The 114,537-nt window shown below is 71.4% G+C and carries 102 protein-coding genes and 2 pseudogenes (2 of these 104 cut by a window edge); 33 read left to right on the top strand and 71 right to left on the bottom strand.

Annotated elements, in window-relative coordinates:
• The 4 genes in view from carA to pyrR are tightly spaced (each overlapping or abutting the next) and all read right to left on the bottom strand, a layout consistent with a single transcriptional unit that may run on beyond the window.
• Positions 1-788, bottom strand: partial view of a glutamine-hydrolyzing carbamoyl-phosphate synthase small subunit gene (carA, locus tag OHB44_RS13015; protein WP_238686209.1) — the 5' portion only. 376 nt of this gene lie to the left of the window's left edge; 788 of the gene's 1,164 nt are visible here — the first part of the coding sequence; its start codon is at positions 786-788; its stop codon lies off the left edge, out of view.
• Positions 788-2,065, bottom strand: coding sequence for a dihydroorotase (locus OHB44_RS13010; protein WP_238686210.1), 1,278 nt, complete (start codon positions 2,063-2,065; stop codon positions 788-790). Before OHB44_RS13010 ends, carA begins: the two co-directional genes overlap by 1 nt.
• Positions 2,062-2,988: an aspartate carbamoyltransferase catalytic subunit gene (locus OHB44_RS13005; protein WP_238686211.1), complete on the bottom strand. Its 927-nt coding sequence runs from the start codon at positions 2,986-2,988 to the stop codon at positions 2,062-2,064. The genes OHB44_RS13010 and OHB44_RS13005 overlap by 4 nt, the downstream gene beginning before the upstream one ends.
• On the bottom strand, positions 2,985-3,569 hold the full coding sequence (gene pyrR, locus OHB44_RS13000; RefSeq protein ID WP_266302996.1) for a bifunctional pyr operon transcriptional regulator/uracil phosphoribosyltransferase PyrR: 585 nt from the start codon (positions 3,567-3,569) through the stop codon (positions 2,985-2,987). The genes OHB44_RS13005 and pyrR overlap by 4 nt, the downstream gene beginning before the upstream one ends.
• 288 nt (positions 3,570-3,857) lie before the next feature.
• Between pyrR and bldD the strand changes: the two genes are divergently transcribed.
• Complete coding sequence (gene bldD, locus OHB44_RS12995; RefSeq protein WP_007458348.1) at positions 3,858-4,346, top strand: transcriptional regulator BldD; 489 nt, start codon at positions 3,858-3,860, stop codon at positions 4,344-4,346.
• A 91-nt stretch (positions 4,347-4,437) separates the two neighbouring features.
• Here the strand turns inward: bldD and nusB are convergent, their stop codons facing one another.
• The 5 genes from nusB to OHB44_RS12970 form a co-directional block, all read right to left on the bottom strand.
• On the bottom strand, positions 4,438-4,848 hold the full coding sequence (nusB, locus tag OHB44_RS12990) for a transcription antitermination factor NusB (RefSeq protein WP_208641306.1): 411 nt from the start codon (positions 4,846-4,848) through the stop codon (positions 4,438-4,440).
• 23 nt (positions 4,849-4,871) lie between these two features.
• Positions 4,872-5,429 carry an elongation factor P gene (gene efp / locus OHB44_RS12985; RefSeq protein WP_007458344.1) on the bottom strand — a complete coding sequence of 186 codons (558 nt, stop codon included), beginning with the start codon at positions 5,427-5,429 and terminating at the stop codon, positions 4,872-4,874.
• Positions 5,430-5,527: 98 nt separating this feature from the next.
• Entirely contained in the window at positions 5,528-5,953 is a 426-nt protein-coding gene (gene aroQ, locus OHB44_RS12980) for a type II 3-dehydroquinate dehydratase (protein WP_266302997.1), read from the bottom strand.
• On the bottom strand, positions 5,950-7,029 hold the full coding sequence (gene aroB / locus OHB44_RS12975; RefSeq protein WP_330440867.1) for a 3-dehydroquinate synthase: 1,080 nt from the start codon (positions 7,027-7,029) through the stop codon (positions 5,950-5,952). Before aroB ends, aroQ begins: the two co-directional genes overlap by 4 nt.
• A gap of 10 nt (positions 7,030-7,039) precedes the next feature.
• Entirely contained in the window at positions 7,040-8,038 is a 999-nt protein-coding gene (locus OHB44_RS12970; RefSeq protein ID WP_238686215.1) for a helix-turn-helix transcriptional regulator, read from the bottom strand.
• 79 nt (positions 8,039-8,117) lie between these two features.
• On the opposite strand from OHB44_RS12970, the gene OHB44_RS12965 reads away from it, so the two are divergent.
• Positions 8,118-8,846: an alpha/beta fold hydrolase gene (locus OHB44_RS12965; RefSeq protein ID WP_238686216.1), complete on the top strand. Its 729-nt coding sequence runs from the start codon at positions 8,118-8,120 to the stop codon at positions 8,844-8,846.
• 103 nt (positions 8,847-8,949) lie between these two features.
• Here OHB44_RS12965 and OHB44_RS12960 read toward each other — a convergent pair whose 3' ends face one another.
• The 14 genes from OHB44_RS12960 to OHB44_RS12895 all read right to left on the bottom strand — a co-directional run bounded on the left by OHB44_RS12960 (position 8,950) and on the right by OHB44_RS12895 (position 25,378).
• A complete protein-coding gene (locus OHB44_RS12960; RefSeq protein WP_238686217.1) occupies positions 8,950-9,453 on the bottom strand; it encodes a shikimate kinase in 504 nt (167 codons plus the stop codon).
• On the bottom strand, positions 9,453-10,631 hold the full coding sequence (gene aroC, locus OHB44_RS12955) for a chorismate synthase (protein WP_091401884.1): 1,179 nt from the start codon (positions 10,629-10,631) through the stop codon (positions 9,453-9,455). Before aroC ends, OHB44_RS12960 begins: the two co-directional genes overlap by 1 nt.
• A gap of 94 nt (positions 10,632-10,725) precedes the next feature.
• Positions 10,726-11,649 (bottom strand): glycosyltransferase family 2 protein, encoded by a 924-nt coding sequence (locus tag OHB44_RS12950; protein WP_330440866.1) that lies wholly within the window; start codon positions 11,647-11,649, stop codon positions 10,726-10,728.
• Positions 11,646-12,320 (bottom strand): glycosyltransferase, encoded by a 675-nt coding sequence (locus OHB44_RS12945; RefSeq protein ID WP_266303001.1) that lies wholly within the window; start codon positions 12,318-12,320, stop codon positions 11,646-11,648. The genes OHB44_RS12950 and OHB44_RS12945 overlap by 4 nt, the downstream gene beginning before the upstream one ends.
• The gene (locus tag OHB44_RS12940) at positions 12,317-12,796 is read right to left on the bottom strand and encodes a UDP-N-acetylglucosamine--LPS N-acetylglucosamine transferase (RefSeq protein WP_124821238.1); all 480 of its coding nucleotides are present in this window, start codon (positions 12,794-12,796) and stop codon (positions 12,317-12,319) included. Before OHB44_RS12940 ends, OHB44_RS12945 begins: the two co-directional genes overlap by 4 nt.
• 214 nt (positions 12,797-13,010) lie before the next feature.
• Complete coding sequence (locus OHB44_RS12935; protein WP_330440865.1) at positions 13,011-14,273, bottom strand: hypothetical protein; 1,263 nt, start codon at positions 14,271-14,273, stop codon at positions 13,011-13,013.
• Positions 14,270-15,184, bottom strand: coding sequence for a sulfotransferase domain-containing protein (locus OHB44_RS12930; protein ID WP_372488388.1), 915 nt, complete (start codon positions 15,182-15,184; stop codon positions 14,270-14,272). Before OHB44_RS12930 ends, OHB44_RS12935 begins: the two co-directional genes overlap by 4 nt.
• Positions 15,181-16,818, bottom strand: a complete 1,638-nt coding sequence (locus tag OHB44_RS12925; protein WP_238686221.1) for a lipopolysaccharide biosynthesis protein — start codon at positions 16,816-16,818, stop codon at positions 15,181-15,183. The genes OHB44_RS12930 and OHB44_RS12925 overlap by 4 nt, the downstream gene beginning before the upstream one ends.
• Positions 16,815-18,107 carry an O-antigen ligase family protein gene (locus OHB44_RS12920; protein WP_238686230.1) on the bottom strand — a complete coding sequence of 431 codons (1,293 nt, stop codon included), beginning with the start codon at positions 18,105-18,107 and terminating at the stop codon, positions 16,815-16,817. The genes OHB44_RS12925 and OHB44_RS12920 overlap by 4 nt, the downstream gene beginning before the upstream one ends.
• Positions 18,108-18,175: 68 nt before the next feature.
• The gene (locus tag OHB44_RS12915) at positions 18,176-19,774 is read right to left on the bottom strand and encodes a lipopolysaccharide biosynthesis protein (RefSeq protein ID WP_266303003.1); all 1,599 of its coding nucleotides are present in this window, start codon (positions 19,772-19,774) and stop codon (positions 18,176-18,178) included.
• A complete protein-coding gene (locus OHB44_RS12910; RefSeq protein WP_238686223.1) occupies positions 19,767-20,285 on the bottom strand; it encodes an acyltransferase in 519 nt (172 codons plus the stop codon). Before OHB44_RS12910 ends, OHB44_RS12915 begins: the two co-directional genes overlap by 8 nt.
• A 128-nt stretch (positions 20,286-20,413) precedes the next feature.
• Positions 20,414-22,351, bottom strand: coding sequence for a hypothetical protein (locus tag OHB44_RS12905; protein WP_330440864.1), 1,938 nt, complete (start codon positions 22,349-22,351; stop codon positions 20,414-20,416).
• 222 nt (positions 22,352-22,573) lie between these two features.
• Positions 22,574-24,280 (bottom strand): glycosyl hydrolase, encoded by a 1,707-nt coding sequence (locus OHB44_RS12900; RefSeq protein WP_238686225.1) that lies wholly within the window; start codon positions 24,278-24,280, stop codon positions 22,574-22,576.
• Positions 24,281-24,547: 267 nt separating this feature from the next.
• The gene (locus OHB44_RS12895) at positions 24,548-25,378 is read right to left on the bottom strand and encodes a shikimate dehydrogenase (RefSeq protein WP_330440863.1); all 831 of its coding nucleotides are present in this window, start codon (positions 25,376-25,378) and stop codon (positions 24,548-24,550) included.
• A gap of 268 nt (positions 25,379-25,646) precedes the next feature.
• Here OHB44_RS12895 and OHB44_RS12890 point away from each other — a divergent pair, with 268 nt between their 5' ends.
• Positions 25,647-26,078, top strand: coding sequence for a peptidoglycan-binding domain-containing protein (locus tag OHB44_RS12890; RefSeq protein ID WP_238686226.1), 432 nt, complete (start codon positions 25,647-25,649; stop codon positions 26,076-26,078).
• Positions 26,079-26,190: 112 nt separating this feature from the next.
• Here OHB44_RS12890 and mltG read toward each other — a convergent pair whose 3' ends face one another.
• The 8 genes from mltG to OHB44_RS12850 all read right to left on the bottom strand — a co-directional run bounded on the left by mltG (position 26,191) and on the right by OHB44_RS12850 (position 36,573).
• Entirely contained in the window at positions 26,191-27,390 is a 1,200-nt protein-coding gene (mltG, locus tag OHB44_RS12885; protein ID WP_238686227.1) for an endolytic transglycosylase MltG, read from the bottom strand.
• The gene (ruvX, locus tag OHB44_RS12880; RefSeq protein WP_112677948.1) at positions 27,390-27,848 is read right to left on the bottom strand and encodes a Holliday junction resolvase RuvX; all 459 of its coding nucleotides are present in this window, start codon (positions 27,846-27,848) and stop codon (positions 27,390-27,392) included. Before ruvX ends, mltG begins: the two co-directional genes overlap by 1 nt.
• A 72-nt stretch (positions 27,849-27,920) precedes the next feature.
• A complete protein-coding gene (alaS, locus tag OHB44_RS12875; RefSeq protein WP_238686228.1) occupies positions 27,921-30,599 on the bottom strand; it encodes an alanine--tRNA ligase in 2,679 nt (892 codons plus the stop codon).
• The gene (locus tag OHB44_RS12870; protein ID WP_091401860.1) at positions 30,596-30,901 is read right to left on the bottom strand and encodes a hypothetical protein; all 306 of its coding nucleotides are present in this window, start codon (positions 30,899-30,901) and stop codon (positions 30,596-30,598) included. The genes alaS and OHB44_RS12870 overlap by 4 nt, the downstream gene beginning before the upstream one ends.
• Before the next feature lie 30 nt (positions 30,902-30,931).
• Positions 30,932-31,396, bottom strand: coding sequence for a DUF948 domain-containing protein (locus OHB44_RS12865; RefSeq protein ID WP_091401858.1), 465 nt, complete (start codon positions 31,394-31,396; stop codon positions 30,932-30,934).
• 149 nt (positions 31,397-31,545) lie between these two features.
• The gene (locus OHB44_RS12860; protein WP_330441225.1) at positions 31,546-32,241 is read right to left on the bottom strand and encodes a hypothetical protein; all 696 of its coding nucleotides are present in this window, start codon (positions 32,239-32,241) and stop codon (positions 31,546-31,548) included.
• A gap of 2,497 nt (positions 32,242-34,738) precedes the next feature.
• Positions 34,739-36,277 (bottom strand): replication-associated recombination protein A, encoded by a 1,539-nt coding sequence (locus tag OHB44_RS12855; RefSeq protein WP_330440862.1) that lies wholly within the window; start codon positions 36,275-36,277, stop codon positions 34,739-34,741.
• Between the two features lie 74 nt (positions 36,278-36,351).
• Positions 36,352-36,573 (bottom strand): hypothetical protein, encoded by a 222-nt coding sequence (locus OHB44_RS12850; RefSeq protein WP_238683020.1) that lies wholly within the window; start codon positions 36,571-36,573, stop codon positions 36,352-36,354.
• A gap of 140 nt (positions 36,574-36,713) precedes the next feature.
• Here OHB44_RS12850 and OHB44_RS12845 point away from each other — a divergent pair, with 140 nt between their 5' ends.
• Entirely contained in the window at positions 36,714-37,454 is a 741-nt protein-coding gene (locus tag OHB44_RS12845) for a GNAT family N-acetyltransferase (RefSeq protein ID WP_330440861.1), read from the top strand.
• A 37-nt stretch (positions 37,455-37,491) separates the two neighbouring features.
• Here OHB44_RS12845 and OHB44_RS12840 read toward each other — a convergent pair whose 3' ends face one another.
• From OHB44_RS12840 to aspS, 4 genes and pseudogenes are all read right to left on the bottom strand, one after another.
• The gene (locus OHB44_RS12840; protein WP_266303008.1) at positions 37,492-38,778 is read right to left on the bottom strand and encodes an MFS transporter; all 1,287 of its coding nucleotides are present in this window, start codon (positions 38,776-38,778) and stop codon (positions 37,492-37,494) included.
• 114 nt (positions 38,779-38,892) lie between these two features.
• Entirely contained in the window at positions 38,893-39,492 is a 600-nt protein-coding gene (locus tag OHB44_RS12835) for a helix-turn-helix domain-containing protein (protein WP_330440860.1), read from the bottom strand.
• Positions 39,493-39,559: 67 nt separating this feature from the next.
• A pseudogene (locus tag OHB44_RS12830) lies at positions 39,560-40,370 on the bottom strand (SDR family oxidoreductase).
• A 97-nt stretch (positions 40,371-40,467) separates the two neighbouring features.
• Complete coding sequence (gene aspS / locus OHB44_RS12825; RefSeq protein ID WP_330440859.1) at positions 40,468-42,273, bottom strand: aspartate--tRNA ligase; 1,806 nt, start codon at positions 42,271-42,273, stop codon at positions 40,468-40,470.
• A gap of 154 nt (positions 42,274-42,427) precedes the next feature.
• Here aspS and OHB44_RS12820 point away from each other — a divergent pair, with 154 nt between their 5' ends.
• Entirely contained in the window at positions 42,428-43,162 is a 735-nt protein-coding gene (locus OHB44_RS12820; protein WP_238683015.1) for a DUF998 domain-containing protein, read from the top strand.
• Positions 43,163-43,280: 118 nt separating this feature from the next.
• On the top strand, positions 43,281-43,904 hold the full coding sequence (locus OHB44_RS12815; RefSeq protein WP_330440858.1) for a DUF998 domain-containing protein: 624 nt from the start codon (positions 43,281-43,283) through the stop codon (positions 43,902-43,904).
• A gap of 87 nt (positions 43,905-43,991) precedes the next feature.
• On the opposite strand, the gene OHB44_RS12810 is transcribed toward OHB44_RS12815, so the two are convergent.
• Both OHB44_RS12810 and OHB44_RS12805 read right to left on the bottom strand, forming a co-directional pair.
• Positions 43,992-45,038 carry a S1 family peptidase gene (locus tag OHB44_RS12810; protein ID WP_238683013.1) on the bottom strand — a complete coding sequence of 349 codons (1,047 nt, stop codon included), beginning with the start codon at positions 45,036-45,038 and terminating at the stop codon, positions 43,992-43,994.
• 357 nt (positions 45,039-45,395) lie between these two features.
• Positions 45,396-45,872, bottom strand: coding sequence for a winged helix-turn-helix transcriptional regulator (locus OHB44_RS12805; protein ID WP_238683012.1), 477 nt, complete (start codon positions 45,870-45,872; stop codon positions 45,396-45,398).
• Between the two features lie 55 nt (positions 45,873-45,927).
• Here OHB44_RS12805 and OHB44_RS12800 point away from each other — a divergent pair, with 55 nt between their 5' ends.
• Positions 45,928-46,446, top strand: a complete 519-nt coding sequence (locus OHB44_RS12800) for a PaaI family thioesterase (protein WP_266303013.1) — start codon at positions 45,928-45,930, stop codon at positions 46,444-46,446.
• A 144-nt stretch (positions 46,447-46,590) separates the two neighbouring features.
• On the opposite strand, the gene OHB44_RS12795 is transcribed toward OHB44_RS12800, so the two are convergent.
• The 3 genes from OHB44_RS12795 to OHB44_RS12785 all read right to left on the bottom strand — a co-directional run bounded on the left by OHB44_RS12795 (position 46,591) and on the right by OHB44_RS12785 (position 49,715).
• On the bottom strand, positions 46,591-47,532 hold the full coding sequence (locus tag OHB44_RS12795) for an acyl-ACP desaturase (RefSeq protein ID WP_181518646.1): 942 nt from the start codon (positions 47,530-47,532) through the stop codon (positions 46,591-46,593).
• A gap of 71 nt (positions 47,533-47,603) precedes the next feature.
• Positions 47,604-48,932: a histidine--tRNA ligase gene (hisS, locus tag OHB44_RS12790; RefSeq protein WP_266303014.1), complete on the bottom strand. Its 1,329-nt coding sequence runs from the start codon at positions 48,930-48,932 to the stop codon at positions 47,604-47,606.
• A gap of 72 nt (positions 48,933-49,004) precedes the next feature.
• Complete coding sequence (locus OHB44_RS12785) at positions 49,005-49,715, bottom strand: MBL fold metallo-hydrolase (protein WP_030488361.1); 711 nt, start codon at positions 49,713-49,715, stop codon at positions 49,005-49,007.
• A 270-nt stretch (positions 49,716-49,985) separates the two neighbouring features.
• Here OHB44_RS12785 and OHB44_RS12780 point away from each other — a divergent pair, with 270 nt between their 5' ends.
• Together OHB44_RS12780 and OHB44_RS12775 are read left to right on the top strand one after the other, a co-directional pair.
• Entirely contained in the window at positions 49,986-50,870 is an 885-nt protein-coding gene (locus tag OHB44_RS12780) for a peptidylprolyl isomerase (RefSeq protein WP_238683009.1), read from the top strand.
• A 60-nt stretch (positions 50,871-50,930) separates the two neighbouring features.
• The gene (locus tag OHB44_RS12775; RefSeq protein WP_238683008.1) at positions 50,931-51,773 is read left to right on the top strand and encodes a peptidylprolyl isomerase; all 843 of its coding nucleotides are present in this window, start codon (positions 50,931-50,933) and stop codon (positions 51,771-51,773) included.
• Positions 51,774-51,870: 97 nt separating this feature from the next.
• Here the strand turns inward: OHB44_RS12775 and OHB44_RS12770 are convergent, their stop codons facing one another.
• From OHB44_RS12770 to ruvC, 8 genes are all read right to left on the bottom strand, one after another.
• Complete coding sequence (locus OHB44_RS12770) at positions 51,871-54,393, bottom strand: RelA/SpoT family protein (RefSeq protein ID WP_112584552.1); 2,523 nt, start codon at positions 54,391-54,393, stop codon at positions 51,871-51,873.
• Positions 54,394-54,590: 197 nt separating this feature from the next.
• On the bottom strand, positions 54,591-55,157 hold the full coding sequence (locus tag OHB44_RS12765; RefSeq protein WP_238683007.1) for an adenine phosphoribosyltransferase: 567 nt from the start codon (positions 55,155-55,157) through the stop codon (positions 54,591-54,593).
• 78 nt (positions 55,158-55,235) lie between these two features.
• The gene (secF, locus tag OHB44_RS12760; RefSeq protein ID WP_238683006.1) at positions 55,236-56,435 is read right to left on the bottom strand and encodes a protein translocase subunit SecF; all 1,200 of its coding nucleotides are present in this window, start codon (positions 56,433-56,435) and stop codon (positions 55,236-55,238) included.
• Between the two features lies 1 nt (position 56,436).
• Positions 56,437-58,338 (bottom strand): protein translocase subunit SecD, encoded by a 1,902-nt coding sequence (gene secD, locus OHB44_RS12755; protein ID WP_238683005.1) that lies wholly within the window; start codon positions 58,336-58,338, stop codon positions 56,437-56,439.
• A gap of 278 nt (positions 58,339-58,616) precedes the next feature.
• Positions 58,617-58,973, bottom strand: coding sequence for a preprotein translocase subunit YajC (yajC, locus tag OHB44_RS12750; protein WP_238683004.1), 357 nt, complete (start codon positions 58,971-58,973; stop codon positions 58,617-58,619).
• A gap of 121 nt (positions 58,974-59,094) precedes the next feature.
• Complete coding sequence (ruvB, locus tag OHB44_RS12745) at positions 59,095-60,162, bottom strand: Holliday junction branch migration DNA helicase RuvB (RefSeq protein WP_238683003.1); 1,068 nt, start codon at positions 60,160-60,162, stop codon at positions 59,095-59,097.
• A gap of 87 nt (positions 60,163-60,249) precedes the next feature.
• The gene (ruvA, locus tag OHB44_RS12740) at positions 60,250-60,852 is read right to left on the bottom strand and encodes a Holliday junction branch migration protein RuvA (protein ID WP_210784947.1); all 603 of its coding nucleotides are present in this window, start codon (positions 60,850-60,852) and stop codon (positions 60,250-60,252) included.
• The gene (ruvC, locus tag OHB44_RS12735) at positions 60,849-61,376 is read right to left on the bottom strand and encodes a crossover junction endodeoxyribonuclease RuvC (RefSeq protein ID WP_091401816.1); all 528 of its coding nucleotides are present in this window, start codon (positions 61,374-61,376) and stop codon (positions 60,849-60,851) included. Before ruvC ends, ruvA begins: the two co-directional genes overlap by 4 nt.
• A 395-nt stretch (positions 61,377-61,771) precedes the next feature.
• Between ruvC and OHB44_RS12730 the strand changes: the two genes are divergently transcribed.
• The gene (locus tag OHB44_RS12730; RefSeq protein WP_124817383.1) at positions 61,772-62,554 is read left to right on the top strand and encodes a 3-hydroxybutyrate dehydrogenase; all 783 of its coding nucleotides are present in this window, start codon (positions 61,772-61,774) and stop codon (positions 62,552-62,554) included.
• A gap of 14 nt (positions 62,555-62,568) precedes the next feature.
• Positions 62,569-64,488 carry a helix-turn-helix domain-containing protein gene (locus OHB44_RS12725; RefSeq protein WP_266303016.1) on the top strand — a complete coding sequence of 640 codons (1,920 nt, stop codon included), beginning with the start codon at positions 62,569-62,571 and terminating at the stop codon, positions 64,486-64,488.
• 46 nt (positions 64,489-64,534) lie between these two features.
• Here the strand turns inward: OHB44_RS12725 and OHB44_RS12720 are convergent, their stop codons facing one another.
• From OHB44_RS12720 to OHB44_RS12685, 8 genes are all read right to left on the bottom strand, one after another.
• Entirely contained in the window at positions 64,535-65,143 is a 609-nt protein-coding gene (locus OHB44_RS12720) for a TetR/AcrR family transcriptional regulator (protein WP_238683001.1), read from the bottom strand.
• Between the two features lie 11 nt (positions 65,144-65,154).
• Positions 65,155-66,723: an MFS transporter gene (locus OHB44_RS12715; protein WP_238683032.1), complete on the bottom strand. Its 1,569-nt coding sequence runs from the start codon at positions 66,721-66,723 to the stop codon at positions 65,155-65,157.
• 84 nt (positions 66,724-66,807) lie between these two features.
• Positions 66,808-67,479, bottom strand: a complete 672-nt coding sequence (locus tag OHB44_RS12710; RefSeq protein ID WP_330440857.1) for a transcriptional regulator — start codon at positions 67,477-67,479, stop codon at positions 66,808-66,810.
• A 79-nt stretch (positions 67,480-67,558) separates the two neighbouring features.
• Positions 67,559-68,572, bottom strand: coding sequence for a branched-chain amino acid ABC transporter permease (locus OHB44_RS12705; RefSeq protein ID WP_266303018.1), 1,014 nt, complete (start codon positions 68,570-68,572; stop codon positions 67,559-67,561).
• Positions 68,569-69,450, bottom strand: coding sequence for a branched-chain amino acid ABC transporter permease (locus OHB44_RS12700; protein WP_112583340.1), 882 nt, complete (start codon positions 69,448-69,450; stop codon positions 68,569-68,571). The genes OHB44_RS12705 and OHB44_RS12700 overlap by 4 nt, the downstream gene beginning before the upstream one ends.
• Before the next feature lie 13 nt (positions 69,451-69,463).
• Complete coding sequence (locus OHB44_RS12695) at positions 69,464-70,714, bottom strand: ABC transporter substrate-binding protein (protein WP_442932671.1); 1,251 nt, start codon at positions 70,712-70,714, stop codon at positions 69,464-69,466.
• 51 nt (positions 70,715-70,765) lie between these two features.
• Entirely contained in the window at positions 70,766-71,458 is a 693-nt protein-coding gene (locus tag OHB44_RS12690) for an ABC transporter ATP-binding protein (RefSeq protein WP_238682998.1), read from the bottom strand.
• Positions 71,445-72,206: an ABC transporter ATP-binding protein gene (locus OHB44_RS12685; protein ID WP_091401800.1), complete on the bottom strand. Its 762-nt coding sequence runs from the start codon at positions 72,204-72,206 to the stop codon at positions 71,445-71,447. Before OHB44_RS12685 ends, OHB44_RS12690 begins: the two co-directional genes overlap by 14 nt.
• Before the next feature lie 223 nt (positions 72,207-72,429).
• Between OHB44_RS12685 and OHB44_RS12680 the strand changes: the two genes are divergently transcribed.
• Positions 72,430-73,287 carry an SPFH domain-containing protein gene (locus OHB44_RS12680; protein WP_210784954.1) on the top strand — a complete coding sequence of 286 codons (858 nt, stop codon included), beginning with the start codon at positions 72,430-72,432 and terminating at the stop codon, positions 73,285-73,287.
• Positions 73,288-73,453: 166 nt separating this feature from the next.
• Here the strand turns inward: OHB44_RS12680 and OHB44_RS12675 are convergent, their stop codons facing one another.
• Positions 73,454-74,830 carry a permease prefix domain 1-containing protein gene (locus OHB44_RS12675; RefSeq protein ID WP_330440856.1) on the bottom strand — a complete coding sequence of 459 codons (1,377 nt, stop codon included), beginning with the start codon at positions 74,828-74,830 and terminating at the stop codon, positions 73,454-73,456.
• Positions 74,827-75,192, bottom strand: a complete 366-nt coding sequence (locus tag OHB44_RS12670; protein WP_330440855.1) for a PadR family transcriptional regulator — start codon at positions 75,190-75,192, stop codon at positions 74,827-74,829. Before OHB44_RS12670 ends, OHB44_RS12675 begins: the two co-directional genes overlap by 4 nt.
• A 175-nt stretch (positions 75,193-75,367) precedes the next feature.
• On the opposite strand from OHB44_RS12670, the gene OHB44_RS12665 reads away from it, so the two are divergent.
• Positions 75,368-75,631: a hypothetical protein gene (locus OHB44_RS12665; protein WP_091402229.1), complete on the top strand. Its 264-nt coding sequence runs from the start codon at positions 75,368-75,370 to the stop codon at positions 75,629-75,631.
• Between the two features lie 223 nt (positions 75,632-75,854).
• Here the strand turns inward: OHB44_RS12665 and OHB44_RS12660 are convergent, their stop codons facing one another.
• The 3 genes from OHB44_RS12660 to OHB44_RS12650 all read right to left on the bottom strand — a co-directional run bounded on the left by OHB44_RS12660 (position 75,855) and on the right by OHB44_RS12650 (position 79,206).
• Complete coding sequence (locus tag OHB44_RS12660) at positions 75,855-77,030, bottom strand: alcohol dehydrogenase catalytic domain-containing protein (protein WP_238682994.1); 1,176 nt, start codon at positions 77,028-77,030, stop codon at positions 75,855-75,857.
• Positions 77,027-78,481, bottom strand: coding sequence for an aldehyde dehydrogenase family protein (locus tag OHB44_RS12655; protein WP_330440854.1), 1,455 nt, complete (start codon positions 78,479-78,481; stop codon positions 77,027-77,029). Before OHB44_RS12655 ends, OHB44_RS12660 begins: the two co-directional genes overlap by 4 nt.
• A 68-nt stretch (positions 78,482-78,549) precedes the next feature.
• Positions 78,550-79,206, bottom strand: a complete 657-nt coding sequence (locus OHB44_RS12650) for a TetR/AcrR family transcriptional regulator C-terminal domain-containing protein (RefSeq protein ID WP_238682992.1) — start codon at positions 79,204-79,206, stop codon at positions 78,550-78,552.
• Positions 79,207-79,402: 196 nt separating this feature from the next.
• Here OHB44_RS12650 and OHB44_RS12645 point away from each other — a divergent pair, with 196 nt between their 5' ends.
• Positions 79,403-80,575, top strand: a complete 1,173-nt coding sequence (locus tag OHB44_RS12645; RefSeq protein ID WP_210784959.1) for an acyl-CoA dehydrogenase family protein — start codon at positions 79,403-79,405, stop codon at positions 80,573-80,575.
• A gap of 88 nt (positions 80,576-80,663) precedes the next feature.
• Positions 80,664-81,185 carry a peptidoglycan-binding domain-containing protein gene (locus tag OHB44_RS12640; protein WP_238682991.1) on the top strand — a complete coding sequence of 174 codons (522 nt, stop codon included), beginning with the start codon at positions 80,664-80,666 and terminating at the stop codon, positions 81,183-81,185.
• A 49-nt stretch (positions 81,186-81,234) separates the two neighbouring features.
• Here OHB44_RS12640 and OHB44_RS12635 read toward each other — a convergent pair whose 3' ends face one another.
• From OHB44_RS12635 to OHB44_RS12625, 3 genes are all read right to left on the bottom strand, one after another.
• Positions 81,235-82,272: an aminotransferase class V-fold PLP-dependent enzyme gene (locus tag OHB44_RS12635; protein WP_330440853.1), complete on the bottom strand. Its 1,038-nt coding sequence runs from the start codon at positions 82,270-82,272 to the stop codon at positions 81,235-81,237.
• Between the two features lie 399 nt (positions 82,273-82,671).
• Positions 82,672-84,855 (bottom strand): FUSC family protein, encoded by a 2,184-nt coding sequence (locus OHB44_RS12630; protein WP_330440852.1) that lies wholly within the window; start codon positions 84,853-84,855, stop codon positions 82,672-82,674.
• An 87-nt stretch (positions 84,856-84,942) separates the two neighbouring features.
• Entirely contained in the window at positions 84,943-86,355 is a 1,413-nt protein-coding gene (locus tag OHB44_RS12625) for an FAD-dependent oxidoreductase (RefSeq protein WP_330440851.1), read from the bottom strand.
• Positions 86,356-86,538: 183 nt separating this feature from the next.
• Here OHB44_RS12625 and OHB44_RS12620 point away from each other — a divergent pair, with 183 nt between their 5' ends.
• Together OHB44_RS12620 and OHB44_RS12615 are read left to right on the top strand one after the other, a co-directional pair.
• A complete protein-coding gene (locus tag OHB44_RS12620) occupies positions 86,539-87,177 on the top strand; it encodes a hypothetical protein (protein WP_330440850.1) in 639 nt (212 codons plus the stop codon).
• A 130-nt stretch (positions 87,178-87,307) separates the two neighbouring features.
• Positions 87,308-88,180, top strand: a complete 873-nt coding sequence (locus tag OHB44_RS12615) for a DUF4231 domain-containing protein (protein WP_238682985.1) — start codon at positions 87,308-87,310, stop codon at positions 88,178-88,180.
• A gap of 236 nt (positions 88,181-88,416) precedes the next feature.
• Here the strand turns inward: OHB44_RS12615 and OHB44_RS12610 are convergent, their stop codons facing one another.
• Positions 88,417-88,983: an NUDIX hydrolase gene (locus OHB44_RS12610; RefSeq protein ID WP_238682984.1), complete on the bottom strand. Its 567-nt coding sequence runs from the start codon at positions 88,981-88,983 to the stop codon at positions 88,417-88,419.
• 619 nt (positions 88,984-89,602) lie between these two features.
• Here OHB44_RS12610 and OHB44_RS12605 point away from each other — a divergent pair.
• Complete coding sequence (locus OHB44_RS12605; RefSeq protein ID WP_330440849.1) at positions 89,603-90,427, top strand: hypothetical protein; 825 nt, start codon at positions 89,603-89,605, stop codon at positions 90,425-90,427.
• A 268-nt stretch (positions 90,428-90,695) separates the two neighbouring features.
• Here the strand turns inward: OHB44_RS12605 and OHB44_RS12600 are convergent, their stop codons facing one another.
• Positions 90,696-92,072, bottom strand: a complete 1,377-nt coding sequence (locus tag OHB44_RS12600; RefSeq protein ID WP_330440848.1) for a cation:dicarboxylate symporter family transporter — start codon at positions 92,070-92,072, stop codon at positions 90,696-90,698.
• A 98-nt stretch (positions 92,073-92,170) separates the two neighbouring features.
• Here OHB44_RS12600 and OHB44_RS12595 point away from each other — a divergent pair, with 98 nt between their 5' ends.
• Both OHB44_RS12595 and OHB44_RS12590 read left to right on the top strand, forming a co-directional pair.
• Entirely contained in the window at positions 92,171-93,757 is a 1,587-nt protein-coding gene (locus OHB44_RS12595) for a sensor histidine kinase (RefSeq protein WP_330440847.1), read from the top strand.
• Complete coding sequence (locus OHB44_RS12590) at positions 93,754-94,449, top strand: response regulator (RefSeq protein WP_330440846.1); 696 nt, start codon at positions 93,754-93,756, stop codon at positions 94,447-94,449. Before OHB44_RS12595 ends, OHB44_RS12590 begins: the two co-directional genes overlap by 4 nt.
• A 124-nt stretch (positions 94,450-94,573) precedes the next feature.
• On the opposite strand, the gene OHB44_RS12585 is transcribed toward OHB44_RS12590, so the two are convergent.
• Positions 94,574-94,846 carry a helix-turn-helix domain-containing protein gene (locus OHB44_RS12585; RefSeq protein ID WP_442932670.1) on the bottom strand — a complete coding sequence of 91 codons (273 nt, stop codon included), beginning with the start codon at positions 94,844-94,846 and terminating at the stop codon, positions 94,574-94,576.
• Positions 94,847-95,237: 391 nt separating this feature from the next.
• On the opposite strand from OHB44_RS12585, the gene abc-f reads away from it, so the two are divergent.
• Positions 95,238-96,875 carry a ribosomal protection-like ABC-F family protein gene (gene abc-f, locus OHB44_RS12580; RefSeq protein WP_238682978.1) on the top strand — a complete coding sequence of 546 codons (1,638 nt, stop codon included), beginning with the start codon at positions 95,238-95,240 and terminating at the stop codon, positions 96,873-96,875.
• A gap of 44 nt (positions 96,876-96,919) precedes the next feature.
• Here abc-f and dnaE read toward each other — a convergent pair whose 3' ends face one another.
• The gene (gene dnaE, locus OHB44_RS12575) at positions 96,920-100,450 is read right to left on the bottom strand and encodes a DNA polymerase III subunit alpha (RefSeq protein ID WP_238682977.1); all 3,531 of its coding nucleotides are present in this window, start codon (positions 100,448-100,450) and stop codon (positions 96,920-96,922) included.
• 147 nt (positions 100,451-100,597) lie between these two features.
• Here dnaE and OHB44_RS12570 point away from each other — a divergent pair, with 147 nt between their 5' ends.
• Positions 100,598-101,218, top strand: coding sequence for an L-threonylcarbamoyladenylate synthase (locus OHB44_RS12570; RefSeq protein WP_238682976.1), 621 nt, complete (start codon positions 100,598-100,600; stop codon positions 101,216-101,218).
• Positions 101,219-101,384: 166 nt separating this feature from the next.
• Here OHB44_RS12570 and OHB44_RS12565 read toward each other — a convergent pair.
• A pseudogene (locus OHB44_RS12565) lies at positions 101,385-101,540 on the bottom strand (zinc ribbon domain-containing protein); the annotation flags it as partial.
• A gap of 107 nt (positions 101,541-101,647) precedes the next feature.
• Here OHB44_RS12565 and OHB44_RS12560 point away from each other — a divergent pair.
• Together OHB44_RS12560 and OHB44_RS12555 are read left to right on the top strand one after the other, a co-directional pair.
• A complete protein-coding gene (locus OHB44_RS12560) occupies positions 101,648-102,187 on the top strand; it encodes an RNA polymerase sigma factor (RefSeq protein WP_238682975.1) in 540 nt (179 codons plus the stop codon).
• Positions 102,184-102,729, top strand: coding sequence for a hypothetical protein (locus OHB44_RS12555; protein WP_238682974.1), 546 nt, complete (start codon positions 102,184-102,186; stop codon positions 102,727-102,729). Before OHB44_RS12560 ends, OHB44_RS12555 begins: the two co-directional genes overlap by 4 nt.
• 219 nt (positions 102,730-102,948) lie before the next feature.
• On the opposite strand, the gene OHB44_RS12550 is transcribed toward OHB44_RS12555, so the two are convergent.
• Positions 102,949-104,361: a serine/threonine-protein kinase gene (locus OHB44_RS12550; RefSeq protein ID WP_238682973.1), complete on the bottom strand. Its 1,413-nt coding sequence runs from the start codon at positions 104,359-104,361 to the stop codon at positions 102,949-102,951.
• A gap of 120 nt (positions 104,362-104,481) precedes the next feature.
• On the opposite strand from OHB44_RS12550, the gene OHB44_RS12545 reads away from it, so the two are divergent.
• From OHB44_RS12545 to OHB44_RS12510, 8 genes are all read left to right on the top strand, one after another.
• Positions 104,482-105,078 carry a hypothetical protein gene (locus tag OHB44_RS12545; RefSeq protein WP_330440845.1) on the top strand — a complete coding sequence of 199 codons (597 nt, stop codon included), beginning with the start codon at positions 104,482-104,484 and terminating at the stop codon, positions 105,076-105,078.
• Positions 105,079-105,208: 130 nt separating this feature from the next.
• Complete coding sequence (locus tag OHB44_RS12540) at positions 105,209-105,550, top strand: PadR family transcriptional regulator (protein WP_091401756.1); 342 nt, start codon at positions 105,209-105,211, stop codon at positions 105,548-105,550.
• Positions 105,547-106,497 (top strand): permease prefix domain 1-containing protein, encoded by a 951-nt coding sequence (locus OHB44_RS12535; RefSeq protein ID WP_238682971.1) that lies wholly within the window; start codon positions 105,547-105,549, stop codon positions 106,495-106,497. Before OHB44_RS12540 ends, OHB44_RS12535 begins: the two co-directional genes overlap by 4 nt.
• Before the next feature lie 116 nt (positions 106,498-106,613).
• On the top strand, positions 106,614-107,951 hold the full coding sequence (locus tag OHB44_RS12530) for a sensor histidine kinase (RefSeq protein WP_238683030.1): 1,338 nt from the start codon (positions 106,614-106,616) through the stop codon (positions 107,949-107,951).
• Complete coding sequence (locus OHB44_RS12525) at positions 107,948-108,664, top strand: response regulator (protein ID WP_238682970.1); 717 nt, start codon at positions 107,948-107,950, stop codon at positions 108,662-108,664. Before OHB44_RS12530 ends, OHB44_RS12525 begins: the two co-directional genes overlap by 4 nt.
• Before the next feature lie 80 nt (positions 108,665-108,744).
• Entirely contained in the window at positions 108,745-109,638 is an 894-nt protein-coding gene (locus tag OHB44_RS12520; RefSeq protein ID WP_112583369.1) for an ABC transporter ATP-binding protein, read from the top strand.
• The gene (locus tag OHB44_RS12515) at positions 109,635-110,696 is read left to right on the top strand and encodes an ABC transporter permease (RefSeq protein ID WP_238682969.1); all 1,062 of its coding nucleotides are present in this window, start codon (positions 109,635-109,637) and stop codon (positions 110,694-110,696) included. The genes OHB44_RS12520 and OHB44_RS12515 overlap by 4 nt, the downstream gene beginning before the upstream one ends.
• Before the next feature lie 178 nt (positions 110,697-110,874).
• Complete coding sequence (locus tag OHB44_RS12510; RefSeq protein WP_238682968.1) at positions 110,875-112,668, top strand: carbohydrate binding domain-containing protein; 1,794 nt, start codon at positions 110,875-110,877, stop codon at positions 112,666-112,668.
• 71 nt (positions 112,669-112,739) lie between these two features.
• On the opposite strand, the gene OHB44_RS12505 is transcribed toward OHB44_RS12510, so the two are convergent.
• Positions 112,740-113,768 carry a helix-turn-helix domain-containing protein gene (locus tag OHB44_RS12505; protein ID WP_238682967.1) on the bottom strand — a complete coding sequence of 343 codons (1,029 nt, stop codon included), beginning with the start codon at positions 113,766-113,768 and terminating at the stop codon, positions 112,740-112,742.
• A 253-nt stretch (positions 113,769-114,021) separates the two neighbouring features.
• Between OHB44_RS12505 and OHB44_RS12500 the strand changes: the two genes are divergently transcribed.
• Positions 114,022-114,537 carry the 5' portion of a helix-turn-helix domain-containing protein gene (locus OHB44_RS12500; protein WP_238682966.1) on the top strand. 462 nt of this gene lie beyond the right edge of the window, so the window shows 516 of its 978 coding nt (coding positions 1-516); it begins with the start codon at positions 114,022-114,024; its stop codon lies off the right edge, out of view.

The raw sequence follows: 114,537 nt of genomic DNA, 5'->3' as shown, positions 1-114,537 counted from the left end.
CCGAGGATCTGGCTGCCGAAGCAGATGCCGAACAGGGGCACCTGCCGCCGCAGCGCCTCGCGGGCCAGCTCCACCGGGGCGTCGGCGGTAGCCGGATCGCCCGGGCCGGGCGACAGGAAGATCGCGTCGGCGCCGGTGGCGAGCATCTGGTCGATGCTCGACGACGCCGGCAGCACGTGGGTGGTCACCCCGCGGGTGGCCAGCCGACGCGGCACGTTGCGCTTGATGCCCAGGTCCAGCGCGGCCACTGTGAACCGGTGCTCGCCCAGGGCCTCGACGACGTACGGTTCGGCGGTGCTCACCTCGGAGGACAGGTCCGCGCCGACCATCTGCGGCGCCTGGCGGACCCGGGCCAGCAGGCTCTGCGGGTCGTTGTCGATGCTGGAGATACCCACCCGCATGGCGCCCCGCTCGCGCAGGTGCCGGGTCAGCGCCCGGGTGTCCACCCCGCTGATTCCCACCACACCCTCGGTGGCGAGGCGGTCCTCGAGACCACCGGTGGCCCGCCAGTTCGAGCCGATCCGGGCCGGGTCGCGCACGACGTAGCCGGCCACCCAGATCCGACCGGACTCGTCGTCCTCGCCGTTGACGCCGGTGTTGCCGATGTGCGGCGCGGTCTGCACCACCACCTGACGGTGGTACGACGGGTCGGTGAGGGTCTCCTGGTAACCGGTCATGCCGGTGTTGAAGACCGCCTCGCCGAAGGTCTCTCCGACGCTGCCGTACGCCTCGCCGGGGAACGTGCGCCCGTCCTCCAGCACCAGGATTGCGGGTCTGCGCTTGACCATTACTTGACAGCCTTTCCGTCCAGGACCGTCGGCTCGCCGCGCAGGAAGGTCGCCACGATGCGACCTGGCAGCGTCATGCGGGCGTACGGGGTGTTGCGACTGCGACTGGCCAGCTCCGTCGGCTCGATGGTGCGGCGGACGGCCGGGTCGATCAGGGTCAGGTTGGCCGGGACACCCGGCGCGGGGTCGACGCCGTGCCCGGTGAGGCCGGCGATCCGTGCGGGGGTGCGCGACATCCGCTCGGCGATCAGGTCCCACTCGGGGCCGAGCACGTCCAGCGCGATGGAGAGGGCCGTCTCCAGACCGAGCATCCCCGGTCGGGCGTACGCCCACTCGCACTCCTTGTCCTCCACCGCGTGCGGGGCGTGGTCGGTGGCGATCACGTCGATCACCCCGTCGGCGAGGGCGGCACGCAGCGCGGCGATGTCCGCGGCGGTACGCAGCGGCGGGTTCACCTTGTAGACCGGGTCGTAGGTTTCCGCCCGTTCGTCGGTGAGCAGCAGGTGGTGCGGGGTCACCTCGGCGGTCACGCGTACCCCACGTGCCTTTGCCTGGCGCAGCACCTCGACGCTGCCGGCGGTGGAGACGTGGCAGACGTGCAGTCGGCTGCCCACGTGCTCGGCGAGCAGCACGTCGCGGGCGATGATCGCCTCCTCGGCGACCGCCGGCCAGCCGATCAGGCCGAGCCGGGTGGAGACCTCGCCCTCGTGCATCTGGGCGCCCTCGGTGAGCCGGGGCTCCTCGGCGTGCTGGGCGATGATCCCGTCGAACGCCTTGACGTACTCCAGGGCTCGGCGCATCAACTTCGGGTCGGCGACGCAGTGCCCGTCGTCGGAGAAGATCCGCACCCGGGCCGCCGAGTCGGCCATCGCGCCCAGTTCGGCCAGCCGCTCGCCGGCCAGCCCGACGGTGACCGCGCCGATCGGCTGCACGTCGACCAGGCCGGCCTCGCGGCCGAGCCGCCAGACCTGCTCGACAACGCCGGCGGTGTCCGCCACCGGGGAGGTGTTGGCCATCGCGCAGACCGCCGTGTAGCCGCCCAGCGCCGCCGCCCGGGAACCGGACTCGACGGTCTCGGCGTCCTCCCGGCCGGGCTCGCGCAGGTGGGTGTGCAGGTCGACGAGGCCGGGCAGGGCGACCAGGCCGGTGCCGTCGACGACTGTGGCGTCCGGCGCGGTCAGGCCGGGACCGACCTCGGCGATCACGCCGTCGCGGATCAGCAGGTCGGTCGGCGCGGCGCCGACGACACTCACGCTGGTGATCAGGTACGCGGTCACCGGTTGTTCCCTCCGAGCAGCAGGTAAAGGACAGCCATCCGCACGGAAACCCCGTTGGTGACCTGTTCGACGATGGTGGAGCGGGGTGAGTCGGCGACCTCGGGGGTGATCTCCATCCCCCGGTTCATCGGGCCGGGGTGCATGACGATCGCGTGCTCGGGCAGCCGACGCATCCGCGGCCCGTCCAGGCCGTAGCGGCGGGCGTACTCGCGCGCGGAGGGGAAGTAGGAGTCGTTCATCCGCTCCCGCTGCACCCGCAGCATCATCACCACGTCCACGTTCGGCAGGACGGCGTCGAGGTCGTAGGAGACGTCGGTGCCGGGCGCGAGGGCGCCCGCGATGTCGACCGGGATGAGGGTCGGCGGGCCGACCAGGGTGACCTTGGCGCCGAGGGTGGAGAGCAGCAGCACGTTGGAGCGGGCCACCCGGGAGTGCAGCACGTCCCCGACCACAGCGACAGACAGGCCGGCGAGCCGGCCCAGCCGGGCCCGCATGGTGTACGCGTCCAGCAGCGCCTGGGTGGGGTGCTCGTGGGTGCCGTCGCCGGCGTTGACGACCGACCCGTCCACCCAGTTGGCCAGGCGGTGCGGCGCGCCGGAGGCGGGGTGTCGGATGACGACGGCGTCCGCGCCCATGGCCTGCAGGGTCAACGCGGTGTCCTTCAGGCTCTCACCCTTGGTGACGCTGGACCCCTTCGCGGAAAAGTTGATCACGTCGGCGCTGAGTCGCTTCGCCGCCGCCTCGAACGAGATCCGGGTACGCGTGGAGTCCTCGTAGAAGAGGTTCACCACCGTCCGTCCGCGCAGCGCGGGAAGCTTCTTGATCTCCCGGCCGGCGACGGTGGCCATCTCGGCGGCGGTGTCCAGGATCTCGGTGGCGGTGTCGGCGTCCAGGTCCCCGCCGGAGAGCAAGTGTTTGATCATGAGGCAGTTCCCCCGTAGAGCTTGACCTCGTCCGTCCCGTCGATCTCGGCGAGCGTCACCTTGACGCTCTCGGCGAGCGAGGTCGGGATGTTCTTGCCGACGTAGTCGGCGCGGATCGGCAACTCCCGGTGGCCCCGGTCGACCAGCACGGCGAGCTGCACCGAGGCCGGGCGGCCCACGTCGTTGAGCGCGTCGAGCGCGGCCCGGACGGTGCGACCGGAGAAGAGCACGTCGTCGACCAGGATGACCCGTTTGCCGTCGATCCCGTCGGCGGGAAGCTCGGTCGGACCCACCGCGCGGGTGGCGTGCCGACGGAGGTCGTCGCGGTACAGGGTGATGTCGAGCACACCGACCGGAACGGCGACGTCCTCGAAGGTGCTGATCCGGTCCGCGAGCCGCCGGGCGAGGGGGGTGCCCCGGGTGGGAATCCCGAGCAGCACCGTGTTGGCGGCGCCCTGGGTCTTCTCCAGGATCTGGTGGGCGATGCGGTCGACCACGCGTTGCACGTCGGCGCTGGCGAGGATCACCTTCACCGAGGGTTGTTGCGGTGGTGACGAGCGGGCAGCCGGTGGGTATGCCACGGCGGACCTCCTTCCCCGCCTCACGGGACGGGTCGTTAAAGGATGTCGGGCACCTCCGGCCGGACCGCTCAGCAGACCTGGGCCGGGGCTTCCGCCACGTTACCAGTGGTCACCGGGGTGATGGACGGCGGCCGCTGACCACCGGGTCAGGTACCGGAAAAGGGGAAAACTCCCCGGACGCTCCGCAACGGGAGGGGCACGACCACTTGACCACGTGTCGCATTCCCCGTACCGTCACGCTCCGTAGCGATCGACGGGAGAACCCCGAGCAGCACTGGGAGTGTCCGAATGCCCTCTGAATACGCCAAGTCTCTGGGCGCCCGCCTGCGCTCCATCCGCCAGCAGCAGGGTCTTTCCCTGCAGGGTGTGGAGGAGAAGTCGAACGGGCGGTGGAAGGCCGTGGTGGTCGGCTCGTACGAGCGTGGCGACCGGGCCGTGACGGTGTCCCGTCTGGCCGAGTTGGCCGAGTTCTACCGCGTACCCGTCTCGGAGCTGCTGCCTGACGGCAGTGGCGTCCGCCACGAGCCCACCAGCAAGATTGTCCTGGACCTGGAGCGGCTCTACGACGAGGCCTCCGAGGACCTGGCCTACGTCGCCCGCTACGCCCGCGCCATCCAGCAGCAGCGCGGCGACTACAACGGCCGGGTGCTCTCCATCCGCGCCGACGACCTGCGGGCGCTCGCGATCGTGTACGACGCCTCACCGTCGGGCCTGATCGAGCGGCTCACCGAGCACGGCGTGCTGGTGGCCGACCCCCGGGCGTTCTTCGCCTCCTGATCTGCCGCTCCACCTGATCTGCCGCTCCACCGAAAGGGCCCGTGCCAACTGGCACGGGCCCTTTTCGGATGTGCGGTGTTCGGTGGGACGCTCAGCGGGTGGCGTACTCGGCGATCCGGCCGAGCACCCCGTTGAGGAAGCGCGGCGAATCGTCAGTCGACATCTGCCGAGCCAGCTCCACTGCCTCGCTGATCGCCACCGCGTCGTCGATCTCGTCGACGTAGAGCAACTCGTAGACGGCGATCCGGGCCAGATTACGGTCGACGACCGGCATCCGCTCCAGCGTCCAACCCTCGGCGTAGCTGGCGATCAGCTCGTCGATCCGGTCGAGGTGCTCGGCGACCCCCTCGACCAGGCCCACCGCGTAGCCGAGATGCTCCGGTCGGGGCTGCTCGATGCGCTGCACGTAGCCGGCGAGCACCTCTACCGGAGGCTTGTCCCGAAGGTCGGCCTCGTAAAGGACATCCAGCGCCCGCTTGCGCGCCTTGCGGCGCGCCGGCATCTGCTGCTTGGAACCCTCAGCCATCAGGCGCGGCCGAGGTAACGGCCGTCGCGGGTGTCGACCTTGATCTTCTCGCCGGTGGTGATGAACAGCGGAACCGGCACTGTGGCGCCGGTCTCCACTGTCGCCGGCTTGGTGCCGCCGGTCGAACGGTCGCCCTGCAGGCCCGGCTCGGTGTAGGTGACCTCCAGCACGACGCTGGTGGGCAGCTCGATGTAGAGCGGCACACCCTCGTGCTGGGCGACTGTCGCCTCCGCCTCGGGCAGCAGGTAGTTGGCTGCCTCACCGACGGTGCCACCGGGCACGGTGATCTGGTCGAAGGTCTCCAGATCCATGAAGACGAAGTCCTCACCGTCGGCGTACAGGTACTGCATCGTGCGCTTGTCAACGGTCGCGGTTTCGACCTTGGTGCCCGCGTTGAAGGTCTTGTCGACCACCTTCCCGGACAGCACGTTCTTCAGCGTGGTGCGCACGAAGGCACCACCCTTACCGGGCTTGACGTGCTGGAACTCGACGACGGCCCAGAGCTCGCCGTCCAGGTTGAGTACCAGGCCGTTTTTGAGGTCGTTGGTGGAGGCCATTTCCTGCCTTGATCATCAATTGGCGGACAGACCTGGCAAGTCTACAAGCTGCGTCGAATCGGACGGTCCCCCGTTCGGAGCGCCCGGTCGGTGGGCCCTCAGCGGGTGGCCAGATGCTGCAGAGCGAGACGATAGCCGTCGATACCGAGACCGCAGATCACCCCGGTCGCCACCGCCGAGACCACCGAGTGGTGCCGGAATTCCTCACGGGTGTGGATGTTGGAGATGTGCACCTCCAGCAGCGGCCCCCGCAGCATGGCGCAGGCGTCCCGCACCGCGTACGAGTAGTGCGACCAGGCGGCCGGGTTGAGCACGACAGCGGCGCCCTCGTCGGCCGCCGTGTGCAGCCAGCCGAGCAGCTCGTGCTCCGCGTCGGTCTGCCGGACCGTCACCGCCAGCCCCAGCTCCCGAGCGGTGCTCTCGCAGAGCGCCACCAGGTCCGCGTAGCTGGTCGCGCCGTACACATCGGGCTCGCGGGTGCCCAGCCGGCCCAGGTTCGGCCCGTTCAAGACGTAGACCTTCACGCGGTTGCCACCTCGCGGTAGGCGGCCTCCAGCAACGCGTCGTCGGGGCCCTCCAACATCGCCGGGCGGGCCAGCCCGTCGAGCACCACGAAGCGCAGCCGACTGCCCCGGGTCTTCTTGTCCACCCGCATCGCGGCCAACAGCTGCGGCCAGGCGTCGGCCGGGTAGCTCACCGGCAGGCCCAGCGCGCTCAGTGTGACCCGGTGTCGGTCGGCGGTCGGCGCGTCCAGCCGCCCGGCGAGCCGGGCGAGGGTGGCCGCGTACACCAGACCGACGGCGACGGCGTGGCCGTGCCGCCAGCGGTAGCCCTCGTTCTGCTCGATGGCGTGGGCCAGGGTGTGCCCGTAGTTGAGCACCTCCCGCAGGCCCGACTCGCGCAGGTCGCCGGCGACCACGTCGGCCTTGACCCGGATGGCCCGCTCGATCAGCTCCCGGCTCACCGGTCCTCGGGGGTCGGTGGCGGCCTCCGGGTCGTCCTCGATGAGATGCAGGATCGTCGGGTCGGCGATGAAACCGCACTTGACGACCTCGGCCAGCCCGGCCGCCAGGTCGACAGCGGGCAGGCTGTCCAGAGTGGCCAGGTCGGCTAACACCCCGACCGGCGGGTGGAACGCGCCCACCAGGTTCTTGCCGGCGGCCGTGTTGATGCCCGTCTTGCCGCCCACCGCGGCGTCGACCATGCCCAGCAGCGAGGTCGCCACCGGCACCCAGCGCACCCCCCGCAACCAGCAGGCCGCGACGAAGCCGGCCAGGTCGGTCACCGCGCCGCCGCCCACCCCGACCACCGCGTCGGTACGGGTGAAGCCGGCCGCTCCGAGCCGGTCCCAGCAGGACGCGGCCACCTCGATGTGCTTTCCCGACTCGGCGTCGGGCACCTCGATCGGCAGTGGCTCGACGCCGGCGGCGCGCAGGCGTTCGCCGAGCGCGTCCGCGAGGGCCTTGAGCGGAGGCGCGTGCAACACCGCAACCCGGGTCGCGCCGGGCAGCAGGCCGGGCAGCGCACCCAGCAGGTCACGTCCCACCAAGACGTCGTACGGCCGCTCGCCGCCGACCGGAATTCGGGTCACCTCGTCCATCGCCGGCAGCCTAGTCCAGCGGGCGGCGCGGCGAGGGCGGCTGTCCACCTGCTGGCCGAGCGGCCCAGTCCGCCAACCGGCGGGCGTGCTCGGCCACCGCGGCGCGCAGCGCGTCCGGATGCCGCACTGTGAACGGACACCCCAGTCCGGCGAGGAGCGCCGCCATCCCGGGCAGGCTCTCCGCTCGGGCCCGCAGGAGCACCCCGTCGGTGGTGGCGGTCAACTCGGCGACGCTGGGCGGGATGCGGCGGCGGGCGGCGACCAGGTCGGTCTCCAGCACGACCTCCACCTCGTGCGTGTACGGCACGCCGGCCAGCGACCGGGTCACCCAGGCCACCGCCTCGAAGCCGTCCGGCACTGTGAACGTCGCCGCGCCGGGCGTCACCGTGCCGATCCGGTCCAGTCGGAAGGTGCGGATCTCCCCGCGTCGGTGGTCGTGGCCGGTGACATACCAACGGCCGGAGTGGAAGACCAGCCCGTACGGGTCGAGCTCGCGGTGCGACTGCTCGCCGCGCCAGGAGCGGTAGTCCAGCGCCACCCGCTGTCGGTGCCGGGTGGCCGAGGCCAGCGCGAGCAGGGTGCCCGACGCCGGTCCGCGTTCCGGCTCCGGACGACGCAGGGTGAAGCCCAGGTGCTCCTGGACGGCGGCGAGCCGGTCGGCGAGCGCCGCCGGCAGCACCCGGCGGATCTTCGCCAGGGCGGTGGCGGTGGCGGGCTGTTCGGTGGCGAGCCCGACCCGTTCGGCGACGACGAGGCCGAGCAGCACGGCCACCGCCTCGTCGTCGGTGAGCATCAGCGGGGGCAGCTTGTAGCCGGAGTGCAGCCGGTAGCCGCCGTATCGGCCCCGGTCGGCGGTGACGGGGATGCCCAGTTCGACAAGCGTGGTGGCGTACCGGCGCACGGTCCGCTCGTCCACACCGAGGCGGCCGGCGAGTTCGGCGGCCGTCGACCGGTGCCGGGTCTGCAGCAGTTCGAGCAGGGCCAGCACCCGTCCTGCGGGATGTGACACGGGCCACTCCTCAAAACCGGGCGGATCCTGTCCGGAATAGATCGTACGGTCTGTCGGTAGCCGAGAGAAGGAGCCACAGATGGCGACATTCGTGCTGGTGCCGGGATTCTGGCTGGGTGCCTGGGCGTGGCGGGACGTGACCGTCGCGCTGCGGTCGCAGGGGCACGAGGTCTATCCGATGACGCTGACCGGGGTGGGCGAACGCGACCATCTCGCCGGGCCGGAGGTCAGCCTGGACACGCACACCACCGACATCGTCCGACTGATCGAGGTCGAGGACCTGCGCGACGTACTGCTGGTCGGTCACTCCGGCGGGGGGATGCCGGCGGCCCAGGCGGTGGACCGCATCCCGGACCGGATCGCCCGGATCGTCTACGTGGAGAGCGGGCCGTTGCCGGACGGCACGGCGCAGTTCGACACGCTGCCGCCGGAGGAGCAGCAGCGGCTGCGGGCCGCGATCGGCACCGGACACCTGCTGCCGCCGCCGGCCTGGGATCCGGCCGCCGACCCGACCAACCTGGCCGGCCTGGACGAGCCGACGCTCGCGCTGCTGCGTACCCGGGCCACCCCGCAGCCGCTACGGGCCGCCACCGACCCGGTCCGACGCACCGGTGGGCGCCCGGTGCCGACCGCGCTGGTCGCCAGCACGTTCCCGCTCGACGTGGTGCGGCAGATGATCCAACAGGAGCATCCGTTCTTCACCGGCCTGGCCGACGGCCAGCTGCATGAGCTGCCCACCGGGCACTGGCCGATGCTCAGCGAGCCGAAGGCTCTGGCCGACGTCCTCGACCTGATCGCCCGCAGCTGAGGACCACCCCTCTGCGCCGATCTTGCGGTTCCGGTTGCCGAGATGGGGGGAAACGCCCCCTACGTCGGAACGGTAAGTGCAAGATCGGCGCGACAGGTCCGCGTCAGCGCGGAAGCAGAGCGGCGACGTCGGCGACGACCTGCGCCGGGGCCCGGCCATCGGTGACCACCGTCTCGGTGGCGACCTCGGCGTAGAGCGGCTTGCGCTGGTCCAGCAGGTGCTTGAGGGTCGCCCGTGGGTTGATCGCCAGCAGCGGCCGGCCGGCGCCGAGCCCGACCCGCCGCACCGCGTCGGGCAGCTCGACCGAGAGGTGCACCACCCGGTGCCCGATCAGGGCCGCCCGGGTCTCCTCGGCCAGCACCGCGCCGCCGCCGAGGGCGAGCACGCCCGTGCCGCCAGCCAGCGCCGCGGCCACGGCGGCCCGTTCCAAGGTACGGAAGTGGGCCTCACCCTCGTCGATGAAGATCTCCGGAATCGGCTTGCCGGCCATCTGCTCGATGTCGGTGTCGGTGTCGCGGAACTCCACCCCGAGCGTGGCGGCGAGCGCCCGCCCGACGGTGGTCTTGCCGCACCCGGGCGCGCCGACCAGCACGACGACCGGTGCCATCAGCGGATCACCAACGCGTCGAGGTACCCGGCCAGGTTGCGGCGGATCTCGGCGATCGAGTCTCCACCGAACTTCTCGGTGGCCGCCTCGGCCAGCACCAGCGCCACCATCGCCTCGGCGACCACCGCCGCGGCGGGCACCGCGCAGACGTCGGAGCGCTGGTTGATCGCGGTGGCCGGCTCGCCCGTGGTGACGTCCACGGTGGCCAGCGCCCGGTTCAGCGAGGAGATCGGCTTCATGGCGGCGCGGACCCGCAGCGGCTCACCGGTGGTGATGCCACCCTCCAGGCCGCCGGCCCGGTCGGTGACCCGGCGGACGCCGGTGGCCGACGGGATGATCTCGTCGTGCGCCTCCGAACCGCGCGAGCGGGCCTGCTGCCAGCCGTCGCCGATCTCCACGCCCTTGATCGCCTGAATGGACATCAGCGCGGTGGCCAGCCGGGCGTCGAGCTTGCGGTCCCACTGCACGTGGCTGCCCAGCCCCGGTGGCACCCCGTACGCCAGCACCTCGACCACACCCCCGAGGGTGTCAGCGGCCTTCTTCGCGGCATCGACCTCGGCGACCATCAGGGCGCTGGCCTCCGGGTCGAGGCAGCGCAGCGGGTCGGCGTCGATCCGGGCCGTGTCGGACGGCGTGGGACGCAGGCCGGGCTTCGCGGCCACCGGGCCCAGCTCGACGACGTGCGAGACGATCTCGATACCGAGCGCCTGACGGATCAGCGCCTTGGCGACAGTGCCGACGGCCACCCGCGCGGCGGTCTCCCGTGCGCTGGCGCGCTCCAGGATCGGCCGAGCGTCGGTGTGGCCGTACTTCTGCATGCCGGCCAGGTCCGCGTGGCCGGGCCGGGGGCGGGTCAGCGGGGCGTTGCGGGCCTGCCGGGCCAGCTCGTCGGGGTCGACCGGGTCGGCGGCCATCACGGTCTGCCACTTCGGCCACTCGGAGTTGCCGACCCGGATCGCCACCGGGCTGCCCAGGGTCACGCCGTGCCGCAGGCCGCCGAGCAGCTCGACCTCGTCCCGCTCGAACGACATCCGGGCACCCCGCCCGTAGCCCAGCCGTCGACGGGCCAGCTCGTCGGCGATCTCGGTGGTGGTCACCTCGATGCCGGCCGGCACCCCCTCCAACATCGCGACGAGGGCGGGACCGTGCGATTCACCTGCAGTCAGCCAGCGCAACACAGCGGTCAGTCTGTCACGGCGGGCCACCGCCGCGGCGCGCTCCCCGTCGCGTCCCGCCCAGCGGACGCCGCCGCCCGCTCACGCGGGCGGCGGCTCAGATCCCCCGACCGCGCTTGTGCAGGGTGCGCAGCACCGCGTCGGCCCGGACCACCCGACCGGCGACGGCGAGGGCCAGGTAGGCGCGCGGCTCGCGGGGGTTGCTCCGCAGGGTGCGCCGGGCCCAGCGCAGCGCGCCCCGGCGGTCGCCGGAGGCGGCCTGGGCAAACGCGATCTGCCCAGCCACCCGGGCCTCGCCGGCCGGTTGACTGGCGAACTCCGGGTAGCGCCGCAGCAACCACTGCAACGCCTCCGAGATGGTGTCCCAACGCTGCGCGAAGTACGAACGCTTGTGCCAGCGGACCAGCACCGACGGCGTCCGCAGGTTGATCAGCGGCGCGCTGCGCGCGGCCCGCAGCAGGAACTCGTAGTCCTCCGCGTAGCTGCCCGGGATCTCCTCGTCGACCAGCCCGAACCCGTTGCGCAACGCGGTGGCGCGGATCAGGAAGGTCGACGGGTGCAGCTCCGTCATCCGGTCGCGAAGCAGGTCGTCCAGGGTGATCCGGTCCTTGTCGAGCACCCGGTCGACGGTGTGCCCGTCGTAGTTGACCCGGATGCCGCAGCAGACGAACTCGGCGGCCGGGTCGCCGACCAGCGCGTCGACCTGGGCGGCCAGCTTGCCGGGCAGCCACTCGTCGTCGTCGTCGCAGAACGCGACCAGCTCGCCCTCCGCCGCGAGGGTGCCGCTGTTGCGCGCACCGGCCAACCCGGGGGTACGCGCGTTGCGGATCACCCGCACCACGCGGGCCGGGCCGCTCCCCAGCTCGGTCAGCGACTCGTCCGGCGCGGACTGGTCGAACACCACGACGACCTCGATCAGGGCCGGGTAGTCCTGTGCCAGGATCGCGCGCACCGCGGCCCGCAGCAGCTCGGGGCGGTCCCGGGTGGGCACCACGACGCTGACGGTCGGCTGCTGGGTCATCGAATCTCCTTCGTACCCGGGCGCGGCCGGGACCAGGCCCGCCACCGGGGTGGGCGCGGGGTCGAACGGGCCACCAGGTCGTCGACGATCTGCCCGACCCGGGCCACCGCCGCCCGTCGTGCCTCGTGTGCCTCCGGGTCGGCGGCCACCGCGTACCGGGACGGGTCGGCCACCCCGGCGGCCAACGCGTCGTGCAGGGCCTCCCGGGTCTCGCAGAGCGCCACCAGCCCGGCGGCGCCGAGCCGACGGGCGAAGAGGAGCTGGTGGTTGTCGACGTGCTCACCGCGAGCCGGATCGCGGGGCACCACGATGGGCAGGTGACCGTGCCGGCGGGCCTCCAGGATGGTCGCCGGGCCACCGTGGCAGACCACCAGGTCCGCATCGATCATCGCCTGTTGCAACGCGTCGTGGCCGAGGAACGGCACCGCGCCGCTCAGCTGGGGCGCTGCGGTATGCCCGTGCTGCATGGTCAGCCCGATCGGGCCGGAGGCATGCGCGTGCCATTGCGCCAACCAGTCGACGAGCCTGTCGAAAGGGTGCTTGTCCGTGCCCACCGCGACCAGCAGCCGGAGCTGGGCGACGGCCGAGCTGTCGCGCTGGCGCGGCAGGCGGGCCGCCTCGGTGACCGGCCGGGGTTGCGGACGCCGGGCGGTGCCCGTCTCCCCCGTCACAGCAGCGTCCCGACGACTGTCGCCTCGGGGTACTGCCGGCGCTGCTCGTCCCACTGCACGAGCATCGCGGACAGGAAAGGCCGGCAGAGCCGAGCGGTCAACGTCGGGGTGTCGATCCGGTCGTACACCTCGATGTAGACGGTTGGGATGCGCCGCAGCCGGGCCAGCACCACGAACGGCACCGCCACACCGGCACCGGTGGTGACCACGGCGGCTACCCGCCGCGCCCGCAGCACCCGCCAGGCCAGCAGCGCGTTGCGCAGCAGGTTCGGCACGTTGCGGGTGGTCGGGTGGTGCGCCGGTACCAGGTCCTCGCCGGCCAGCAGTGACACCGCCTCCGGGGTGTCGAAGGTGACCCAGCAGCGCCGCCACTGTTCGTACCAGGGCCGCAGGGCCAGTAGTTGGGCCAGATGGCCGCCGCTGGAGCCGACCAGCAGCAGCACCGGCGCCCCACTGTCGTCGTTGTTCGTGTCCACGCGACTCCCCACAAGTTCGCTTGGAATTTCAGTTCACGCCAGGCAGAAGCAGATCACACGATCCCCGGTCGTTGAATAGCGCGACCGGTCGAGATGACGATCTCCACAGCGGGCGGTGCGGTACACCGAACGTCCGAGGTCCATCGATCGTCATCACCACCTGCGATTATGTCGTCACTCTGCGGCGCACCGTCGTCGCCGCGATTCCTCCAGATCAGCCGCTATGTCTTTTCTCGATGACGTCCAAGAGTGCGGGATGCAGGGCGCCGTTCCAGCCCGCGCCCGCGTCGGCCAGCCGCCACGTCCGCAACCACATCTCCACCAGGTACGCGTCGGCGACAAGCCGGCGCTGCGCGGCGTCGAGGCCGAGCCGCTCACCGTGCCGGCTCAGATATCCGTCCACTGCCGAGGCGGCGGCGTCGGCCGGCTCCCCACGCAGGACGAGGGCCCGCTGGAACGCGTCGTGCGCCAGGTCGAAGCCGACCGGCACGTCCGGCCCGCTGTGCTCCCAGTCCCAGGCGACCAACCGGTCGGCGTGCCAGCCCAGGTTCCACGGCACCCAGTCACCATGCCAGTGACCGAACTCGACGCTGGTGTCGCCATGCCGGCGGGCCAACGCCGAAACCGCGGCGACCGCCCGCGCACCGGCCGGCTCGGTCGCGGCGGCCCGGCCGGCCTGATCGGCCAGCCGGCGCAGGAAGGTCGAGTCGACCAGCGGTCGAGGTGTGCCCGCCGGGCCGCCCCGCCGGGCGACCGCGAGCAGCGCCGCGATCCGGGGCGGGTCGTCCACCGGCACACCGCGTACCGCCGGGGGCAACGGCTCGATCACCGCGACCACCTGGCCGGCCCACGACGTCTCGGTGAGCAGCCGCGGCGGCGTCGGGTGGTCGGCGACGCCGACCACCTCGCGCAACGCCCGCAGCGCCGCCGCCTCCGCGCTGACCAGCGCACGGGTCGCGTCGTTCCAGCCGATCTTCGCGTAGCCGCGCGGACGCCCGTCGGCACTGAAGAGTTGCAGTGTGGGCTTGCCGTTCGGGTCGGGCGGGCGGACCCCGAACGCGGCCAGCAGCGGCGTGTCACCCAGGTCGGCGGAGAGCCGCTCGCTCAGCAGCAACTCCGCGGCCGGCACCCCGGCCGGCACCGAGACGGTCAACGTGGGAAAGGGCGCGAGCCCCACCCGACCGAACCGGGCCAGCCCACCGAGCACCGCCCGCAGCGCGCGCACCTTCGGTGGCCGCAGGGCGTTGTACGCCAACAGGGACGCCACCCCGGCCCGGGGCGCGCCCAACGGCACCAGGAACCGGGCCCGGGCGACCGACGGCACCACCGCGTACCGGGCCACCGCCCGGTGACCGGCAGGCGGGGCGCCGTCCACTGTCAGACCGACCCGGTCGTCCGGGAAGACCGCGCGGCTCACCCAACCCAGGCCGTCCACCCGTGAACGCGGGTCGGCGGCCGGGCCCACCCGGGTCGTCACGCGGCCCGGTCCGCCCAGTCGAGGTCCAGCCCGAGCCGGTGACGCAACGCGTCGTTGTACGGCCGGTAGTAGTCGGTCAGCTCAGCGCGCACGCTCGGCTCCAGCGGTGCCGAGCGCCGATCGTTGTAGACCTTGAAGTTGGGCAGGTCGTACGCCGGCAGACCGAGGAAGTCCAAGGTCCGTCGGTAGGTCGCCCGCGAGTCGCGGTACAGGTCCTCGCTGGGCAGGAAGAGGATCTGCTCCCGGGCGAAGCGCTCCAACCACGGCTCCAGGTGCTCCAGGTAACGCCCCCGGGCCCGGTACGTGTACCAGTCGTACGGCTCGCTGAACGACTCCGGCTCGGCGATCAACCGCTCCCGCTCCCCCGCCGTGCGTTCCGGCTCGGCCGCGAGCGCGGCGGCGAAGTCCAGTGGTTCGATGCCGTGGGTGCGGCGTTCCTTCCAGTGCGAGTACGCCCGCTCCACCGGGTCCCGCAGCAGCACGATGAGCTTCACCGACGGCATCAGCGTGGCGACCCGCTGCGCGGCGAGCGGATGGAACATGTACAGCGGGGCGGCCTCACCGACCCGGACCGGCCCACCGTGCCGCTTGGCCAGGGCCTCGCGCTGCCGATCGGTCGGGAAATGCGACCGGTACCAGGCTTCGCCGCGGCCCCAGTGCTCCTCGAAGTAGTGCGCCGACTTGGTGTTCCACGCGGGAAAGAGCCGGGGCACCAACGGGTGCTGGATGAGGTAGTTCCACAGGGAGGTGGTGCCACCCCGTTTGGTCCCGATGATCAGGAAGTCCGGCAGCGGCCGGCGGTCGCTGGTGCGAACGCCGTAGTCGACGAGCGACTCCTTCACCCGGGTGGTCACCTGGGTCGGAACCAACTGCTTGACCCGGTTACGGATGGACACCACGACGAACCTCACCTACCTCTCGTCGATGCCGGGGTGGGCTCGGCGGCCGTGGCCGCGCTGTCCCCTCCACGGATCTGCCTCATGGTCCCCCGGATGCCGGCGCGCACCCGGGGCAACGTCAACATGCCGACGCAGCCGGTCAGCAGCACCGCAAGCGCCACCGCGAGGCCGGGCAGGCCGCGACCGCCCACCAGCACGCCGGCCCCGGCGGCCAGGCCCACGCCGGCGATCGTGGCCGCCGCGGCACGCACCATCGCGGCGTCGAACAGCGGCTCCCGAACCACCGACCGGGCGAACCCCGCGGCGGTGAGGTTCTCGGTGGCGATGCCGGCCGCCCAGGCCACCGCCGCTCCCGTCGCGCCATAGTGGGGGATCAGCCAGAGACCCAGCGAGACGGTCACCGTCAACCCGGCAACTGTGGCGACCAGGTGCAGACCGCTGCGCCCGCCCATCAGGAGCAGGCTCTGCACGTTGCCCACCCCGGTGTTGACCAGCATCGCCAGCGCCAGCACAGTCATCGCCGGCACACCAGCGGTGAACTCCGGTCCGAACAGTTGGAGGAAGGCCAGCGCGAAGACCGCCAGCAGCAGGTACACCGGCCAGGACAGCACCAGCCCCCAGGTGGTCAACTGTCGGTGCACGGCCGCCGCCGCGGCCCGCTCGCCGCGCCCGAGCAGCCGGGACAGCTGCGGCGACACCGCCACCCGCAGCCCCTGCATGGCCAACTGACCGGCCAGCACGTACCGGCCGACGGCGCCGAACACACCGGCGTCCGCCGGCCCGGCCAGCACCGAGGTGAGCAGCACACCCACCCACATGCTGCCGGCGTCGATGGCCGCCGAGGCGGCCCGGGGCAGCGCGAAGCGCCAGAACGTGGACCAGTCGGCGCGCTGCGGACGCAGCGTCGCCCCCCGGCCCAGCCCGAGCGGGCCGGCGACGAGGGTGAGACAGGCCAGCAGCGCCAACGCCGCCGGCACCAACCAGCCGGTCATCCCGGCGAGCAGACCACCACCCGCCAGGGCGGCCGCGCCGACCAGCACCGGGCGGGCGACAGGCAGGAGCAGGAACTGCACCCCGACGTACGCCCGGATGGGCCGCACGCAGCGCAGCGTGGCCAGCAGCAGGGTCATCGCGACCACCACCGGCACCGCGGCGAACGTGACGGTGAGCAGGGCGTCCCCGCTCGCGCCGGAGCCGCCCAGCAGCCGGGGCGCGAGGGCGTCGGCGGCCAGCACGCCCGCACCGGCGACCAACAGCCCGGTCACCAGCGGCGGGATCAGCGCCACCGGGAGCACCCGGGCGGCGTCACCGCGCACACCGGCGCGGCGGCGGGGCAACGCCCACATCAGACCGGTCTCCGCGCCGAGCGTGCAGATCGCGGTGGCCACCGTGACGACCCCGATCGCGGCGAAGAACGCGCCAGCGCCGGCCGGACCGTAGCTTCGGGTGATCACGACCGCCAGCACGAACCCGAACAAACCGCTGGTGGCCGCGCCGAGCAGCCCGGCCACGCCGCTGCGCGCGCTGCGGCGGGTCTCGGCCGAGCCGCTGTCCTCGGCGGCCGACGGCGCGGCCTGATCCTCGGCAGGAGTGGACGTGGGCCGGCCCTCGTCGGCACCGGCCGACGGTCGGGTCGCGGCGGTCACGCGGGCACCGGCGCGGTCCGCGCGGGCGTCGGCGACGCCCCGGCCAACCGGGTCAGCCGTTCGCGTTCGGTGAGCGCCATCGCGAAGGCGACAGCGAAGAACGCGACAGCGAGATTCTGGTTGGCCATGCCGTAGAACGGGACCTGCACGAGGCAGACCACCGGCACCACCGCCAGCCACTGCCCGGCCGCCGACGTCGCCCGCGCGCAGATCACCGCCGCGGCGACGAACCACGCCAGGAAACAGATGAGCGCGGGTACGCCGTGGCTGAACAGCACCATCCACAGCTGCCCCTGGGTGCCGATCGGCGCGGCCGCCGACACGGTGTCGACGTTCACCGGAGCGCCGTAGCCCAACCAGGGCGACTCCTGCACGCGGCGGATCACCTCGGTGTAGAGCGAGAGGCGGTCGGTGTTGGTGTCGCTGGAGTCGACCCGCCTGCTGATCAGCTCGGTGATCGGGATGAACAGCGTGGCCAACCCGCCGATCACCACCACCCCGACGATGGACGCGGCCACCCGGACGTTGCCGCGCAGGCTGGCCCGCACCCCGAGCACCGCCAGCCCGGCGCCGAGGCTGAGGAACATCGCCCGGTTGAGGGTGAGGAACGCCGGCGCCAGCGACAGCGGCAGCGACGCCAGCAGCGCCCAGCGCAGCAGCCCCTGCCGGCGCAGCATCGCGAAGGCCACCACGCAGGGCAGGGTCATCGCGTACGCGCTGCCGTAGTTGTTGGTGTACGCGAACGGCGCGGCCGGCCGATAGATCGGGTTGAGCGAGCGGGCGCTGTACTCAGCGGTGGTGAGGTGCACCATGTCCTGGATGAACGGGGTGCCGGCCACCCCGCCCGGCAGCAGCACCTCCATCGGGGTCGTCATGGCCAGCCGGGGCATCAGCACCCCGAGCCAGCCCAGCGCCACCAGCCCGAACCAGAACGCGCAGAGCGGGGTGAGCACCGCAACCAGGCTGGCGCGTTCCCGGGCGGCCGCGTAGACGTAGACACCGACCACCAGCGCGGTCAGGTAGAAGGCCAGCCGCAGGGCGAACGTGAGCAGCGAGGCGGGCGACGACAACTGGGTGGCGCTGACCACCACGATGGCGAGGAAGAGCAGCCAGATGCCGGCCGCCGGCGGCAGTGGCACGCGCCCCCGGGTGAGCAGCAACGCGAACAGCAGCGCACCCAGCAGCGGCCAGCCGAGGTAGAACGCACCGAACAGCCACCAGAGCGGCACCAGGCCGAACATCATCGACAGCGGCCAGAGCGGCAGTTGCGGCGGCGCGGACGGCGGCACCGGAGCGACCTCCTGCGGAGCGCCTCCGGGTGGTGGTTCGGTCGCCGGGGCGCGGGTCACCGACACGCTCAGGCCCGACCGTTTCGGGTGAGCACGAAGCCCAGCGGGGTGACGCCGGCGGCGCGCAGCCGCTCCACCAGGCGTCGCAGGTCACTCTGCCGGGTGCGGTCGCGCTCCACGACCACCACCGCGCTGCCCTGCCGGGCCACTGCCACGCCACGCTCGTCGGACTCGGCCGGCGGGGCGTTGAACAGGACCAGGCCGTGGTCCGCGCCCTGCCGCCAGGTGCCGAACCGGACAGTGCCCACACCCACGACAACCTCGTCGGGGGTGACGACGCGACTGTTCTCCGGGCGGGCGGACGACACCCTCGGCAGCGTCAGGGTGGCGTCGGGGTCGGTCGACGGGCGGGCGCCGGGCGGGTGCGGGGAGGGCCGACGGGCGGGTGTGCTCTCCGTGGTGGCAGCGGTGGCCGGTGTGCTGCCTGCCGGCCGGGGCTTGGGCACCAGCGGCCGGGACGGGTCGATGGGCAGCCGTCCCCGGTCGGCGAGAACGATGGCCCGTAGCCGTTCGATCCGTCCGCTGTCGTCGGCGACGAAGACCTCCCGGCCGTCCACGGCGAGCGCCACGGCGAGCCCGGCGGTGAGCACTGTGGCGTCCTCCCGGGCGGTGACCAGCGCCACCCGGGCCGGCTGCCGGACCCGCTCGGCGACCGCCATCGCCACGTACCGGACGTCGGCGTCGACGGCCCGGGGGCTACCCCGGAACCCCGGCCGGCGTACGGTGCCGAGCAGTGGAAGGCCGGAGGCCTCCCGGCCGTCGGCGACCGAGCGGACCCGCCGGTCGGTCGACTCCCAGAGGTACGCGAGCACGATGCCGATCAGCGCGCCACCGAGCAGGCCCGCGACCAGGTAGAGCGGCCGGTGCCCGGCGGAGGTGACCAGCGCCTTCTCGGCGGTCTGGGTGACCCAGCCGGGGTTGACGTCGACAGCCGCGATCTCGGTACGGGCGGCGTTGAGCTGGGTGAGCTGGTTGTTGATGCCGGCCAGCTCGGCCACCAGCGCGTCACCGGCGGCGGTGTCCTTGGCGGTGTTCGCCCGCCTCTGCAACGCGGTCTGCTGGGCGGCGACCTTGGTGATGCTGGCGTCGTAGGAGCGCAGCATCTCGGCGCGCTGCTGCTCGTACATGGCCCTGCGCACGCTCAGGTAGGCCTCGGCGGCCATGTTGGCGCTCTGCACGGCCCGCTGTGACTCGCGCGCCTGGTAGGTGAAGCGCAGGATCTGCCCACCGGTGGGCACCTCGACCTCGAGCGCGTCACGGATGTCACGGGGGTCGCCGCCGGCCGAGTCGGCGAGGCGCTGCACCACCTCGGTGCCGGTGGCGATGCCGCTCTCCACGTTCATGTTGACAGCGCGGTCGGCGCCCGCGCCGCTGGGGGTGAAGGCGTCGGTCACCACCGGCCGGACCGCTACCACGGCGCTCGCCGACAGCGCCGCCGGCACCAGCAGCACGTAGCCGAGCGCGGCGAGCAGACCGACCATGGCGACCGCCGCCACCAACCGCAACCGGTGCATCGGCACCCGCAGCAGGTCGGTCAGTGTCACGGCACGCGAGGTCCCGGAGGACGGGCCGTCCGTGGGCCAGGGGGCGGGCGCTGCATCAGTCATGGAACTTCTTCACCGTCTGTTGAGGATTACCGACGACCACGACGCCGGGTGGTACGTCGGTGCGGACCACCGTCGCCGCGCCGACGACGCTGTCCCGACCGACCCGCACGCCCTTCAGGACCAGGGCGTGCGCACCGACCCAGACGTTGTCCTCGAGAACGATCGGGGCACGGGTGAGCGGGCCGGGCGGTGCGTGCCGCTGCTCGGGGGGCAGGTTGTGGAAGTCGTTGTCGAGCAACTCGCAGTCCGACAGGAGGCACCGGTCCCCCACGGTGACCGACGTCCAGGTGCCGATCCAGGTGGCGTTGAGCAGACAGTCCGCGCCGACGCGCACCTCGCCGGGGCCGGCGAAGCGGACGAGTTTGTTCAGGCGGGTGCGGTCACCAATGGTCACCCGCACACCGCGCCGCAACCGGATCCGGCCACGGATCTCCACGTCCCGACCGAGCGTCAACTGTCGGTAACGGAGCTGATACCAGCCGCGTTTGACCGCGAAGACCAGACGCACCACGCGTCTCGTTCGGATGCCAGCGGCGCCGAGCAACGATCCTCCCCCACCGTCGCGGGCCGGCGGCGGTGGGTACCGCCACCGGCCCAACGTGAACAATCTACCGATGCTCCGTTACGAACGGTTGACCCTTACTGTACGGAGAAGAACGTCGATGGGGTAGACCAGGACAACTCGGGCGTTGCGCTGCTGATGACCGTCGCCGTGGTGCCGTCGACCGCCGCGCTCGGCGCGGCAGTCGGGTCGAACGGCACACTCCGCAGCGCGCCGTCGGTGGAGCCGTAGACGATCCGGCCGCCCACCCAGGCCATGCCCCGCACCGTCGACCAGGTCACTCCCGTCGTCGGCAGGGCGAACTCGGTGGCGCCCAGGTAGTTGCCGTCGATCTCGAAGTAGCGGTAGTAGAGGCCGTTCGCCCCGGTACGGGTGTAGTAGAGCCGGCCGTCGAGGAAGAAGGCGCCGGTCAGCAACGCCGGGTTGTACCAGTCGTTGTAGCCGGACGCCTCCCACGGCGAGCCGATCGCGCCACCGTTGAAGAGCGAGATGTCGATCCGACTGCCGGTGGGCGTGCCGGCCACCGAGTGCGACCAGTAGATCCGGTCGTCCACCCGCCAGGTCGCGCCGGCCGCCGTGTACGCGGGCTGGCTGACACTGGTCGCGGTGCCCAGCGCGGTGCCGTCGAACGGCACCTTCGCCACGGTGCCCGAGGCGGTGCCGAGGTAGAGGTTGCCGGTGGTGGCCGACGGCGGGTTCTTCGGGGTGAAGGTGCGTCCACCGGCGAGCGGGAACATGCCCAGCCGGCCGTGGTACTCCTCGCCCATGCCATCGGAGTTGTGCCCGAAGTAGAGGCCGTCCGAGCCGCGCCAGAGCACCGGCACCGACGAACCCCAGTTGCTGGTGCCCGACGGCATCGAGGCGCTGCCGCTACGGCGCGGGTTCCAGTTCACCGGCATGCCGGTCGCCGGAGTGACGGCGGCGATGCCGAGCCGGTCGACAGCGCCCGGGCCGGCGTTGTCGCTGGCGTTCGGGTTGTTGACCCACCGGAAGTGCCCGCCCAGGTAGATGACGTTGTCCGCCACCTCGACCGAGGTGATGGTGTCGTTACCGGTGTAGTCGACCCAGGTGGCGAGCAGGCCAGAGCCCCGCGCGGCGGTCTCGAAGCGCACCAGGGCGTCGCAGTACGCGGCCGGCCAGCCGGCGCCGCCGTTGGTGCCGACCACGAACCAGCTGCCGTCGCCACCGAACTTCACGTCCTGCACGTAGTGCACGAAGGTCGTCGGCGAGGCGCACGGCGCGACGAACTTTTCGGTGCTCCAGTCGAGCAGCGTGGGAGTCCCGGAGACGTCCACCAACGCCATCTGGTTGCGCGGCAGGTCGTTGACGAGCGTGAAGTTGCCGCCGACGACCAGGGTGCCGCCGTCCGGCGCGACGTCGATGGTCCAGACGTACGACGTGGTGCCGTGCCGTCCCACCGTGGCGTCGATGCTGAAGCTCGGGTCGATCGCGCCGGTGGTCGCGTTGAGCCGGCCCAGACCGGCGTGCGCGGTGCCGTTGAGCCAGTTGAACGCACCTGCCACGTACAGCCAGTTGCCGTGCAGCGCCAGGTCACGGACCGTGCCGCCGTCGGAACGCCCGACCCAGCTGTCGATGATCGCGCCGGTCGACGGGTTGAGCGCCACCAGGTTCTTCCGGGAGACGCCGTTGACGTTCTTGAAGGTGCCGCCGACGATCAGCGTGCCGCCGGGGCCGGCGAGAAGCGTGTTGACCGCGCCGTCGAGCACCGGCAGGAACGTGGTCGACATGGTGCCGGTGGTCCGGTCGTACGCGAAGAGGTAGCGCTGCGTGACCCACGCGGAACTGGCGGTCTGCCGAAGCTGGGTGAAGCTGCCGCCGACGAAGACCGTGTTGCCCACCTGCGCGAAGGCACGGGTCTCACCGTCTCGGGCGTGCGGGGTCGCGTCGGCGGGGTTCGCCGACACCAGGGTCGCCGTGGCCGGGGCCGGTACCACTGCGGCCGACGCGGTCGTGGGCACGCCCAGAGCTGCGGCGATGATCGCCAACGCGACCATCCCCGCCCGAGTACGACGTCGTCCTGCAAAACGCCACAAGTGCGAGAGTTTGGGCACGCTGCGCCTCCAGATTGGATGAGAACCCGAGGTAGCGTGCCTCGTCCAGCCTGGTTAACAAAATCCGCCGATTGGGCGGTGCATGAATCCGCAAGCCGACAGAACGCCGGAGGATCGGATGTCCGACCCCCCGACGAACGCCGTCCGGTCAGCCCGTTTCGAACGTCAGCGCTTACCTCCGGTGGGTTGCCGCAGGTAGGGGTCCTGTCCGGCCTGCGCGAAGCCGGCCACCGCCGACGCGTCGTGGTTCATCGTCATGTCGCAGGTCGACGTGCGGCTGGTCATACCGGCCGAGTTGAAGTAGATCGCCGCCTTGATCTTCGGGTGCGCCTTCAGCGCCGCCGGGAACTCCTGGAACCAGCGCTGCTTGGCACCCAGGTCGGCGGAGTTGAAGTTGGTGCCGAACTCGGCGAGCATCCGGGGCTTGCCCGCGCCGATCCCGTTGTCGTCCAGCCACCGGTAGAAGCCACCGACCGTCGTGCTCGGGCTCTTCCACACGGTGCTGCCGTTGCAGACGTGGAAGTTGTACGGGTCGTAGGCCACCCAGTCGACGTACTGGTCACCGGGGTACAGGCCGGCGTACCGGGAGTAGTGCCCGGACCAACCCATCATCGTCCAGACCCAGACCGCGTTTGTCGCGCCGGCGTTGGCGAACCGCTCGTGGACGTAGCGCCAGGCCCGGACGAAGTCGGCGTCGCTGCCCTTGGCCGGCTCGTCCTCCGGCTCGTGGTCGAAGCCGATGAAGACCGGGACGCCGGCGGCGCGGATCCGGCCCGCTACCGCGTCGATGGTGTCGTCCTGCTTGCCGCCGTAGACGTCCGACCACTTGAGGGTGGTGCCGGCGGAGAAGTCACGCGACTCCCAGGCGAAGAACATCAACCGGCCTTCGCGCATCTGCTGCGACTCGTACACGTCGGGGAAGGCACCGTTGCTGCCGGCGTTGGAGAAGTCGTGGTAGCGGTGCACGATGTCGAACTTGCGCCCGACCTGCGTCTCCACGTCGGTGACGGCCTTGCCGTGGTCCCAGCCGCCGGCCGCCCCGGCGGGCGAGTACATGCCCCACCAGGCGCCACAGGACGGGACGAGCTTGTCCGAGACGGAGCCACACTTGCCGGACGGGAGGGTGCCGCTGGCGCTCGGGGTCGCCGTCCGGGTCGGAGCGATGGTCGGCGACGGCTTCGGCGCGGCGGTGGTCGGCGACGCGCTCGGAGACGGCGGCGGCGCCGGCCGGGTGGGCGTCACCGGCGAAGGCCGGGCCCCGAGGTCGTAGCTGATCAGCAGGCTGGGTCGAAGGTCCGGGTTACGGTTCTCGACCGACGCCCAGTAGACCCGGCTCTCCAGGCCGCTCTGCGCCAACGAGACCGTCCAGGTGCCGTTGCCGGTGACCAGCTTGGAGACGTCCCACTCGTTGACGCCCTTGGACACGCTGGTCACGCTGTCCAGTGCGGCACCGGTCGACGTCAGTGGCGGCCGCGACTCGCGGGCGCTCAGCGGCGAGGCGTGCGCCGTCACCGTGGCGGCGAACTGCTGCCAGGCGTGCACCCGCAGCGTCGCCCGGATGTTGACCGCTGTGGACGGCACCGTGGTCACCGCGAACTCGATGACCGCCTCGCGGCCACCGCGCGGGTTGCCGTCGCAGCGCGTCGCGCAGGTGGCCAGTGTCGACTTGGCCGCGTTGTCACCGTCCTGCGACACCGCGGTGGCGGTGGTGTCGGCCGCCGCCCGGATCGACAGGTCGTCGCTGGCCAGCAGCGGCATCATGGTCGCCACGATGCCGGCCACCACCGAACCGCCGACCACGCCGATGGCAATCGCCTTGCGCCGGGGTCCAGAACGGAACCGGGTGATGCGGTGCAGTCCGTGCCTGGTCAAGGAAACTCCCTGTGTCTGCGTCCGTAACGGTGAGCAGCGTATCGATGACCAGGACATGTGGCAGGTAGGACAGTTTTCCGTAAGCGCGTCTTAACCATCAGCTAAGGAACCGCCTCCGGGAAAACAGGGCCTCTGGCCGCAGACACGACCGAAGCCCGCCACACACCTTGCCCGGGCAGCACGCGCGGAGTCAACGGGCGCGTCGCAAGCGCTTCCGGAACGGGTGGCGACCATCGGTGACCCCGGCCGGACCGCCTGACCGGTCCGTCAGCCGGCGCGAGCGGCAGTCAGCGCGGCGGCCATCGCCGCCCTCGGCGCGGTGACGCCGGTGAACTGCTCGAACTGCCCGACGGCCTGGGCCAGCAGCAGGTCCAGGCCGGAGACGATCCGGCAACCGGCCGCGTCGGCGGCCGTCGCCAGCGGGGTCGGCCACGGGTCGTAGAGCGCGTCGAAGAACACCGCGCCCGACCGCCAGGCCACCGCGCCGGCCAACGGGTCGGCGACCCCCTTCGGCACCGTGGAGACGACCACGTCGGCGGTGGCGAGCTGCCGGGGCGCGTCGGCCCACGGCGCGGGCGTCAGGGCGACACCCACCGCGTCGGCCACCGGGCGCAGTTCGTCGATCGCCTCGGGCCGGCGGGCCACCACCGTCACCGCCGAGCAGGCGAGCTGCGCGGCGGCGGCGAGCGCGGCGCGGGCCGTCCCGCCGGCGCCGAGCACCGTCACGGCGGCACCGGCGGTCACACCGGCGTCGGTAAGCACCCGCACCATGCCGGCGACGTCGGTGTTGTCCGCGTACCAGGAGCCGTCCGGACGGCGTACCAACGTGTTGGCCGCGCCGACGGCGGCGGCGACCGGCGACGCGGCGTCGGCCACGGCGAGCGCCGCCTCCTTGCCCGGCATGGTCACCGACAACCCGGCCCACTCCGGGCCCAGGCCGGCGACCAGATCCGGCAGCTCCGCCGCCGCGCACTCGATCCGGGTGTACGACCACCCGGTCAGCCCAGCGGCGACGTAACCGGCGGTGTGGATCACCGGGGAGAGGGAGTGCGCGATCGGCTTGCCCAGCACCGCCGCCCTACGGGTCGACACGGTCACCGCCAGTCGCGGCCGGTGGCCCGATCACTGTCGACATCACTTCCCCGCCCTCCCGCGCACGTCGGAATCGACAGTACCCAGCACCCCGGCCCGGGCACCAGGGAACCGTCTCCGCGGCCACCCCGGGCGAACGGGCTATCGCTTGACCCGCATCGACGTTGGTGAAAGCATTCCGGGGACGGAAGCGCCGATCGAAAAAGGGGAAACCTTGAACAAAAGCATTCTCCGTGCCCTTATCGCGATTGCTGCGGTTTTCAGTCTTTCGCTGATGACCGCCGCACCCGCGCGGGCGGACGCCGCAGCTAACAGCTGGTCCGACAACCACCAGCTGTGCCAGTCCAGCTCCTGCGTCCGGAGCGGCAACATCGTGCGGCTCTGGCAGGCCATCGTCTGGGCCGACGACCTGAGCGGCAACGTCGGCACGAGCTTCATCGACGGCGAGTTCGGCTCCAACACCGCTGCCAAGACCAGGACCTGGCAGGACGTGATGAACGTCGGCATCGACGGGTCGGTCGGGCCGCAGACCTGGGGTAAGGCGTACGGCGCTGTCAACCGCAACACCGGCTTCGACACGAGCACCCAGACCGGGTACTTCTACTACGGCTACAACCGCACGTTCGGTCTGCGCAAGCAGAACAGCAACGGCGTGTGGACGTTCCTCAACCCGCGCACCGGCACCTGGACCGGCACCAGTCACTGACAATGACGCGGTAATTGCGCGTCAACGCTGAACCGTAAAGGCTCCCTTTCCGACAGCGACCATAATTGCGGTCGCAATGGGAAGGGAGCCTTTTACGGCGTGACCCGACCAATCAGATGATGCCCGCCTCGCGAGCCTTGGCCTCGTTGCGCTGGTGCTGCTCGTACGTTTCAGCGAAGGCGGAGTGACCCTTGTCGTCGATGGCCACGAAGTAGAGCCACTTGCCGGTCGGCGTGTCCATCGCCCCTTCCAGGGCCTGCTTACCCGGGTTGTTGATCGGGGTGGGGATCATGCCCCGCAGCTTGCGGTTGTACGGGTTCTTCTGGTCGTCCAGCTCGGCCGCCGTCATCTGCTTGGACGACTTGGTCGGCTTACCGATCGACTCCAGGTAGTAGTTGACAGTGACGTCCATCTCCAGGCAGTTGCAGTCGAACTCGCCGTACGCGCGGTTGTAGGCCACCCGCGCGACCTTGCCGAGGTCGTCCTTGTTGCCCGCCTCGGCCTGGGCCAGCGAGGCCACGATCAGCGCCTCGTACGGGCTGACCTTGCGTTCCTCCTGCACCCGGTCGGCGAACTTCATCTCCCCTGTCACCGACAGGAAGCGGTTCACCATCAGCTTGAGGATGCTCTCGGCGGTGGACTTCGGCGGGATCTCGTAGGTGTCCGGGAAGAGGAAGCCCTCGACGGACTTGACGCTCTTCTTGCCGTCGCCGCGCTTGAACCACCAGTCCGGGACGCCGAGCCCTTCCGGGTCCTTCGCGGCGGCCTGGAAGTCCTTGACCGGGATCTTGGTCTTCTCGGAGAGCAGCTTGTAGATGTTGAAGCTCGTGCGGCCCTCGGGGATGGTCAGCCCGTTGACGATCTTGTTCTTCAGGTCGAGCATCGCTGTCACGGCGTTCGCGCCGCTCATCTGCTTGCGCAGCTTGTACGTGCCCGGCTGGATGTTCTTGCTGCGCGAGTTGGCGTCGGCCGCCTCGATGAACGCCTTCTGGCTCTTCACCACGTCGGCCGCCACCAGGGCGTCGGCCATGTCGGCGAGCAGCGCGCCGTTCTTGATCTCGACGGTGATCTCACCGGTCCCGCTGCCGTCGTAGTCGGGGGTGACGAAGTAGTTCTGGATGCGGTCGAAGCCGTAGAACGCGCCGCCGCCGATGCCGCCCAACAGGAGCAGGGCCATCAGCAGAGCCAGGAATGTCTTGCCCCGGCCGCCGCCGGACCCGCCCTTGCCCTTGCCCTTGCGGAAGCCGCGCCGGTGCCGACCCTTCTCCCCCCGCTCCGGCTCGTCGAACCCAAGATCCAGATCGTCGATCATTACGTCCGCCTCCGCTGCGCGTCCAGCCAGCTCTGCAGGATCTCCACCGCGGCCGCCTGATCGACAACCGCACGTTGACGTTTACCTCTGACGCCACGCTCGGCAAGCCTACGAGAAGCGACCACCGTCGACATCCTCTCGTCAGTGAGCGTTACCGGGACAGGCGCTATCACATCGACCAGTCGGTCAGCGTACGCCTTCACATGGACGGCCGCAGGACCATGCTTGCCGGCGAGATTGACCGGAAGACCGACGACAACCCCGACGGCCTCGTGCTCGGCCACCAACGCGGCCAGCTCGGCGAGGTCGCTCGGCACCGCGTCCGGCGCCGCCGTGAGATCGCGGGCCAGGGTGACCAGCGGCGTTGCCAAGATCCCGTCGGGGTCCGAGCGGGAGACACCCACCCGCACCTGACCGACATCCACGCCGATCCGCACACCGCGCGTCAGTTCAGCCACCGACGGTCACCACCGGCCGGGTACGAACCAGGGCGGACCAATTGGCCCGCCCTGACTCACAGTGATGATCTATCACGCTTCAGTGATCGCCTTCTCGACGGTGAGCAGCAGGTTCGGCGCCTCGGCCGCGGGCAGCCCGCCGCCCTGGGCCAGATCGGGGCTGCCTCCTCCGCGCCCGGAGAACGCCGCCTTCACCAGATCCGACGCGGCCAGGCCCCGGCTGCGCGCCGCCGCGTTGACCGCCACCACCAGTGACGCCTTGCCGTTCGACCGAGCCGCCACCGCGACGACCGCCGGCCGCGCCGGGTCGATCTTGCCGCGGATCTCCTGGGCCAGGGTGCGCACGTCGTTGCCGGCCGCGCCCTCCGGCGCCTCGGTGCCCACGTACGCGACCCCGCGCACGTCCTTGGCCTGCGCCGCGAGCGCCGCCGCACCACCCAGCACCAGCTGGGCCCGCAGCTTCTCCAGCTCCTTCTCGGCGTCCCGAAGCTGGGTGACTGTCTGCTCCACCCGGTCGGCGACCTGATCGTTTGGCACCCGGTACAGCTCGGCCAGCCGGGAGACCAACAGGTGCTCCTTGGCCAGGAAGCCGAAGGCGTCCATGCCGACCAGCGCCTCGACCCGGCGGACACCGGAGCCGATCGACGACTCGGAGAGGATCTTCACGAGGCCGAGCTGGGCCGAGCGAGCCACGTGCGTGCCGCCGCACAGCTCCCGGGCGTAGTCACCCACCTCGACGACCCGCACCTCCTCGCCGTACTTCTCGCCGAAGAGCGCCATCGCGCCGATGCGCCGCGCCTCCTCCAACGAGGTGATGAAGGCGTGCACCTCCAGGTCGGCCAGGAGCACCTCGTTGACCTGCTGCTCCACGTCGCGCAGAACGCTCGGCGACACCCCGGTCGGGGTGTTGAAGTCGAACCGGAGCCGACCGGGGGCGTTCAGCGACCCCGCCTGCGTGGCCGACTCACCAAGGAAGTTGCGCATGGTCTGGTGCACCAGGTGCGTGGCGGTGTGCGACCGGGAGATCGCCCGACGCCGGGTCGTGTCGATCTCGGCGAAGCCGGCCTCACCGGCGCGTACCTCGCCCCGGATGACCCGGGCGCGGTGCACGATCAGACCGGGCACCGGCTGCTGCACGTCGAGGACCTCGACCTGCCCGCCACCAACAGTGATCATGCCCTGGTCGGGCTGCTGCCCACCGCCCTCGGCATAGAACGGGGTGGTGTCCAGCACCAGCTCGATGGTGTCGCCCTCGGTCGCCGCCTGACGCGGGCCGTCGACGCCGAGCAGCGCCCGCACCGTCGACTCGCGGGACACCTCGCTGTACCCGGTGAACGTCACCGGACCACCCGCGTCGAGCACCGACCGGTACGCCGACAGGTCGACGTGCCCCGTCTTGCGGGCCTGCGCGTCCGCCTTCGCCCGGGTCCGCTGGTCGGCCATCAGCCGCCGGAACCCCTCGTCGTCGACGGTGAGACCCTGCTCCGCGGCGATCTCCAGGGTCAGATCGATCGGGAAACCGTAGGTGTCGTGCAGCTGGAACGCCTTCGCCCCGGACAGCGCCGAGCCGCCCGCCGTACGGGTCTCCGCGATCGCGGTGTCCAGGATCGTGGTGCCGGCCCGCAGAGTGGACAGGAACGCCTCCTCCTCCGCGTACGCGTAATCCGCGATCCGGTCGAAGTCGGTCGCCAGCTCCGGGTACGACGGCGCCATGCAGTCCCGGGCCACCGGCAGCAGCTCGGGCAGCGCCCGGTCCTGCCAACCCAACAGCCGGATCGACCGGATCGCCCGGCGCATGATCCGACGCAGCACGTACCCGCGACCCTCGTTGGACGGGGTCACGCCGTCGCCGATCAGCATCAGCGCGGTGCGCACGTGATCCGCGATCACCCGCAGCCGAACGTCGTCCGGGTGCGACTCGCTGGCCACATGCCCGGAGTGCGCGCCGTAGCGCTTACCGGTCAGCTCGGCCGCCCGGGCCAGGATCGGCCGAACCTCGTCGATCTCGTACAGGTTGTCGACACCCTGCAGGATCGAGGCCATCCGCTCCAGGCCCATGCCGGTGTCGATGTTCTTCGCCGGCAGGTCGCCCAGGATCGGGTAGTCCTCCTTGGTGGTGCCCGGACCCCGCTCGAACTGCATGAAGACGAGGTTCCAGTACTCCATGTACCGGTCCTCGTCGACCGCCGGGCCGCCCTCGCGGCCGTACTCCGGGCCCCGGTCGTAGAACAGCTCCGACGACGGACCGCACGGCCCGGGAATGCCCATCGACCAGAAGTTGTCCGCCTTGCCCCGGCGCACGATCCGCTCGGCCGGCACGCCAACCGATCGCCAAATCTCGTACGCCTCGTCGTCGTCGAGGTAGACCGTCGGCCAGATCCGCTCCGGATCCAGCCCGTAACCACCCTCGGCGATCGGCTTCGTGGACAGCTCCCAGGCCAGCGGGATCGCGCCGGCCTTGAAGTAGTCCCCGAAGGAGAAGTTGCCGTTCATCTGGAAGAACGTGCCGTGCCGGCTGGTCTTACCGACCTCGTCGATGTCCGGGGTACGGATGCACTTCTGCACGCTGACCGCCCGCTGGTACGCGGGCGTCTGCTGACCCAGGAAGTACGGGACGAACTGCACCATGCCGGCGTTGACGAACAGCAGGTTCGGGTCGCTGATGGCGGGCAGCGGAGCGGACGGCACCACGGTGTGGCCATTCGCCTCGAAGTGGGCGAGGTACCGCCGCTTGATCTCCGCCGTCTTCATCGCTGGTGTTCCTCCGGAAAGATTTCTCGATCGCCGATTCGCGGGTCTTCCCGCAGGTCGGCGAACTTGTCGTCGAACGCCTCGCCCTGGGCGAACGCGTGGTGGATCTCCTGCTCGCGTTCGGCCATCCCGACCCGGACGTCCTCCACGAAACTACGCAGCGACTCGACGAGCCCGCCAGCGGATTCCGTCAGCGAGCTGGCGATGCCCGCCGGCGTGTACGCCTGCGCGGTCCGGGTCGCCTTGCGGACCACGATCACACCGACGGCCACCCCGATGCCGAGCCAGAACAAGCGCCTCATGTCCCGCTACCTCCTGGTGCGCCGGGTCGGTCAGCTGTTGCCGCGTCGCGCGGCCCGTCGCTGCTGCTTGATGGTGTCGCGCACCTCGCGCTCGGTCTCGGCGTGCCGGCGGCCGGCGGCGGCCTTACGCACGCCGTAACCGAACGCGGCCACCTTGACCAGGGGGTTTGCGGCCGCGGCGGAGACGACGGTGGCCAGGTTGGCGACGTTGGCGGTGACGTTCTGCGCGTGGCTGGTCATGGTGTCGACCTTCGCCAGTTGGAGGTTCACACCGTCGAGCGAGGTCTGCACCTGCTCCAGCGCGGTGTTGACGTTCTTCACAGTGGTGTTCACGTCACCGAGCAGCGGCGCGGTCCGATCGTTCAGGTCGTTGATCATGCGGGTGGTGGCGTCAACCGTGTGCCGCAGCCGCAGGATGGGCAGCGTCAGGATGAGCACCAGCACCGCGAACGCGGATGCCGCGATCAGCGCCGCGATCGCTCCAAAGTCGCCCACGCCTGTCCTCCTCAAGCAGAGTTCCGCAGGACCCGACGTCCCCGGAACGCACAACCATGCCACCCGTACCGGCCGCCGAACCGTCGGCGGTCACCGGTAGCGGGAGTGCCCGCCAGCCCCAGACCCTACCGTCCGTGATGGAGACCGGCTCAGGACGGTGAGGGTGTCAGCTCGCCCAACGGATCCGCACTGACCGTCGGGAACGGATCCTCACCGGTCAGTGACGGGTCGGTGGTCGGCTGCGGCCTGGTCCGCTCGTCGTCGATCGCATTGCGCACCTTCACCGACACCAACGAGCCGGTGCACTCGGTCGCAGCGGCCGACGGGTCGCCGGACGGCACCACCGCCGGCTCGCCGTCCACCGGCGGCGGCACACAGGTCGGGTCGCGTACCCACAGGTCGAGGGTCAACTCGTCGCGACGCCAGCAGGTGTAGCTGCCCTTCGTCTGCTGCTCCGGGCAGCGGCTCACCTTCCACGGCTGCCACCCGTCGCGGCGCAGCGCGTCCTCGTAGACCTGCGCCGTCTCCGTGGGCGCCTTCTCCGAGGTGACGGTGCGCTCGCGCAGCCGGCAGTCGAGCAGGCACCAGCGGCTGCCGCTGACGTCGTCGACAGTCTTCGCGGCCGCCCAGGCGGGCACGCCGAGCTGGTCCAGGTTGTCGAAGACCGGGTCACGGCTCAGCGTCCGGATGCCGAAGAAGAGCGGCACCGCGCCGAGCAGCACGACGCTGACCAGCACCAACACCGCCGCGCGCAGACGGCGTCGTTCACGGGTCTGCCGGCGTTCCTCGGAACGGGCACCCGGCGCGGCGTCGTCGTCCGGCGCGTCCTGACCGGCCGAGCGCAGCGCCGGCCCGTCGGAGGGCTCCGTTTCCGGCCGGTCCACCGGGCCGGACCCGGCGGGGACCGCGGCGGCGGCGCGGGCCACGCCGACGGGCTCGCCGGCGCGTCCGGGCGGCGGCACGGGCGCGACACCGCTCGGCTCGGCACGGCCGGGTTCCCGATTCGGAGGCAGGGCACGTCCGGCGGCACGGTCGGCCGGCGCGGCTCGCCCGGCCGGCGCGGCACCACGGGCCGGTCCGGGCTCACCGGTCGTCCGGTCGTCGGTTGGCGGCTGCCCGCCGGGTGGACGGACGGCGGCGCGAGCCGGACCATCCGGACGCGGACGCGGCGGGCCGTCCACACCCGGCGCCACCACCGCGCGAGCCGGACCGTCCGGACGCGAACGTGGCGGGCCGTCCACACCCGGCGGCACCACCGCGCGAGCCGGACCATCCGGACGGGTCGCGTCCCGGGGTGCCGCCTCGCCACTCGGGCCGGGTCGCAGTGGGCCGTCGGCGCCACGGCGCCCGGTGCCGGGTGCCGGCGCGTCGCCGGGGATGGGTCGGGCCCGGCCGGGTGGGGCGGAGCGGGCAGCGCCCCGAGCAGCGGGACCGGCGCCGGGTCGACCGCCGGCGTACGGGTCGTCGCCGTGGTCGCTCGCGGGTCCCTGTCGACCGGGGGCAGCCGTACCGTCGGGGCCGGGCTCGGCCGGTCCACGCCGTCGTCGACCGGTCGGATCCGGGGCGGGCGGTGCGTCCGGGCCGGGTGCCGCCACGGCACGGCCGCGCTGGCCGGTGGGGTCCGGAGTGGGTACCGCCGCAGCGCCCCGCCCACGGGCGGGCCGGTCACCGGGCGGTGGGGGGTAGGTCAGGGCCTGCTCTCCGGTGGATCCCGACGCGTCGGGCCGGACGGCGCGACGACCGGTCGGTGCGTCCGCGCCCGGGTCGACCGGCGGGCCGGCGGGCCGGCGGGCGGCGGTGCGTTCCGCGGCCGGGTCGGGCACGGCGAGCCGACCCGACGCCTGGTCGGTGAGGTCTCCCGCCCCGGCGGGCGGCGCCGGACGGCGACCTCCGGCCGGCGAACCGCCGTCTCGGCGGTTGACGACCGGCAGGCCGGGGTCGGTGTGTGGCAGGCGGCCGGCCTGGCGGAGCCAGTCCGCGGGCCGCTCCGGGCGGTCCGGCCGGTCCGGGCGGGGTTCGCCGCCGGGCGGCGTTCGGCGTTCCGGTTGGTCGGAGACGATCCGGCGGCGACCGGTGCCGTCGGCGGGGCCGGTGGTGGGCAGGGCGCCGCTGTGCGCGCCGGTCGCCTCGGGCACCGACGACGCGTTCCCTGAGCGGGGCACTGGTGGCGCGTTACCCGAGCGGGGCACCACCGGCTCGTCGGGTTCCGCGGCGCGGCGACGCCCGCCGGCTGCCGGACGAGGCCCCTCGGGCGCGCGCCCGGCGGGCTCGGGCGCACCGGGGTCGGCCGGGCCCGGACGACGCCGGGCGGTACGCGGGTCACGGTCGATGGCGGGGTCGGGCCGCAGGCCGTCCGCGGTCGGCGGCACGACGCCAGCCGGCGCGCCGTCGAAGCGGGCCGGCCCGGGGGCGGCGGATGCTGCGGCGGCCCGCGTCGGGTCGGGTGCCGAGCCTGCGGCGCGGCGACCGGCGGGCGTGCCGTCGGCGGCGGGCGGCCGGGCACGGCCGGGTTCGACAGGTTGCTCCGGGCCGGGTCGGCGGACCGGCGGACCGGCATCCGGACGGCGCAGCGGCGGCATGGCGTCGGGATGACCGCCGGGTGCGGCGGGGTCCTGGTGACGGCCCGGCGGAACAGCGGCGTCCGGACGGCGGGCCGGCGAAGCGGGGGCGTCCGGACGACGCCCGGCCGGGGGGCCTGCGGTCGGTGGGCCCACGGGTGGGCCGGGAGGGGTTGCCGCACCGCGCGGACGGGCCGGGCCGCCGGGCGCGTCGGGTGCCGGACGAGGCCCCTGCGGGCCGGCCGGGTCACCCCGCCCGGGCGAGCGGCGGGTGGCGACTGTGGCACGGCGGCGCGGGCGCCGGGCGCCGGCTGCACGCCGCGGCGCGGCGGCTGCCCGGGTGCGGGGTTGGCGGCGGGTGGCCGGTTGTCCGGGCGACGACCCGCTGGCGGCGTCTCCCCGGGCCAGGGCCCGTCGACCGGTCGACGGGCGGCGGCACCGCCCGGTTCACTCTGGTGCGGAGCCGGCGGAGCCGAGGACTCCGGCGCGCTACCGCGCGCACCGGCCGGCTCCCCCGGCGTACGCGGGGTGGGTTGTGCCGGCGGCTCTGCCGGCGGCATGCCCCCACGGGGCCGGTTCGGTTCCGCCGGCGCACCGTCCGGGCCGAGCTCGGTCCGTTGCTGCTTGGCCGAGCGCAGGTCGTCGATCCAGCCGAACTCCTCGCCGGCGACCGGCTCCTCCGGCTCGGGCTCAGCCGGCCGGCCGCGACCCCAACGGCGGGTCTTGGCGCGGGGATCGCGCCGCTCGTCCGGGCCCTCGTCCGGGCGGTCCCCACCACGCGATCTCACTGTTGACCCTCTCCTGCGGCGTCGGTGCCGCTGTCCTGCATCGTGCCGGCGGCACCCGTGCCCGTCGTCGGACGGGCGGCCCCCGGGGATAGCGCTGGCGCGGTCTGCGCCGTTACGGACGGCTCGGCCGTCGGCGTCTGCGGGCGGGCGGGCGGAGCCGGCAGACCACGCACGATCCGGCGCAGCAGCGGCAACCGGCTGGCCACCGACCGCTCCGCGCCGTGCGGGCTGGGCTGGTAGTAGTCGGTGCCCACCAGGTCGTCCGGGACGTACTGCTGGGTGACCACGCCGCGCTGGTCGTCGTGCGGGTAGCGGTAGCCGGTCCCGTGGCCCAACCCTCGGGCACCGGCGTAGTGCGCGTCGCGCAGTCCTCGCGGCACCGGGCCACCGCGACCGGCCCGGACGTCGGCGATGGCGGCGCCGATGGCGGTGGTGGCCGAGTTCGACTTGGGCGCGGTGGCCAGGTGGATCACCGCCTGGGCGAGGTTGAGCTGCGCTTCGGGTAACCCGACGTACTCGACCGCGTGCGCGGCGGCCGTCGCCACGCTCAAGGCCCCGGGATCGGCCATGCCCACGTCCTCGCTGGCGAAGATGACCAGACGACGGGCGATGAACCGGGCGTCCTCACCGGCGACCAGCATGCGGGCCAGCCAGTGCACCGCCGCGTCCACGTCCGAGCCGCGCATGCTCTTGATGAAGGCGCTGACCACGTCGTAGTGGGCGTCGCCGTCGCGGTCGTAGCGCACCGCCGCCACGTCGACGGCCTGCTCGGCGGTGGCGAGGTCGATCCGGCCGCCGCCGAGGGCCGTGGCGGAGGCCGCCGCCGCCTCCAGGGCGGTGAGTGCCTTGCGGACGTCACCGGCGGCCAGCCGGACCAGGTGGTCCTCGGCCTCGGTGGTCAGGGCCAGTGCGCCGTCCAGGCCACGCTTGTCGGCGGCCGCGCGGCGCAGCAGCCCTCGCACCGCCTCGTCGTTCAACGGTTGCAGGGTGAGCAGCACGCACCGCGACAGCAGCGGTGAGATGACCGAGAAGTACGGGTTCTCGGTGGTGGCCGCCAGCAGGGTGACAGTGCGGTCCTCGACGGCGGCGAGCAGGGAATCCTGTTGGGTCTTGCTGAACCGGTGCACCTCGTCGATGAAGAGCACTGTCTGCGGGCCGCCGGAACGGCGCTGGCGGCGCGCCGCCTCGATCACCGCCCGGACGTCCTTCACGCCGGCGGAGAGCGCCGACATGGCCACGAAGCGGCGGTCGGTGGCCCCGGCGACCAGGTGCGCGATGGTGGTCTTGCCGCTGCCCGGCGGGCCCCAGAGGATCACCGACATCGGAGCGCCGCCGGAGACCAGTTGCCGCAGGGGTGCGCCGGGAGCGAGCAGGTGTTCCTGCCCGACCAGCTCGTCGAGGGTCACCGGGCGCATCCGGACGGGCAGGGGCGAATCGTCGGCCACCGCGGTGAAGCCGTCGACACCGGCGGGACCGTCGGGCGCGCTGCGCGACCCGGCGGGTTCACCGAGGGAGAAGAGGGCGTCGGACTCCATCACGAAGACAGTACCGGGCCGGGCCCACGACGCCGGAATCGCGCCGCGGACCCGCCACCGGTGATCGGTTCCGGTCAGCCACGCCCGGGGCGACGGCCCCGGTACCAACGGCCGCCGCCACCGCCGCCGCCGCCGCGCGGGCCGCTGCCCACGCCGCCCAGGTAGAGCGAGAGGAGGAGCAACCCGATGAGCACGAGGGTGTTCCAGTTGAACAGGTCGGGTGCGCCGAAGTCGGTGTCGAGCAGGTCGAGCAGCAGGGCAAAGCCAAAGACGATGGCCGCGAGAATGGCGAGCATGTCGGTCCTCCGGTGGGGGTTCCCAGTAGGTCGGCGCGTGATGTACCCAATCGGTCGACTCGCCAATCTCCACGGTGGAGACGGCTACGCCACGAGGGTCCGCCGGAGGCATTCGCCAGTCGGCTCCTAGGCTGGACCGCATGATCATCGACGACCGGGTGCTCCACGACCGGAGCGCCATCCTGGCCGCCGTCGGGCATCACCCGTTCGCCCGGCACGCGCTCGGGCGAGCCACGCCGGCGCACGCGTACCGACGTGATGGCGCCGTGCTGTGGTTGATCCCGCCGGCGTACGGACCGGCCGGTTGCGCGATCGGCCCGGCCGAATCGGCGCTGGAGATCTGTGTCGCGCTCGCCGCCGACGGGATCCTCCAGCCCGGACAGCCGCTGCACCTGCCGCGACACGATCGCAGTCTGCTGGTCGACCGACTGGCGGTGGCCGAGCACAGCGACTGGGACTTCCACTGGACCGACACGGCGCCGCCGGAGCAGCCGGACGAGCAGCCGGTCGTACGTCTCACCGACGCCGACCAGCCGGCGCTGGCGGCGCTCGTGCAGGAGTCGTTCCCCAGCAGCACCTCCCGCCCGGGCGACCCACGGGTGGTCGACTGGTACGGCATCCGGGCCGGCGACCGGTTGGTGGCGTGCGGCGCGGACCGCAGCCAAGGTGACATCGGCTTCCTCGCCGGCCTGACCGTCGCCCCCGACCAACGAGGTCGAGGGCTGGGCGCGTCCCTGACCGCGGGGATGACCCGGGCGCTACTGGCGCGCCACGACATGGTGGGGCTCGGCGTCTACACGCACAATGTCGGCGCGGCGCGGCTCTACCGCCGGCTCGGCTACACCACCACCCTCCCGCTCAGCACGATCCGCCTCGCCTGACGCGGAGTGGGCCCCGTGCGGACCAGGAGCCCACTCCTCAACGGTCGGCGGCGGGTACCGGAACAGCGGTCGGCTCGACGGCCGGGGCGGCCCGACGGCCGGCCAGCCAGGCGGGCAGGTAGAGCGGGGCGGCGACGGCCAACACCACACCGCCGACCACCATCGCGGTGCTGACGCTGGTGGCGGCGGCGAGCGCGGTGAGCACCACCCCGCCGAGCGCGCCGGCCGGTGCCGCCATCATCGAGTTCAGCGAGAGCACGCTGGTCCGGTACGGGCCGTCGACCTGCCGGTGCAGCAGGCCACTGTGCAACGGGTTGGACGCGCCGTGCACGGCGTAGCAGGCCAGGTAGGCCACCAGCACGCCGACCGGCCCGGCGAACAACCCCATCCCGACCACCGTCACGCCCTGGAGGATGCGCAGCACTGCCGCACCCGGTGCGGCGCCGAGCCAGCGCAGCAGCAGTGGGGTCAGTGCCGCGCCGGCGGCCGAGGCGAGCCAGGCGGCCGAGTTCGCCGGCCCGAGCAGCGCCGCGGCGCGTTCCGGGTCGCCGATCACCTCGGCGAGCCGCACCGGCAGCAGTGACTCGAAGGTGACCATGCCGAAGCCCCAGAACAGCTCGACGGCCACCAACGCCAGCAGCACCCGGGAACGACGCAGCAGGCCGACGGCCTGGCCGATCATCCGGGGCGCCTGGACCACCGAGGCCCGCAGCGCCGCGAACCCCGTGGCCGGGCGCTCCTCGACCAGCAGCACGACCAGCGCGACGAGCGCCGCCGCCTGCGCGACGATGGCGGCCAACACGGGCACCGTGAGCGCGCTGACCCGCCCGATCGGGCCGAGCGCGATGAGACCACCGCTGAGCAACGCGCCACCGGCGATGGCCCCACCGATGACGGTGCCGGCGTAACCGAGACCGCGCTCGTACTCGGCCTCCGGGTCGGCGGCCAGGGTGGCGTCGACGTACCAGGACTCCAACGGGCCGCTGTCCAACGCCCGGTAGATGCCCTGCAGAGCCCAGACCACGAAGAACAGCCAGAACGAGTCGGCCACCGCGAACAGCGCCAGCGAGGCGAGATTCAGCACCCCGGCGGCGAGCAGCACCGGTCGACGACCGAGGGCGTCGGCGAGCCCGCCGGTGGGCAACTCCAGTGCCAGCACCAGCAGCCCCTGCGCCGTGGAGACCAGGCCGATCTGCGGCAGCGACAGGCCGCGCTCCTGCATCAGCAGGATCATCACCGGGATCATCAGACCCGTGGGCAGCCAGCGCAGACCGTAGAGCGTGAGGTAACGACGCCGAACCTGGCGTACGGTCAGCGCGCTCACGACGACACCTCCGTTCGCGACCGCGGGGCTCGCAAACCCGGCTCACTCCTCGCGCTCACGACGACACCTCCGTTCGCGACTGCGGGGCTCGCAAACCCGGCTCACTCCTCGCGCTCACCAGCGCTCGTCCAGACGCGGGATGCCGGCCAGGAACACGTGCACGGGTTTGACGTCCGGGGCATCGGTCACGGCTTCGTCGCGGTAGCGCATCAGCACCGTCCACAGCTCGTCGTTGAGGGCCCTCAGCCGGGCCGGATCGAGCGGCAGCACCAGGTCACTCATGCCGGCTGCGTCCCGCCACTCCTGGGAATGGTGGTGCTCGACGGCCAGCCACCGTTCGGCCAGGTCGGCCATCACCCGCACCTGGTCGGCTTGGATCCACTGCACGGCTGCGCGGGCGTCCGGATCGTCGTCGAAGTCGGTGGGCTCGAAGTCGCTGATGTCGTGTGCCGCCTGCCACCAGCGCTGTCGGCTGGTGCCCCGGTCGGGGTCCTCGGTCACGAGCCCCACCTCGGCGAGCTGCCGCAGGTGGTAACTCGTGGCGCCGGTGTTGGTGCCGAGCTTCTCGGCCAGGGCGGTGGCGGTCGCTGGGCCGTCGACCCGAAGAGAACCGAGCAGTCTCATCCGCAGCGGGTGGGCCAGTGTGCGGACCTGCTTGTTGTCCAGATGGACCCGGCGCGGTTCGACCGGACCGCTGGGTGAAGGGGTCTCCATGACTGCACACTATCTCTGCACACTTCTTGTGCACAAGAGTTATGCACAAGAAGTGTGCATGCGTCGTTCAGTGGGCGAGGAGTTCGCGTACCCCGCGCAGCCGGGTGCGCAGCAGGGCGGCGGCGCGCGCGGAATCCAGGCGTACGTCCAGGGGACGGACCAGACCGGTGGCCGCGCTGGTGGTGGTCCTCAACCCGGCCGGGTCCAGGCCGTACCGCTCGGCGACCAGCAGCCCCAGCTCGGCACGGCTGACGCGTCCGGGCCGGCCACGTTGAGCACACCGGCGTACGTCGAGGCGACCAGCTCCAGCACGGGTCAGCCAGGTCGGTGACGTCGATCGGGCAGCGCAGTTCGTCGCTGAACAGGGTGGCCCGGCCGGCGAGGGCGTCCCGGCAGAGCTGGATCTGCTTACTGCCCTCCCCCACGATCAGGGAGGTCCGCACCAGCGCGGCGCCCGGGTCGATCGCCCGTACGGCGGTCTCGGCCGCCGCCTTCGCGGCACCGTAGGCGTGCACCGGCGTGGGTGGTTCGTCGTCGGCGTACGGCACGGGTCGTCCGGCGTGCAGCGCGTCGCTGGACACGTGCACCAGCCGGGCACCCACCTCGGCGGCGGCGAGCGCCACGTGCGCCGCCCCGTCGGCGGTGACCGCCCAGTCCCCGTACCGATAGGGGGTCCCGACCACGGCGTCCGGCCGCACCTCGGCGACCAGCGCGCGCACGGCGGACCGGTCGGTCACGTCCAGCCGGCGCGCCGCGACCCCCGGCACGGCGATCTCACCGGAGTGGAACGTCCCCACAACCGACCACCCGGCCCCGAGGCCCCGCCGACAGACCGACCGCCCGAGTAGCCCACTACCCCCGACAACAAGCACCCGCATCCCCGCCCACTCCCCCACTGACGATCAAGAGGTTTGCGTCATCTCGCGGGGCGATGATGACGCAAACCTCTTGATCAACCAAGCAGGAGCGGGCGGGTCAGACCGGGTCTGCCACCGGGGCGGCGGGGCCGGCCGTTCCGGTGTGGGCCGTTGCGGCGGGCTTGGGCTTGGCGTCGATGCCGGCCTCGGTGCGCTGCTGGGCGGTGATCGGGGTGGGTGCGCTGGTCAGCGGGTCGAAGCCACCCCGGGTCTTCGGGAAGGCGATGACCTCACGGATCGAGTCGGCACCGGCGAGCAGCATGCAGACCCGGTCCCAGCCGAAGGCGATGCCGCCGTGCGGCGGGGCGCCGTACTTGAACGCCTCCAGCAGGAAGCCGAACTTGTCCTGCGCCTCCTCCGGGGTGATGCCGAGCAGGTCGAAGACCCGCTTCTGCACGTCACCCCGGTGGATACGGATCGACCCGCCGCCGATCTCGTTGCCGTTGCAGACGATGTCGTACGCGTACGCCAGGGCCCGGTCCGGAGCCTCCTCGAACCGGTCGACCCACTCCGAATTCGGCGAGGTGAACGGGTGGTGCACGGCCGTCCAACCGCCCTCGTCCGTGCGCTCGAACATCGGCGCGTCGACCACCCAGCAGAACGCCCAGGCGCTCTCGTCGATCAGGCCGGACCGCTTGGCGATCTCGACGCGGGCCGCCCCGAGCAGCTCCTGCGCCTCGCGGCTGGTGGCGCTCGCGGCGAAGAAGACCGCGTCACCCGGCTTGGCGCCGACCGCGTCGGCCAGCCCGCCCAGGTGCTCGGCGGAGAGATTCTTCGCCACCGGGCCGCGCGCCTCGCCGGTCTCGGCGTCCAGCACCACGTACGCCAGGCCGCGCGCGCCACGCGCCTTCGCCCAGTCCTGCCAGCCGTCCAGCTCCTTGCGGCTCTGCGCCGCGCCGCCCGGCATCACCACAGCGCCGACGTAGCCGCCCGCGTCGATCGCCCCGGCGAAGACCCGGAACTCGGTGCCGCGCAGGTACTCGGTCAGCTCGGTCAACTCGACGCCGTACCGCAGGTCCGGCTTGTCCGAGCCGTACCGGGCCATCGCGTCGTGCCAGGTGATCCGTGGGATCGGCCCGGAGATCTCGTGCCCGGCCAGGTCCTTCCACAGCGTCGAGACGATCGCCTCACCGAGGTCGATCACGTCGTCCTCGGTGACGAACGACATCTCGATGTCGAGCTGGGTGAACTCCGGCTGCCGGTCGGCGCGGAAGTCCTCGTCGCGGTAGCAGCGGGCGATCTGGTAGTACCGCTCCATGCCGCCGACCATCAGCAGCTGCTTGAACAGCTGCGGCGACTGCGGCAGCGCGTACCAGCTGCCGGGCTGAAGCCGCACCGGCACCAGGAAGTCGCGGGCGCCCTCCGGCGTCGAGCGGGTCAGCGTCGGCGTCTCGATCTCCAGGAAGTCCCGCTCGTGCAGCACACCCCGGGCGAGCTGGCTGGCGCGCGAGCGCAGCCGCAGCGCGTTCGCCGGGCCGCTGCGGCGCAGGTCCAGGTAGCGGTACCGGAGTCGGATGTCGTCGCCGGCCTCGATCTGGTCGTCCACCGGCAGCGGCAGCGGCGCCGCCTCGGAGAGCACCTCCAGCTCGACGACTGTCACCTCGACCTCGCCGGTGGGCAGCTCCGGGTTCTCGTTGCCGGCCGGGCGGCGGGTCACCTCGCCGACGACCTTCACGCAGAACTCGTTGCGCAGCGCGTGCGCATCTTCCTCGCGGAACACCACCTGGACAACACCGGAACCGTCGCGCAGGTCGACGAAGATGACCCCGCCGTGGTCGCGGCGGCGGGCCACCCAGCCGGCGAGCGTCACCGTCGAGCCGGCGTCCGCGGCGCGCAGGCTTCCGGCATTGTGGGTACGGATCACGGCTGGCAACTCCTCATCGTGGAACAGTCCTCACCCGCATTCTGTCAGGGGTGACCGCCCCGCCTCCGGGCACCCGGCAGGCCGGCACGATTCGCTGGTGGGGTGGACCGGCGAACCCGACTCCCCCGGCGGCCGCGCCGGTTAACGTGGCGAAATGCGGCCCGTACCGAACTGGGCCGTCGCCACGGCGGCGGCGGCGCCCGTGCTGCTGGTGGCCGGTTGGACGGTGGCGGAGTCCCGACAGCCCGTCGGGTACGACCCGGTCCGGGACACCATCAGCGAGCTGGCAGGACAGGACGCCACCGACGCCTGGATCATGGTGGTGGCCCTGGTGCTGCTCGGCTGCTGTTACCTGTCGGTCGCCGCCGTCCTGCACGCGGCCGGGCTTCCCAGCCGCTTCCTGCTCGCGATCGGTGGCGTGGCCACCATCGCGCTGGTCGCCTTTCCCCGGCCGCCGGTCGGCGGTTCGCTCAGCCACGGCGTCGCGGCGACGGTGGCCGTCCTCGCCCTGGTGCTCTGGCCGGCCGGCTCGGCACTGCGACTGCCGCGCGGTCACGACACCGAGCACCCCACCCGACCGGAGCCGCCCTGGGCGTTCCGACGGGCGGTCGGGCTGAGCGCCACGCTCGTGCTGCTCGCGCTCTTCGGCTGGTGCGCGTTCGAGGTGACCAGTGGGTCCCGCACCGGGCTGGCCGAGCGGGTGACGGCGGTGGCCGTCTCCCTGTGGCCGCTGTTGGCTGTCCTCTCCGCCCGGCGGGCGCACCTCGCCTGGTCGACCGGCGGCACCGTACGCGTCGGCCCGGACCTGCCGACCATCGGCGTCGTACCCCCGGACCCGCTCGGACCACCGAGCGGGCCAACACCCGGACGCCCCGACCTGCTGCCGTGAGTCGTCGTCCCACCTGAACTCCTCGTCTCCCTCGCCCGCTCCGGCGTCCGCACCGTCGGCCGGTCCGCCCGAACACGCGGCCCGCAAACCACGCCGGCCGGATCGTTACGATCGCCCGATGTCTGCCGTTCCCCGTTGGGCCCTGCTGTCGGCCGGTGGCGCACCCCTGTTCCTCGTCGGCGGGTGGACAGTGGCGCAGGCGGCCCAGTCCGACGGATTCGACCCAGTGCGGCAGACCATCAGCGCGCTCGCCGCCACGGGTGCGGACCATCGCTGGATCATGACGGTCGGGCTGGCCGGCCTGGGCCTCTGTCACCTGACGACCGCGCTCGGCCTGGTCAGCGCCGCGCCGTCGGGCCGAGCGCTACTCGCGCTGGGCGGGCTGGCGACCCTGGTCCTGGTCGCGTTCCCGCAGCGCCCGACCGGTGACTCGACGACACACGCCGTGGCCGCCGGTGTGGCGTTCGGAGCGTTGGCGGTCTGGCCGGCCCTGGCGGTGCCCCGTCGCGCGAGGCCGTCCCTCGACCGGGAGCACCGCCACCCGCCGGCTTTCGTACGCCGGCTGGCACTCGCGGCGGCGGTGGCCCTCCTCGCGCTGGTCGGCTGGTTCGCCGTCGAGTTCTTCACAGGCGGGGCGTGGATCGGGCTGACCGAGCGGCTGGCGGCGGCCGCCGAGGCGGGCGTACCGCTGGCTGCCGTGCTGGCCTCCCGGCGGCGACCGTTATCGTCCGGGCCCGGCTGAGCGTCGTCGCGTTCGCTCGGTGTCCGGCGGCTGTCAACACGACGCGGGCCGCCGGAGAGTTCCGGCGGCCCGCGAGCGGTGCGTGGATCAGAAGACGCTGACGCCGTAGCGGCTGAGCGCCTCGGTGACCGGCTGGAAGAAGGTCGTGCCACCGGTGCGGCAGTTGCCGCTACCACCGGAGGTCAGACCCAGGGCGGTGCCGCCGGCGAACAGCGAGCCGCCGCTGTCGCCCGGCTCGGCGCAGACGTTGGTGCGGATCAGACCGGAGACCGAGCCCTCGGCGTAGTTCACAGTGGCGTTGGTCGCGTTCACCGAGCCGCTGCGCAGGCCGGTGGTGCTGCCGGAGCGCTGCACCGACTGGCCCACGGAGGCGTTGCCGGCGCCGGTGATGTCCCGGAAGCTGCCGTTGTAGAGGGAGACGTTACCGGCGGCGTTGGCCGAGTTGTTGTGCCGCACGATGCCGTAGTCGTTGCCCGGGAAGCTGGTGCCGGTACGGGAGCCGAGCAGCGAGGTCTGGGCGGAGTTCGAGTACCAGCTGGCCGAGATGTTGGTGCAGTGCCCGGCCGTCAGGAAGTAGTAGGTGCTGCCACTGCGCACGTTGAAGCCGAGCGAGCAACGCCCGCCCCCGCCGGCGTAGATGGCCTGGCCGCCGGAGATCCGGGTGCTCAGCACGCCCGCCTCGGCCTCGACCCGGACCGCTCCGTTGGCCCGCGCGGCGGCGGCCTTGACCCGCTCCAGCTTGGCGCCGGTGACGGTGCTGTCGACGGAGACGACGACCTGGTTGGTGACCGGGTCGCTCCACCAGGCGGTGCCCGGGATCTTGGCGGAGCGCTCCAGCTCGGCCGTGGCCCGGTTGAGCTCGGCGGCGCCGCGGGTGACGTAGCGGACGACGGCGCCGGCCTTGCTCGCCTTGCTGGCGGCGGCCGCGTCGGTCACGGTGACGACGGATTTGCCGCTGGCGTCGATGTACGAGCCGGCGGAGCGGTCGCCGAGTTCCGCGGAGATCGCGGCGGCGCTGTCGGGCGACGCGGCGGGAGCGGCCTGAGCCGGCGCGCCGATGAGCGAGCCGACAACCAGGGTTCCGGAAACGGCGACTGTGGCCGCAACGCGGAATGAGGACCTCGTGGGTCGCATGTAACAAACCTCCTGGGCGGGGGAGCGGGTCTGCCGGGGGCGGCTGACCCGAGGGCAACCCGGCCGATCTGGGGAAACCGGCCTGGTGAAACTGAAGTATTCACATACTTAAGATCATTAACAAGGCTTGGATTCGCCCGGATTCACCGATGTCGGTTGGTCGCACGGCCGCAACACCCCCGACACGCTGGTGAACAGCCACCGTCACACCCAACCGACACCCGCCACACTTTCGACGCGCACGGTCATCGATGTCTTCCCGGTCCGGGTGTCGGGTGTACCGCCGCGCGCCGAAGGGCACGGCCGGGCCGGAGCGTGCGGCGGCCGCCGCGCGTCAGGGAGTGCGGCGGGCTCGGATCAGGAGGTACGGCGACGGGCGCCGGGGCCCGGACTGGGCACCACGTCGCGGGGCCGACCCACGTCGTGCCCGTCGGCGCAGCGCAGTTCGGCGCGCACCTCCGCGCCGCAGTCGCGGTGCGTGACACTGAGCGGCGGGCCCTCCGCGTCGGCGAGGTACCGGTCACCCCAACCGAGGACGGCGACCAGCACCGGCCACAGATCCAAGCCCTTCTCCGTGAGCCGGTACTCGTGGCGCAGCCGACTGCCGGGCTCCCGGTACGGCGCGCGACTCAGCACTCCCTGCTCCACCAGGCTGGCGAGCCGGTTGGTCAGCACCTGGCGCGGAATACCGGTGCGCACCCGCATGTCGTCGAAGCGGCGTACGCCGGTGAACACCTCGCGGAGCACCACCAGGGTCCACCGCTCACCGAGGATCTCCATCGCGCGGGCGATGGTGCAGTTCTCCACTGACCAGTCCAGAGCCGCGGGTCGCATCCGACCAGGCTAGATCTCGTTGACAGACTCAGCAACCTGCTGCCAGGCTGCGTCCATGACGCAGACGCAGGAACCAGTGCGCAGCCGTACCTTCACCTGGGCGGACCCGTCGGTCAACGCCGCCCAGGTCGGTCGACGCAGCGGCCTGGACATGCTCCGGGCGATGATCGCCGGCGAGCTTGCCGCGCCGCCGGTGATGCACCTTCTCGACATGAGCAGGATGGAAGCCGACGAGGGCCGGGTCGTCGTCGAGCTGACTCCACAGGAGTTCCACTACAACCCGCTCGGCAGCGTCCACGGTGGCGTGCTCTCGACAGTGCTGGACACCGCCGCGGGGTGCGCCGTGCACACCACGCTGCCCGCCGGCGTCGGCTACACCTCGCTGGACCTCAACGTGAAGTTCCTCCGCCCGGTCACCGTCGACAGCGGCACCCTGCGCTGCGAGGGGACGGTGCTGCAACGCGGCCGCCGTACGGCGCTGGCCGAGGCCCGCATCACCGACACCACCGACCGCCTGATAGCCCACGCCACCAGCACCTGCCTCCTGTTCCCCCTCCCCCCACCCCTCCCCTAACCCCGACTCCCGCCCCGCCCCCGCCCCGCCCCTCTGGGTTGATCATGAAGTTATTGCCCCGACACGCCGACGCGAGTGGCAATAACTTCATGATCGACAAGGTGAGGGTGGGGTGAGGGTGAGGGTGACGGAGCGCAGGGTGGGTTAGCGGAGGGCTAGGCGGGCGGCTCGGGCGTCGCGCTTCTCCTCGAAGCGGCTCGCGGCGCGGTCCAGGTTCTCCAGCTGGGCGGCGAGTTGCTCGCGGGCGGCCTCGCCGTCGGCGTTGAGGCCGGTCACGTTGAAGACGTCCCACTGACGCAGGACCGGCTGCAGCACCTCGTCGCGGTGCTGGCGCAGGTCGTAGATGCCGGCCAGGGCGATCGCCACCGACTTGCGGGCGAACCCGTCGATGCCGCTGCCGGGCATCTGGAAGTCGGCCACCACGTCGGCGACGGCCCGCATGGCCTGGCTCGGAGCCAGCTCGAACGCGGCCGCGAGCAGGTTGCGGTAGAAGACCATGTGCAGGTTCTCGTCGGCGGCCACCCGGGCCAGCAGCGCCTCGCAGGTGGGGTCGCCGGTGGCCTTGCCGGTGTTGCGGTGCGAGATCCGGGTGGCCAACTCCTGGAACGAGACGTACGCCAGCGAGTGCAGCACCTCGTCGCCGTGGGCGTTGGTGTAGCCCTCCGACATGTGCGTCATCCGGGCCCGCTCCAACGCCACCGGGTCGACAGCCCGGCTGACGGTCAGGTAGTCGCGGATCGCGACGCCGTGCCGACCCTCCTCGGCGGTCCACCGGTGCACCCAGGTGCCCCACGCGCCGTCGCGACCGAACAGGGTGGCGATCTCGTGGTGGTACGAGGGCAGATTGTCCTCGGTCAGCAGGTTCACGATCAGCGCGGTGCGGGCCACGTCCGGGATGGTGGAGTCGGTCGGTGACCACGCCTCGCCGCCGAGCGGCCCGTCGAAGGTCCGCCCCTCGCTCCACGGCACGTACTCGTGCGGGAACCACTCCTTGGCGAGCGAGAGGTGGCGGTCCAGGTTGCGTGCGACAACCGGCTCCAACTCGACGAGCAGCGCGGTCTGGCTCACTGTGGTGCTGACGGTCACGAGAAACTCCCTACGGTGGCGTAACTTACGCTACCGTAGGTCCCCGCGGCCGTCAGCGCCAGTGGGGACACTCAACCGACAGTGGGTTTGAGGTCTCCCAGGGGTGGCGTCCACTCCCCCGCACCGGCCGTGACCTGCTCACCGGAGCGGATGTCCTTCACCTCGTCCGGCGCTCCGTCGGCACCGGGGAACCAGACGTACGGGATGCCGCGCCGCTCGGCGTAGCGGATCTGCTTGCCGAACTTCGCCGCGCTCGGCGACACCTCGGTCGGCACCCCGCGCCGCCGCAGCGCCTCGGCCACCCGGTTGCTGGCAGTGCGGTGCTCCTCGCTGGTCACCGCGACGAGCACGGCGGTCGGCACCTCCCGCGAGACCGACAGCTCCCCCGCCCCGAAGAGCAGCCCGAGCAGCCGGGTCACGCCGATCGAGATCCCCACCCCCGGGTACGAGACGGCGCCGGCGCTGGCCAGGTTGTCGTACCGGCCGCCGGAGCAGATCGAGCCGAAGCGCTCGTAGCCGCGCAGTTGGGTCTCGTAGACGGTGCCCGTGTAGTAATCCAGCCCACGGGCGATGCGCAGGTCCGCCACGCAGAGGCCGGGCGAGTGCTCCGCGGCGGTGTCCACCACCCGGACCAGTTCCTCGATGCCCTCGTCGAGCAGCGGGTCGCTCACCCCGAGCGCCCGGACGGCGTCGGCGAACGAGGCGTCCGGGGCGGAGATCTCGGCCAACGCCAGGCACGCCTTGGCCTGCGCCTCGCTCGCCCCGGCGGTCTGGGCCAGCAACTCGGCCACCTTCGCCGGGCCGATCTTGTCGAGCTTGTCGACGGCCCGCAGCGCCGCCTCCGGGTCGGTCAGCCCGATGCCCCGGTAGAAGCCCTCGCAGATCTTGCGGTTGTTGACCTGGATCGTCACCGGTGGGATCGGCAACGAGCGCAGCGCGTCCCCGATGACCAGCGGCATCTCCGCCTCGTGGTGCGCGGCCAGGGTGTCCCGGTCGACGATGTCGATGTCGGCCTGGACGAACTCCCGGTAACGGCCCTCCTGCGGCCGCTCGCCCCGCCACACCTTCTGGATCTGGTAGCGGCGGAACGGGAAGCTCAGCTTGCCGGCGTTCTCCAACACGTACCGGGCGAACGGCACTGTCAGGTCGAAGTGCAGGCCGAGCTGGTCGTCACCACCGGCACCCTCGGCGTCGGCGTGCAGCCGCCGGATCACGTAGACCTCCTTCGAGGTCTCGCCCTTGCGCAGCAGCTGGTCCAGCGGCTCCACGGCGCGGGTCTCCAGCGGCGCGAAACCGTACAGCTCGAAGGTGGCCCGGATCTTGTCGAGCACGAACTGCTCGATCATCCGCTGGCCGGGGGTCCACTCCGGGAAGCCGGAGATGGGCGTGGGCTTGCTCATCGGCGTACTCCTTGCGGTGCCGCGCCGTGGCGCGGTGGTGTCGTGGGTCCGCGCGCGGCGCGGACGGAAGATCTAGAGGCCCCGGGTGGGAGCGGCCGGCGACGTGCCAGCCACCTCGATGAGGTACGGGTTGCTGGCGCGCTCGCGGCCGATGGTGGTGCTGGGGCCGTGGCCGGGCAGCACGACGGTGTCGTCGGCCAGCGGAAGAATCTTGTCGCGCAGGCTGGTGAGCATGGCCGGCATACTCCCGCCCGGCAGGTCGGTGCGGCCGATCGACCCGGCGAAGAGGACGTCACCGGAGAGGCACAGCTCGTCAGCCTCCCAGCTCGACCCGGCGCCCGGCAGCCGGAACAGCACCGACCCGCCGGTATGGCCCGGGGCATGGTCGACGGCGATCTCCAGGCCGGCGAGCGTGAGGGTGGCGCCGTCGGTCAACTCCGCCACGTCCTCCGGCTCGGTGTAGCTCAACCGGCCGCCGAAGAGCGACGTCAGATCGGTCGAGAGGCCCTTGGACGGGTCGGCCAGCATCTCCCGGTCACCGGGGTGCACGTACGCGGTGATGCCGCGCGCACCGCAGACCGGCGCGACCGAGAAGGTGTGGTCGAGGTGGCCGTGGGTGAGCAGCACGGCGGCCGGATGCAGGCGGTGCTCGGCGAGCAGCGCGTCGAGCTGGTCGAGCACCCCGATGCCGGGGTCGACCACCACGCACTGCTCCCCCGGCGCGGTGGCAACCACGTAGCAGTTGGTGCCGAAGGCGTCCGCGGGAAAGCCGGCCACGAGCACGGGCGCTGTCCTTTCCGTCGAGCAGCTGTCGTCCTGCACAGCAGCCTATCGGGCGCGCCGAGCGAGTTTGCCGCGTCCGTCCCACGCGTCCCGCACGGCACAGTGACAACCTCCGATAAGCGCTGCTCGGAACGGGGTGGACCTCGTACACCACATTCTCAGTGACTAGCCGTACACTCTGGCGGGCGTGTGGCGCGGCACACGTGACGCCCGGACGGGCCGGGGCGACCGGCCGCCGGCGACGACCAGGTAGAGGAAAGGGGAGCACGGGTGGCTTCCAGCAGGGACCGGCAGCGCAAACTGGCGCGGGCCAAGCTCGACCGGCAGTTGGCTCGCCGGGCCGCCTCGACGCGGCGCCGACGGCAGATCCAGGCCGGAGTTGGCGCCGCTCTGATCCTCGTGTTGGTAGTGGCCGGCTCAGCCTGGGCGCTCGGGGCGTTCGACTCCGACCCGAAGCAGAACACGGCCGCGGAGGACACCTGCCTCTGGACGCCGCAGGACGCGACGGCAAACACCAATCTCAAGGACGTCGGCACTCCGGCCACCAAGGATCTGCCCACCGACGGCACCCGGGCGATGACGGTGACCACCAACCAGGGCGCTCCGATCACCACGGAACTGAACCTGACCAACTCTCCGTGCGCGGCGGCGAGCATCGCCCACCTGGCGAGCAGGTCGTTCTACGACAACACCAAGTGCCACGAGATCACCGCCGAGGGCGCGCTGCGTTGCGGCGACCCCAGCGGCACGGGTCTTGGCGGGCCGACCTACTCGTTCTACGACGAGGAGGTGCCGACCGTGCCGTCGGCGTCGCCGTCGGCCAGTCCGGCCCCCGGGCAGCCCCCGACCTACCCGAAGGGCACGGTGACGATGGTCTCCAACCCGCCGGGCAGCAACGGCAGCCAGTTCCTGATCTTCTTCAAGGACTTCACCACCGCCGACCCGAAGTACCCGGTCATCGGCCGGGTGACCGGCGGGCTGGACGTGGTGGAGAAGATCGGCGCCCTCCCGACCGTGGACAATGGGACCGGGGCGAAGATCAAGCCCAGCACCGATGTGACGATCCAGAGCCTCACGGTCGGTGAGCCGGTCACCGGTGCGGCACCGGCTCCCTCGGCCTCCGGCACCCCGGCCAGCAGCCCGAGCGCCGGCTGACCGGACGCCACCACCCACCCCAAGCGGCACCCAGCAGCAAACAGCCAGGAGGATCCAGGCGTGACGTCCACCAGAGAGCGGCAGCGCGCGGCGGCACGCGCCCGGCTCGAGAAGGAGATGGCCGAGCGTGCGGCCAAGGCCCGCAAGCGCCGGCAGACGACGGCGATCGTCAGCGCGGCTGCCGCGCTGGTGCTCGTGGTCGCCGGCACCGTCTGGCTGGCGGTGAGCCTTGGCGGCGACGACGACGACAAGAGCGACACCGCCGCGCCGGCGGCGGGCGCGGCCGAGTGCGTGTACAACGCGGTGCCCACCGAGCAGCGGCCCCCGCAGATCAAGGACGTGGGTTCGCCGAGCAACCAGCAGTCCGCCAAGGGCGTCCAGACCATGACGATCGACACCAACCTCGGCCCGATCACCGCCAAGGTCGACAGGTCGCTGGTGCCGTGCACGGCGGGCAGCTTCACCCACCTCGCGGAGAAGAACTTCTTCGACAACACCAAGTGCCACCGCCTGGTGACCGAGGGCATCAAGGTGTTGCAGTGCGGTGACCCCAGCGCCACCGGCAACGGCTGGCGCCCCACCGACGGCCAGGGCGGCCCGAGCTACCGCCTGCCCGAGGAGAACCTGCCCACCGACAAGCGCCCGCCGTACCCGGAGGGTGTCATCGCGATGGCCAACTCCGGTCAGCCGGGCAGCACCGGCAGCCAGTTCTTCATCGTCTACGGCGACTCGCCCCTGGACCCGGCGTACACGGTGCTGGGCACCATCACTGGCGGCCTGGACCTGGTCAAGGACGTGGCCAAGGCCGGCGACGACGGGGCGTTCGCCCAGCAGGCCGGCGGCGGCCACCCGAAGAAGGAGGTCATCATCAAGGACCTCACGATGAGCAACCCGCAGGGCTGACCCCCCGCGCGCACGACGAAGCGCCCGCCGGCTGAGCCGGCGGGCGCTGTCGCGTTCTCGGGGTACGCGTCGAGCCGCGGATCTGACCCGGTGGGTGTCAGGCCCCGGAGGTGACCCGGTAGGCGTCGAAGACGCCGTCGACCTTGCGAACCGTGGCCAGCAGGTGGCCGAGGTGCTTCGGGTCGGCCATCTCGAAGCTGAACCGGCTCACGGCCACCCGGTCACGGGTGGTGGTGACGGTGGCGGAGAGGATGTTGACCCGCTCGTCGGAGAGCACCCGGGTGACGTCGGCCAGCAGCTTGTGCCGGTCCAGGGCCTCGACCTGGATGGCGACCAGGAACGTCGAGGCGGAGGTGAGCTTCCAACTCACCTCGACGACCCGCTCGCTCTGCGCGCGCAGGTCCTCGGCGTTGGCGCAGTCGTCGCGGTGCACGCTCACCCCGCCGGAGCGGGTGACGAAGCCGAACACCGAGTCCGGTGGGACCGGTGTGCAGCAGCGGGCCAGCTTGATCCAGACGTCGCTGACGCCCCGGACCACCACGCCCGGGTCGCTGCTGCTCTGCCGGCTGCGCGGCGGTCGGGTGGCGACGGCGGTCTCGGCGATGTCCTCCGCCGCGCCCTCCTCGCCGCCGTACGCGGCCATCAGCTTCTGCACCACCGACTGCGCGGAGACCTGGCTGTCGCCGACCGCCGCGTAGAGCGAGGCCACATCGGCCAGGTGCAGGTCGCGGGCGATCGACATGAGCGCGTCGGAGGTGAGCATCCGCTGCAACGGCATGCCCTGCTTGCGCATCGCCTTGACGATCGCGTCCTTGCCGGCCTCGATCGCCTCCTCGCGCCGCTCCTTGTTGAAGTACTGCCGGATCTTCGTCCGGGCGCGCGGGCTCTTGACGAAGCCCAGCCAGTCCTGTGTGGGGCCGGCCGTCTCGGACTTCGACGTGAAGATCTCGATCACGTCGCCGTTGGACAGCGTCGACTCCAGCGGCACCAGCTTGCCGTTGACCCGCGCCCCGATGCACTTGTGCCCGACCTCGGTGTGCACCGCGTACGCGAAGTCCACGGGTGTCGACCCGGTCGGCAGCGGGATGACGTCACCCTTCGGGGTGAAGACGTACACCTCCTGGCTGGACAGGTCGAAGCGCAGCGCGTCGAGGAACTCGCTCGGGTCGGCCGCCTCCCGTTGCCAGTCGAGCAACTGCCGCAGCCAGGTCATCTCGTCGATGTGCGCGGGCGGGCCGACGATCTGAGTGCCCTTGTGCTCCTTGTACTTCCAGTGCGCGGCGATGCCGAACTCCGCGGTGCGGTGCATCGCGTACGTGCGGATCTGCATCTCCACCGGCTTGCCGGTGGGCCCGATGACAGTCGTGTGCAACGACTGGTACATGTTGAACTTGGGCATCGCGATGTAGTCCTTGAACCGGCCCGGCACCGGCTGCCAGTTGGCGTGGATGACCCCCAGCGCCGCGTAGCAGTCGCGAACCGTGTCGACCAGGATCCGCACACCGACCAGGTCGTAGATGTCGTTGAAGTCGCGACCCCGCACGATCATCTTCTGGTAGATCGAGTAGAGGTGCTTCGGCCGCCCGGTTGTCTCCGCCTTGATCTTGGCGGCCTTCAGGTCGGTCTGCACCTTCTGCGTCACCTGCCGCAGCAGCGCCTCACGCTGCGGCTGGTGCTCCCCGATCAGCCGGTTGATCTCCTCGTAGCGCTTCGGGAAGAGCGTGCCGAAGGACAGGTCCTCCAGCTCCCACTTGATCGTGTTCATACCGAGCCGGTGCGCCAGCGGCGCCAGGATCTCCAGCGTCTCCTTGGCCTTCTGCTCCTGCTTGGGGCGGGGCAGGAAGGTCAGGGTGCGCATGTTGTGCAACCGGTCGGCCAGCTTGATCACCAGCACCCGCGGGTCCTTGGCCATGGCCACGACCATCTTGCGGATCGTCTCGGCCTTCGCCGCGTCGCCCAGCTTGACCTTGTCGAGCTTGGTGACGCCGTCGACCAGCAGGGCGACCTCGCCGCCGAAGTCGGCCCGCATCTGGTCGAGGGTGTACTCGGTGTCCTCGATGGTGTCGTGCAGCAGCGCGGCGACCAGCGTGGTGGTGTCCATCCCCAGGTTGCCGAGGATGGTCGCCACCGCGAGTGGGTGGGTGATGTAGGGGTCACCGGACTTGCGGTACTGCCCGGAGTGCCACCGCGCTGCCGTGTCGAAGGCGCGCTGGAGCAGCCGGGCGTCCGCCTTGGGGTGGTTGTCCCGGTGGCTGGCGATGAGCGGCTCCAGCACCTCGCTGACCTGGGAGGTCTGCCAGGGCGCGTTGAACCGGGCCAGCCTGGCCCGGACCCGCCGACCGGTGGGCGCGTTGGACAGCCCGAAGCCACCGCTGGGCGACGGGTCGATGCCCGCGTCGGTCGGGAACGGCACCACGACGCCATCGGCGCCGGGGGACGCCTCGGCGCTCGGCGGGCCGCTGGTCGGACGCACCGCGCTCTCGCCGGGAGCCCGGCCGGAGCCGTTGCCGGTGCCCGTCACCCGGGCCGGCGCGTCGCCTGTCCGGTCGGTCACCGAGCCGTCAGCGTCGCCTGTCGGGTGCACCGTGCCCTCCGCCGGAGGGACGACATCGTGGGACACCGGCCTCCTCACCGCTCGCCGGAAACACGCCGGCCGAAGATCGGCCGGCCTGGTCTCGCTCGCCGGACGGGATACCGCCGGCGTCAGCAAAGGGCAATGCTACCCGCACGGACGGCCCCCTGCCGCTCCGCCGGACGGTCGGCGCCGGGTCCATCCGACGGGTCCCGGATCAAACGGTCAGCAGAGTATCGACCGGTTCAAACGGTCAACAGGGCGTGCACGGGACGCGGCGCCAGTCGCTCGCGCCCGCCCAGAAAGCCGAGCTCCAACAGCACCGTGAAGCCGGTGACGGTGCCGCCGGCCCGCTCGACCAGGTCCAGTGTCGCCTCGGCGGTGCCACCGGTGGCCAGCACGTCGTCGACCACCAGGACCCGGTGCCCGGCGGTGAAGGCGTCCTCGTGCACTTCGAGGGTGGCCTCGCCGTACTCCAGCTCGTAGGAGACCGAGTGCGCCGGGCGGGGCAGCTTGCCGGCCTTCCGCACCGGCACCACGCCCACCCCGGTCGCGTACGCGATGGCCGCCGCCACGACGAACCCGCGCGCCTCGATGCCGACCACCACGTCGAAGGCGTCCCGCCCGTGGTACGCGACGATCCCGTCGATCACCTCACGGAAGACCTTGCCGTCGGCGAACAGTGGCATCAGGTCCTTGAACATGACGCCGGGCTTGGGGAAGTCGGGCACGTCCAGCACCCGACTGGCGACCAGTCGGGCGACCTCCGGGCCACTGTCCCCGCGCGCTGCGGTGCTGTGGGTCTCCGTCACGGCTGTTTCGCTCTCCTTCGACGACGAACGGCGTCCGGCAACAGCATGCCGGACGCCGTTCGGGTGTTTCCTGTCGGGTCAGCGCCGCTTGGCGCCACCCGGCCGGTTGCCGCCGCCACCCGGGCGACCGCCCCGGGCGCCGGTGGGCCGCTTGCCCGTCGGCCGAGCGCCCACCTTGGGGGCGGCACCGGCCAACGCGGCGGCGTCCTGGTCGACCGGCTCGTCGGTCGCGTCGGCCTGGGCCACCGGGCTCGCGGCAGCACCCTTACCGGTGACCTCGCCGCGGCCGACAGCGCCCCGCCGGGTCAGGACGCGCTTGTTGTGCGCCTGGATCCGCGGGTCGTAGTTCTTCAGCAGCGCCAGCAGCGGGGTGGCCACCAGGATGGAGGTCAGGAACGCCACCGCCATACCGACGAACAGCACCAGACCGAGGTCCTTCAGCGTGCCGGCGCCGAGCAGGCCGGCACCGATGAAGAGCAGACCGCCGACCGGCAGCAGGGCGACCACCGAGGTGTTCAACGACCGCATCAGGCTCTGGTTGATGGCCAGGTTGGACGCCTCGGCGTACGTCTGGTTGTTGTTGGCGGTGATGCCCCGGGTGTTCTCCTGGACCTTGTCGAAGACCACCACCACGTCGTAGAGCGCGAAGCCCAGGATGGTGAGGAAGCCGATGATCGTCGACGGGGTGACCTCGAAGCCGACCAGCGAGTAGATGCCGGCGGTGAGGATCAGGTTGGTGATCAGCGAGGCGACAGCGGCCACTGCCATCCGCCACTCGAAGCGCAGGATCAGGTAGACCATCACCAGCGCGATGAAGATGACCAGACCGAGTACGGCACGCTCGGTCACCTGGCTGCCCCAGGCCTCACTGACCTGGTTGTCGCTGATCTGGTCGGCGCTGATGCCGAGGTCCTCGGCGATCTGGGCCTTGACCGCGGTGGCCTGCTCGGCGGTGAGCTGCGGCGTGCGCAGCTCGTAGGAGTCGCCGCCCGGGCCGCCGACCTTCTGCGTGGTGGCCACCGTGACGCCGGTGTTCTCGGCGGCGAGGGCCGAGTTGACCTCACGCTCGGCGTCGTCCAGGGTGCCGACGCTGGCCGGCACCTGGAACGAGTTACCGCCGGCGAACTCGATGCCCAGGCTGAACCCACGGATCGAGAAGCTGAGGATCGCGATCAGGACCAGGAGCCCGGCGACGCCGAACCAGAGCTTGCGTCGACCGACGATGTTGAGACCGGCCTCGCCGTTGTAGAGGCGGCTCGCCAGACCGTTTTCAGCCATCTCAGGCCTCCTTGGCGCGCGGGTTGCGGGGCTGAGTCGGCTGGTTGCGGGCCGGCAGTGCCCGGCCCAGACCGCTGACCCGCGGGGACAGGAACGCCTGGGTCCGGGCGAACATCGTCATGATCGGGTGCCGGAAGAGGAAGACCACCACCAGGTCCAGCACGGTGGCCAGGCCCAGCGCGAACGCGAAGCCCTTGACCGTGCCGACCGAGACCACGTAGAGCACCACAGCGGAGAGCAGGGTGATCGCGTTGGCCGAGATGATCGTCCGACGGGCCCGGATCCAGGCGCGGGGCACCGCGCTACGCGGGCTGCGACCCTCCCGGATCTCGTCTTTCAGTCGTTCGAAGTAGATGACGAACGAGTCCGCCGCCACACCGAGCGAGACGATCATTCCGGCGATGCCGGCGAGGGTGAGCGTGAAGCCGATCTGCCGGCCGAGCACCACCAGCGCGCCGAAGACCAGCAGCGCGGAGAGGATGAGGCTCAGGAAGATCACCGAGCCGAGCAGCCGGTAGTAGAAGAACGCGTAGATGATGACCAGCAGCATGCCGATGCCCGCCGCGAGCAGACCGGCGCGCAGGTGGCTGGCACCCAGCGTGGCGGTGACGTTCTGCGCCTCCTGCTGCTCGAAGGTCACCGGCAGTGCGCCGTAGCGGAGCTGACCGGCGAGGGTGCTGGCGTCCTTCTGGGTGAAGGTGCCGGTGATCTGGGAGTTGCCGGTCAGCACGCCCTGGATCTCCGGGGAGGAGACGATCTTGTTGTCCAGTACGACGGCCACTCGGCACTTGCCGTCCTGGCCCAGCGCTGTCGCGTCGCAGGCCTGGCCCTCGTTGTTGAACGCCTCACGGGTCAGCGAGGTCCACTTGCCCTGGCCGTCGCCGGTGAAGTCCAGGCTGACCACCCAGGCGTTGGTCTGGTCGAGCACCGCGTCGGCGTCGGACACGTCGGTGCCCTCGACCTTGGCCTGGTCGAGCAGGTACTTCGACGCGCCGTCCTCGCAGGAGACCACCTGCTGCTTCGGGTCGGAGATCGACGCCGGGGGGCGCTGGTCGAGCTGCGTGCAGCCGATCGTCGGCACGTTGAACTGCATCTGCGCCGGCAGCACCGCCACCTCCTGCGGAGACAGCGTGCCGAACGGCTTGAGCTTCTCGGCCAGCGACGGGTCGGCGGTCAGATCGGCCGGGGCCTGCAACCCGTTGGCGGCCTGCCACGCGGCGGCGCCGACCTTCTGCTCGACGACCTTGCGCTGCTGCTCGACACTGGCCGGCACCGGTTCGGCGCTGGCGCTGGGCGCGGCGGCGCTCGGCGAGGCCGTGGCGGACGCGGAGGGGGTCGGTGTGGCGCTGGGCGACGCCGGGGCCATTCCGCCCTGACCGCCGCTGGGCGACGAGGTCACCTTCGGCGAGGCGCTGCCCGTCGGGGTCGGGGTCGCGCTGCCGGTCGGGGTCGCGCTACCGGACGGGGCCGGCGTGGCGGCGGGCGGCACGGCGGCCGTCCCACTGCCGTCGGCGCCCTTGAGCACCTTGCGGAAGCGCAGCTCAGCCGCTTCGCCCACGTCGTCGAGGTTCCGGTTCTCACCGGGCAGGGAGATGACGATGTTGCGGTTGCCCTCGGTGACCACCTCGGCCTCGGCCACGCCGAACGCGTTGACCCGGCTCTCGATGATCTCGCGGGCCTCCTCGAGGTTCTCCGCCGTCGGGGGCTTGCCGTCGACGCTGTTGGTCGCCTCCAGTGTCACCCGCGTGCCGCCGATGAGGTCCAGGCCGAGCTTGGGCTCGAGCCGGTCCTTCCAGCTGCCGCTGGCGCCAGCGAAGAACACCAAAAGATAGAGGACCACGAAGATGAACCCGAGCACGGCGAGCTGCCGCCCGGGGCGCATCTGTCCCTGAGGTGGTGCCACGGCTGTCCTGTCTCCCTGTACGGTCGCGCCGCTGTCGCAGCGGCGGCGGTGTCGGGCCGGGGGTCCTGCCCGACGGGGTCTGCCTTGAGCCGACGGAGTGCCGACACGAGGACCGGGCACCCCGGCGCGGAACGCCGACGGTCACGGGAACGTGCCGACGCCCGGCGTCGACCCAACTATCCAGTTTTCACGTCTCGCCCGCTGCCCCGTTCGGGCGCGACGACCCGGAAGTCGGCCGACCGGCCGTACGCCGCAATCGCCGCTCCCGAGGGGAGGGGTCAGTCCTTGACGGTGTCCGCGTCCTCGGTGACCGGCTCGCTCGGCAGCTCCGCGCGGGTGACCACCCGCGCGATGGCCGGACGGGCGTAGCGGGTCTGCACGCCCGGGGCGACCTCGATCAGGACGGTGTCGTCCTCGATGCCGGTGACCGTGCCGTAGAGCCCACCGATGGTCACGACCTCGTCGCCAGGGCCGAGGTTGGACTGCATCGCCTCCGCCTCTTTGCGGCGCTTCTGCTGGGGCCGGATCATCATGAAGTACATGACACCGAAGAGCAGGGCGATCATCAGGATCGGCGTGATACCGCCGGCCCCGCCACCCGCTGCTGCCAATTGCACGGTTACTGACCTTCCCATTGGCCACCTGCCCGGCACCGGGGTGCCGGAGCGGAGGCGGATTCTCACGTCCTGTACAGACCGCGGCGAAGTCTAAACCCTGCACCTGAGAACGCCGAATGCGGCACAGATCACGTTCACATCACGGCTGATCGACATCCAAGGAGAACAAGTCGGGCACAGGCGGACTATCCGCACCAAATGTACCATTCGGCGGCGTGCGCCCCAGATGCCGCCAGGCGGCCTCGGTCGCCACCCGACCCCTGGGCGTACGGGCCAACAGCCCGGCCCGCACCAGGAACGGCTCGCAGACCTCCTCGACAGTGTCCGGCTGCTCCCCCACCGCCACGGCGAGGGTGGACAACCCGACCGGACCGCCCCGGAACGAGTCGACCAACGCGGTCAACACCGCGCGGTCCAGCCGGTCCAGGCCGAGCGCGTCCACGTCGTACACGATCAGGGCCGCGCGGGCGGTGTCGAGGTCGACCACCCCGTCCGCCCGGACCTCGGCGTAGTCGCGGACCCGGCGCAGCAGCCGGTTCGCGATCCGTGGCGTGCCCCGGGACCGACCGGCGATCTCGACAGCGCCCTCCGGGGTGATCGGCACCCCCAGGATCCGCGCCGAACGGTGCAGCAGCGTCTCCAGATCCGCCGGGGCGTAGAAGTCGAGGTGCGCCACGAAGCCGAACCGGTCCCGCATCGGCCCGGTCAACAGGCCCGAGCGGGTCGTCGCGCCGACGAGGGTGAACGGCTCGACGTCCAGCGGGATCGCCGTCGCCCCCGGCCCCTTGCCCACCACCACGTCGACCCGGAAGTCCTCCATCGCGCTGTACAGCAACTCCTCGGCCGGCCGCGCGATCCGGTGGATCTCGTCGATGAAGAGCACGTCGCCCTCGGCGAGGCTGGTCAGGATCGCCGCCAGATCGCCGGAACGCTCGATCGCCGGGCCGCTGGTCACCCTGATGCCCGCGCCCAGCTCGGCGGCGACGATGTTGGCCAGGCTCGTCTTACCCAACCCGGGCGGGCCGGAGAGCAGGATGTGATCCGGCGGCGACCCCCGCCGCATCGCGCCCTGCAACAACAGGTCGAGCTGGTCGCGCACCCGGTCCTGGGCGATGAACTCGGCCAGCCGCCTCGGCCGTACCGTGGCCTCCGCGTCCCGGTCGGCGTCGCTGACGTACGCCGAGACGAGCCCCTCGGTCTCGCTCATCGTGCCCTCTTCATTCGCGACTGCGAGGCTCGCAAATCCGGCTCACTCCTCGCGCTCATCGCCCCGCCGCCCGTCGCGGCCGGGCGGTCATCGGGTACGGCCCAGCAGTCGGATGGCCTGCTTGAGCAGGACCGGCACCGGCGGGGTCTCACCCTCGATCGACTCCGCCACCGCGGCGACAGCCTGATCGGCCTGCCCGGCCGTCCAGCCCAGCCCCACCAGCGCCTGCCGGACCTGGTCGGGCCAGCTGCCGCGGGTCACCCCGGCCGCCCCGTCGGCGCCGATCGGCACCGGGCCGATCCGGTCGCGTAGCTCCAGCACCAGGCGTTCCGCGCCCTTCTTGCCGATCCCGGGTACGCGGGTCAGGGCGGCCGTGTCGGCGTTGGCGATCGCCTTGCGCACCGCGTCCGGGGTGTGCACCGCCAGCACCGCCTGGGCCAGCCGCGGGCCGACCCCACTGGCGGTCTGGAGCAGCTCGAACAGTGACTTGGCGTCGTCGTCCGCGAAGCCGTAGAGGGTCAGCGAGTCTTCCCGCACGATCAAGCTGGTGGCGAGCCGGGCGACCTGGCCGACCCGCAGCTCCGCGAGGGTTCCCGGGGCGCAGTGCACAGCGAGACCGACCCCGCCGACCTCGATCACGGCCTGGTCCGGACCCGTCGCGGTCACCGTGCCGCGCACGCTGGCGATCATCGCGCTCCTCCTCGTCGTGCCCGGTCCGCCGCGGCGGCGATCTTGGACCGGGTCCCGCCGCGCCACACGTGGCAGATGGCCAGAGCCAGCGCGTCGGCGGCGTCGGCCGGCTTCGGCGGCTCGGCCAGTCGCAACAACCGGGTCACCATGGCGGTCATCTGCGCCTTGTCGGCCTGACCGGACCCGGTCACGGCGGCCTTCACCTCGCTCGGGGTGTACGTCTGCACCGGCAGCCCGGCCCGCGCCCCGGCCAGCACGGCGATGCCACTGGCCTGCGCGGTGCCCATCACGGTACGAACGTTGTGCTGGCTGAACACCCGCTCGACGGCGACGCTCTCCGGTTGATGCTCGGCGACCAGCTTGTTCAGCGACCGGTCCAGGTGCAACAGGCGCAACGCCAGGTCGTCGGCCGGGTCGGTGTAGACCACGTAGTAGGCGACCAGGGTGCAGGGCCGGCCGGGCACACCCTCGACCACGCCCACCCCACACCGGGTCAACCCCGGGTCCACACCGAGCACGCGCACGCCGCCCCCTCCCCAGCCGTCAGCAGTACGTGTGTTCGACACCCTAACCGGCGCCGTTCCCACCAGCCCCACGGGACACGCCCTCCGCACCCCGCCCCCACGCCCCACGGCGCCCTCGGCCGTCAAGGTCACGCTCGATCCTGGATGTAGTGGCCACGACTAGCCGGGATGCCACTACATCCAGGATGTTGCGCGATCTTGCAGCGCGAGGCGCGGCGGCACCAGGAGTGGTGGGACCGCGGCGCAGCGGTGGGGCGGGAGCGGGGTGGGGCGGGAGCGACGGCGGGGTGGGAGCGGAGCGGGTGGCGGGGCGGGTGGGGCCACACAGCTTTGGTACGGAGTATGTGTCGCTGGCCCATGTGCCGGGGAGCACACAGCTCGTAACTTCTTGCGCCATGACGGCAGAACCCGTGGTGGTCCCCCACGTCGTACAGGTCGACCTCTCCGGTCGGACCGCCCTGGTGACCGGGGGCGGCGGCGGCATCGGGCGGGCGTGCGCCCTGCGGCTGGGCGCGGCCGGCGCCAAGGTGCTCGTGGTGGACCGCAACCTGGAGGCGGCCAAGGCGGTGGCCGCCGAGGCGGGTGGCCGGGCCGAGGGCGTGGACCTGTCCGACGCCGCGGCGGTGGATTCGCTCGACGTGGACGTGGACATCGTGGTGAACAACGCGGGGCTCCAGCACGTCGCGCCGTTGCAGGACTTTCCCGTCGAGCGTTTCGAGTACATCCAGCGGGTGATGGTGGAGGCGCCGTTCCTGCTGATCCGCCGGGCGCTGCCGCACATGTACGCCCGGGGCTGGGGGCGGATCGTCAACATCTCCTCGGTGCACGGGTTGCGTGCCTCGCCCTACAAGGCGGCCTACGTCTCGGCGAAGCACGCCCTGGAGGGGCTGTCGAAGGTGGTCGCGTTGGAGGGCGCCGCGCACGGGGTCACCGCCAACTGCATCAACCCGGCGTACGTGCGTACCGCGCTGGTGGAGAGCCAGATCGCCGACCAGGCTGCCAGTCACGGCATCGACGAGGCCGAGGTGATCGAGAAGATCATGCTGGCCCGGGCCGCGATCAAACGGTTGATCGAGCCGGAGGAGGTGGCCGAGCTGCTGGCGTACCTCTGCTCGCCGCCGGCGGCGTTCATCACCGGGGCGTCGATCGCCCTCGACGGGGGCTGGACGGCCAACTAGTGGGGCTGAGCACAATGTCGACCATGTCTTCGCCGGTGGAGTTCCTGGAGCTGCTCGCCCGAGAGGCCGCGGCGGTCGAGTTCGAGGGGCCGCTGGTGGCCGCGCGGGCCGCCGGGCTGCCGCCGGACCGGCTGGCCGAGTTGGAGCAGGCCAAGTCGGTGGCGTTGCGGGTCCGGGCGCTGCTGGAGCGTCGCCGCCGCCGGGAGAGCGAGCTGTCCGGCCTGTACGACACTGTCAGCGACCTGGCTGGGCTGCGCGATCTGGACGACGTGTTGCGGGCGATCGTGCACCGGGCCCGTCACCTGCTCGGCGCGGACGTGGCGTACATGACGCTCAACGACGACGAACGTGGCGACACCTACATGCGGGTGACCGACGGCTCGGTCTCGGCCCGTTTCCAGCGGCTGCGCCTGCCGATGGGCGCTGGTCTCGGTGGCCTGGTGGCCCAGTCCGGCGCCCCGTACGTCACCGCCAACTACGGCGAGGACGCGCGCTTCCACCACACCGGTGAGATCGACGCCGGGGTGGGCGAGGAGGGTCTGGTGGCGATCCTGGGGGTGCCGCTGCGGCTCGGCTCGACCTCGATCGGGGTGCTCTACGCGGCCAACCGTTCGGCCCGGCCGTTCGTCCGGGAGGAGGTGGCGCTGCTGGTGTCGCTGGCCGCGCACGCCGCGGTGGCGATCGACACCGCCCGGCTGCTGACCGAGACCCGTTCGGCGTTGGCCGAGTTGTCGGCGGCGAACACCACCATCCGGGCGCACAGCAGCTCGGTGGAGCGGGCCGCGGCGGCACACGACCGGATGACAGCGCTGGTGCTGCGCGGCGGTGGCGTGGAGGACGTGGCGGCCGCGGTGACCGAGGTGCTGGGCGGCGCGCTGCTGGCGTTGGACGCCGAGGGTCGCCTGCTGGCCCGGGTGGGTGAGATCGAGGAGCCGGACCGCGCGGACATCGTCGAGGCGGTGGCCGCGTCCCGGACGGAGGGGCGCAGCGTACGCCGGGGTCCGCTCTGGTACGCGGCGGTGGTGGCCGGCGCGGAGAATTTGGGTGCCCTGGTGCTGCGCCCGGACGACGAGTTGGTCGACGCCGACCAGCGCATCCTGGAGCGGGCGGCGTTGGTGACAGCGCTGCTGCTGCTGTTCCGCCGGACGGTCGCGGAGGCGGAGGGGCGGGTGCGTGGCGAGTTGCTGGACGACCTGATCGCCCGCCCGCTGCGCGACACCGACGCGCTGCGCAGTCGGGCCCGCCGGCTCGGGGTGGACCTGGACGCGCCGCACGTGCTGGTGGCGGTGGGCGACGACGCGATCGCCGCGACCGGCTCGGCTCGGCAGCGGGTGCTCTCCTGGGCCACCACGTACGCGTCGGCGCGCGGCGGGCTGGCCGCGGCGCGCGACGGCCGGGTGGTTTTGATGTTGCCGGGGTTGGACGCGGGCGGCAGCGCCCGCGCGGTGGCCCGGGACCTGTCCCGGGTGACAGGTCGACCGGTGACCGCCGGGGCGAGTGGCCCGTCGGACACACCGGCGGCGCTGGCCCGGACGTTCCAGGAGGCGGACCGGTGCCTGACGGCGTTGGGCGCGCTGGGCCGCGCCGGGCAGGGCGCGAGCACTGTGGAGTTGGGCTTCGTCGGGTTGTTGCTGGGCACTGTCGGTGACCGGGGTGAGAAGGACGTGACCGAGTTCCTCGGCGCCACCGTCGGGCCGGTCCTCGACTACGACGCCCGGCGCGGCACGGCTCTGGTGAAGACCCTGGAGGCGTACTTCGGGGTGGGCGGCAGCCTGGCCCGGGCCGCCGAGCAACTGCACGTGCACGTCAACACGGTGACCCAGCGGTTGGAGCGGGTCGGGCAGTTGCTCGGCGTCGACTGGCAGCGGCCCGAGCGGGCGCTGGAGGTGCAGCTCGCGCTGCGCCTGCACCGACTGCGGGCACCGGCCGGCTGACCGAAGCCGGCCGGCGGCACGAACGCCGCCGACCGGGCACTCGGCGTCAGCGGGCCTGGATGCCTTCCAGCACGGCGTCGACGACCCGCTCGGGGAGGGTCTGCTCGTCCAGGTCCGGGTTCCACTGGAGCACCCGCTGGATCAGCATCGGCCCGGTGAGCAGCGCCATCGTCACCTCGACGTCGATGTCGGCCCGGAGCACCCCCTCGTCGATGCCGCGCCGCAGCACCTCGCGCATCAACTGCCGGCGGGGCGAGATGATGTTCTGGTAGAGCTGGAACTGGTCGGCGCTGCGGTTCACTGCGGGCGCCAGGCAGGGCATGATCTTGGCCGCTCGCGGGTCGACGTTCTTGCCGATCGCGCCGACCAGCAGCACCAGGTCGTCGCGGACGGAGTGGCCCGCCGGCTGGGCCAGGACGCCCTTGAGGCGGCGCAACGCGTCCAGCAGCAACGCGTCCTTGCCGGCCCAGCGGCGGTAGATGGTGGCCTTGCCGACCCCGGCCCGGGTGGCGATCGCCTCGATCGAGAGCGCCTCGATGGTGCTGCCCTCGGCGAGCAGGTCGAGGGTGGCCTCGATGATCGCCTCGTCGGCGCGGAGGCTCCGCGGTCGACCGGGCGACCGCGGAGCATCGGCAGTGGACGTCATGTCCGCCATCCTCCCCGAACCTATGCCGTGCCGGCCAGCTCAGGCTCGGCGACCGGCACCGCCGGGGCGACGCTCGTGTCCTCCTTGCCCGGCATCCAGCGCAGCACCACGATGATCCCGAGTGCGGCGATCACCGCGGAGAGCCCGGCCGCCCAGTGCATGGCGGTGACGAAGGCGTCGTTGGCCGCCGAGATCAGCGCCGGCGCCGCCGGCCCGAGCTGGCCCGCCGCCGCGTACGCACCGGAGATCGACTCGTTGGCCGCGTCCTGGGCCTGCGTGGGCAGACCGGTCAGCGCGTCACCGATGTCGCTGCGGTAGACGGCGGAGAGCACCGAGCCGAGGATGGCCACGCCGAGTGCGCCGGCCACCTGGCGGATGGTGTTGCTGACCGCGGAGCCCACCCCGGCCTTCTCCCGGGGCAGCGCCGACATGATCGACTCGGTGGCCGGCGGCATGATGTTGGCCATCCCGGCGCCCTGGATGAGGAAGACGAGCAGCACGATCCAGATCGGGGTGGAGGCGCCGATGAAGACGAACGCGCCGAGTGACACCACTGTCAGCACCAACCCGACGGTGGCGACGGCCTTGCCGCCGTAGCGACGGACCATCGCCGCGCTGCGCGGCGCGAAGACCAGCTGGGCGCCGGCGAAGGGCAGGAAGAGCAGGCCGGTCTGCAACGGGCTGTAGTCGCGCACGAGTTGCAGGTAGAACGAGCCGAAGAACATCGAGCCCATCGCGGCGAAGAACACCAGGCCGACGATGGCGACCGGCGCGGCGAACCGGGGCACCTTGAACAGTCGGACGTCCAGCGACGGGTGGTCGCTGCGCCGCTCGTGCTGGACGAACCAGGCCAGCACCGCGACGCCGAGCAGGATCGAGCCCCAGGCCACCGGGCGGCCGAAGCCGTGCTCGCCGCCGTCGATGATGCCGTAGGAGAGGGCGACCAGGCCGACCACGGAGAGCAGCACGCCGAGCACGTCGATCCGACCGGGCCGCGGGTCACGCGACTCGGGGACCAGCAGCGCGACCAGAACCACGCCGGCGACGACCACCGGCACGTTGATCAGGAAGACCGAGCCCCACCAGAAGTGCTCCAGCAGCGCGCCGCCGAGGATCGGGCCGATCGCCACGGCGAGACCGACAGCGCCGGCCCAGACCCCGATGGCCCGACCACGCTCGCGCGGGTCGAAGACGTTGGAGATGATCGACAAGGTCACCGGCATGATGGCCGCGCCGCCGACCCCCATCAGGGCGCGGGCCGCGATGAGCTGTCCGGGGCTCTGGGCGTACGCGGAGAGCAGCGACGCCAGGCCGAACAGCACCAGACCGATCATCAGGAAGCGCTTGCGACCGGCGCGGTCGCCGAGCACCCCGAAGGTGAACAGCAGCCCGGCGAAGACGAGCGTGTAGGAGTTGATGGACCACTCCAGCTCGCCCTGGCTGGCGCCGAGACCGTGCACCGGGTCGGCCAGGGTGCGCAGGGCGACGTTGAGGATCGTGTTGTCGAGGACGACCACGAGGAGGCTGATCACCAGCACCCCCAGGATCGCCCACCGCCTCGGGTGTCCGGTGTTGTTGTGCAGCTCCATGCCGTGCTTTCCCCCCACGCTGGTCACCCGCGACGAAATACGATACGGGTCAGACTCGTAACGTGGGTCAGCCTACGACGGGTATTAACGATACGGCACCGATCCGTATCGTATGTGGTGGGCATCACGCCCGGGCGCGACCGCCAGGCAGGCGTCGACGGCCTCCGTCAACGTGCCGAGACGGACCGCCGGACCGCCGAGCGGCTCGATCCAGCCGGGCCCCGCGCCGTACACCCGAAGGAGCGGAAAGTCCCGGGCGAAGCGCACCAGGCGGTACCCGCGGCCGGTGAGCGGCGTCTGCGACCAGAGCACGACGGTGCGCGGGCGGGCCCGGTACACCGCGCTGGTGAGCGCCGACCAGGGCAGCGCCGGGCCGAGGTTCAGACAGCCGCGGCCCTGCTCGCGCAACGCGGCGGCGAGCGCCAGCAGACCCAGGCTGTGCGCCTCCTTCTCGGCGCCGGCCAGCAGCATCCCGCCGGTGGGCAGTGGCCGACCCGGCTCCCGGCGGTACGCGTCCAACCCGACCCGGACGCCCTCGAAGAGCGCGTGCTCGACGACGATCTCGGCGGCGCTACGCCCCGACAGCCGGGCCAGCAGCGGCCGGCAGACCTGCTCCCAGAGCGCCGGCACGCCCCACGCCTCGACCACCTCCAGCACCAGCGTCGCGACAGCGTTGGCGTCCAGGTCCTCGGCCGCCAGCGAAACCTGCTTGTGCGCGATCTCCACGGCCTCCGCCGGCATCGGATCGGTCAGCACCAGACGTACCCCCGGGTAGACGTTCTCTACCCGGGGGTTCGCTCGAAGGGCGCGTGGCGGATGCGCCGCCGTGGGATTTTCAGCGGCGGCGGGCCGCCAGCCGGTGGACCAGCGCGGCGACGCTGCCCCAGATGCCGCGCCGGAACAGCACCACGACGAGGACGAAGATGCCGCCGGTCACCAGGCCGATCGCCTCGAACCCGGAGAACGACAGCCAGTCCTCCAGCCGGACCACGAGGGCGGCGCCGAGCACCCCACCCCAGAGGGTGCCGATCCCGCCGAGCACCACCACGATGACCGCCTTGCCGGAGGTGGTCCAGTGCAGCACGTCCAGCGAGACGAACCGGTGGCCGACAGCGAACAACCCGCCGCCGAGGCCGGCGATGAACCCGGACAGCACGAACGCGGTGAGCTTGTAGCGGTGCACCGGGTAGCCCAGCGCCCGCGCCCGCGCCGGGTTGTCCCGGATGCCGACCAGCACCCGACCGAACGGTGAGTGCACGATCCGCCAGGCGGCGGCGAGCCCGAGCAGCACGATCGGCAGGATCGCGTAGTAGAAGAAGTAGTCGTCGGTGAGGTCGAGGCCGAACAGCTCGCGGGGCACCCCCTGGAGGCCGTTCTCGCCCTGGGTCACCGACCGCCACTCGTTGGCGACGTAGTAGACCATCTGCGCGAAGGCCAGGGTCACCATGGCGAAGTAGATGCCGGTCCGCTTGACCGCCAGGTACCCGATCGGCACCGCCAGCACGGCCGCGGCGAGGGCCCCGGCCAGCACCGCGAGGGGAAACGGCAGGCCGACGTGGATGGCCACCAGCCCGGTGACGTACGCGGAGGTGCCCCAGAACGCGGCGTGACCGAAGGACATCAGCCCGGTGAAGCCGAGCAGCAGGTCCACCGCCACGGCGAACAGCGCCCAGCAGAGGATGTCCACAGCGACCGCCGGGTAGAGGCCGTTGGGCAGCCACGCCGCGACGGCCAGGCCGACGGCGAGCAGCGCGTACCGGACCCAGCCGGGGGCCCGGGCCACAGCGATCAGCCCGGACGGTGGCGTCGAGCGGGACGCGTCGGTAGGAGTGTCCACTGTGTTGGTCATGCGGGGGCCTCCTCCCGACCGAACAGGCCGGCCGGGCGCCAGAGCAGCACGCCGGCCATGACCACGAAGACGATCGTCTGTGAGACGAGCGGGAAGTTGGAGAGGTACGCCTCACCCCACGCCTGCACGAGTCCGATGCCGAAGCCGGCGGCGACCGACCCGAAGATCGAGCCCAGCCCGCCGATCACCACCACCGCGAACACCACGATGATCAGGTCGGCGCCCATCAGCGGGTTGACCGCGCGCATCGGTGCGGCCAGCACACCGGCGAGGCCGGCCAGCCCGATGCCGAAGCCGAAGACCGGCGTCACCCACCGTCCGACGTCGATGCCGAAGGCACGGGTCAGGTCCGGCCGTTCGGTGGCCGCACGGACCACCATGCCGATCCGGGTCCGGGTCAGCACCCACCACACCGCGACGCAGAGCAGCACCGCGAAGCCGAGGATGAACACCCGGTACGTCGGGAAGTCGAACAGCCCGAAGTCGACCGACCCGCTCAACAGCGACGGCGTCTCGTACGGGCTGGACTGCACGCCGTAGCGCAGTTTCACCAGGTCCTGAAGGATCAGCGTCAGACCGAAGGTGAGCAGGAAGTTGTAGAGCGGGTCCAGTTTGGTCAGCCGATGGATCACCGCGCGTTCCAACGCCATGCCGAGCAGACCCAACCCCACCGGCATGATCACCAGGGCGGCCCAGAACGGCACGCCCGCCTCGCTGAGCAGCACGTACGCCCCGAACGCGCCGAGCATGTAGAACGCGCCGTGGGCGAAGTTGACGACTCGCAGCATGCCGAAGATGACTGCCAGCCCGAGGGCGAGCAGGGCGTAGAACGCCCCACTCACCAACCCGTTGAACGTGTTCTGCGCGAATCCGCTCACAGCGCCCTCGCGCTCACAGCTTGCAGTCCGCCGAGGGCGCGCGGAACGCCTCCCCGGCGGGGATCGTCTTGAGCACCTTCACGTAGTCCCACGGCTCGGCGACCTCGGACTGCGGCTTCACCTGGGCCAGGTACGCGTCGTGCACCACCCGGTGGTCCTCGGCGCGGATCTTCCCGTTGCGCAGGAAGACGTCCTCGACCGTCTTGCCCTCCAGGCCCTTGACCACGGCGTCCGCGTCGTCGGTGCCGGCGGCCTGCACCGCCTCCAGGTACTGCAACGCCGCGGAGTAGTTGGCGGCGTGCGCGAAGGTCGGCCGGGTGCCGGCCTTCTGCTGGAAGCGGTCGGCGAACTCCCGGTTCTTCGCGTCGAAGTTCCAGTACCAGGCGTCGGTGTACGTGGTGCCGGCCAGCGCCGCCGGGGTGAGCGAGTGGATGTCGGTGAGGAACATCAGCCCCACCGCCAGGCCGACGCCCTTGTCCCGCAGCTTGAACTCGTTGTACTGCTTCACCACGTTGACCAGCTCGGCGCCGGCCTGCATGGTGCCCAGCACGTCCGGCTTCGGGTTCAGGTTCGGCGCCTTGAGCAGGAAGGTGGAGAAGTCACCGCTGGTGTTCGGGAACGGCGCCCCGTCCTTGCCGACGACAGTGCCACCGGCCGCCGTGATCGCCGTGGAGAAGCTCTTCTCCATGTCCTGACCGAAGGCGTAGTTCGGGTAGAGGATGTACCAGTTCTTGCCGATCTGCTCGGTGGTGGTCTTTCCGGTGCCGTTGGCCAGCATGTACGTGTCGTACGCGTAGTGGAAGGTGTACTTGTTGCAGCTCTTGCCGGTCAGGTCGGTGGTCGCCGCACCGATGTTGAAGTAGAGCTTCTTCTTCTCCTTCGCCACGTCGGCGACCTTCAGCGCGGCCGACGAGGTGGGCACGTCCAGGATCAGGTCGACGCCCTTGCGGTCGTACATCTCCTGGGCCTTGGAGTTGGCCACGTCCGGCTTGTTCTGGTGGTCGGCGGTCTCCACAGTGATGTCTGTGGTCACCGCCTTGTCACCGTGCTTCGCGGTGAAGTCGGCGATGGCCATCTCCACCGCCGCCACCGAGTTCTTTCCGGACAACTCCGAGTACGCCCCGGACTGGTCGTTGAGCACGCCCAGCACGATCTTGTCGCCGGTCAGCTTCTGGTCGCCACTCGACTGGGGGCCACCGCCGCCGCATCCGGCGGCCAGCACCACCACGGCCGACGCCGCGGCCACACCCATCGTCCTGCGCATGCCCACTCCATCCATTCCGCGCGGCGTCGCGCGGGTCGTCGTTGGGAAAATTCAGATCCCGAGGTACGCGAGCAGTTCGCGTTCGCGCGAACGCACCTCGGAGTTGTCCATCGCCTCGGCGACCCGGCCCTCGGCCAGCAGGTAGTGCCGGTCGGCGACACCGGTGGCGAAGTGCAGGTTCTGTTCGACAAGCAGCACTGTCACGCCGTGCCGTTTGGCCTCGCGCAGCAGATCGCCGACCTGCTGCACCAGCAGTGGCGACAGCCCTTCGGTGGGCTCGTCGCAGAGCAGCAACCGGGCGCCCATCCGCAGCACCCGGGCCAGCGCGAGCATCTGCTGCTCGCCGCCGGAGAGCATGGTGGCCGCCGAGTCCCGTCGGGTGTACAGGGCCGGAAACGCCTCGTACACCCGCTCCAGCGACCACGGGTCAGGGCCGACGGTGGGCGGCAGCGTGAGGTTCTCGGTGACTGTCAACGTGGCGTAGCTGCCCCGGTCGTCGGGCACCCAGCCCAGACCCAGGCGGGCCCGCTTGTGCGCCGGCAGCCTGGTGATGTCCCGCCCGTCCAACTCCACGGTGCCGCGCTGACCGGTGTGCAGCCCCATCACGCAGCGCAGCAGTGTGGACTTGCCGGCACCGTTGCGGCCGACCAGGGTGACCACCTCACCGGCGGAGACCTCGAGGCTGACGTCGCGCAGCACCTGCGCCTCGCCGTAGGAGGCGGACAGGTTCTCAATGCGCAGCATCGGCGGCTCCCAGGTAGGCGGTGATCACGCGCTCGTCGGCGCGGACCTGCTCGTACGGGCCCTCGACGAGGACCTTGCCGGCCTGGAGCACTGTGACGGTGTCGGCGAGACGGCCGACCACGCTCATGTTGTGCTCGACCATCACCACGGTCCGGCCCTGGCGGACCCGACCGATCAGCTCGACGGTGCGGTCGACGTCCTCCAGGCCCATGCCCGCCGTCGGCTCGTCGAGCAGCAGCACCTTCGGGTCCAGCGCCAGCGCGATGGCCAGCTCCAGGGCGCGTTTGCGGCCGTACGCCAGGGACGCCGAGGGGGCGTGCGCCAACTCGGCGAGCCCCACCATGGCCAGCAGTTCGTCGGCCCGTTCGGTGTAGCGGCCCATCAGCTTCGCCGACCGCCAGAACCGCCAGCCCAGCCCGCTGGGTGACTGCAATGCCAGCGCGACGTGCTCGCGTGCGGACAGTTGGGGGAAGAGGCTGGTGATCTGGAACGAACGGGCCACGCCGAGCCGGGCCACCTGCTCGGGGGGCAGCCCGGTGACGTCCCGCCCGGCCAGCTCGATCCGGCCACCACTGGGTCGCAGGAAGCCGGTGAGCAGGTTGAACAGGGTGGTCTTGCCCGCGCCGTTCGGGCCGACCAGCGCGTGCACGCTGTCCGACGCCACGTCGAGGTCGACGTCGTCGACCGCCCGGAAGCCCCGGAAGTCGCGGGTCAGCCCACGGGCCGACAGGAGCGCTTGCCCGGCCATCGCCTCATCCTCCGCACGTCGCGGCGACGGTCGGTTCGGTGACCGTGGTCACAGGCCCGTCGCGTGGACGAAACCTACGGCGGGCCGCTGGAGTCGAACCATGTCGATGGACTCCATATTCGACCCGCGGTTGACGTGCGTGAACTCCACTCCCCGGCGCCGTCGACTTGACCGGACCCCCTAGGTTGATGATCCACACAGCCCACCGAAAGGCCCCCACCCCATGCCCGTCGGCTTCACCATGGCGATCGTCTTCGCCGTCGCCCTGGCCGTCAGCGCCGTCGTCGCTCTCGTCGCCCCCGCACGGCCGCTCAAGCGGATGGCCGCCCTCGCGGCGCTCGGTTTCCTCGCCCTCACGCTGGTGGTCGGCATCGCCTCCAGCGCCCACTCGGTGCCCATCCGCTCGGTCGGCATCGTCACCAGCTTCGGCAAGCCCACCGGCGAGGTGACCGGCTCGGGCCTGAAGTGGGTGGCGCCCTGGCAGAAGGTCGGCGAGTGGGACGCGGGCCGACAGAAGTACGACCACATCGGCGGCGACAACTGCGTACGCGTGCGCACCGGCACCCTCGCCGATGCCTGCGTCGAGGTGCTCGTCGAATGGCAGGTCAAGCCGGAGAACGCGCCGAAGCAGTTCATGGACTACAAGGGCGACTTCGGCAGCTTCCGGGGTCAGCGGGTGGGTGTGCAGCTCGACAGCGCGGTCAACGACGCCTTCGCCGCGTACAACCCGCTGGAGAAGATCGACGCCCAGACCGGCGACCTCAACGTCGACCTGAAGCCGTTCGCCGCGAACATCAAGACCAGCGCGGAGACCCGCCTCGCCACCGACGTGGACATCCTCTCGGTGACCATCACCCGGGTGAACCACGACGACAAGACCGAGGGCAACATCAAGGCGTTCCAGGACAAGCTGGCGCAAACCCGCAACCTGGAGCAGGACCGCAAGAACGCCGAGATCTCCAAGCAGATCACCGAGACCAACGCCACTGTCGACAAGGTGACCCGTTGTCTGGAGATCGCGGAGAAGAACGGCGCGAACCCGGGCCTCTGCATCAACCCGGGCATCGTCACCGGCAAGTGACCCGCAGCCCCAGGGCGATCGCCGTCGGTCACCTTCGTCGGGGCGGATGCGGCATCAAGCGGTATACCTCAGAGGCATGTTTATGCCTCTGAGGTATACCGCTCCCCGGCAGATCGCCATGGCGAGCCAGCCGAGCGCACGGTGGACGCCGTCGAGAATTACCCGCCTAGGCGAAGCTGAACAGCGGCGGGAAGACGAGGACCACGATCCAGGCCCACGCGGCGTACACCGGCAGGTAGCCGGTCTGCCACCGTTCGAGCGTCGCGAACGGTGTACGCCGACGGATGAAGGACAGCAGCAGCCACGCCGACCACGCGAGGTTGACCAGCAGGATCACGTTCTCGCCGAGCGCTGCCGCCCGGTTCGGCGTACCGCCGTACTCGTCGGTGATGCGCCCGGTGATCTCCAGCAGCACCAGCACGTCGATGGCCAGCGCACTGACCACCAGCGCGAGTTGGAGTTTGTCGAACGGACCGGGCGGGGCCAGCGGGTCACGGGCCGAGAGTGAGTAGAGCAGCAGCCCCAGCACCACGACCAGCAGAAGGTCGAACAGGAGCAGCGCCTCCCGCTCGACGTCGATGCCATGGCTGGTCCAGACGACAGCGACGAGGAAGGCGAGCAGGGCGGCGGTGAAGAGCGGGGTGAACAGCCGGGTGAGGACCGGCGCGATGTTCTCGACGACACTCTGCTTGGCCTCGACGAGCCACCCGGCCACCACGACCGCGGCAGCGGCGCCACCGGGCAGCAGCCACTGCGAGATGAACGCCTCCGGGACGATTCCGATGGCCGCGAAGGTGTTGAACAGGAACGCGGAGAGCACGCCGCCGCCGAGGGCCATCAGCACCAGGTAGATGAACCACTCACCGGTGAACCGGACGAAGTCCATGCGTCGACGGGAAGAGCGCCAGTCGTCGGCGACGTAGGCCAGGCCGACCACCAGCCACAGGGCGATGGGCAGGTGGATGCTGGTGACGACCACTGACTGCGAATCGTCCGCCAGGGGGTAGGCGTTGGCCGCCACGGCGCCGAGGACGAAGAGCACCGCCAGTGCCGCGATCACCGTCCGTCGGGCTCCCCGGCGCCAGGCCAGGTACGCCGCCAGCCAGGGCAGCGCGAACAGTGTGAAGTTGCGCGCGTAGAACGAGCCGTCGTCGGCGAAGCTCAGCCCGAACAGCGCCGGCACCTTGACGGACACCACAGCACCCGCCGCACAGCCGAGCATGACCCACAGGTCCCGGCGGGAGCGCGTGCCGCCGACCGCGCTGCCGTGGTCGCCGGTCAGCACCAACTGCTTCCATAACCGTTCGGAGTGTTCCCGGGCGAACTCGCGGGAGAGGTCGTCGAGGCTGCCCATCCGTTTCACGGCGACCAGGAACGCCTCGTCCGGGCTCAGGCCGGCGGCGACGAGTTCGTCGACGGAGCCACGAAGGTGGTCTTCCAGCTCGTCGGCGTCCACCGCTTGCAGTTCCCGGCGACGCAGCACGTACTGACGCCACTGCTCGAACTGCGCTTCCAACTCCTGCGGTTCCTCGCGCGCCGTCATGCCAGGCCGTCCAACGGGTGCACCGTCAGCGGCGCGCGGTCGTGCCAGATTTCCCTGAGCGCGCCCACCACGGTGTCCCACTGCCGGCGCTGCTCGGCCAGCTCGGCGAGACCCCGGTCGGTGATGCGGTAGTACTTGCGCTTGCGCTCGCCGGCGACCGCCTGCCAGCTCGACTCCAGGTGACCGAGGCGCTCGAGCCGGTGCAGCAACGGGTAGAGCAGCCCTTCGGTCCAGTCCAGCTCACCCCCGGACAGCTCGTTGATCCGCCGGAGGATGGCGTAGCCGTAGCTCTCACCCTCCGCCAGGATGCCGAGCACCATCGGCGTCGCCGAGGCGGCGACCAGATCCTTGGCGACCTTCACGAAGCCTCCCGCTCCCAAACCTAGAGGTACGATGCATAGTACTGCTAGGTATCGCTCCTGGCGCAACGTCCGGGACGAGAGGGCGCCCGAATCGCCGTTACGGGCAGCTGTGGTGCCGCGAACGGCGTGGTCCGGGTTAGCCTTGGCGCATATGGCTACCTTTCGCAGCGCCTCAGTGCTCCTTTCCTCAGACGGCACCAGGACCCCCGGCACCGCCGCGCTCTTCGCCGAGCCGGCCCGTAGGGGCGGGATTCCGCCCTGGGCAGGCGACTTCCGGCCCGCCAACAGCGCCGGCAACGGCCCCAAGAACGCGGTCGGCAAGACCTTCACCTTGGAGCTGCCCGACGGCAGCACCGGCAAGGTCGTCGTCCAGGGCCTCAAGAGCGGCAAGGGCGGCGTCGTGCTGGCGCTGATGGGCGAGGACGCCCCACCCTTCTGACCAGTCGCCCGGCTCTCGTCGCCCGGGTGCCCAGGGTTGGCCCTTCCCGGGTCGACCCAGGGCACCTGGCCAACCGCGCCAGTCGCCTCCGACAAATCGCTGGGATGGCGATGGTCGTGACGCGACAATGGCCGTCGTGCCGGAGGTCGAAGTCGTCGTCGCCCACCAGGAACGGGCGACACTGCGCGTAGGCGACGCGCTGAGTCCCCGGCTGTGACCGGCGTCAGTCCAGGGTGACCACCCAGCGAGCGCCCTCGCCCCGCGCCAACCGGTCGAACGCCGCGGGCGCCTCGTCCAACGGAACCGTCCCGCTGACCAGCACACCCAGATCCAGTGCGCTGTCGGCCAACTCGGCGGCCAGCACCGGCACCTCCCGGTCCGGATCGGACGAGCCGTACACCGAGGAGCGCAGCGTGCGCGCGGAGTGGAAGATGTCCAGCGCGCCCAGGCTGACCATGTCGTCCTTGGCGCCCATGCCGACCACTGTCACCGCTCCCCCGCGCCGGGTCAGCCGCCAGGCGGCGCGGATGGTGGCGGCCCGACCAACGCACTCGAAGGCGTGGTCGACGCCCCGGCTCTCGGTGCGCGCCCGTACCTCCTTGGAGAGCCGGTCGTCGGAGAGCAGGAAGTCGGTCGCCCCGGCGGCGAGCGCCAGGTCCCGCTTCGCCTCGGCGACGTCGATGGCCAGGATCGTCGTGGCACCGGCCCGGCGGGCCGCGCTGAGCACGGCGAGCCCGACCCCACCGAGCCCGACGACCGCTACCGACTCGCCGGGTGCCACCCGGGCGGTGTTCCGGACCGCTCCGACGCCGGTGAGCACGGCACAGCCGAGCAGTGCGGCCTGCTCGGGCGGCAGCCCGGCGGGGATCGGAATGACGGCCCGCTCGGGTACCACCACCGCCTCGGCGAGCGCGCCGAGGCCGAGGGTCAGGTGCAGCGGGACCCCGTCGTCGGTCTCACCGCGCGGCACTGTCGGGGCCGTGGTGTCGGCGCAGAGCCACGGTTCGCCGCGCCGACACCACCAGCAGGCCCGGCAGGCCGGTGCCCAGTTGAGCACTACCGGCGTGCCGACCGTCAGCTGACAGCCCGGCCCGACCTCGGCCACCACACCGGTCGCCTCGTGCCCGAGCACCAGCGGGAACCTCGCGGCGAGGGTGCCGTTGACCATGGACAGGTCGGAGTGGCAGACACCGGCCGCCCTGATCGTCACCCGCACCTCGCCGGGGCCGGGCGCGGGCAGGCGTACCCGCTCGACCCGCAGCTCGGCGCCGGACCCGCGCGCGACCAGCGCGCGGACGATGACCGGCGCGGACGCCGGCTCGGCGCCTCCACCCGGCGCGGACGAGGACAGCTCGGGCCGGCCCGCGGGCACGGTCGGGGACAGCTCGGGATCGGTCATCGCTGGATCGCCTTCAGCTCGCAGAACTCGGCCAGCCCGTGCACGCCCAACTCCCGGCCCAGGCCGGACTGCTTGTAGCCGCCGAACGGGGCGAGCGGGTTGAACGGCGCGCCGTTGATGTCGACGGCGCCGGTGCGCAGCCGCCGGGCCACAGCGAGCGCCGCGTCGGTGTCGGCGGACCAGACCGCGCCGGCCAGCCCGTACTTCGAGTTGTTGGCGATGTCGACCGCCTCATCGGTGTCGGCGAACGGGATCACGGCGAGCACCGGGCCGAAGACCTCCTCCTGGGCGAGCGCGCTGTCGGGGCGCACGTCGGCGAAGACGGTCGGGGCGACGAAGTGCCCCCGGGTCGGCACCGGGGCGTCGGGACCGCCGGCGACAAGCCGGGCACCGTCGGCGAGGGCTCGGTCGATGTGGCCACGAACCCGCTCGGCCTGGGCGCCGGAGACCAGCGGGCCGAGCCGGGTCGCCGGGTCGAACGGGTCGCCGAGGCGGTAGCCGGCCACTGCCGTGGCGATCAGGTGCAGCGCCTCGTCGTACCGGTCGCTGTGCACCAGCATCCGGGTCCAGGCGGTGCAGGTCTGCCCGGAGTTGAGCAGGGCGTTGCCGACGCCCACCTTGACCGCGGTGCCCAGGTCGGCGTCGGGGAGGATCACGTTGGCGGACTTGCCGCCCAGCTCCAACGCGACCCGGGCGATCCGGTCGGCGGCGAGCCGCATGATCCGCGCGCCGGTGGCGGTGGAGCCGGTGAACGAGACCAGGTCGACGTCGGGGTGCCCGGCGAGCGCCTCACCGACCACCGGCCCGGTGCCGGGAACCAGGTTGAGCACGCCCGGCGGCAGGCCGGCTTCGGTGACCGCGTCGAAGAGCAGGTACGCGGTCAACGGGGTCAGCTCGCTGGGCTTGAGCACCACGGTGCAGCCGGCGGCCAGGGCGGGTGCGAGCTTCGCCATCACCTGGTGCAGTGGGTAGTTCCACGGGGTGATCGCGCCGACCACGCCGACCGGCTCGCGGACGACGAGGGAGTTGCCGATGCTCTCGTCGACCGGCGCGCGGGCGGCGAGCGCGACGTGGTCGCGCAGCACTGTCAGTGGAAGCCCGACCTGCACCCGGGTGGCGAGCTTGAGCGGCGAGCCCAGCTCCACGGCGATGGTGCGGGCGAGGTCGTCGGCGCGGGCGGTGAGCGCCGCGTGCAGCCGGTCGAGGTGGGCGGAGCGCTCGGCGGGGGTCGCGGCCGACCAGCCGGGGAACGCGGCCCGCGCCGCGGCCACGGCACGATCCACGTCGGCCGGGGTGCCGGCCGGCACCTGCCCGATCAGCTCCCCGGTGCTCGGATTCTCCACGTCGATGAGACCGGCGTCGGCGGGGGGCGTCCACTCCCCGCCGACGTGCAGGTGGCGCCGGAGGCGCAGGGAGTCGGGCAACAACGACGGCGGGGCGGCGAGGTCCATGTCGTCCCTTCGAGGGGTGGGCGGTGGGGTCGCGACGGGCGATGAAACTAGCGCTGGGAGTTTGGACGCTACCCGTTGGGCCGGGCGGACTCCACCGTCTCGACGGTGCGGGTGTACTCGGCGGCCAGACCGTGCAGCAGGGCGTCCAGGCCGAGGGCGAAGGCACCCTCGTCCACGCTCTGCTGGTGTTCGGCGAGCCGGTGGGCCTGACGCAGGTGCGGGTAGTGCGCCGCGTACAGCTCCGGATCCTCGACGAAACCACGGGCGAACGAGCCGAGCGCCGACCCGGCCACGAAGTACCGCAGCGCCGCGCCGATGTGGGTGGCGCGGGCCGGCGGCCAACCGGCCCGGACCAGCCCGCCGTAGACCGCGTCGGCCATGGCGAGGGCTGCCGGCCGACGACCCGGCCCCTGCGCCAGGTACGGCACGATGTTCGGGTGCGCGGTGAGCGCCCGCCGGTACGACCAGGCCCAGTCCCGCAGCGCGGTGAGCCAGTCCCGGCTGGCGAAGCCGCTGGTGTCGACGGCACCGGTGACAGTGTCGGCGACCGCGTCGAGGATCTCGTCCTTGGTGGCGAAGTGGTTGTAGAGCGAGGGACCCTGCACGCCGAGCGCGGCGGCGAGTCGGCGGGTGGAGAGCGCGCCGAGCCCGTCGGCGTCGATCAGCGCGAGCGCCGTCTCGACGATCCCGTCGCGGGTGAGCAGAGGCCGTCGAGGTCGGGGCACGTCGGAACTCCTCGGTCTGCGGTGTCCCTCCCCGTGGGAACCACCTGTTCACGCACCCTATCGGGGACCGCCTGCGGGCAGGCGTCACCACGTCGGCCGGAGAAGGGGTCTGGACGAATGAAAACTTACACCGCTAGTTTATGAGGGACCGCCACCGTCCGTGGCGGCGCACCACCACGCCGACCGAGGGGGAACCGTGGACTTCGCACTGTCCGACGAGGAACGCGCCGTCCGAGACACCGTGCGCGCGTTCATCACCCGCGAGGTGATGCCCCTGGAAGCGGAGGTGCTCCGCCGGGAACGGGCGCACCAGCCGGGCCTCGACCACTCCGAGGTGCGCGAACTGCAACTCAAGGCGCGCAAGTTCGGCTTCTGGGGCCTGGCCACCCCCGAGGAGTACGGCGGAATGAACCTGCCAGCCGTACTCCAGTCGTTGATCTGGACCGAACTGGGCCGCACGTTCGTGCCGTTCCGCTTCGGCGGCGAGGCGGACAACATCCTGTTCCACGCCACCGAGGAGCAGAAGCGGGAGTTCCTCATCCCGACCATCGAGGGCGAGCGACGCTCCTGCTTCGCCATCACCGAACCGGGCGCCGGATCCGACGCGGCGAACATCCGGCTGTCCGCCCGCCGCGACGGCGACGACTGGATCCTCGACGGCGAGAAGACCTTCATCACCGGCGGCCACGACGCCGACTTCGCCATCGTGGTCGCCGTGACCGACCGGGAGAAGGGCGCCCGCAACGGCGGCGCCACCGCGTTCCTGGTGGACCGGTCGATGGGCTGGCGCTCGGAGTTCATCCAGACGATGGGCGAGGGCGGGCCCGCGTCACTCATCTTCGACGGCGTACGCGTGCCGCACCGCAACATCCTCGGTGAGATCGGGCAGGGCTTCACGCTCGGCATGGAGTGGATCGGCAAGGGGCGCTACACCATCCCGTCGCACGCCATCGGCATCGCCGAGCGGGTGTTGCAGATGGCCATCGAGTACGCCAACACCCGGGAAACCTTCGGCACGAAGATCGGCGCCAACCAGGCCATCCAATGGATGATCGCCGACTCCGAGACGGAGTTGGAGGCGGCCCGCTGGTTGGTGCTGCGCTCGGCGTGGACTGTCGACGCGGGCCTGGACCCCCGGCACGCCTCGTCGATGGGCAAGCTCTACGGGGCCGGCATGGTCAACCGGGTGGTCGACCGGGTGCTCCAGATCCACGGCGGCATGGGCTACACCCGAGAACTGCCGATCGAACGGTGGTACCGGCAGGTCCGGCTCTACCGGATCTTCGAGGGCACCGACGAGATGCAGCGGCTGATCATCTCGCGGGACCTACTGCGCGGCTACACGAAGATCGGTGGCCACCTGGCCTGACGTCGAATGTCCGCCCGTCGTGAACAAAGTAGGTCCGCCGGCCATCTACCCCCATGACAGCTGCCACTCAGCAAAAGGGGGATGTTCCATGCACCTACGAATCAGGGCCGTGGCGACGGCGATCGTCGTCGCCACGGTCGGCGCCATCGCCATCCCGGCCGCGCCGGCGTCGGCCAACGTCAGCCAGGGGTACGTCGCGGGCTCGGGCACCTGGACCGACGACTGGAACGACGAAGGGCCCATCTCCGCGTCGACCCGGTCGTACAACAACGTCGTCGCCATGTGGCAGAAGATCCTGGTTGCCGACGGTTACCTTGCCGCCTCCGGCGTCGATTGCAGGTTCGGTGCGGTGACGACGGCCGCCACCAGGCGGTGGCAGAGCGACAGGGGCCTCGTGAGCGACGGCGTCGTCGGTCCCAAGACCCTAGCCAGGGCAGCAACCCGCCTCAGCACGTACGAGGGCGACAGCTGGTTCTACTACGACGGGCTCGGCAGCAACTTCATCTACTTCGGGCGCCTCGCCAACGGCACGTGGGACATGAGCCTCGGGGTCGACCTGGAGTGGCGACCCCTCTCGTACACCGCGGCGACCTTCGGCGTCTGCTCCTGATGCCGCTGAGGACGGCCGGCCGCGCGGCCGGCCGTCCTCGGCGCCGGGTTCAGCCGGTCAACGCCGTGAGCGCGGCGTCCACGTCGGCCTCGGTGGAGTAGATGTGGAACGAGGCCCGGACCCTTCCGGCGCGCACCGCCGCCCGGATGCCGGCCGCCGCGAGGCGCTGCTCCGCGTCCGGCACGTCCACGCTGACGATGGCGCTCTCCCCCGGCGCCCGGCCCAGCCCGGCCAGGAACCGGTTGGCCAACGCCACGTTGTGCGCCCCGATCGCCGACACGCCGATCTCGGCGACCACCTCCAGGGCGGGTGTCGCACCGACCCAGCTGAACCAGGCCGGTGAGATGTCGAACCGGCGGGCGTCGTCGGCCAGCCGCAGCGGCGGGCCGTAGTAGGAGGCGTGCGGGTCGCGGCCCGCGTACCAGCCCGCCGCGTCGGGGCGCAGCCGCTGACGCAACCCGGGGGCCAGATAGGCGTACGCGGTCCCGCGAGGATTCATCAGCCACTTGTAGCCGCCCACCGCCACCACGTCGGCCCGGCTGCCGTCGAACGGCAGCCAGCCGCACGCCTGGGTCGCGTCCACCGCCACCAACGCGTCGTGCGCGCGGGCCGCGGCCACGATCTCGTCGTACGCCGCGACCGCCCCGTCGGCCGACTGGACCAGGCTGAACGCCACCAGGTCGGTACCGGCGTCGATGGCGTCGACCAGCGACTCCAGCGGCACCGTGCGAACCGTGACGCCACGCTCCTCCTGCACCAGCCAGGGGAAGAGGTTCGAGGTGAACTCGACCTCGGGGACCACCACAGTGGCACCGGCCGGCAGCGCCGCCGCGACCGGCGCGAGGAGCTGCGACACCGCCGCGCCGACCGCCACGTCACCGACCGGCACCCCGATCAGGTCGGCGAACGCCGCACGGGACCGGTGCACCGACTCGCCCCAGCCCTCCCACGACGTCCGACCAACCCGCCAGGCCGCGAGAGCCTCCTGCAACGCCGCCCACGCCGGCTCCGGCGGCAACCCGTAGCTGGCGGTGTTCAACCAGCCAGGCTCCGGCTGCCACAGCTTCTGCGCCTGCTCGATCTCCATGCCGTCGACGCTAGGCCGCACGACGCGCGACGGGCACGGCCAATCCGCGACCTGTGGCGCTCCCAGGGCTCCGAGGCGCGTCAGCAGGCATCAGTCCCTGAAGAGCGTGATGACGGTGAGGCATCGGTATGACTCTCAGTCATCACGCTCACGAGCACCCTGCCGGGCCGGATGGGTTGCTCAGTGAGCAGAGGCAGCTCGCGGTCAGTCGATGGTCAGCCCGGGGACGCGGTCGCGCTGGGCGTCGTCAACGTGAGAGACCGTGCTGACGCCGGAGATCATGCGCAGGATGTCGTCGATCGACGGTTCCGGGCGCGCAACCCCAGCCCGTTGCGCTCAAGGGCGTGAAGAGCGCAGACGAGGGTGCACGCGCCTCGGTGTACCGGGCCACCGTAATTGCTAGTCGCGGTGGCCGGTCGGCCCGCCGACAACGGGCGGGCGGATCCGGGCGAGGCTGTCGGCGAGGGCTGCGAGCCACCTGTCGACCTCCACCAGGTGCCGGACCGACTGATGGTCGGCCTCGCCGAGGAGCGGACGGATCCGGTCCAACTGGTCGACGCAGGTGCTCGAGACCGGCGCCCGGTGCGATGTCCGGCCGTGGGCGACCTCGTCGGCGAGGGCGTCGTACGCCGATCGCAGGCGCCCGGCGGAGTCCCCCAGCAGCGCCGCCGCCCCGGGCCAACCGGCGAGGCAGCCGGGCGGGTTGCGGCGCAGCAGCGACTCCGCGCCGGGCACGACGTGGTGCCCGGCGCTCAGCACAGCGTCCCAGTTCACCTGTTGACGGTGCGGGTCGTGCCGCTCCGAGTGGCACTGGCAGTACGACGAGTCGATCAGGACCATCCGGCGACGGACCCGGGCGAGGGCACGCGCGGGTGGCGGAGCATCGCCGAGCATCGACTGGACCGTCTGTTCGACAGCGTCCGCGCTGGCCGCCAGGTAGCGGGTGGCGTTGTGCCGCAGGTCGTGGCCCGCGCCGCGCGGCCAGATCGCCACCCCGGCGAGCACGCCGATCACCGCGCCGAGCAGCACGTCGACGAGGCGGGCCTCGGCGAGCCGCCACCCCTCCGGGCTGAGCTGGGCGAAGACGACCGTCAGCAGCACTGTGAACAGCGCCTGCTGCCACACCGGACCGAGCAGGCGGCCGACGCCGAAGGCCAGCAGCAGGGTGATCGGCAGGACGACGGCGTACACGATCGGCTCGTCGACGACGAGCATCACCCCGCCGCTGACGACCGCACCGACGATCGTGCCCAGCACGGCCGGCCGCAGCGCCGTGCGGGTGTCGGCGGCCGACGTGCGCAGGACCGTGAGGGTGGCCAGCAGCACCCAGAAGCCGTGGGTCAGCTGCAACACCCCGGCGGCCACCCGGGCGATGGCGAGCGCCACGGCCAGCCGCAACGAGCTGTGCAGGTGGGCGGAGCGCGGCGCCAGGTGAGAGCGGAACTGCCACCAGTACAGCGTCCACGGGCCGCGCCGGGCGTACTCGAACAGCTCCGAGGAGACGTCGTCGTCGCCGAGCCGCGCCCCGGTGGCCACCCGGGAACCGACGACGAAGACCCGCACCTGGTCCGCGAGGGCCAGCGCGGTCGCGTCCCGGCACAACCGGGTTACGTCCGGCGCGTCACGGACCTGGCCGGATCCCATCGGGTACGCCGCCTCGGCTCGTCCGACCGCCACGTCCACGTCGGCCGGGGCCACCGCCGGGGCACCCGGTGACAGGCTCCGGCCGGCCGCGCGGGTGGTGTCCGCGCACGAGCGCAGCAGACGCGCCGCCGCCAGGTCCGGGATCGGCTCCGGTGGGGCGTCCGCCGCCAACCGGTCCGCCTCGGCGAGCACCTCCCGTAACGCGGCAGCGCAGATCCGCAACGCCCGATCCTGAGCGCCCGCCGCGGTGGGCGCCCACGCCGGAGGGCTGCGGTTCAACTCGATCGCCGCCACCACGTCGTACGCCCGCTCGCGCCGCCTGTCCCGATCACCCGCAGCGGCGTGCGGGTCGGTCAACCGCCCGGCGGCGGCGTCGAGGAAGGCGGCGACGCCGTCCGCCGCCTCGGCCAGGCGCTGCCGGTAGGAGACCGGCACCGGGTCGGGCCAGAGAAACACCTCGGCCGCGGCGAGCAGCACGACGGCGAGGGTCACCCCACCGAGTCGCTCCGGCAGGGCGCCCGGCTGGTACGGGGGGAACGACGCCAGGATGTAGAAGAGCTGGAACGCGCTCGCCAACCCCACCAGACGCGGATTGCCGACCCCGGCGAACGCCACCACGAAGCCGACGACCAGCATGCCACCGGCGGCCGCCCAGGTGCTCCACGCCAGCAGCGAGCCCGCCGCGATCAGCGCCCACACCACCGGCAGCGACAGCACGAGGATCCGCGCCCGTTGCGGCGCCGGACCAGGTAGCTGCGCGAACGACCCGGCGGCTATCGTGCCGAACAACCCGTACGTGGCGAGCGTCGAGCTGCCCGCGCCGTACCGGCAGCCGTAGAAGACGACGGACGCGACGAGCGTCAGCCGGGCCGCGCGGCGCAGGACGGCGTCACCCGGGTCACGGCGGCGAAGCCGGCCAAGGAGGCTGGTTCCGAGCACTACCGCTCCCCCGGTTCGTCGCAGCACCCCTCCCCGGCCCACCATTCTTCACCGCGCCCCGCGCTGGGCGGCGGGTTTGGCGACGAATCACCGCCGGGAGCCGCCGAGCAGGCCGAGCCGGAGGGCCCGGAACAGGGTGCCGGGGCGGCTCAGGGCGGCCGGGTGGTCGAGCATCGTGGTGACCCGCCCCAGCCGGGCGTTGAGCACCGGGTCGGTCAGGGAGGCCCGGAAGAGCAGGTCCCCGAACCACTTGGTGACCTTGTAGCCGGGCGGGTACGGCCCGTCGACGTGCGGCAGCTCGATGTCGGCGGTGGTGGAGATCTGCCAGGCGGCGTCGACCACCACGCGGACCTGGTCGAAGTACGCGCGCGCGGGTTCGTCGTGCGGCTTCGGACCGGAACGCAGCCACTTCGACAGGCAGGAGGCGTGCAGTGTCGCGGAGGTCATGCCCTGGCCGTACACCGGGTTGAAGGAGGCGACCGCGTCGCCGGCGGCGACCAACCCGGCGGGCAGGCGGTCGAGCTTGTGGAAGTCGCGGCGTCGGCTGTCCGCCTGGTGGTACGTGACCACCCCGCCGAGCATCTCCCCCTGTTCGGCGATGTCTCCGAACATCTGCGGGTAGTGCTCCCGGCAACGGGCGGTGAAGTCGGCGACGTCGCGGCTGGGCCGGTCCCCGTCGTACCCGGCCACCAGCATGATCCAGCGGTCCCCCTCGACCGAGTTGATCCCACCGATCCGGGCGGTTCGCCCCTTGCCCGCCATGGTGTGGAAGACCGCCACCCAGGCGTCGCTGACCTTCTCGTCGCGTGTGAAGAGCGCCGTGGCGTAGTTCAGCTTGATCGGCATGCGGTGCAGCGGCGGGCGCGGCCACCCGTGCTCGGCCAGCCAGTCGCTCAACCGGCTGGACCGCCCCATCGCGTCGACCACCAGATCCGCCGCTTCGACAATGGGCTCGGTGCCACCGTCGGGCACGTACCGGGCGCCGGTGACCCGCCGCTCGTCGAAGACCAGACCCTCCGCCCGGCCGTACGCCATGCGGATGTTGTCGACGGCGAGGGTGCGTCGGCGGACCAGCGCCTCCAGGAACGGACGCGTGGTGATCAGCGCCGGCCCGGTGCCGGTCGCTGCGGGCGGCAGACCCAACATGCCGTTCACGTAGACCTTCGCCGTGCCCGGGTCGCGCGGTGGCGGAGGGGCGCCGAGCGCGAGCGCCTCGTCGGCGATGCCGGGAAACCAGCGCTCCAACTGGACCTGACCGGCGGGCAGCAGCGCGTGCACCTGACTGCCCTGGGGCACACCCGGCCGTGGCCCGGCGTCGACATCGGACGGATCCCGTTCGATGATCAGCACTTCCTCGGCGTGGTCGCTCAACACCCGGGCCGCCAGCAACCCGGCCATGCTGCCACCGAGCACCACCGCCCGTCGCATGACAACTCTGGTCTCGGCGGGTGGTTCGGCCGTCGCTATCTCGGCGAAGAGCCGGGACGGAGAGGGGGCCATGCGATCACTCCTCGAACGGTCGGGAACCTCGGCATCCACGACCGTAACCACCTCAGCCCCTGCCGTCAGCGCTCAGTCGGCCCGCCACGTCGAGTCGAGGCCCCGGGTGCGGTGGTCGGATCCGCGGCGGACCCCCGCTGTCCAGGGTCGCGCCGGATCCGGCCACCAGCTATGAATATTCGGGTGAGTGCCCATGCCGGTGCGACCCGGCCTCCGCCAGCCCCGGCTCTCCCGGAGCCCGGGACGGGCAGCCGGACCACGCCGATCGCCGGGTTGGGCTTCCTGTGCCTGGTGGTGGTCCTGTCCGCGTGCACGCCGGCAGGTGACTCGCGCCAGCACGCCACGCCGCCGGCCGACAGCGCGGCGCCGTCGACGGGCGCCAGCGTTGGTGGGCCGCCGTGCACGCCACCGGTCGACACGCTGTCAGCACCGCCGGCGGGCTACCGGTTGGTGGGCGAGGACGTGGCGGTGCCTGACGCCCCGGTGCTGGCGGCGGAAGGTTCCGGAGAGGCCGATCCGGCTGCACGACTGTTCGCCAAATGGGGACTCGTCGTCCGCGCCGGCATGGTCGTCGACCTGCGGGTGGCACCAGGCTGGCAGGACAAGGCCCGGCTCGGCTGGGGCGGCACCCGCCCGCCCGCGCCGACCGTCACCGTGCACGCCTGCGCGCCGGAGGGTGGGCAGGCTCAGTGGATGGCCTTCGTCGGGGGCACCTGGGTCGCGCGGGCCGGCTGCGTACCGCTCATCGTGACGTCGAACGGGAAGAACGATCGCGTCAACCTCGGCATCGGCGTCCCCTGCGACAAGACCGCCACGCCCTAGCCCCACCCGGTCGGACGGGTCCGGGTGGACGGCTGGGTCTACTGTCTACACCGCCGACGTACCGATTGTTCGCCGGGAACGCTGCTCAGCCCCGCCGACGCCCTGGACGTTCTGTCGAGAGGTCAACGACATGCTGAAGGCCGAGGATCTTCCCCCGTTTCAGCGAGCCGTGTCCTACGAGTCGCAGCGCGGCCAACGCGTGTACGCCACCCTGATCGCGCTGCGGCTGTCCCTGCTCCTGGTGGCCGCGATCGCGGGAGTCGCCACGTGGAAGCTCGACAATTTCGCCCCGGGCCCGGCGCTCGCGGCGGGCGCCTTCGCCGCCACCTCGATCGTCGAGGTCTTCCTCCTCACCAATCGCCCCAGTGAACGGTGGTACGTCGGCAGAGCCCTCTCCGAATCCATCAAGTCGCTCACCTGGCGATTCACCACCGCGGCTGACCCTTTTCCACAAGGGCGAAGCGACTCGGACAGCGCCGAGGAATTCACCCTCCGACTGTTGGGCTTGACCCGGGACATGTCGGCCGCCGGTTTGGCGGCACCCGCGGTGGCTGGGCAACAAATCACGGAGGGAATGCGGACACTGCGCGCCGCCTCCCTCGCGGAGCGCCGCGCCGCGTACCTGACCGGCCGTCTCGAGGCCCAGCGAGCCTGGTACGCCGAGCGATCACTGTCGAATCGGGCGCGGGCGACCCGCTGGTCGGTCAGCATGCTCGTGCTGGAGATCATCGGGGTGACCCTGGCCGTATCGCGGGCTGCCGGGCTGACCGACCTCGACCTGCTCGGCGTGGCCGCCGCTGCGGTCGCGGCCGGCGCGGCCTGGACGCAGACCCGGCAACACGGCGCGGTGGCGACCGCCTACGCCCTGGCAAGTCAGGAACTCGCCGCCATCGGATCCCTCGCCACCCGGATCGGCTCGGAGGCCGAACTGTCGCGGTTCGTCAACGACACGGAGACGGCGATCTCCCGGGAACACACGATGTGGCGAGCACGTCGACGCTGAGATTCCACGTACCTGACTGTGCTCACCGCACCCAGCCGAGAAAGCGCCGGTGCAGGGTGCCGGCCGGGGCCCACCTCAGGTCCGCCGACGCGCGGACCAGTTGCGCGCCCATGTACAGAGCCAGCGACAGCGGAGCTCCCTCGAACTCCTCCCGTAACTCATCCTGCCGGGTGCGGCATGGCCACGGGCGGTCGCAGCCACCACAGCCCGCTGCCCTCGGCACTCGACGCTGACGTCTACAACTTCCCACGTGCCTGTCGTGCGACCAGTTCCAGCACGGCGATCACCGTTCCGGCCCCGACGATCTCGCCTTGCGTTATCAGTTGGTGCGCCTCGACCAACGGGATCCAGGCGACCTGCTCAGCCTCGTTCACATCGACCAGGCCGCCCGTGTGCTCTGCCTCTCGGGCGAGGAAGAGCAGGTTCTCGGCGTCCGCCGTGCCCACCCAGGGCTGGAACGACAGCAGCGGCTCGACCTGATGCGGACGCCAGCCGGTCTCCTCTTCCACCTCGCGTACCGCACACAGCTCGGGCGATTCCTGCCCATCGACGTAGCCGCCGGGCAACTCCCACACCCACCGGTCGAACACGAACCGGTGCCGCCGCATGAGCAGCAGCCGCTGCTGCTCGTCGAGGACCGCGACCATGGCCGATCGGGGCGCCCGGATCACGTACTGCTCGAACCGCACACCATCGGGCAACTCCACATCGGCGATGCTCAGTCGCGCCCGGCGAGTGTCGTCGACGACACGCTCACCGTGGATGGTCCACCGCGTCAGCTCTGTCGACTGTTCCTCCGTCATCGGCTCAGTATCGACTCACCGCGCCGCCGCATCTTGCCGCCACCGGGGGAAGGGCACTCACCAGGATCACTCGCCGACGCAAGCACGTCAGATGCCCTAGAAAGGCGGTCAGCGCGACTCCCACGGACGCGTGGGGGTAGAGCCGCCGACCGGTGCCGCAGCTCCATCGGCCAACGCTCGTTGACGACCGCCGAGGCTTCCTTGCATCCTTGGCGGGAATCAGCCAATACGGGACCCATGGTATGGAGTGGGGTCACGTTGCCTTATCGAAGATGGACACGGTGACAACAGGCCTGCTAAGCAGGAGTGGTCCCACGGACACCTCCAGAATTGGTCGAAACGGCACATAACGACCGGTCTTCACTTCGTCAAGATTTTGATCGTTGGCATCGGTCAGATATCCGACCGAAGCAAGCCTTGCAGCGCAAACTGCCCGATTATCGAGGACCGAGTTAATCATCGACCTCATCGACCCGATCCACCCGTCCGACAATCACGAAGCTGGAGTGCAGTACCAATGACCTCAAGCTCCTCGGAGGAAGGACGAAAGGATTACCGGCCTCGCGATTATGGACTTACCTCCGCGTCCGCGGCGGCCGTTCTGGGCATTAGCATCTACATGCTGGCGAAACCAGCCCCCGACGTTCTCTGGCGGGACGATGTGGCAGCGGCAACAGCGCTCGCAGGGGGTGCTGTACTGTTCGGATCAGTGGTAGCTTCTGCACTTTTGAACAACCGTCACCTCCTCACGGAGGCAGCAGCAGCAACCCTCTTCGCGTTCCTTTTCTACGCTACAATTCAGGGCTCTACCCTCGTGCTAACGACCTCCAACTACAGGAGCGCTGTTGAAGCATCGGAGAAATGGCCCGTCGTTGCTAAGCACGACTACGAGGCGGAGCCATGGAGCAAGCAGTTTCCTAGCAAATTTGGTGAAAGTTTCATAGCTTACGAAGCTGGTCGACACCTTGTTGGCATCAGCTCCACACGAGATGCGACACAACCAGCCCTCTTGAACAACGAAGGCAAGTCCGACAATCTACAGGACTTCTTCCTCGAAGCAGATATCGAATACATCCAGGGCCCTTCTGACGGTTACTGTGGCTTCATGTTCGGCTATGAGAAGGATGAGCAATGGTGGGCTGTCGTCTTCGGCAGAAGATCCTTGACGGTCACCCAAAATCCCGGATCCTTACCGCATAGGTATATCTACGATCCAGATGACGTAAAGCCACTAAGGCAGGATAAACCGAACAAGCTAACGGTCTTAAAGGTCGGACGAGATCTTACGATGTTCCTGAACGGACGAACCGTCAAGAAATTGGGTGACCTGACTATCGCTAACGGCTCGCTGAGGTTGGCCGCTCAATCGAAAAGTCGGCCGATCTGGGTGCGCTGCGCCTTCGACAATGTTCTTGTACGAGGGACTGCCCCCGCAGCCGACTGATCCCTTCGCAGGTATCCACTAGCACTGGAATGATCATCCATAGTTCTCCGAGGAGACCTCACGATTAGATCGCCAACCCGGTTAGCGGCGGTTACCACTTCACCCTCGGCACGGTATCGACGGGTCGACGGTAGCCCGAGGATTGACCCGGCTTGAGGTAATTCGCACTATCCCAACCGCTCGCATACCCCGATTTCCAGGGAGCGGAGTGGATCAATGCGGGCCGAGGCCGCGGCGGCACCCGGCCACCGCGACCACGGCTCGGTAATCAGGCCGGCGCGGCCGCTTTTTCGGCGGCGCGGGGCGTCGCCGCCTCGTCGTCGGGGTGCTCGTCGACCATGGTGGCCTCGTCGAACGGGTCGTTGCCGCTCAGCACCGCTGTCGCCCGCTCCCGGTCGAACTCGCCGGTCCAGGTTCCCACCAGCACTGTCGCGACCGCGTTGCCGGCGAAGTTGGTCAGCGCCCGAGCCTCGGACATGAACCTGTCGATGCCGACGATCAGCCCGACGCCGTCGACGAGGTCCGGCCGGTGCGACTGGAGGCCGCCGGCCAGCGTGGCCAGCCCCGCGCCGGTGACCCCGGCAGCGCCCTTCGACGCGATGATCATGAACAGCAGCAGCGAGATCTGCTCGCCGATGGCCAGCGGTTTGCCCAGCGCGTCGGCGATGAACAGCGACGCCATGGTCAGGTAGATCGCCGTGCCGTCCAGGTTGAACGAGTAGCCGGTCGGCACCGTGATGCCGACGACCGGCTTGCTCACGCCGAAGTGCTCCATCTTGGCGATCAGCCGCGGCAGCGCCGACTCCGACGACGAGGTCGACAGGATCAGCAGGAACTCCCGGCCCAGGTAGCGCAGCAGCGAGAAGATCGAGATCCGGGCCACAAACCAGAGCAGCGCGCCCAGGAAGACCAGCACGAAGATCAGACAGGTGGCGTAGAAGCCCACCATGATCTGGGCGAGGCTCTTGAGGGCGTCCACGCCTGTCGCGCCGACCACGGCGGCCATCGCGCCGAACGCGCCGATCGGCGCCAGCCACATGATCATGGCGAGGACCTTGAAGACGACCCGCTGGATGACGGTGATGGCGCTGAGCACCGGCTCACCCCGCCGGCCCATGGCCTGGACGGCGAAGCCGACCAGCAGGGCGACCAGCAGCGTCTGGAGCACCTTGCCCTCGGTGAGCGAGGAGAGCAGCGTCGTCGGGATGATCCCGAGTAGGAAGTCGGCCGTTCCGGCGGCCTCGTCACCGGCGGCGGCCTTGCCGGAGCCGACGAGGTCCGGGCCGAGGTTCAGACCCGAGCCGGGGTGGATGAGGTTGCCGACGACCAGGCCGATGGCGAGCGCGACTGTCGACATGGTCAGGAAGTAGCCGAGGGCCAGGCCGCCGACCTTGCCGACCTTCGCTGCCTGCCGGACGGAGCCGACGCCGAGCACGATGGTGCAGAAGATGACCGGGCTGATCATCATCTTGATCAGGTTGACGAAGCCGGTGCCGATCGGCTTGAGTTCCTTGCCGAAATCGGGGGCGACCAGGCCAACCACGATGCCGGCGACCACGGCCACGATGACGGCCAGATACAGGTAACGGGTACGGTCCCGGCGGACCGCCGGTGCCGGGGTGGTGGCGGGTGTGGTGGTGTCCATGTCGACAATGTGAACCGCGTCTCACCCGTTGACAGCCTTGCGGTCATTCTGTTCACCGCGTTGGCAGAAACGGTGGCGCGGCGAGGGAGGTGGTGGAGGTGGCCCGACGCCAGTGGAGCATCGCGGGGCAACTCTTCGCCCTCCAGGCGATGGTGGTGACGCTGCTCGTGCTGGCCGGCGCGGCGGGCGCCGTCTGGCTGGCCCGCAGCGACTCCCGCCAGGCCGCGCAGGAGGAGGTGCTCGCGGTGGCGCAGACCGTGGCCGGCTCCCCCGACGTCCGCGCGGCCCTCACGACAGCCGATCCCGCGACGGTCCTCCAGCCGTACGCCGAATCGACTCGGCAGGCCACGGGCACCGACTTCGTGGTGGTGATGGCCCCCGACCGCACCCGTTTCTCGCACCCGACCCAGGACCGGATCGGCGAGCCGTTCGTCGGTGAGATCGGGCCCGCTCTGGCGGGCCGCGCGTTCACCACCACCAATGTCGGGACGCTCGGCGAGTCGGTGCGCGCTGTCGTTCCGGTGTACGACGAGCAGCGACGCCTCGTCGGTCTGGTCTCGGTGGGCATCACCACCCGCGAGATCGACAAGAAGCTGCTCGGCCAGTTGCCGGTGCTGTTCGGTGTGGTCGCGCCGGCTCTGGCGCTCGCCGCGACGGGCTCCTGGCTGCTCAGCCGCCGGCTCCGTCGCCAGACGCACGGTCTGGGGCCGGCCCAGATGACCCGGATGTACGAGTACTACGACGCCGTTCTGCACTCGGTGCGCGAGGGTCTCGTCGTGCTGACCACCGATCGTCGGGTGGCGCTGGTGAACGACGAGGGCCGCCGGCTGTTGGGGCTCGACGCGGACACGGCGGTGATCGACCAGCCGGTGGCCGGGATCGACCTGCCGCCCGCGGCGGCCGAGTTGCTCGACTCCGGGCGGGACGCCCGCGACGAGCCGATCGTCGCCGGTGACCGGGTGCTCGTCGCCAACCAGCGGACCACCCGCTTCGAGGGCGCGGTGCTCGGCACCGTGCTGACCCTTCGCGACCAGACCGAGCTGCGCACCCTGGCCAGCGAGCTGGATTCGGTGCGCGCGTTGACCGAGGCGTTGCAGGCGCAGACCCACGAGTCGGCCAATCGGCTGCACACGGTGCTGACCCTGGTGGAGTTGGGCCGCGCCGACGAGGCCGTCCGGCTCGGCACCCGGGACCTGACGCTCGCCCAACAGCTCACCGACCGGGTGGTCGGCGCGGTGACCGAGCCGGCGTTGGCCGCCCTGCTGCTCGGCAAGTCCGCACAGGCCGGCGAGCGCGGGGTGGATCTGGTCATCGAGCCGGACTGCCGCCTCGACGACAGTCCGCTGCCGACCGGTGACCTGCTCACAGTGGTCGGCAACCTGGTCGACAACGCCCTGGAGGCGGTGGCCGGTACGCCGCCGCCGCGCCGGGTGCGGGTGTTCGTCGGCGCTACAGACGACGGGCTGGTGGTCCGGGTAGCCGACAGCGGCCCCGGTCTGGCGCCGGAGCGGGTCGCCGACGCGTTCCGGCGCGGCTGGTCCACCAAGAGCACCGGCCGCGGCCTCGGCCTGGCGCTGGTCGGCCAGGTGGTACGCCGCCACGGCGGCAGCGCCGAGGTCTGTCGCTCGGATGACGGCGGCAGCCTGTTCACCGTCCGGCTGCCGGGCAGGATCGAGGGGTCATGACCGCCATCCGGGTGCTGGTCGTCGAGGACGAGCCGCTGCTGGCCGAGGCGCACAGCGCGTACACCGAACGGGTTCCCGGTTTCGTGGTGGTCGGGGTGGCGCACTCCGCGCGGGCGGCGATGGCGGCCCTGCGCGCCAACGCCGGCGGCGACGTGGACCTCGTACTCCTTGATTTTCGGTTGCCCGACCTGCACGGCCTGGACGTCTGCCGGGCGCTGCGCGCGGCCGGCAGCAGCGTCGACGTGCTCGCGGTGACGTCCGCGCGGGACCTGGCGGTGGTACGCACCGCGGTGTCCCTCGGGGTGACCCACTACCTGCTCAAGCCGTTCACGTTCGCCGCGTTCCGCGACAAGCTGGAGCGGTACGCCGACTACCGCGCCCAGGCGCTCGCCGACGGCGAGGTCGCCGCCCAGCACGAGGTGGACCAGATGTTCGCCACCCTGCGCGGCACCGCCGGGCACAGCCTGCCCAAGGGGCTCGACGCGCAGACCCTCGACCGGGTACGCGCCGCGCTCACCGACGGCACCCGCCCGGAGGTCGGTCTGTCCGCGACCGAGGTGAGCGCGCTGACCGGCATCTCCCGGGTGACCGCCCGCCGCTACCTGGAGTACCTGGTGACCGTCGAACGCGCCGCCCGCACCCCCCGCTACGGCACCCCCGGCCGCCCCGAGGTCGAGTACCGCCCCCGCTGACGCCCCACCGCGTCGATCTTGCATCTTCTGTGGCGACGATTGACCCCAAAAGCGACATTCTCACAACAGTAAGTGCAAGATCGACGAACGCATTGGGGGCGAGGCCGGCACCACGCCGAGTACGTCAGGCGATCTGACGGAGGTCGTCACCGTAGTCGAAGATGATCCGCATCCGGGCGCCGAGCGCTCGTGCGTATCGGCTCAGCGTCGCGACCTCGTTGGCCTCCAGGTCACCGTTCTCGATCTGGCTGACCCTGCCGGGCGTGACACCCATCAGCTCGGCCACCTGCCGCTGGGTCAGGCCCAACCGCTTCCGCTCTTCGGCAAGGTGGAACGTCACTGATCCACGCCTCGGTACGAGCACGCTCTGCGTCGAGCGCTTCATCGTCCCCGTCATGCAGCTCAGCCCGGATGTGGTTCCAGTCATGGAAGTCGCCCAGCAGCCCTCCCGCAGCCAGTCGCGGACATCCGTTGTCGTCTTGATCGCCTAGCCACGTGGCGGCTCATGAGACATGGACCAACTATGGCCTGGCCTATACACCGCGCGTTGCACCCTATTGCGGTGGCGGGGCGGAGATCCGTTGTTAGACTCATCGGGTTGGGTTAGCGGTACGACCAGGGAGACCAGACATGGCGGGTGACGACGACATCTCCGGGTGAGACCGGACATGTTCGGCCACCGGTTCGGCGCGCGTAGGCGCAGCCGCCGTGGCCATGACGTCGTTCCACCGGTCCCCTTGTCGTCGGGCGGCTGAGGCGCGCCCACCCCACCCTTTGAGGTCACTCGCATGTCTGATGCGTTCATTGTCTGCTCGAACCTGTCCTTCTCCTGGCCGGACGACACCCCGGTCTTCTCGGAGCTGTCCTTCACCGTCCCCGGCGGTCGCACCGGCCTGGTCGCGCCCAACGGCGCCGGCAAGAGCACCCTGCTGCGGCTGATCGCCGGGGAGCTGCGGCCCAGCGGCGGCAGCGTCACCGTCGACGGTGTGCTCGGCTACCTCCCGCAGACGCTGCCGCTGGTCGGCGACCTGAGCGTGGCGCAGGTGCTGGGCGTGGCCGAGCGGATCGCGGCGTTGCACGTCATCGAGGCCGGCGACGCCAGCGAGGAGCACTTCGCCACCATCGGCGACGACTGGGACATCGAGGAGCGCACCCGCTCCGAGCTGGACCGGCTCGGCCTGGGTGAGCTGTCGCTCGACCGTCGGCTGCACACCCTCAGCGGCGGCCAGGTGGTCTCCCTCGGCCTGGCGGCGCAACTGCTGCGCCGCCCGGACGTGCTGCTGCTCGACGAGCCGACGAACAACCTGGACCTGGAGGCCCGGCACAAGCTCTACGACGTCCTCACCGATTGGTCCGGGTGCCTGCTGCTGGTCAGCCACGACCGGGAACTGCTCGACCGGATGGACCGCATCGCCGAGCTGGACCAGGGCGAGATCCGCTGGTACGGGGGCAACTTCACCGCGTACACCGAGGCGGTGCAGGCGGCGCGGGAGGTGGCCGAGAGCAACCTGCGCAACGCCGAGCAGGAGGTCAAGCGGGAGAAGCGGGAGATGCAGCAGGCCCGGGAGCGGGCCGACCGGCGGGCCAGCAACGCCTCGAAGAACCTGAAGAACGCCGGCCTGGCCCGGATCGTCGCCGGTGGGCTCAAGCGCAGCGCGCAGGAGTCGGCGGGCAAGGCGCAGGAGACGCACTCGTCCCGGCTCGGTCAGGCCAAGGCCCGACTCGACGAGGCCGGCCGGGCGGTACGCGACGAGGACCGCATCGTCGTGGACCTGCCCGACACCACAGTCCCGGGCGGGCGCACGGTCTTCTCCGGCCAGGGGATGCGGGCCCACTTCGACGACCGGGACCTGTTCGGCGGCGACGGCGCCGACCTGGTGATCCGGGGGCCGGAACGGATCGCGCTGACCGGGGCGAACGGCGTCGGCAAGTCGACCCTGCTGCGCCTGGTCAACGGTGACCTGCAACCGTCCGGCGGTGAGCTGAAGCGCGGCGAGGGGCGGATCGCGTACCTGTCGCAGCGGCTGGACCTGCTGGACCTCGACCGCACGGTGGCGGAGAACTTCGCCGCGTACGCGCCGAGCCTGCCGGACGCCAAGCGGATGAACCTGCTGGCCCGGTTCCTGTTCCGGGGCGCCCGGGTGAACCTGCCGGTCGGGGTGCTCTCCGGCGGTGAACGGCTGCGCGCCACCCTCGCCTGTGTGCTCTGCGCCGAGCCGGCGCCGCAACTGCTGCTGCTCGACGAGCCGACGAACAACCTTGACCTGGTCAGCGTGGGTCAGTTGGAGAGCGCGCTGTCGGCGTACCAGGGGGCGTTCGTGGTGGTCAGCCACGACGAACGGTTCCTCGCCGAGATCGGCGTGCAGCGGTGGTTGCGGTTGGCCGACGGCCAACTGCGCGAGATCAGCGCCCCCGAGCGGGTCTGAGCCCTGCGGTCCGGCCGGCGTACGCCGGCCGGACCGAGGCCGGCTCAGCTCACGTTGGCCGGGCCGAGGACGCTCTTCAGGTCACCCATCAGCGCGGTCGTGGCCGCCACCCGGAACGGACCCAGCCGCAGCGTGGTGGTGCGCCCGCCGTTCTGGAGCTTGACGTGCACCTCGGTGTCGCCGGGGTGCAGCACCAGGGTTTCCTTGAGTTTCTCCACCAGCGGTGGTGTGCAGCGGTGCACAGGGATGGTGAGGGTGACCGGCTTGTTGGTGGCGCTGGTGCTGACGTCCGGCATGGACATGTCCATCGCCATGATGCGTGGGGTGTCGTCGCGGCGGTCCACCCGACCCTTGACCACGACGATGGCGTCCTCGGCGATGTACTGCCCGATCACCTCGTAGGTGTTGGGGAAGAACAGCGCCTCCACCCCACCGGCCAGGTCCTCCAGGGTGGCCGACGCCCAGGCCCGGCCCTGCTTGGTGACCCGGCGCTGCACCCCGGAGAGGATGCCGGCGAGGGTGACGACCGCCCCGTCGGGCACCCCGCCCTCCTCGGCAAGGGACGCGATGGTGGTGTCGGCTGCCGCGTTGAGGATGTGCTCCAGACCGAACAGCGGGTGGTCGGAGACGTACAGGCCGAGCATCTCCCGCTCGAAGGCCAACTTGTCGCGCTTGTCCCACTCGCTGTCGCCGATGGTCGGCATCACGGTGGTGCTGCCGGTGTCCGCGTCACCGAAGCCGGCGCCGAACAGGTCGTACTGGCCGACGGCCTCCTTGCGCTTGACGTCGGCGTACGCGTCGATCGCGTCGGCGTGCACCGCGAGCAGGCCCTTGCGGGGGTGGTCGAGGGAGTCGAAAGCCCCCGCCTTGATCAACGATTCGATCGTCTTCTTGTTGCAGACCACCGCGTCCACCTTGGACAGGAAGTCGTAGAAGTCGGCGTACTCGCCCTTCTCCTCCCGGCAGCGCATGATCGAGGCGACCACGTTCGCCCCGACGTTGCGGACGGCGGCGAGCCCGAAGCGGATGTCCTTGCCGACCGGGGTGAACGGCCCGGCCGAGGTGTTCACGTCCGGCGGCAGCACCTGGATGCGCATCCGGCGACACTCGGCCAGGTAGAGCGCCATCTTGTCCTTGTCGTCACCGACGCTGGTCAGCAACCCGGCCATGTACTCGGCCGGGTAGTGCGCCTTCAGGTACGCGGTCCAGTAGGAGACCAGACCGTACGCGGCGGAGTGCGCCTTGTTGAAGGCGTACCCGGCGAACGGCACCAGGACATCCCACACCGCCTGGATCGCCTCGTCGGAGTAGCCGCGCTCGCGGCAGCCGTCCCGGAACGGGATGAACTCCTTGTCGAGGATCTCCTTCTTCTTCTTACCCATGGCCCGGCGCAGCAGGTCCGCCTGACCGAGGGTGTAGCCGGCGAGGATCTGCGCGGCGCGCTGCACCTGCTCCTGGTAGACGATCAGGCCGTGGGTGGGCTCCAGGATCTCCCGCAGCGGCTCCTCCAGCTCCGGGTGGATCGGCGTGATCTCCTGGAGGCCGTTCTTGCGCAGCGCGTAGTTGGTGTGCGAGTCGACGCCCATCGGGCCGGGTCGGTACAGGGCCAGGACGGCGGAGATGTCCTCGAAGTTGTCCGGCTTCATCAACCGCAGCAGCGACCGCATCGGCCCGCCGTCGAGTTGGAACACGCCCAGGGTGTCACCGCGGGCCAGCAGCTCGTACGCGGCCTTGTCGTCCAGCGGCAGGCCCAGCAGGTCGAGCTTCCGGCCGTGGTTCAGCTCGATGTTCTTGACCGCGTCGTCGATGATCGTCAGGTTGCGCAGGCCGAGGAAGTCCATCTTCAGCAGCCCGAGCGACTCGCAGGTCGGGTAGTCGAACTGCGTGATGATCGCCCCGTCGGCGTCGCGGCGCGTCAACGGGATGTGCTCGATGATCGGCTCGGCGGACATGATGACGCCGGCGGCGTGCACACCGGTCTGCCGGATCAGCCCCTCGATGCCCTTGGCCGTGTCGATCACCTTGCGGACGTCCGGGTCGGAGTCGTACAGACCGCGGATCTCGCCCGCCTCGGCGTAGCGGGGGTGCTTGTTGTCGAAGATGCCGGTGAGCGGGATGTCCTTGCCCATCACCGCCGGTGGCATGGCCTTGGTGATCCGGTCGCCGACCGCGTACGGGAAGCCGAGAACCCGGGCGGAGTCCTTGATCGCGGCCTTCGCCTTGATCGTGCCGAAGGTGGCGATCTGGGCGACCTTGTCCTCGCCCCACTTGTCGGTGACGTACTTGATCACCTCGCCGCGCCGACGCTCGTCGAAGTCGATGTCGACATCCGGCATCGAGACCCGCTCGGGGTTGAGGAACCGCTCGAAGATCAGACCGTGCTGGATCGGGTCCAGGTCGGTGATGCCCAGCGCGTACGCGACGAGCGACCCGGCGGCCGAACCACGGCCCGGACCCACGGCGATGCCCTGGTTCTTGGCCCACTGGATGAAGTCGGCGACCACGAGGAAGTAGGACGGGAAGCCCATCTGGTTGATGACGCCCAGCTCGTACTCGGCCTGGACGACGTGCCCCTCCGGGATGCCGTTCGGATAGCGGCGGGCCAGGCCGGCGAAGGTCTCCTTGCGGAACCAGGACTCCTCGGTCTCGCCCTCGGGCACCGGGAAGCGCGGCATCAGGTTGTGGAACTCGAACATGCCCTTCGGGTCGACCTTCTCGGCCACCAGCAGGGTGTTGCGGCAGCCCTCCTGCCACAGCTCGGACGAGTCCACAGCGCGCATCTGGTCGGCGCTCTTGATGAAGTAGCCGCCACCCTCGAACCGGAACCGGTTGGGGTCGTCGATGTTGCTGCCGGTCTGCACGCAGAGCAGCACGTCGTGGGCGGTGGCCTGCGCCTCGTGGGTGTAGTGGGAGTCGTTCGTGACCACTGGCGGGATGTCCAGCTTGCGGGCGATCTCGGTGAGCCCCTCGCGGACCCGGCTCTCGATGGAGAGGCCGTGATCCATGATCTCCAGGAAGTAGTTGTCCTTGCCGAAGATGTCCTGGTAGCTCGCGGCAACCTTGAGCGCCTCGTCGAACTGGCCCAGGCGCAGCCGGGTCTGCACCGCGCCGGACGGGCAGCCGGTGGTGGCCATGATCCCCTCGGCGTGCTCGGCGATCAGCTCCATGTCCATCCGGGGCCACTTGACGTAGTGCCCCTCCATGGACGCGCGCGAGTTGAGGGTGAACAGGTTCTTCAGGCCCCGCGCGTCCTTCGCCCACATCGTCTTGTGGGTGATCGCGCCGTTACCGGAGATGTCGTCGCTCTTCTGCTCCGGCCGACCCCACTTGACCCGCGCCTTGTGGTAGCGCGACTCCGGCGCCACGTACGCCTCGACGCCCAGGATCGGGGTGATCCCGGCGGCCATCGCCTGGTTGTAGAAGTCGTTCGCGCCATGCATGTTGCCGTGATCGGTGATCGCCACAGCGGACATGCCCAGCCGCTTGGCCTCGGCGAACAGGTCCTTCAGCCGGGCCGCTCCGTCGAGCATCGAGTACTCGGTGTGCACGTGCAGATGCGCGAACGAATCGGCCATGCGTGGCGCCCCCCGGCGGTGTGGATCTTGTTGGTCGGAGCCGACCGGGACCTACCCTACCGAGGTGATCTCGGCGGCTCCACCGTCCGCGCCGACGGTCGTGGCCCTCGTCTCCTGATCGCCCCCGCGTGGGCCTAGGCTCGGAGGATGGCGAGGTACTACGACGTACACCCGGAGAACCCCCAGCCCCGGATCATCGGCCAGGTCGCCGACCTGATCCGCAGTGGTGGGCTGGTCGCCTACCCGACGGACTCCTGCTACGCGCTCGGCATCCAGCTGGGCAACCAGGACGGGCTGGACCGGATCCGGCAGATCCGCCACCTCGACGACCGGCACCACTTCACGCTCGTCTGCCGGGACTTCGCGCAGCTCGGCCAGTTCGTCCAGATCAGCAACTCGGTCTTCCGCCTGGTCAAGGCGTCCACCCCGGGCAGCTACACGTTCATCCTGCCGGCCACCAAGGAGGTGCCCCGCCGGATGCTGCACCCGAAGAAGCGGACCGTCGGCGTTCGGGTACCCCGGCACACCGTCACCCAGGCGCTGCTGGCCGAGCTGGCCGAGCCGCTGGTGTCCAGCACGCTGGTCCTGCCCGGCGACGAGGAGCCGATGACCCAGGGCTGGGAGATCAAGGAACGGCTCGACCACCAGCTCGACGCGGTGCTCGACGCCGGCGACTGCGGCAAGGAGCCGACGACAGTGATCGACCTGTCCGGGCCCGAGCCGGAGATCCTGCGCCGGGGCGCCGGGGACGTGTCCCGCTTCGATTGACGCCCTCTCCACCCTGAAGGGCGGAGATTCCGGTCTGCTGCACCCCCGAAGGGGCACGCTCCCGGCGAGTTACCGCTTCGCTGCGCGGTGCCGGCACGGGTGCCGGTCTTACCTGCGCTCCACGGTCGCTGAGGTCCGCCCGTCCGGCGGCCCTGATGTTTCTGGCGGCGTTCACGTCTCGGACGTGCAGGCTGCCGCATGGGCAGCCCCACGTCCGGACGTTGAGCGCCATCTTGTCGTTGATCCGGCCGCAGTCCGAGCACATACGGGTCGACGGGAAGAACCGATCTACCCGGCTGAAGGGCAGTGCACTAGCTCGCATTTCGGTAGCGCGCCGGTTTCGGGTCGGGTGCCGGACGGTACGGGGCCGCCGCCGCGGCACCTGTCATACGCTCAGGGATCGGCACCGGCGAGCATTGGACACCCGGCATGCCCGACGCGGACGACATCGACGCCCTGGCCCGGTCCGCCGCGCACGGCGACCCGGCCGCGCTCAACGCCCTGCTGGTCGCGGTGCGCCCAGAGGTGTTGCGGCTGTGCGCCCGGTTTCTGCCCAACCGGGAGGACGCCGAGGAGGCCTGCCAGGACACGTTGTTGGCGCTGGCCGGCGGCATCACCCGGTTCGAGGGGCGCTCCTCGTTCCGCACCTGGCTGCACCGGCTGACCGTCAACCGGGCCCGCTCCACGTACCGCACGCTGCGCCGCCGCTGCCGACTGGAGGCCGAGGGCGTGCCGCTGCCCGACCAGGCCGACCCCCGACGGACCAGCGTGGTCGCGGGCACCCGCCTCGACCTGCTCGACGCCTTCGACTCGGTGCATCCCGATCTCGCCGAGGTGGTCGCCCTTCGCGATGTCCTGGGGCTGAGCTACCCCGAGATCGCCGCCCTGCTCGACGTGCCGCTGGGCACTGTGAAGTCCCGGTTGCACCTGGCCCGGCGCCAGGTCCGGCAGCGGCTCGGCGCGGAATGAACCGCAGGTCGTTCCGCCGGGTCGTCGTCGTCCTCGCGGCCACCGTGGGGGTCGCCGCCTGCGGCGCCGACGCCGTCTCGCCCCTGCCCGTCCAACCGGCCGGCCCGACCCTCTCGACCCCGACCCTCTCGCCGCCGTCCCCCTCCGCGGTTCTCCCGATCCCCGCGCCCACCGGGTCGCCATCCCGACCGCCGCCGGCCAGCGCGCGCCCGGCACCGCCCGCACCCACCAGAACACTGGGTACGCCCCGAACGACTCCCCCGCCGACCGACGCGACGCCGGCCTGTCAGGGCGCTGTCCGCTACGACCTGCCGCTCGCCGAGACCGAGATCGAGCTGCTGAAATCGCTTTGCTTCGCCACCGGTGCGGTGCTGCGCATCCAGGGCATCGGGCCGGGGCTCGTCACCGTCGACCGCCCGGAATTGGTCTCCCAGCAGTACGAGGCGGGCGTGGTGGACATCCGCTTCGTCCGCGCCGGCACCGTCGCCGTCACGATCCCCAAGGACGGCCGGGAGCACACCATCACAGTGGTGGTCCGCTAGCCGGGATCGACGCCGGGCGCGGAGGAACTCGGCGGCGGCGACCCCCAGCAGCACCAGACCGGCGGCGACGCCAGCCGGGCCGGGTGGGACCCAGGTACCGCTGAAGATCAACCCGTGGTCACCGAACGCCGTGAGCAGCGCGGCGGCCAACAGCATCAGGCCGAACATGGTGCCCAGGATCAGCGGCGGCTGGGTCACCGCCGGGCCGGTTCGCCGCACCTACCGCAGGCGCACTCCGGCGAGCAGGGTGTCCACGAAGGCGGGTCCGCCGTCCGCGGGCGGGGCGATCTGCACGTACACCAGGGCGGGTCGGCCGGGGTGCAGGGCTGCCGACTCGATGATCTGCGGACGACCCCGGTCGCAGCGGTACGCCACCACTGTCCACTCGACGCCCGCCTGCCAGGTGATTCGGGGCGGCGCGGACGTGCAGTCACCGTGGGTGCGCTCGGCCAGGAACCCGGCCGGCGTGGTGCGTGCCGCCGTGCTGGCGGAGAGGCCCACGAACGCGCCGGGCAGGCGGGGGTCGGTGGCCCACCGGCGGGGTTGCGGTGACATCACCAGCGCCGGTTCGGGATCACCGTCGGCACCGTACTGACCGGCCCAGGTGGCACCCGTGGCGGACCAGCCGGGCGGCAACGCCACTGTCAACGGCCCGGCCGTGTACGTGCCGATGACTGGCCCAGCAGACCCGACGCCATCTGCCTCGGCGCCCACCGCACCCACCGCGGCGACGGCCACCACGGCGGCCCCGGCCAGCCGCAACCGGCGGCGCGCCCTCACCCGGGGTGACGGCTGTCGCCGCACGGGACCGGCCGCCGCAGCCGGGGCGCTCGCGCGGACCAACGCGGCGTGCACCGTCGCGGCGTCGGGGTAACGGTCGGCCGGGCGGTGGGCGGTGGCCCGGGCGAGCACCGCCGCGACCGCCGGGGGCACGTCGTCCCGCAGTCGGAGTTCCGGTGGGTGCCGAGGCGGATCTGATCTGGTCGGGTTCGCGCCGGTGGGGTCGGCGGCCAGCAGTCGGATGCCGAGCCGGCCGAGCCCGTACACGTCGGCGCGGGTGTCGATCACCGCGCCCGGATCGTCCTGCTCGGGGGCCATGTAGCCCGGGGTGCCGGCCCGGGCGGTCAGTCCGGAGGCGGCGGCGAGCGCCTTGGCGAGGCCGAGGTCGGCGATCAGCACCTGTTCCGCGCCGTCGGGGCCGGCGGAGCGGAACAGGATGTTGCCCGGGGTGAGATCACGGTGCACGACGCCGTGGCGGTGCAGCACGGCGACCCCGGCGCAGATCTCGCCGAGCAGCCGCAGCGCCGTCGGCGCGGGGATCTCGCCAGCGGCCAACCGGTCCCGCAGGCTGCCGCCGTCCGCCCAGGCCAGGACCGCGTACGGGCGGCCGTCGGGCAGCTCACCGACGGCGTGCACCCGGATCAACCGCTCGTGCTCCAACCGGCGCAGCAACCGGGCCTCGTCGAGGAAGCGTTCCCGCACCCGTAGGTCGTGGCTCCAGTTCTCGGCCAGCACCTTGATCGCCACGTGCGCGTCGAGCGCCCGGTCGTAGCCCAGCCACACCGTCGCGAACGAACCGACGCCGAGCAGCCGCTCGACGGCGTAGGGCCCGATCCGCAGTGGAGCCGTCACGGTGTCACCCCCGGCCGGCGTTTCTCTGCAGAGTAGACCGGGCCGGTCGTGATTCCGACGAACCGTTGGCCCCGGCGCGGTGACTAAGAGGGCAGGAGACCCATCACCGAAGGAGCCACCATGAACCGTCCCGCGATCCTCCTCACCACAGCTGCGTTGGCGCTCGGCACCCTCGTCCCGGCGTCCGTCGCCGGCCCGGCGGCGGCAGCACCGCTGGCCGGCGGCGCCGCGCCCGCCTCGGCCCGCGGTCCGCTCGCCGCCGCCGGGCACACCCACCCGCAGGTGCTCGGCGTTCGTGGCGTCGGCGTGTACCGCATCGGCGCCAGCCTGGCGTCGCTCACCACCAATGGGCACCTCGGCTGGACCGTGCCGACCTGCGGCGGAGTGGTGCACGCCGGCGCGACCGGTTCCTGGGCGGGCGTGATCCTGCTGGCCTTCCGCGACGGGCGACTGGTGGAGGTCGGTACGGCCACCGCGCCACCGCGCTCTCCCGCCGGCGCCACTGTCGGCATGTCCTTCGACGAACTGGAGGCGATCTACGGCCGGCGGGGGTCGCTGATCCGCAACGACGCGGGGGACGCCGAGGCGTACCTGGTCCGGGTCGGTTCGCGGGTGGAGCTGTTCACCGGGCATCCGATCCGGCCGGGGGTCGGCTACTTCCAGGTCGGCCCGGCCAGCTTCGTCGAGCGGAACTTCCGCCACGGCGCGGCCTGCTGACTTTTCCCAGGTGCGGGGCGTCCGGTATCGACCGGGCGCCCCGTACGTCGTGTCGGTCCGGACGGAGGTTAGGCGGACACGATGATGTCGGCGTAGACAACACTGTGTGCCACACAGTATGGTGTGACACATGGTTAGCGAGGACGTTCTACGGACGCACCTACAGGAGTTGCGTCGAGGCACCGTCGTGGTGGCCAGCCTGGTCGCGCTACGCCGACCGGACTACGGCTACGCACTGCTGCAACGGCTCAGCGACCACGGCTTCCCGGTCGACGCCAACACCCTCTACCCGCTGCTGCGCCGCCTGGAGGACCAGGGGTTGCTGACCAGCGAGTGGAACACCGAAGAGAGCCGACCGCGCAAGTTCTACCGGACCAGCGACGAGGGCGAGTCGATGCTGAACCGGCTCCTCGACGACCTCGCCGCCGTGCAGACCTCCATCACCGGGCTGATCCAAGGAGTGGACCGATGAACACCCTGACCGACCGCTACCTCGCCGCCACCCTGCGATCGGTGCCCACCCAGCGCCGCGACGAGATCGCCAACGAGCTGCGGGCCTCCATCGACGACATGATCGAGGGCCGGACCGATGGAGGACAGGACGCGACCACCGCCGAGCGGGAGGTGCTCACCGAGCTGGGCAACCCGGACGTCCTGGCCGCCCGGTACGCCGACCGCCGGCTGCAGCTCATCGGCCCTACCTACTACCTGCTCTGGCTGCGACTGCTGAAGCTGCTGCTCAGCTTCATCCCGGCGCTGGTCGGCACCGTCGTCACAGTGGTCGAGGCGGCCGAAGGAAAGGGCTTCGGGGCGATCGGGCCGGGCATCGTCGCGGCGATGCAGGTGGCCGTGCAGATCACCTTCTGGCTCACAGTGACCTTCGCCATCATCGAGCGCACCCAGACGGCCGTGGACGTGCCGGAGTGGACGGTCGACCAACTGCCCGACGCGCCGGTGCGACGAGGCATCCCCCTCGCCGACACCATCGCATCGGTGATCATGCTGGTGCTGACCATCGCGTACCTGCCGTTCCAGCACTACCACTCCTGGGTGCGTGGCACCGACGGCGAGAACATCCCGATCCTCGACCCGGCGCTCTGGTCGTTCTGGCTCCCGGCGCTGATCGTGGTGCTGGCGCTCAGCGTGATCTTCGAAGTCGTCAAGTACCGGATCGACCGCTGGACCTGGGCCCTGTTCGGCATGAAGGCGCTGCTCAACCTGGCCTTCTCGGTGCCGCTGGCGTGGCTGGCGCTCTCCGACCGACTGCTCAACCCGGCCCTGGGCGAGCGCCTGAGCTGGGTGGCGGAGGCAGGCAACCGGAACTCCCTCGGCCTGGCCATCGCGGTGGGCGCCGCCGCGATCGCGGTCTGGGACCTGGTCGACACCGCTCGGAAGGCCCGCCGGCAGACGACCGCATGAGCGACACCAGAGGAGGCGGCCCGGCGCGTACCCCGCGCCGGGCCGCCGCCCGTCGGCGTGGCCGTGGCGGCGTGCCCGGTCGACGGGCCTGGTGGGCGGCGTGGCATCGTTCCGGGATGACAGTGGCACCGCGACCGGAATGGCGTCGTCCGGGTCCAACGGCAGAGCAGCGCCGAAACGACCTCTGGATCGGCCTGGGCATGACCGGGCTGGCACTGGTCAGTTTGACCCTGGCCCGCAGCACCGGCGCGTTCCTGCTGGGCCCACCGCCGTCCGGGCCGGAGCAGCTGTTCTGGACCGTCGCGGTGACCCTCCCGTTGATCTGGCGACGACGCTGGCCGACCGCGACAGTGCTCATCGTCGCGGTGGCGTTCATTGCCGCGCAGGCCCGCTCGGCCCCGGAGAGCCAGTTCTCCTCCTGGGCCCTGTTCTGCGCCCTCTACACCGTCGGCGCGTGGGGGCAGGACCGCCAACTGTCCCGCCGGCTGCGGATCGGCGTGATCGCCACGATGTTCGCCTGGCTGGGGATCTACTACGCGGTGATGATCGACCACATTCCGGCGGACACCTTCGCCGACGCGGTCGGGCCGGTGCCACCGGTGCTCGCCGCGATGGTCAACGGTGTGCTGCTCAACGTGCTGGTCTTCGGTTTCGCGTACTTCTTCGGTGAGACCGCGTGGGTGGCCGCGCGCCGTGAGCACGAGCTGCGCGCCCAGGCCGAGGACCTGCGCCGGTCGCAGGCCGAGGCCCGGGAACGGGCGGTGCTCGGCGAACGCGTCCGGATCGCCCGCGAGCTGCACGACGTGGTCGCCCACCACGTGTCGGTGATGGGCGTGCAGGCATCCGCCTGCCGCCGGGTGTTCGACCGCGACCCGGGCAAGGCCCGCACCGCGCTGACCGCCATCGAGCAGAGCGCCCGTACCGCCGTCGACGAGCTGCGTCGGATGCTCGGCGTGCTGCGGACCTCCGCCGGCACCGACGCCGCGCCGCCGACGGCCGGCGGCGTCGAACGGATCGACGAGCTGGTCGAGCGGGCACGGGCCGCCGGGCTGACGGCCACCCTCGGGGTGTACGGCGACCCCGTCGCGTTGCCCGAATCGGTCTCCCAGACTGCCTACCGGGTGACGCAGGAGGCGGTGACCAACACCCTGAAGCACGCCGAGGCGGCCCTGCTCGACGTGCGGGTCCGGTACCTGGCCCGGGAGGTGGAGGTCGACGTGACCGACGACGGGCGGGGCGGCGGCCGGACCGACACCGTCGGGTTGGGCCTGATCGGCATGCGCGAACGGGTCACCGCCCACGACGGCGACCTGGAGGCCGGGCCGCGGGCCGGCGGCGGCTGGCGGGTACGCGCCCGCTTCCCCCTGGGGGCGTCGGCGGACCTGCCGGTGGGCCCACAGCGGGAGCCGAGCGACAGGCAGCAGGCGGCGGCCGGCGCGGAGCCGTCGGCATGAGCGCGGCAGCCCAACAGACGCCCGATGCCGGGCCGACGGTGCGGGTGCTGCTCGCCGACGACCAGCACCTCGTCCGTACCGGCTTCCGGGTCATCCTGGAGGTGGAGGACGACATCGAGGTGGTCGGTGAGGCCGCCGACGGCGAACGGGCCGTCACCATGACCCGAGCCACCCGCCCCGACGTCGTACTCATGGATGTGGAAATGCCCGGGATGGACGGCCTGGAGGCCACCCGGCAGATCGTCGCCGACGGCCCCGGGGCGCCCGCGGTGCTGATCCTCACCACATTCGACCGCGACGACTACCTGTTCGCCGCGCTGCGGGCCGGGGCCAGCGGCTTCCTGCTCAAGAACGGCACGCCGGAGGAGCTCATCGAGGCGATCCGGGTGCTGGCCAGGGGCGATGGTCTGCTCGCCCCGGAGATCACCCGTCGGGTGATCTCCACCTTCGCCCGACCCGGCGACCCGGCGGGCACCGCCCACCGGGGCCCGGACGCCGATGCCGCGCTGGCCGAGCTGACCCCGCGCGAACGGGAGGTGCTGATGCTGCTCGCCGCCGGGTCGAGCAACGCGGAGATCGCCTCGGCCATCCACCTGGGCGAGGCGACGGTGAAGACGCACGTGAGTCGGGTACTGGCCAAGCTGGGCCTGCGCGACCGGGTGCAGGCCGTGGTGTTCGCGTACGAGAACGGGGTGGTCCGCCCCGGCGGGTGACGGCGTCCACCGCGAGGTGGACCCGCCCGCTCACCCGTCGGGCGGACGGCGTGGCGGCGTCATCGATCTAGCGTGGGTGCGTGACCAGAACGCTTCGCCTCGACGGCGTCGACCGCAGCTTCGGCGACCGTCAGGTGCTCAGGAACGTGTCCTTCGAGGTGTCCGCCGGCCGGATGACCGGTTTCGTGGGCGCCAACGGCGCCGGCAAGACCACCACCATGCGGATCATCCTGGGTGTGCTCGCCCCCGACGCGGGTGAGGTGAGCTGGGGCGGCACCACGCTGACCCGGCAGGACCGCCGGCGCTTCGGCTACATGCCGGAGGAGCGGGGCCTCTACCCCAAGATGACCACCCGTGAGCAGGTGGCCTACCTGGGCCGGCTGCACGGGCTGGACGCCGCCGCGGCACGACGTTCCACCGACGCGCTGCTGGACCGGGTCGGGCTCGGCGAGCGCGGCGACGACCTGCTGGAGACGCTGTCGCTGGGCAACCAGCAGCGCGCCCAGATCGCCGCCGCGCTGGTGCACGACCCCGAGGTGCTGGTGCTCGACGAGCCGTTCTCCGGCCTCGACCCGCTGGCAGTGGAGACCGTCGTGGCCGTGCTGCGGGAACGGGCCTCGGCCGGCGCGCCGGTGCTCTTCTCCAGTCATCAGCTCGACGTCGTCGAGCGCCTCTGCGACGACCTGGTCATCATCGGGGACGGGGTGATCCGGGCCGCCGGCAGCCGGCAGCAGCTGCGCGACTCGTACACGGTGCCCCGCTTCGAGTTGGTCGTGGAGCACGACGCCGGCTGGGTACGCGACCACCCCGGCGTGACACTGGTCGAGTTGGACGGCGCGCGGGTGGTCTTCGACCTGCCGGCCGGCACCGACGAACAGCCAGTGCTGCGGGCGGCCCTCGCGCGCGGCCCGGTCCGCGCCTTCCGCCCGGTCAGCCCCTCGCTCACCGAGATCTTCCGAGAGGTCACCCAGTGAACGTCACCCAGGCCACCCGGCTGGTCGCCGAACGCGAGATCCGGGTCAAGTTGCGCGACCGCACCTTCCTGTTCGGCACGCTGTTCTTCCTGTTGATCGCCGCGGCCGGCACCATCCTGCCGCCGCTGTTCTCCGGCGGGCCGTCCACGGTGGCGGTGACCGAGAGCTTGGCCGCGCCGCTGCGCGCCGCCGGGCTGGACGTCCGGGTCGTCCCCGACGACCGGGCCGCCGAGCAGGCCGTCCGCGACGACGACGTGGACGCCGCGGTGGTCACCGGACCGGCCGTCCTGGCCATGGACGACGCCCCGGACGACGTGGTGAAGGCCCTGAGCACCCAGCCGACGGTCCGTCTGCTCGACCCGGACGCGGTCGACCCGGTGGTGGCGTTCCTGGTGCCGTTCGTCTTCGCGTTCGTCTTCTTCATCACCTCGCAGACGTTCGGTGTGCAGATCGCGCAGAGCGTCATCGAGGAGAAGCAGACCCGGATCGTGGAGATCCTGGTCGCCGCCGTGCCGGTCCGGGCCCTGCTGGCCGGGAAGGTGGTGGCCGGGGCCATCCTGGCGTTCGCGCAGATCGCCCTGATCGCGGTGGTGGCGGTGATCGGGTTGCAGATCGGCGACAGCGGAAGTCTGCTCAGCCTGCTCGCCCCGGCGATCGGCTGGTTCGTGCCGTTCTTCCTGATCGGTTTCGTGCTGCTCGCCGCCATGTGGGCCGCGGCCGGCGCGCTGGCCAACCGGCAGGAGGACATCGCCGCCGTCTCGACGCCGGTGCAGCTCGCCGTCATGCTGCCGTTCTTCGCGGTGATCTTCCTGAACGACAACGCCACGGCGATGCGGGTGCTGTCGTACCTGCCGTTCTCGTCGCCCACTGCCATGCCGCTGCGGCTCTTCACCGGCGACGCGGCCGGTTGGGAGCCGATCGTCTCACTGGTCCTCCTGGTGCTCGCCGCCGGCGCGTTCCTCCTCGCCGGGGCCCGGGTGTACGAGGGGTCGCTCCTGCGCACCAACGGTCGGACCTCGCTGCGTACCGCCTGGCGGGAGCGGGAGACGATCGGCTGAGCCAGCCCTCGGCCCCGCGCGGGCGTCGGTGTCCTGATCGGACGCCGGCGCCCGCTGCCGTACGGCACCGTTCCGAGCGCTGTTCGGTGGCCGTGAACAGCGCGAACACTCCTACGTTGAGCCGATCCTCACGGCAACGACCTGGTCGTCGCCGGTTTCCGGACCGGAAAGGCTCTCGATGTCCCCACCGATCAACGCACGGCACCTGCGCCGTCTGCTCAGCGTCGTGCTCGCGGTCGCCCTCGCCAGCACCCTCACCGCCCTCGTCCGCCCCGCGCCGGCCACCGCGGCCCCGGGTGACCTCATCCTCAACGGCACGTTCGACAACGGCAGCACGCAACCCTGGTGGACCCGGCTCGCCTCGACCAGCACCACTGTCAACGCCGGGCAACTGCGCGTCCGCACCAGCGCCACGGTGGGCAAGCCCGTCTGGGAGGACCTGGTCGGTCACTTCGAGTTCGGGGTGACGGCCGCGCAGTCGTACCGGTTGCAGTTCGACGCCGCGGCCGACGTCAGCCGTTCCCTGCGCGTCTCGGTCTCCCGGGCGGACACGCCCTTCACCTCCGCCGTCGACCAGAGCGTCCCGCTGACGTCCTCGATGGGCCGGTTCACCTTCGACTTCGTGTCCCCGTTCGGCGACCCGAAGGCGGTGCTGCTGTTCCACTTCGGCGGGCAGACCGCCTCGACGGTCCGGTTGGACAACATCTCGCTCACCCCGCTGGCCGTGAACCCGGCCGCCGACCCGATCCTGTACTGGAACGGTGTCCTGCTGTCCACCTACAAGGCACTGGACCTGCCACCCACCTCCTCGTCCCGCGAGGCCGCCATCCTGCACGCGGCGATGCACGACGCCGCCGTCTCGGTCACCGGGGTCGGCAACCCCTACCGGGTACGAGTGCCGGTCAGCTACCCGGGCACCATGGACAACGTCGTGGCGCCGTCCCTGCACGCGGCCATCGACCGGGCGGCGTACGACGTGCTGACCGCCCTGTACACCCGGCACGGTCGTTCCTTCACCGATGCCCTCAACGGTGCCGTCGAGCGCCGGCCGTCCGGCGTGAACGACGCCGAGGAGGCGCGCGGTGACACCGTCGGCGCGGCGGCGGCGGCCGCCAACCTCCAGGCCCGCGCCAACGACGGCTCCGGCAACGACACCGCGTACCCGGTGCAGGAGAACGTGCCCGGCGCGTGGCGGCCGACCAACGGCAAGGCGGCGGTCAGCCCGAACTGGGGACTGGTGACCCCGTTCGCGCTCACCTCGGGCCAGCAGTTCCGGCCCGGCCTACCGGCCGGCGCCACCGGGTACGCCGACCTGCTCGGCAAGCAGGAGTACCGCGCCCAGGTGCAGGAGATCCGCGACTACGGCGGTCAGGGGTCGGTGCTGCGGACCCCGGAGCAGACGCAGATCGCGTTCTTCTGGGCCAACGACCTGGGGGGCACGTACAAGCCACCGGGTCAACTCTTCTCACACACCCGGATCGTGTCGGAGCAGCGTCAGCTCGGCATCCTGGCCAACGCCCGGCTCTTCGGGCTGGTCGCCCTCGCCCTCGCCGACGCCGCCATCGCCGCCTGGGACGCCAAATACCAGACGCCCATCGACCTGTGGCGGCCGGTGACGGCGATCGAGGCGACGGAGGGCAAGGGTTGGCAGCCGCTGTCGAAGACCCGCGAGGGCGTGCCGTACACGCCGGCGTTCCCGGCCTACATCTCCGGGCACGCCACCTTCGCGGGGGCCTGGTCCGCGGTGATGAAGAGGTACTTCGGCACCGATGCGATCGCCTTCGACGCCACCACTGACGATCCGCACGCCATGGGTGTGGTCCGGCACATGACCGGCTTCGACGACGCCGCCGAGGAGAACGCGCTGAGCCGGATCTACCTCGGCGTGCACTATCGGTTCGACGCGGACGCCGGGCTCGCCACCGGCCGTTCCGTGGGCGCGTACGTCTTCGCCAACCGACTGCGACAGTGAGTCGTCAGTCGGGATAACGGGGGGCTCCCCGTCCGGTTCGCGGACCGGGCGGGGAGCGTCACGCGTGACCGCTACGCGGCACAGTTCCAGTGGCTGAAGTCGCCGGTACGAGACCACACCTCCCGTGCCGTCCTGATGTTCCAGGCCGCGTCCAGCGCCGTCTGGCGGTCGACGCCGAACCGGGACACCTCCATGTCGCTGAACTGGAACAACCCCCAGCGCCGCGATCCGTCCTCGACGACCTCCACCCGGTACGGGTCCAGCCCGGACAGGCAGCGCGCCACCTGCACCGCCCCGGCCGGGTCCTCCGGGAACGTCCGCCGCAGATGTTTGCCGATCCGGTCCTCCGACCAGCTGGCGGGCACCTTGCGATCGCCCGCCAACTCGTCGAGCAACCGCTCGTCAGCGGTGCCGCTGACCGGCAGGCTGCCAAACGCCTGGGCCACCATCACCCGGCTGGTGGTGTCCGGGCCGAACCAGCCGTCGACCGGGATGGTGAGTCCGTCGGCCACCAGGTGCTCCTGGAGGCTCAGCACGCAGGGGCCGTACATGCCCTGGCGCAGCACCTCCGGGCATCCGACGGTCGGCGAGCTGCCCACCGTGGGAGGGACGAGGGGTCGCAGCGCCCCGGTCGCCCCGACCGTCAGGACGCCGAACACCGCCAGCAGCGCCAGCCGAAGCCAGCGACGGGCCGGCCACGGCGCTTGGGGTCGCGGCGGAACCGAGCCGACGCTCGGCCGGATGTCCGCAGCGACGGTAGTGGACGCGCCGGCAGGGGTCGGTGCCGCGTCAGTGTCCCCTCGACCCTGCTCGCCGAGGCGGGCCTCGAGGTCCCGCCGTGTCTCCAGCCACCTGCCGATCTCGACCGTCGGGGTGCCGCAGGCGGCCAGCAGCGCGACGACCGTGCGTTCCCGAGGCAGCGTCGTCCGGCCCAGCATCGTCGCGAGGGTGCTCGGCGGCAGCCAGTGTCCGGCCGCCGAGGCTCGCCGGGCGAGCTCCCGATAGGTCAGACCGGAACGCCGCCGCACCTCCCTGAGCAACGCCACGTACTCCCCCGCCGTGGCCGCCTGCGGCACCGGATCCCGGACAGCGTCATCCATCGAATCTCCCCGTGTCGTTGGTGTGGTCGAGCCCGATCCCGTGCCGGCGCGAGCCCATCGGCCGTACACCGGTCAGCGGCGCGGCCCTCGAGGAAAGACGCTAGGTAACCCGGTCGGCCAGGACAATGCCCTGGTCGCCGCGCCGGGCTGTCCGGGCAGCTCAGGGCAGCATGTCCGAATGTTGTCCGACCATCTCGGACAGTCGCCGGGAGCCGATTTGCCCTCGCGTGCGCGGTGTCTGGAGAATCGGGCGATGACCACGGGGGAGCTACGCCCGGACGACGCGTCCGACCCGGCCGAATTCGTCGAGATGCTGCGCCAGCTCAAGGACCGGTCGGGGCTCACCTACCGGCAACTGGAGCAGCGTGCCGCGTCGACGGGCGACGTGCTGGCCCGCAGCACCGCGGCGGACATCCTGCGCCGGTCCACACTGCCGCGCCCCGAGGTGGTGGCCGCGTTCGTGCGGGCCTGCGGCGCGGGAGATCAGGTCGAGACGTGGTTACGGGCCCGGCACCGCCTCACAGCTGGTCAGTTGGCCCCGCTGTCGCCGGCGGCGGACCCGCCGCCGGCCGACGCTGTCACGACAGTGGCCCCGGCACACTCTGGCCCGGCCCGCCCACGTTGGTTCGCGCGGCCCGCGCCGCTGGCGCTGCTCGTCGTCGCCGCCGTGCTGGCCACGCTCGGCGTGGGCTTCTGGATCGAGCGACGCGACGACGAGCAAGGAAAGGCCCCCGCATCGGCGGGTGACGGTGCCCGTTTTCCGAGCGCG

The organism is Micromonospora sp. NBC_00821 (genome assembly GCF_036347035.1).
GTDB classification, from domain to species: Bacteria; Actinomycetota; Actinomycetes; order Mycobacteriales; family Micromonosporaceae; genus Micromonospora; species Micromonospora hortensis.
Note: the sequence above shows the minus strand (reverse complement) of the source record. Positions and strands in the feature narration are given on the sequence as shown.

Bases quoted from the DNA above. Each gene is read 5' to 3' on its own strand.
- OHB44_RS13005 (WP_238686211.1), bottom strand. From the start codon at position 2,988: ATGATCAAACACTTGCTCTCCGGCGGGGACCTGGACGCCGACACCGCC.
- bldD (WP_007458348.1), top strand. From the start codon at position 3,858: ATGCCCTCTGAATACGCCAAGTCTCTGGGCGCCCGCCTGCGCTCCATC.
- nusB (WP_208641306.1), bottom strand. From the start codon at position 4,848: ATGCCGGCGCGCCGCAAGGCGCGCAAGCGGGCGCTGGATGTCCTTTAC.
- efp (WP_007458344.1), bottom strand. From the start codon at position 5,429: ATGGCCTCCACCAACGACCTCAAAAACGGCCTGGTACTCAACCTGGAC.
- aroB (WP_330440867.1), bottom strand. From the start codon at position 7,029: ATGGACGAGGTGACCCGAATTCCGGTCGGCGGCGAGCGGCCGTACGAC.
- OHB44_RS12965 (WP_238686216.1), top strand. From the start codon at position 8,118: ATGGCGACATTCGTGCTGGTGCCGGGATTCTGGCTGGGTGCCTGGGCG.
- OHB44_RS12960 (WP_238686217.1), bottom strand. From the start codon at position 9,453: ATGGCACCGGTCGTCGTGCTGGTCGGCGCGCCCGGGTGCGGCAAGACC.
- OHB44_RS12950 (WP_330440866.1), bottom strand. From the start codon at position 11,649: ATGACCCAGCAGCCGACCGTCAGCGTCGTGGTGCCCACCCGGGACCGC.
- OHB44_RS12915 (WP_266303003.1), bottom strand. From the start codon at position 19,774: ATGACTGATGCAGCGCCCGCCCCCTGGCCCACGGACGGCCCGTCCTCC.
- OHB44_RS12905 (WP_330440864.1), bottom strand. From the start codon at position 22,351: ATGGTCGCGTTGGCGATCATCGCCGCAGCTCTGGGCGTGCCCACGACC.
- OHB44_RS12890 (WP_238686226.1), top strand. From the start codon at position 25,647: ATGACCGCCGCACCCGCGCGGGCGGACGCCGCAGCTAACAGCTGGTCC.
- mltG (WP_238686227.1), bottom strand. From the start codon at position 27,390: ATGATCGACGATCTGGATCTTGGGTTCGACGAGCCGGAGCGGGGGGAG.
- alaS (WP_238686228.1), bottom strand. From the start codon at position 30,599: ATGAAGACGGCGGAGATCAAGCGGCGGTACCTCGCCCACTTCGAGGCG.
- OHB44_RS12870 (WP_091401860.1), bottom strand. From the start codon at position 30,901: ATGAGGCGCTTGTTCTGGCTCGGCATCGGGGTGGCCGTCGGTGTGATC.
- OHB44_RS12855 (WP_330440862.1), bottom strand. From the start codon at position 36,277: ATGGAGTCCGACGCCCTCTTCTCCCTCGGTGAACCCGCCGGGTCGCGC.
- OHB44_RS12850 (WP_238683020.1), bottom strand. From the start codon at position 36,573: ATGCTCGCCATTCTCGCGGCCATCGTCTTTGGCTTTGCCCTGCTGCTC.
- OHB44_RS12845 (WP_330440861.1), top strand. From the start codon at position 36,714: ATGATCATCGACGACCGGGTGCTCCACGACCGGAGCGCCATCCTGGCC.
- OHB44_RS12835 (WP_330440860.1), bottom strand. From the start codon at position 39,492: ATGGAGACCCCTTCACCCAGCGGTCCGGTCGAACCGCGCCGGGTCCAT.
- OHB44_RS12820 (WP_238683015.1), top strand. From the start codon at position 42,428: ATGCGGCCCGTACCGAACTGGGCCGTCGCCACGGCGGCGGCGGCGCCC.
- OHB44_RS12815 (WP_330440858.1), top strand. From the start codon at position 43,281: ATGTCTGCCGTTCCCCGTTGGGCCCTGCTGTCGGCCGGTGGCGCACCC.
- OHB44_RS12810 (WP_238683013.1), bottom strand. From the start codon at position 45,038: ATGCGACCCACGAGGTCCTCATTCCGCGTTGCGGCCACAGTCGCCGTT.
- OHB44_RS12805 (WP_238683012.1), bottom strand. From the start codon at position 45,872: ATGCGACCCGCGGCTCTGGACTGGTCAGTGGAGAACTGCACCATCGCC.
- OHB44_RS12800 (WP_266303013.1), top strand. From the start codon at position 45,928: ATGACGCAGACGCAGGAACCAGTGCGCAGCCGTACCTTCACCTGGGCG.
- hisS (WP_266303014.1), bottom strand. From the start codon at position 48,932: ATGAGCAAGCCCACGCCCATCTCCGGCTTCCCGGAGTGGACCCCCGGC.
- secF (WP_238683006.1), bottom strand. From the start codon at position 56,435: ATGGCTGAAAACGGTCTGGCGAGCCGCCTCTACAACGGCGAGGCCGGT.
- yajC (WP_238683004.1), bottom strand. From the start codon at position 58,973: ATGGGAAGGTCAGTAACCGTGCAATTGGCAGCAGCGGGTGGCGGGGCC.
- ruvB (WP_238683003.1), bottom strand. From the start codon at position 60,162: ATGAGCGAGACCGAGGGGCTCGTCTCGGCGTACGTCAGCGACGCCGAC.
- ruvA (WP_210784947.1), bottom strand. From the start codon at position 60,852: ATGATCGCCAGCGTGCGCGGCACGGTGACCGCGACGGGTCCGGACCAG.
- OHB44_RS12730 (WP_124817383.1), top strand. From the start codon at position 61,772: ATGACGGCAGAACCCGTGGTGGTCCCCCACGTCGTACAGGTCGACCTC.
- OHB44_RS12725 (WP_266303016.1), top strand. From the start codon at position 62,569: ATGTCGACCATGTCTTCGCCGGTGGAGTTCCTGGAGCTGCTCGCCCGA.
- OHB44_RS12720 (WP_238683001.1), bottom strand. From the start codon at position 65,143: ATGGCGGACATGACGTCCACTGCCGATGCTCCGCGGTCGCCCGGTCGA.
- OHB44_RS12715 (WP_238683032.1), bottom strand. From the start codon at position 66,723: ATGGAGCTGCACAACAACACCGGACACCCGAGGCGGTGGGCGATCCTG.
- OHB44_RS12705 (WP_266303018.1), bottom strand. From the start codon at position 68,572: ATGACCAACACAGTGGACACTCCTACCGACGCGTCCCGCTCGACGCCA.
- OHB44_RS12695 (WP_442932671.1), bottom strand. From the start codon at position 70,714: ATGCGCAGGACGATGGGTGTGGCCGCGGCGTCGGCCGTGGTGGTGCTG.
- OHB44_RS12690 (WP_238682998.1), bottom strand. From the start codon at position 71,458: ATGCTGCGCATTGAGAACCTGTCCGCCTCCTACGGCGAGGCGCAGGTG.
- OHB44_RS12685 (WP_091401800.1), bottom strand. From the start codon at position 72,206: ATGGCCGGGCAAGCGCTCCTGTCGGCCCGTGGGCTGACCCGCGACTTC.
- OHB44_RS12680 (WP_210784954.1), top strand. From the start codon at position 72,430: ATGCCCGTCGGCTTCACCATGGCGATCGTCTTCGCCGTCGCCCTGGCC.
- OHB44_RS12675 (WP_330440856.1), bottom strand. From the start codon at position 74,830: ATGACGGCGCGCGAGGAACCGCAGGAGTTGGAAGCGCAGTTCGAGCAG.
- OHB44_RS12660 (WP_238682994.1), bottom strand. From the start codon at position 77,030: ATGACCGATCCCGAGCTGTCCCCGACCGTGCCCGCGGGCCGGCCCGAG.
- OHB44_RS12655 (WP_330440854.1), bottom strand. From the start codon at position 78,481: ATGGACCTCGCCGCCCCGCCGTCGTTGTTGCCCGACTCCCTGCGCCTC.
- OHB44_RS12640 (WP_238682991.1), top strand. From the start codon at position 80,664: ATGCACCTACGAATCAGGGCCGTGGCGACGGCGATCGTCGTCGCCACG.
- OHB44_RS12635 (WP_330440853.1), bottom strand. From the start codon at position 82,272: ATGGAGATCGAGCAGGCGCAGAAGCTGTGGCAGCCGGAGCCTGGCTGG.
- OHB44_RS12625 (WP_330440851.1), bottom strand. From the start codon at position 86,355: ATGGCCCCCTCTCCGTCCCGGCTCTTCGCCGAGATAGCGACGGCCGAA.
- OHB44_RS12615 (WP_238682985.1), top strand. From the start codon at position 87,308: ATGCTGAAGGCCGAGGATCTTCCCCCGTTTCAGCGAGCCGTGTCCTAC.
- OHB44_RS12610 (WP_238682984.1), bottom strand. From the start codon at position 88,983: ATGACGGAGGAACAGTCGACAGAGCTGACGCGGTGGACCATCCACGGT.
- OHB44_RS12605 (WP_330440849.1), top strand. From the start codon at position 89,603: ATGCTGGCGAAACCAGCCCCCGACGTTCTCTGGCGGGACGATGTGGCA.
- OHB44_RS12600 (WP_330440848.1), bottom strand. From the start codon at position 92,072: ATGGACACCACCACACCCGCCACCACCCCGGCACCGGCGGTCCGCCGG.
- OHB44_RS12590 (WP_330440846.1), top strand. From the start codon at position 93,754: ATGACCGCCATCCGGGTGCTGGTCGTCGAGGACGAGCCGCTGCTGGCC.
- OHB44_RS12585 (WP_442932670.1), bottom strand. From the start codon at position 94,846: ATGACGGGGACGATGAAGCGCTCGACGCAGAGCGTGCTCGTACCGAGG.
- abc-f (WP_238682978.1), top strand. From the start codon at position 95,238: ATGTCTGATGCGTTCATTGTCTGCTCGAACCTGTCCTTCTCCTGGCCG.
- dnaE (WP_238682977.1), bottom strand. From the start codon at position 100,450: ATGGCCGATTCGTTCGCGCATCTGCACGTGCACACCGAGTACTCGATG.
- OHB44_RS12570 (WP_238682976.1), top strand. From the start codon at position 100,598: ATGGCGAGGTACTACGACGTACACCCGGAGAACCCCCAGCCCCGGATC.
- OHB44_RS12560 (WP_238682975.1), top strand. From the start codon at position 101,648: ATGCCCGACGCGGACGACATCGACGCCCTGGCCCGGTCCGCCGCGCAC.
- OHB44_RS12555 (WP_238682974.1), top strand. From the start codon at position 102,184: ATGAACCGCAGGTCGTTCCGCCGGGTCGTCGTCGTCCTCGCGGCCACC.
- OHB44_RS12545 (WP_330440845.1), top strand. From the start codon at position 104,482: ATGAACCGTCCCGCGATCCTCCTCACCACAGCTGCGTTGGCGCTCGGC.
- OHB44_RS12540 (WP_091401756.1), top strand. From the start codon at position 105,209: ATGGTTAGCGAGGACGTTCTACGGACGCACCTACAGGAGTTGCGTCGA.
- OHB44_RS12535 (WP_238682971.1), top strand. From the start codon at position 105,547: ATGAACACCCTGACCGACCGCTACCTCGCCGCCACCCTGCGATCGGTG.
- OHB44_RS12530 (WP_238683030.1), top strand. From the start codon at position 106,614: ATGACAGTGGCACCGCGACCGGAATGGCGTCGTCCGGGTCCAACGGCA.
- OHB44_RS12525 (WP_238682970.1), top strand. From the start codon at position 107,948: ATGAGCGCGGCAGCCCAACAGACGCCCGATGCCGGGCCGACGGTGCGG.
- OHB44_RS12510 (WP_238682968.1), top strand. From the start codon at position 110,875: ATGTCCCCACCGATCAACGCACGGCACCTGCGCCGTCTGCTCAGCGTC.
- OHB44_RS12505 (WP_238682967.1), bottom strand. From the start codon at position 113,768: ATGGATGACGCTGTCCGGGATCCGGTGCCGCAGGCGGCCACGGCGGGG.